The following is a 112,686-nucleotide window of genomic DNA, read 5'->3' as shown; positions in this document are numbered from 1 at the left end:
GCTACCTCGATGGAGGAAACGCCTTCAGCAACAGTGACGGAAACGCCCTGACGTACGTCTTCATTACCACCGAAAGATTCGCGAATGGTGCCAACCAGGCGTGCACCGCCACCGCCGAGAGCGGCAACGCCAGAGACTTCGCGTGCTGCAATACCAGCAATCTTGGATACGACAGCGTTGTCAATGGTGGTCGTGCCGTACTCGGTCTCCAGGTTTTCATTGACCTTGCGTGGAGTCTCTACCGCATCGGTGGTTGCGCCAGTGGTGGCTTCGGCAACAGTCTTTGGGGTAGGAGTTTCGTTGTTGTTCGCATTGTTGGTGTTATCGGCCATGATATTTCACTCGCTCTCAATGGATTGTTGTAGATACTGTGGAAATTTCTCGTCTAGCGCCTTTACACAAAGGCGAATGACCTAAAGCCTACGCAAATTCGCAGGGGCGGGAGGTTGAGTGGAAATATCTTTAGCGAAACTAGACAGAATCGTTACCGAAGCTTTTCCCGCAAACATATAAACGCGGTTGGTCGCATTGCTTATCGGTCCAGTTATATCTGCGCTGGATGTGGCTTATCGTGAATTGAATAACGTTTTAAAAAATGGTTTGGAAAACGGCCCTGAGCATGATTTAATACATAGGTTGCCTTAACACGTCGCAATGAGCACGGTTTCACCGTGTAAAGAACGGCGCTGGTGAGGTGAACATGACACCTTCGATGTCCGTACGAAAGTACAACGACGGGAAGGCTGGTTATATCGGGCGATGTCCGCGCTGAAGCAGAGACAACCCGAGACGCCAGACCGGAGAAGGAGCATGGCAAATGAACAGCGGCAGTATACGTAAGGGATTTTTGCGTGCCACGCATAATGCGTGATTACACCATCCCCTTCCGGATTTTGGCTCTTTATGAACCAGTACTGTGCCTGCGCTTTTGCCAGGTTGCAGTAGCTGTTATGTAAGTCAGAATCAAACTGGCGTTGGAACCAGGCTCTTTGCCCGGACAACGTTATAGAGAACATCGAGAAGCAATTTCCCACCGCTTCGCGCCCCGGATACGCCGGGAATGTGAATGTGGGGAAGCGAGGAAGAGGATAAGCGTGGCGGGACAAAAAATCCGCATTCGGCTGAAGGCCTACGATCACGAGGCAATCGACGCTTCTGCAAAGAAGATCGTTGAGACGGTAACCCGCACGGGTGCTCGTGTTGTCGGCCCGGTGCCACTACCGACCGAGAAGAACGTATACGCCGTTATTCGTTCTCCACACAAGTACAAGGACTCTCGCGAGCACTTCGAGATGCGCACCCACAAGCGCCTCATCGACATTCTCGACCCAACCCCGAAGACCGTTGACGCTTTGATGCGCATCGATCTTCCGGCAAGTGTCGACGTCAATATCCAGTGATCGACGAATAAAACTTTGGTGGAGAAATAATAATGACTAACGAGATCAAGGGCATTCTGGGCAAGAAGCTCGGCATGACTCAGGTCTTCGACGAGGAGAACCGCGTAGTACCGGTAACCGTCGTCGAGGCTGGGCCATGCGTTGTGACCCAGATTCGCACCGTAGAAAACGATGGCTACAACGCCATTCAGATCGCCTATGGCGAGATCGACCCACGCAAGGCAAACAAGCCAGCATCCGGCCACTTCAAGAAGGCTGGTGTAACCCCACGTCGCTACGTAGCAGAAATCCGCATGGATGATGTCTCTGCTTACGAAGTTGGCCAGGACGTCACCGTTGACATCTTCGAAGGCATCACCTTCGTTGACGTTACCGGCACCTCCAAGGGCCACGGCTACGCTGGTGCTATGAAGCGCCACGGCTTTGCTGGACAGGGCGCTGCTCACGGTAACCAGGCTGCTCACCGCCGCGTCGGTGGCATTGGCGGCGCTGCTACCCCAGGCCGCGTCTTCAAGGGCAAGCGCATGGCTGGCCGCATGGGTTCCGATCGCGTAACCACGCAGAACCTTAAGATTCAGAAGATCGATGCCGAGTCCAACCTGCTGCTCATCAAGGGTGCTGTCCCTGGTGTTCGCGGTGGCCTCGTCACCGTCAAGACCGCAGTGAAGGGCGGTGCACACGCATGAGCAACCTTAAGCTAGACGTTCTAACTGCTGAAGGTAAGACCAATGGCTCTGTCGAGTTGCCGGCCGAGATCTTTGACGCCGAGGTGTCCATCGCTTTGATGCACCAGGTTGTCAACGCTCAGCTTGCTGCTGCTCGTCAGGGCACCCACTCGACCAAGACCCGTGGTGAGGTTCGCGGCGGTGGCCGTAAGCCTTTCCGTCAGAAGGGTACTGGTCGCGCACGCCAGGGCTCCATCCGCGCACCGCACTACACCGGCGGCGGCGTTGTTCACGGCCCTAAGCCACGCGACTACTCACAGCGCACCCCTAAGAAGATGATCAAGGCTGCTCTCTTCGGTGCTCTGTCTGACCGTGCTCGTAACGAGCGCATTCACGTAATCGAAGAATTGGTAGCTGGCCAGACCCCATCTACCAAGTCTGCAAAGGCATTCATCGAGCGTCTGACCGACCGCAAGTCTGTCTTGCTGGTTGTCGGCCGTGAAGACCTGAATGCTCGTCGCAGCGCCAACAACCTGCCTAACGTTCACATCCTGGACGCTGGTCAGCTGAACACCTACGACGTTCTCAATGCTGATGACGTTGTGTTCTCTGTTGAGGCTCTGCACTCCTTCATCAACCGCGCAGGCGGCAAGGATGAGGCTAAGGAGGCCAACAATGTCTAAGATTGTTAACCCACGCGACATCATCCTCGCACCAGTAGTGTCTGAAAAGTCCTACGGTCTGATGGAGCAGAACGTTTACACGTTCTACGTTGCAACGGATTCCAACAAGTCCCAGATTAAAGATGCCGTCGAGAAGATCTTCGGCGTGAAGGTCGACTCCGTGAACACCGCTAACCGCGAGGGCAAGCGCAAGCGCACCCGTACCGGCTTCGGTGTCCGTAAGTCCACCAAGCGCGCCTACGTGACTCTCCGTGAGGGCAGCGACTCCATCGACATCTTCGGCGCAAGCGCCTAAGAGGAAAGTCGAGAGGTAAGGAATAACTATGGCTATTCGTAAGTACAAGCCGACAACTCCGGGTCGCCGCCAGAGCTCCGTTTCCATGTTCGAAGAGATCACTCGTTCGACTCCGGAAAAGTCTCTGCTGCGCCCAATTTCTAAGACTGGTGGTCGTAACAACCACGGTCGCATCACCACCCGCCACATCGGCGGTGGTCACAAGCGTCGTTACCGCGTGATCGACTTCCGTCGTCACGACAAGGACGGCATTCCGGCAAAGGTCGCTCACATCGAGTACGACCCAAACCGCACCGCAAACATTGCTTTGCTGCACTACTTCGATGGCGAGAAGCGCTACATCATCGCTCCTAAGGGCCTGAAGCAGGGTGCTGTTGTTGAAGCCGGCGCAACCGCCGACATCAAGGTTGGCAACAACCTGCCATTGCGCAACATCCCAACCGGTACCATCATCCACTCCGTGGAGTTGAAGCCAGGCGCTGGTGCAAAGCTTGCACGTTCCGCTGGTTCTTCTATCCAGTTGCTGGGTAAGGAAGGCAAGTACGCAGTTCTGCGTATGCCATCTTCCGAAATCCGCCGCGTTGACATTCGTTGCCGCGCAACCGTGGGTGAGGTCGGCAATGCTGACCAGATGAACATCCGCTGGGGCAAGGCCGGTCGTATGCGTTGGAAGGGCGTTCGCCCAACCGTCCGTGGTGTTGTCATGAACCCAATCGACCACCCACACGGTGGTGGTGAAGGTAAGACTTCCGGTGGTCGCCACCCAGTGTCCCCATGGGGTCACAAGGAAGGCCGTACCCGTAACCCGAACCGTTACTCCAACAACATGATCGTACGACGTCGTCGTCCGAACAAGAAGCGCTAAGAGGAGGTAAACAATGCCACGCAGCCTTAAGAAAGGCCCATTCGTAGATGAGCACCTCCTCAACAAGGTGGATGCTCAGAACGAGGCAAACACCAAGCAGGTCATCAAGACCTGGTCTCGCCGCTCGACCATTCTTCCAGATTTCATTGGTCACACCTTCGCCGTCCACGACGGTCGTAAGCATGTCCCAGTGTTTATCGATGATTCCATGGTCGGTCACAAGCTCGGTGAGTTCGCACCAACCAAGACCTTCAAGGGTCACGTTAAAGAAGACAAGAAGGGACGTCGATAAGCGATGAGTGACACCATCACCTCCGCATCCGCAACGGCCCGCTTCGTTCGCGTAACCCCAATGAAGGCACGTCGCGTTATTGATTTGGTACGCGGCAAGTCCGTATCCGAAGCTCTCGCAATCTTGAAGTACGCACCTCAGGGTGCTGCTAAGCCAGTCGCAAAGGTTGTAGCTTCTGCTGCAGCTAACGCTGAGAACAACTTCGGCCTGGACCCACGCACCCTGGTTATCTCCGAGGCTTACGCCAACGAGGGACCAACCATGCGTCGTTTCCAGCCACGCGCCCAGGGCCGTGCATTCATGATCCGTAAGCGCACCAGCCACATCACCGTGGTGGTCGAGAGCCAGAAGGAAGGGGCCAAGTAATGGGCCAGAAAATCCATCCTCACGGCCTACGTTTGGGCATCACTTCCGACTGGAAGACCCACTGGTTTGCCGATAAGGACTACGCAAACTACGTAGCCGAAGACATCAAGATCCGCGAGTACCTCTCCAAGGGTCTCGAGCGTGCCGGCATCGCTGACGTTGTCATCGAGCGCACCCGCGACCGCGTCCGCGTCGACATTCACACCGCTCGTCCGGGCATCGTGATTGGCCGCCGTGGCGCTGAGGCTGACCGCATTCGCCGCGAGCTGGAAAAGCTCACCGGCAAGATGGTTGCCCTCAACATTCTTGAGGTCAAGCAGGTTGACGCAAACGCTACCTTGGTTGCACAGTCCATCGCTGAGCAGCTCGTTAACCGTGTGGCTTTCCGCCGTGCAATGCGCAAGGCAATCCAGGGCGCTATGCGTCAGCCACAGGTTAAGGGCATCAAGGTTCTGACCTCCGGTCGTTTGGGCGGCGCAGAAATGTCCCGTACCGAGCGTTACCACGAAGGTCGCGTTCCATTGCACACCCTTCGCGCAGAGATCGACTACGGTTTTGCAGAAGCTCACACCACTTTCGGCCGCATTGGCGTCAAGGTGTGGATCTACAAGGGCGACGTTGTCGGTGGCGTGCGCGAGTCCGAACTGAACGCTCCGTCCCAGGGCCGCAACCGCGGTGACCGTGGCGGCCGTCCACGCCGTGGTGGCCAGCGCCGCCAGCGTGCACAGAAGCAGGAGGGCTAATTCATGCTTATCCCTAAGCGCGTAAAGTACCGCCGCCAGCACCGCCCAAACCGTAGCGGTCTGTCCAAGGGTGGTAACCGCATCACTTTCGGTGACTACGCAATCCAGGCTCTGGAGCCTGCTTACGTCACCAACCGTCAGATTGAGGCAGCACGTATTGCCATCAACCGCCACGTCAAGCGTGGTGGCAAGGTATGGATCACCATCTACCCAGACCGTCCTTTGACCCAGAAGCCACTTGGTGTTCGTATGGGTTCCGGTAAGGGTCCAGTTGAGAAGTGGGTGGCTAACGTTAAGCCAGGCCGTATTCTCTTCGAGATGTCCTACCCTGATGAGGCAACCGCAGTAGAGGCATTGCGTCGTGCAGGCCAGAAGCTGCCTTGCAAGGTCCGTATCATCAAGAAGGAGGACCAGTTCTAATGGCACTAGGTACCCCTGCCCACGAGTTCCGCGAACTCGACAATGCTGAACTGGACAAGCGCCTTGCGGATGCGAAGGAAGAACTGTTCAACCTTCGCTTCCAAAAAGCAACCGGTCAGTTGACCAACAACCAGCGTGTTGGCGCGGTTAAGCGCGACATCGCTCGCATCTACACCGTTCTGCGTGAGCGTGAACTTGGTCTTTCCGTCGTTCCGGAAGCTGAGGCATAAACATGAGTGAGGCAATTGTGAACGATACCCAGAAGAACAAGGGCAATCGCAAAAACCGTACCGGCATCGTTGTTTCCGACAAGATGAACAAGACCATTGTTGTCGAGTTGGAAAACCGTAAGCAGCACGCACTGTACGGCAAGATCATGCGTAACAACCCACGCGTGAAGGTCCACGACGAAGACGAGACCGCCGGCATCGGCGACCGCGTTCTGATTCAGGAATGCCGTCCTTTGTCCAAGGACAAGCACCACCGCCTGGTTGAAATCGTAGAGAAGGCTAAGTAATACTTACACCCTCTCCACGGGTTCACCGCGGAATCTAAGGTGGGCTACATGAAAAATCATGTAGCCCACCTTTGGCGTTTTTCCAGCAACACGGATAGTCGGGGACCATGCTAAACGAGTGGGAAAGAAAGTCTTTTCGTTGGAGCCTCGGGGGTTCTTTAGTCGCGATATTAGCCTTTATCGGGGTTATGATATTTTCTGATAGCGCCCAGATGATGGCGTTTTCCGGGGTGCTCATAGTGCTGTTAGTTGCCGGGCTCGTCCGTGAATATTTGCGCATGAATAAACTCAAGAATGCGCGACGGGAACAGCTAGAGGCGCTGAGCTAACTCAGCGCCTCGTCAAGAAGTAAAATCTCTTCGTTAAACCGTTGCCGGGACAGCAGGATCCACGGTATACAGATCATCACCGAAGCCAACGGTAATTCCTGCTCCAGCTGCAGGCAGAACAGGTCCGAGCTTCTTGGAATTCGAGACCACTACTGGTGTTGTTACGGGGTAGCCGGCGGCTTTGATTGCAGCGATGTCGAACTCGGCTAAGAGGTCGCCTGCTTTGACCTGGTCTCCTTTTTGCACGTGGGAAACAAAGTGCTCGCCTTTAAGGTTTACCGTGTCGAATCCGATGTGCATGAGGATGTCGATGTTGTTACCGTCTGCGTCTTTTCCGCGGACTGCGTAGGCATGACCGGAAGGGAATGCGACGGTGACCTTCCCATCGATGGGGGAGAGTAGCTTGCCGGTTTCTGGTTCGATAGCAACGCCATCGCCGAGTTTCCCAGCGGCGAACATGGGGTCGCTTACTTGGCTTAGCTCCACTGCAGTGCCGTGTAGCGGGGACACAATCATGGTGGCGTCGTCAGCAGGGAGGGCAGATGGCTTCTGTGCGGCGGAAGCATCGGCTCCGGATGCGGCCGTTCGGGTAGTACCTGCGTCCTCGTCCGGGTCAATGGTTCCGTTTCGGCTAAGCAACACGCGGCCATAGATATATGCACCCGCGAAGGAGACAACCAGTGTGATGACACAGATAAGAAGATAAGCCGGTACCGATGAGCCTTGGATGGAGACAAATCCAATAAAGCCGGCGGCGCCGAGTGCGGTGGCGAGCACATTAAATAGTGCTACGAGTGCGCCGCCGATAGCGGATGCACAGATAGCGACGTAGAACGGCCAGCGCAGGCGAAGGTTCACACCGAACATGGCAGGCTCGGTGATTCCGAACAGTGCGGAAACACCCGAAGCACCAGAAAGACCCTTCAACTTCGCGGTTTTGGCTAGGAAGTAAACGGCCAACGTCGCACCACCTTGGGCGATGTTGGACATTGCCGCGATGGGGAAGATAAATGAGCCACCCTGGGTCCACAGCATGGTCTCTACTGGTGGGAAGGACTGGTGCAAACCAGTAATGACGATCGGCGCGTAGACTAAACCAAACAGCAGACCGCCGACAGGGCCCGCGAAATCGTAGACATTAGCCAGTCCGTAGGCTAGTTGGTCACCTACCCAACGAAGGGCAGGGCCAAGGGCCATAAACGTGATAAAGCCGGTAATCAGCAAAGTCAGGACTGGCGTAACAAGGAAATCCACGGTGCCTTTGAGCTTGGAATGGAAGAACTTCTCCAATGTCGCAAGTACCCAGGAAATGACAAGAATCGGCAGAACCGAACCTTGGTAGCCGGCCTGAGCAACATCGAAGCCGAAGATGTCCCAGTAGGTCATCGATCCGTCTTCCATCGCGGCGGCAACGGAGTAGCCGTTGACCAAGTCCGGCATGACCATCGCCATCGCGATCCCGGCGCCCAAGAATTCGTTGCCGCCGAAACGCTTGGTGGCGGTAAAGCCTACAAGCACAGGCAAGAACGCGAATGGCGCCGAGGCTAGGGTATTAATTAGCCCCGCGGTGCCCTCCCACGCGGGGTACATCTCAATAATGGACTGCTCCCCAAACAGACCTGGTTGCGTCAGCACGTTGTTGATGGCCATCAACAAACCACCACCAACCAGAATTGGAATCAGCGGCACGAAGATGTCTGCCAGGACTTTAATGCCTCGTGAGAACCAATTGCCTGAATTCGCGGCAATGTCTTTGAGCTTGTCGGTAGACACAGCAATATCTTTTGTTGCCTGCTGCGCCATCTCTCGGAAGACAACGTTGACATCGCCGGGGCCAACGATGACCTGGAACATTCCTCCGGCTTCGAAAGTGCCTTTCAAGTCCGGGTCGTTGTCAAGAGCTTGCTTGTCGATGCCCCCATTATCCTTCACCACCACCCGCAACCGGGTGGCGCAGTGGGCAACGCCGATGACATTGTCTTCGCCACCGAGCGCATTAAGCACTCTGGTGGCAACTTCCTTATGGTCCATGAGGTACGTCCTTGTGAGGTAAGCAGAACTGGATCTCTTCTTATTACACACATCACTCGGATATAAAGCAACAGATTCGGGATAAAAAGTTTCTGTTTGTGTGGTTTATTATGCCCACTTCTCCCACGGACCAAAGATTTGCGCACTCAGCGCAAGACCTTCGCTGAACACTTCAACCGTGCAGCCATCGGCGATCGCGGTGATATCACCTGCCGTGCTCACGACACTGCGCGTTTCATCCCCAGTGGCTAAATGGCGCCGAAGATGAAGCTTGCCATCTTCGTGCCATGCAGACAGTAGTGGGGTGGAGGAGGCATCGACTAGCGAAAGTGTTTCATCATGTTCGCAAGATGCGGTAGCTGTCGCGCCGAATCCTTGAGTTCTTGGGGTTTCGGGGACAGAAAATAGCGGAACCTGCTTAAGCACCCCACCGTGCAGTGTTGTCCGGCGTGGCAGGGTGAGCGCATGAACCCAGCCCTCAGCGGCAACAGTAGGGTTATCATCTTGTGCTGGCAGGCCCATCCAACCGATAGTGATGGCATCATCGCCATCGCTAAGCAACTGCGGGGCGTAGAATTCAAAACCGTAATCTAGCTCCGTGAACCCACGGGTGACATGAAACGTTGTTCCCTCAAGGCGGCCCACGATATAGCCACACTGATCGGAAGAAACATAATGCTCGCCCTGCTGCGAAAGGCCCTGTGGGCAGAAGACCAACACATCGTACATGCGCCCGTCACTGTGATCGAGCATCGATATCAAATTCGGGCATTCCCACATGTATCCGCCCGGCAGAATGTCTGGACTAAGGCCTGGCTGCGCGTGCGTGAGATCGAAGTCTAGCGAGCCAGTAAAGTCCCAGGCTTTCAGATCATCAGAATGATAAACAGCAATAGCTCCGGTTTCCGACCCCGCTTCCTTCTCTGTTTCAGGCGCGGTCTGCGCCCCTAGCACCATGCGCCAACGCTTGCCATCACGAACAATGTGAGGATCGCGAAAATGCCCAGTGAAACCTGCCGGTGCGTCCGGAATTAACGGATTCGCTTCGTCTTTGCGGTAGGTGCCGCCCAGCGGGTGATTGGGCGAACTGGCGTGGACGCGGTTTTGGCTGGGGATTCTTGTGTCATCGACTTTGAGGTTTCCGGTATAAAACAGCCAGATATCACCGCCATCTTTCACCGCACCGCCGGAGTAACAGCCATGGGCGTCGTAATCGGCGTCCGGATACAGGGCGTCTGGGTGGTGCAGGGGAAGCTGTGCTTCGTGGATGCTTACTGATGCATGTCCCCAACCCGTGCGCTTTAGTCCCTCGGGAAAGGCAGGGTCGTGCTGGTAGAAGACGTGGAGTCGGTCGCCTTCAATGAAAAGGCCATTGGGATCATTGAGCCGGCCAAATGGTGGGGTGATGTGAAAATTCGGGCGATACGCGTAAGTCATAGCAACTCAGTGTAAAGGAATTCCATATGACAGAAGCTTGTGCAGAAGACTATAGGCGACTGTAGGTATAACGAAACCCCCTTCTTGACTCCAGCTTCCAAGTGGAAGCTGTCCTGTTGGACAAGAAGGGGGATTCGGGTTTTACTGCAAATCCGCGTTCGCCGTTGAGGTGATTACCTCAACGCCAGGAGTGTCGAATTTAAGGACCTCGCCTAATTAAGCAGTGAGGAAACGACGAGCTGCGAATGCAGCAGCTCCCAAAACAGAGATTGCAGCTAGGGCAGCCAGTACGCGCGCTACGGTGTTGTCGCCGGTTTCAGCGTTGATACCGCGGTCACCCAAAGTGGTGGTCTCGCAGTTTTCGCTATCGCCTTCGCGCTCGCCGTTCTCGTTGTACTCGCACTCTTCGCGGTTGTTCTCGTTGCCTGGGGTGCGCTCACGCTCACGGTCACGCTCACGGTCGCGGTCACGATCGCGCTCGCGGTCTCCGTCGGAACCTTCGTAGTCACAGCTGTAGCCGAATTTCTTCGCTGCAGCCTGGTCAGACTTGAACTCATCCTGCTCGGACAGCTCGCCGCCACGGTTAGCGGAGTCGGTGACGTAGTGCTCACCATCTTCGTGCAGGAACCAAGTGATGCCATCGTATTCGAAGGACTCTGGACGCTCTTCATCCCACTTGATGTTTAGGGTCGAGTCTTCGCCATCGGCGCACTCAACGCGGGACTTGGATCCGCCGTCGTAAGGTGTTTCGCCTTCACGCTCACGCTCACGCTCGCGCTCGCGTTCACGTTCGCGCTCGTTTTCGCGATCGCCATCGTTGTTTTCCTCGTTGACGCCACGATCCCCCAGGGTGGTGGTTTCTTGCGGGACCGCGCCTTCAGATGCATTTGCTGGAATAGCAGCGAATGCGATTGCGCCAGTTAGCGCTGCTGCGGCTAGGGAAGTGCCAAGACGCTTCATACTGTTTCTCCTAATTACGTTGTGTGTAAATGCGCGGAACGAGATCCACAGAGGCCCCACACGCACTATCAGAGACAATATCAACATCATTCACATATGCCACACAGCGACACGCCAGAAACTATTACAACTTCTTTCACATCTTTAACATTGGTAACAGATTGTTTCTTGGTGTCGTGGTTAAATGGCATCCACAATACGGTCGTATTGCCAGCCCACAACCGCATTCTTCACTGCCGCCTGCAAAAGATTCGCGGGCTGGATGCAACTAATGGTTAGCAAACGCCCGGGTGTAGCTGAGGTACCCCAGATCTCTTCTGACTGTGATAATCCTGACTTTTCCGGCTCGTGTAAGTCGGTTGCTTCATAGACCAACCACAAATCGCCCGATTCTTCTGTGCGGATAAAAAGCTCATCGCCGATATGGACCTGGTGTTTGTCCGCACTGCCGTCGTATAGGTCGTTGAACACTGCTGGCACGCCCGCGCCGGTATGCCCAGCAATCACCACAATGTCAGAGGCATCAGTGCCTGGCAGGGAATAAGGCCTGTCATCTGCGGTATAGGTACACGCCTTCGACATGGATTCTGGGTCGATTGCGCCATCAGTAGTTGCACAGCTTTCCTGTTCAAATTCCGCACGTAAGTCCAAAGAAGGGATATACATTTCCACGGGCTTCGAGGGATTCACGGAAACATCGAGTGGGGCAGGAGACGTGGTGGTTGCAACTGGGGCAGCTGCGTCTTCTTCACTGTCGCCTGAAAAGACAGCGGTGAGCAGGCTGACGATGATAACTACCAATAGTGCAACCGCAATATAAAGGCGCATCCGTGGAGGAATGCGGAAGATGGCATCGACAAGCTTTTGGCGAAAAGTCTTGCGCGGGCCAAGCGTGCCGCGACCGCGTTGTTCACGAGACGGCGGACGCTGATATTGCGGCGAAGGGGTGCGCGAAGTAGTGCGCCGGGAATAGTTGCGCCCTGAAGTCATATTCTGTGCCCACCTTGTGTCACGATAGAAGTTATCCCCTTATATTAGGGCTATCATGTGAGCTTATGGACCAAGGCGCGTTATCACCACAGCCGCGAGGGCCCCTGCGTGATGAGCTCGGGGCAGCGAAATACCGACACGAGGCAATTGCTGCGATCATGCGGATAAATTTCGACAAGGGGCTGCAAGTTATGGCTCACCGGCGTGAGCGTGCACCATTTGCCGGCAAGTGGGCTTTGCCGTCGGGGCCCTTGGAAGTTGATGAAACCATCGAGCAGTCCATTCGACGCCATATCGGTGTGCCTGTGAACTTTATGGAGCAACTAAGTACCCACTCGGCGCTGGATCGCGACCCTTTCGACCGTACTATTGCGACAGCTCACGTCGGCCTGGTCGCCTGGGACGAGCTTAGCGATGCATCCTTCGTCGACTTGGAGCAAGACTGGGCTTTTGACCACGGCGAAATTGTCGCTGAAGCGGTAGCGCGACTGCGCGGCAAATTGTCTTATACCAATATTGCTTTTGCGCTTTGCCCGGAAGAATTTACTCTCGCGGAATTGGCGCGGGCCTACGAATCGGTCTTGGGATATCCGGTTGCGGTCAGTAACCTGCAGCGCGTGCTTAAACGTCGCGGGCAGTTGGAATTGACGGGAAACTTGTCGCGTCCTGGCCGTGCAGGCGGCCGTCCGGCCAAACAATTTCGTTTTGTGCGACGTGAACTAGTGGTCACGGATCCGTTCGCGGCATTTGCGCCAGCAGCCACAGAACTGGCGGAAAATTAAGCCACCGTAATGTAGTGCCTTTGGGGTGTATTGAGCCAGTCGTGATTGATTTCCTTTGGGGTGTATTGAGGCAGTCGTGATTTGTAGCCATTGGGGTGTATTGAGCCGATGGCGAAATACACCCCGGCGTTTTGACCTGCAGGTTAGGGGATTTGGAGTAGGGGGTGTGGGTGTGGTTTAATGCTTAGGTTGCATTGCGCGGTAAATGCGCGGTGTGGTGCGTTTCCGAACCACGCTGTATTTACTCGAATGGGCTTGTGCCTCATTCCCGCCGGTGCATTGAAAGCAAAAGACCGCGTGTGTCAAGGTCGGAAATTTTGACACACATTAATCCAGGTCAGGAGACCCATAGTGATTCAGAAAGAATCGCGTCTGCGAGTCGCTGATAACTCTGGTGCACGTGAAATTCTGTGCATCCGTGTTCTTGGCGGATCCGTACGACGTTTCGCTGGCATTGGCGACACCATCGTCGCAACTGTCAAGGAAGCAACCCCAGGCGGCAACGTAAAGCAGGGCGAAGTTGTTCGCGCTGTTATTGTCCGCACCAAGAAGGAAACCCGTCGTCCAGATGGTTCCTACATCAGCTTCGACGAGAACGCAGCTGTCATTTTGAAGAACGACAGCGAGCCACGCGGTACCCGCATCTTCGGCCCTGTTGCTCGTGAACTTCGTGACAAGAAGTTCATGAAGATCGTTTCACTTGCACCGGAGGTGATCTAATCTTATGAAGATTCATAAGGGAGATATGGTGATTGTCATTTCGGGCCCAGATAAGGGCGCGAAGGGCAAGGTCATCGAGGCATACCCAAAGCGTGAGCGCGTCCTGGTAGAGGGCGTTAACCGCATCAAGAAGCACGTTGCAAACTCTGCTCCAGAGCGTGGCGCAGAGTCCGGCGGCATTGTTACTCAGGAAGCTCCAATCCACGTTTCTAACGTTGCGATTGTTGACTCCGAGGGCAACCCAACCCGCGTCGGCTACCGTTTTGATGAAAACGGCAAGAAGGTCCGTATCGCGCGTAGCAACGGGAAGGACATCTAAAAATGAGCGAGAACTACACCCCTCGTCTAAAGACTCGCTACCGCGAGGAAATCAAGGATGCTCTTAACAAGGAGTTCTCCTACGACAACGTCATGCAGATCCCTGGCGTCGTCAAGGTTGTTGTCAACATGGGCGTCGGCGACGCTGCCCGTGATGCCAAGGTCATCAACGGTGCTTTGGAAGATCTGACCCTCATTACCGGTCAGAAGCCACAGCTGCGTCGCGCAAAGAAGTCCATTGCGAACTTCAAGCTGCGTGAAGGCATGCCAATTGGTGCTCGCGTTACCCTGCGCGGCGACCGCATGTGGGAATTCCTCGACCGTCTGCTGACCATCGCGCTGCCACGTATTCGTGACTTCCGCGGTCTGTCTGACCAGCAGTTCGACGGCAACGGTAACTACACCTTCGGTCTGTCTGAGCAGACCATGTTCTACGAAATCGACGTGGACAAGATTGACCGCCCACGTGGTATGGACATCACCGTTGTTACCACCGCTACCAACGATGAGGAAGGCCGCAAGCTGCTTCGCGAGCTTGGCTTCCCATTCAAGTAAATAGCGTTTAAGAAATCCGCCAGCCCTGTTAAGTGGCTGGCGGATTTTTTGATCGCGGAACACTGCCTGTGGATAACTCACACGGTTAGTTGATATGTCATGTGAGTAACTGGCCAAATTGTCGAGTGACGGTGGAATGTGTTTGCGCTATCAACTTAGGTTAAGGGCATGAACACATTTCAATCAGACGCAGTTCAAGACGACCTAGTACCCAACGACCCATACCAGGCATTCGTTTATCTTCAGACCCACGGGATGGAAATCCTCCGCGAAATTTTTGGATACTCAGCGCAGGAGCTGGCTGATGAAGGAATGACGCTAGACACAGCCCAGAGCTACACCGAGCTCGCAGATGTCTTCTTCGGTCCCACCAACTCACCGCGCTTGCAGCAACTAACTATCGAGACGGCACAGGCACGTGGATTGAGCCTGGACCAACTTCTCATGATCGACCGGCATGCTCAGAGTCTTCACAATCAAAATGCAGCGTGGATGCTGCGTGCGGAGTTGATAGCTTATGACGGTTGCTACGATGAAATGGATGCACACGCTTTCGAACGTGTGGAATCTCTCGGTGGGATCAAGGCGAAAAGGTGGATGCGAGCGACTATGGTTGCCGATACGCGACGGCGTATTGCCAAGTTGAAGAAGACCTTGGGGATCATTGGATCTGCGAGCCAAGCTGAAGTGGAACTAATTCGGTCGCTCCGTAAGTAAGCCACTAAAGTAGTACAAATCAAAAACATCCTCCGCGCGGCTAGAGAACATGTGGCTTTTAGTCATATGGCTCTCTAACCGTGGGACCTTTCTGCCGGGAAGTCACCTATTTTGAGTTTGAATGAATCAGTTGCAGCTGCTGTTGACAAGAAAGTTATCCTGTTTGACCAAGATCAGCCAAGATTTTTAACCCGCGGCGTACTCGCCGGTGCCTACCTGGCACTGGGCACAGCGTTTGCGGGCGTGGCAGGACAGGCGGTTGAGCAGCTAGCGCCTGGTTTAGGTGCGATGGTTTTCGCATCGCTATTCGGCTTGGGCCTTTTCGTAATTGTGGTTCTAGGAGCAGAGCTGGCCACGGGCTCGATGATGTTTTTCAGCTACGCAGCAGCGACCAAGCAAGTCAGCTGGGGCAAAGCCGTGTGGATTGTCTTTCTCACCACGGTCTACAACCTCATCGGGGTAGTACTGGTTGGCGCAGCCTTGGGGGTTTCAGCCAAGTTCGCTGATATGGATCCGTCTCACTTGTTGTCCACCATCTCCATTGGCAAGGTTGATAAATCCATCGAGGGCATGTTCGTCGAAGGCATGGTGGCCAACTTCGTCGTCAACATGGCAATTATCGGCGGCATTTTATCCAAAGAAGTGGTCTCTAAATTCTTCGCTATTGTGCCGATTATTGCGATCTTTGTCGGGCTTTCTACCGAGCACGTCGTCGCGAATTTCTGCGTCATGGTTATTACCTTGTTCTCCTCCGATCCGATCCCTGCCGCCATGACCGCAGGATCTATCGGGCTGAACTGGGTAGTGGTCTGGGCCGGCAACTTCCTCGGCGGCGGTATTTTGATGGGCGGAGTTTACGCGTGGCTTAATAAGGGGCCACAGGAGTATCGCGATTAGCTTTTAACCGGCCGGAGTAAAGGTTGAAACGGTCACCGCGTGCAAAACCCACTAGGTTCATCCCCAGATCGCGGGCGGTTTCAACCGCGAGTGAGGAGGCAGCGGATACGGCAATCAACGTGCCAAACCCTGCCATCGCAGCCTTTTGCACCAGCTCAAATGACGCGCGGGAGCTCATCACCAAAATCAGGTCGTTGGCTGGCAGCATGCCTTCCATAATCAAGTGTCCGATGACTTTATCGGCTGCGTTATGCCGTCCGATATCCTCGCGCACCACAATTGGATTGCCCTCATAATCAAAGGCGCCGGCGGCATGGATTCCGCCGGTCTTGCGAAATTGCTTCTGGAATTCGCGCAACTTCTCCGGCAGCGTAGCAGCCAGTTCCGGGTCTAGGCCCACCTCGGGGATGGGGTGATAAAGCTTATGCGTCAATTCTTCAATGGATGACGTGCCGCATACGCCGCAGGCGGAGTTTGTCATCGTCAAGCGAATTGCTTCAGGCGCCAAGACGACGTTATTAGCTAACTGCACGTCCAGAACGTTATATGTATTCTCACCCTGCGCATTGGTGCCCGCGCAATACCGCGCCACGGCGATATCTTCCACCGTGCGAATATGGCCTTCGGAATGCAAAAAGCCATGGGCAAGCTCAATATCATTGCCCGGCGTACGCATGGTGGTGGTAATCGTCTGATGCCCGACGCGAATCTCTAGCGGCTCTTCGGCGGTAACACTATCGGCACGGGTATCTTCTTCCCACCCAGCGCCATCATTGGTCCGCCGCATGCGCGTGACCGCGAAGTTTTGGTTCAATCGCCCTGCCATTAGCTCTCCTTAAATTTCCTGGTGGTCACTCTGCGACCCATTGATTAACGTGCTTAGCTTTTCGATGTTCTCCTCGACCTCCTGTGGAGTCTGCGAGGCTAAACCAACCAAGAAGGAGGTTAAAGGCGCAGCCGGACGGGAGCGATTGTGCGCGACATCGCGAGTTAGTGCTAGCAATGCGCGGATGTGTGGGGTGACATCATCAGGCGCAAGACCGAGTGCGGTGGATGCTTCCACGAGCCATTCATGCGCGGTCTGCACCGCTTGGTCATCAGAGGACTTACTCATACCCACACTGTAGTACTTCTAGAGAAAATCAAAACATGTGAAATTCACCGCAAGTGTTTTGGAAAACGCCAGCTAAAACGGTAACGTAGCACCTCGGACTAGCACCATGAAGGCGCTGACGCGGTTCACCTGCGAAAAGCGGCTTTGACAAGCTACTCCGAGCACGATTTTAATACATCTACTTTGTTGTAGGCCCCTCGCCAAATTAAGCGGCCCGTGTATGCATCAAAGGGTAGCGAGCGCCCACCGGTACTGACCGATGGGAGCGTAAGTCGCCCGAAATCACACGGAAAACGCAGGTGAGTTACGGGAACCGCGACAAGAAAGGCAAACGGTCACCTAACTATGACCATGACAGATCCAATCGCGGACATGCTGTCACGCGTGCGCAACGCAAACCATGCGCAGCACGACACCGTGTCCATGCCGACCTCCAAGATCAAGGCAAACATTGCTGAAATCTTGAAGCAGGAAGGCTACATCGCTGACTACTCCGTCGAAGGACACAACCTGTCCTTGGAGCTTAAGTACAACAACCGTGAGCGCGCCCTGTCGGGTCTTCGCCGCGTGTCTAAGCCAGGTCTGCGTGTGTACGCAAAGTCCACTAACTTGCCAAAGGTTCTAGGCGGCCTCGGCGTGGCTATCATCTCCACGTCCAACGGCTTGCTGACCGACCGTCAGGCTACCGAGAAGGGCGTAGGCGGAGAAGTTCTCGCCTACGTCTGGTAATAGGGAGGTATGCACAATGTCACGAATTGGTAAGGCACCCATCGCTTTGGCGAATGGCGTAGAAACCACCATCAATGGCCAGGCCATTGAGGTCAAGGGCCCTAAGGGAACCCTCAACGTTGAGATCCCTGCTCCAATCACCGCTGTCGTTGAGGACAACGAAATTCGCGTTGTCCGTCCAGATGACCACCGCGAGAACCGTGCACTGCACGGCCTGTCGCGTTCCCTCATCAACAACGCAGTCGTTGGTGTCACCGAGGGCTTCACCATCAAGATGGAAATCTTCGGTGTTGGTTACCGTGTAGCTCAAAAGGGTAAGGACCTGGAGTTCGCTCTGGGTTACTCCCACCCGATCCTCATTGAGGCTCCAGAGGGAATTACCTTCGCTACCGATGGCACCACCAAGTTGTCCATCTCCGGTATTGACAAGCAAATCGTCGGACAGATCGCTGCGAACATCCGTCGTCTGCGTAAGGATGATCCTTACAAGGGCAAGGGTATCCGTTACGCTGGCGAGCAGGTCCGTCGCAAGGTCGGAAAGACGGGTAAGTAAGCAATGGCAAACACTGAAACCGCAAAGCGCACCCCAGTCGGTAAGGACATCTCCACCCGACGTCGCGAAGCACGTGCTCGTCGCCACTTCCGCGTCCGCAAGACCCTGCGTGGTACCCCAGAGGCTCCACGCTTGGTTGTCCACCGCTCCTCCCGCCACATGCACGTCCAGGTCATCGACGACTTGGCTGGCCACACCTTGGCTGCAGCTTCCTCCATGGAAGCTGATGTGCGCGCACTGGAAGGCGACAAGAAGGCTAAGGCATCTAAGGTCGGCGCACTCGTTGCTGCTCGTGCCAAGGAAGCCGGCATCGAAGCCGTCGTCTTCGACCGCGCAGGCTACAAGTACCACGGTCGCGTCGCAGCTCTTGCAGACGCCGCTCGCGAAGGTGGTTTGAAGTTCTAATGGTCAACGGAAACATCAACGGAAGGAACGCCTAATGTCGGACCGTGAACAGCGTGACGGCGGACGCTCCGCCGAAAACAACAACAACCGTGGCGGCCGCGGCCGTCGCGACGATCGTCGTAACCAGCAGGACAACGAGCGCGATAAGTACATCGAGCGCGTTGTAACCATCAACCGCGTCTCCAAGACCGTGAAGGGTGGACGCAACATGTCGTTCACCGCACTGGTCATCGTTGGCGACGGCCAGGGCATGGTTGGCGTTGGCTACGGCAAGGCTAAGGAAGTACCTGCTGCAATCCAGAAGGGTGCAGAAGAGGCTCGCAAGAACTTCTTCCGCGTTCCAATGGTTGGCGGCACCATCACCCACCCAGTCCAGGGTCGCGACGCAGCCGGCATCGTTATGATGAAGCCTGCAGCTCCTGGTACCGGTGTTATCGCTGGTGGCGCTGCTCGTCCAGTACTTGAGTGTGCTGGTATCCAGGACATCCTGTCGAAGTCTCTCGGCTCCGATAATGCCCTCAACGTCGTCCGCGCAACCGTGGATGGCCTAAAGCAGCTGGTCCGCCCTGAAGAGGTTGCCGCACGTCGTGGCAAGTCCTTGGAAGAGGTCGCTCCAGCACGTATGCTGCGCCAGCGCGCAGGACAGGAGGCATAATCCAATGGCTCTGAAGATTACACAGGTAAAGGGCCTGGTAGGTACCAAGCCAAACCACCGCGCAAACATTGAGGCTTTGGGTCTTAAGCGCATCGGCCATTCTGTTATTCAGAAGGACACCCCGATCATCCGTGGTATGGCCAACAAGGTACGTCACCTGGTCACCGTCGAAGAAGTGGCAGGGGAGTAGATAAACCATGGCTGATATCATCAAGCTGCATGATCTGCGCCCAACCAAGGGTGCAAACAAGCCAAAGACCCGCGTTGGCCGCGGTGAGGCTTCAAAGGGTAAGACCGCTGGTCGTGGTACCAAGGGTACTCACGCTCGTAAGCAAGTTTCGGCTGCTTTCGAAGGTGGTCAGATGCCAATTCACATGCGTCTGCCGAAGCTCAAGGGCTTCAAGAACCCAAACAAGATTACCTACCAGGTAGTCAACGTTGCGGATTTGGCAGAAGCATTCCCACAGGGTGGCGACGTCGCAGTAGCTGACATCGTTGCCGCTGGCCTGGTCCGAGCTAAGCAGCCGGTCAAGGTTCTGGGCGAAGGCGAAATCAGCGTCAAGCTGAACGTCACCGCAGACAAGTTCTCCAAGTCTGCAGTAGAAAAGATCGAGGCTGCTGGTGGCTCGACCACCGCAACCAAGTAGTAGGTCAATTTAAGACCCACTAGAGGGCCTTATGAGAGCGCAATGTTCTCATAGGGCCCTTTCGCTGTTTTCATCCCTCTCTAGTCACTGCGTCTTTGACAAAGGAATACGTCACATCGACGAGAACTTGTCACTGCAAGCAGGTAAAGTTGAGCGAGCATAAAACCGTACCTAAGTACCACCTAACTATTAAAGGCTGGTACTGTTTGACTGTTGTGTAAGTTGTGCTCACTATGAGTAACAATTGATAGCGAAACTTAACTTAGTGTGCTTTCCTCCTGCCAGACCTTGGCCCGGTAGGGAAGTCTCAGGAGGCATCTGTGTCCGCCATTATTCAGGCATTTAAGGACGCCGATCTCCGGAAGAAGATCATTTTCACCCTCATAATGATCATTGCTTACCGGATCGGTGCCCAAATCCCGACCCCGGGAGTGGATTACGCAAGTATTTCAGCGCAGCTTCGACAGCTCACCCAAGAATCGGGCGACCTTTACTCGGTCATTAACCTGTTCTCCGGTGGCGCACTGTTGCAGCTGTCTATCTTCGCCATCGGCATCATGCCGTACATTACGGCGTCGATCATCGTCCAGCTCCTCACGGTTGTTATTCCGCACTTCGAGCAATTGAAGAAGGAAGGTCAGTCCGGCCAGTCCAAGATGACGCAGTACACGCGTTATCTGACTCTGGCACTGGCACTTTTGCAGTCCGCAGGCATCGTGGCTTTGGCGGATCGTCAGCAGCTTCTCGGCCAAGGGGTAGAAGTGCTGGATCCAAATCGCAACCTGTTTACGCTCATTGTCATGGTCATCGTCATGACTTCTGGTGCTGTGCTGGTGATGTGGATGGGCGAGCTGATCACCGAAAAGGGTATCGGCAACGGTATGTCGCTTTTGATCTTCGCCGGTATTGCAACGCGCCTTCCAACCGATGGTGTGCAGATTCTGCAGAACAACGGTGGCCTCGTCTTTGCGATGGTCGTGGTGGGCATCATGGTGCTTGTTGTTGGTATTACCTTCATCGAGCAGGGCCAGCGCCGCATCCCAGTCCAATACGCCAAGCGCATGGTTGGACGTCGTCAGTATGGTGGTTCTTCGACCTACCTGCCACTGAAGGTCAACCAGGCTGGTGTTATTCCAGTCATCTTCGCATCGTCGCTGATTTACATGCCGGTTCTGATCACCCAGATCGTCAACTCTTCACAAGCAACTCCGCCGGATAACTGGTGGCAGCGCAACGTCATCGCGTGGCTGCAGGCACCATCATCCTGGCAGTACATTTTGATGTACTTCGTGCTGACGATCTTCTTCTCGTACTTCTACGTCTCCGTTCAGTACGATCCAGCTGAGCAGGCCGATAATATGAAGCGCTACGGCGGCTTTATCCCAGGCATCCGCCCGGGCCGTCCAACCGCTGAATACTTGGGCTTCGTCATGAACCGTCTGCTGTTCGTCGGTGCTATCTACTTGGCCCTGATTGCCGTGATGCCAAATGTCCTGCTTGACATGGGCGTTGGCGGACAAGGCTCGGGTGGCGGCATGTCTGCCTTCGGCGGTACCGCTATTCTGATTCTTGTGTCCGTAGCATTGACTACGGTCAAGCAAATTGAATCCCAACTACTCCAATCCAACTACGAAGGACTTCTAAAGTAATGCGACTCGTACTCCTCGGCCCTCCCGGCGCTGGCAAAGGCACCCAGGCAGCTATCCTGAGCGAAAAGCTCAACATCCCACACATCTCTACTGGCGAACTCTTCCGCGCGAACATTGGCGAAGGCACCCCACTAGGTGTTGAGGCTAAGAGCTACATGGATGCTGGCAAGCTCGTACCTACCGACGTCACTGCACGCATGGTTGAAGACCGCCTGTCGCAGGACGACGCCGCTAACGGCTTCTTGCTCGATGGATTCCCACGCACCGTTGAGCAGGCAGAGATTCTCAAGGAATTACTTGCTAAGAAGGATCAGGTCCTCGATGGTGTATTGAACTTCCAGGTTTCTGATGATGTTGTCGTTGAGCGCATGCTTGCTCGCGGCCGCGCAGATGACAATGAAGAGACCATCCGCACCCGCATGTCGGTCTACCGCGATGAGACCATGCCGTTGATTGATTACTACGGTGAGAAGATCATCGACATCACCGCTGAGGGCACCATCGAAGAAATTAACGACTCCGCGATGAAAGCTATCGGCAAGTAAATGGGACGACGCAGCCGCAAAAACCTCATCCCTGCGCGTACCGCAGGTGAGCTCGACGCCATGCAAGCCGCCGGTGAGATTGTTGGTAGGACTCTGCAGGCCGTTAAAGCGGCTGCCAAGCCCGGTGTTTCGACCATGGACCTAGACCTCCTGGCGGAACAAACCATTCGTGAAGCAGGCGCTATCCCCACATTTTTGGGATACGGGGGCTTTACCGGCAGCATTTGTACGTCAATCAATGACGTCATCGTGCACGGTATTCCGAATGAAGAACACATCTTGAAAGAGGGCGACTTAGTCTCTATCGACTGTGGCGCGACCCTTGATGGATGGGTGGGGGATTCCGCGTGGACTTTCGGTATCGGCGAGCTTGCGCCCAATGCGCAAAAGCTTAACGATGCCACCGCGTGGATTTTGGAGCAAGGCATCCAAGCTATGCAGCCGGGCAATCGCCTGACGGATGTTTCCCACGCTATTGAATTAGCGACTTATGCAGCTGAAGCAAAGTGGGACGTGGAGCTTTTCATTGTTGATGGCTTCGGGGGCCACGGCATTGGCCGCACCATGCATGAAGATCCTTTCTTGCCGAATGAAGGCAAAGCCAACCGCGGCCCTTTGATTCAAGAAGGTTCCGTTTTAGCGATTGAGCCGCTGATTACTCTTGGCACCGAAGATAACTTCGTTGATGCGGATGATGAGTGGACGGTCTACACAGAAGATGGTTCGTGGGCTGCCCACTGGGAACATACTGTTGCCGCGACGGCAAATGGTCCGCGTATTTTGACGCCGCGCTATTAAATAACTATGCGAAACTTGGCAGGAAGGTTTATACTTCTTGCCATGTTGAAAACCAGCTTTGCAGGTATCCGTCGCTCGGTCGTAGCGCTTGCTGCTTCGGCAGCCACCGCGGTCGCGCTTTTGGGAGCATCTCCGGCAGCGCAGGCCCAGCCTGCGCTTCCGCAGGTTCCCGATTTTGCTCAAAGTTCCACCGATATCACCTTCGATGAAGTACTCAAGCAGCCACGTGAAAATGCGTGGGCTTCACGTAATGCTTTCTTGAAGCAGGTAAGCGACTTTGACCCGAACGCAGCTCGCCAAATCAAGCCAGTCATTGATAACGCTCTGGACATCACTTTCCCTGGGCTGCGTGCTCAGAAAGAGCGTGAAGAAAAGCAGCGTTTGGCTACTATCCGTAAGGCACGTGCGGCAGAGGTAGCTGCTGAGAAGGCTCGCGCTGAACAGGCTGCGCGCAAGGCTGAGGCCGCACGTAAGGCCCGCTCCTTCAATGTCGGCCCTTGTCCAGCTGACGCGGATGTCTGTGTTGACATCGACGGCCGCCGTACCTGGCTGCAAAACAACGGCAAGGTTAGCTACGTTGCGCCTTCCATGGCTCCTGGCAAGCCTGGTCAAGATACCCCACGCGGTACCTTCTACGTCAACCGCAAGGTAAAAGACGAGATCTCTTACGAGTTCAACAACGCACCAATGCCATACGCAATCTACTTCACCAACAACGGACACGCCTTCCACATGGGTGACCCAGCGTATGACTCAGCTGGTTGTGTTCGTCTCCCACAGCAGGCCGCCCTGCGCTACTGGGACAACCTGCAAATCGGCGATAAGGTCTTCATCTACTAAAACCTGGACCTATCGTGTTACCTCAAAGCATATTTAAGGCCTGTTAGAAGCTCAGGGAGAGCTTCTAACAGGCCTTTTTTCTATTGCAATGTAGCGGTGCGTTAAATGCGGCGGGAGATATACGAGCCGACTACCTCGTTGAATTCATCAGCGCGCTCCACCTGGGACCAGTGTCCACATTGAGAGAAGATATGTGCATCCGCGTTAGGGATGGTGTTAAGAATGTCCCAAGTGCGAGAAACCGGAATGACATGGTCTTGCATTCCGTGAATAAGCAGCACAGGTATTTCGAGCTTGGCAAGACGTTCGAAGTCGAGCGGGACTTCATTACGGTCGCGGTCGCGAGCAGCGACGACTTCCTTGAGACGGTCGGATGCAGTGTCGTTTAGCGCTGACTGGTAACGAAGTTTCACCAACTCATCGGTGACAAGTTCTTTGTTAACAACAAATAACTCGAGGGTGTCGCGAATTCCTTCTTCCGACAAGTTTGGGTTGGAATGGCCCTTGAGCGCCTTGGTCAGCTTCGCACCACCGGTACCCATGGATACGATACCGAGCAGTCGTTCTGGGTAATCGAGCGCGAACTGGAACGCGAGCCAGCCGCCTAGGGAGTTGCCAACGATCCAAGTTTTTTCAATTCCTAAAGCGTCAAGGACACGTACTGCATGGCGGACCCATTCCTTGATTCCGTACTGAACATCATCGGCCGCGATACTTTGGCCATAGCCAATCGAGTCGATTGCGATGCAACGACCGTGCTCGCTGAGCTCAGGCAAGTTTAGCCACCAGTTCGCAGCAGCAGTGACGCCCGTGCCAGAGCCATGGAGAAATAGAATCGGGGTTCCTTCACCCAGTTCGTGGTAGTGAGTCAGTTCGCCCTCGGCGGTCTCAATCCACTTGTCCTCGAGTCCGAAGAATTCGTCAGTGGTGTAGTTAGGGATTTCAACAGTCATGTCAGGATTCCTTTCTAAGGGCTTAAACGCTTGCGTGCGTTTTCTTCAAATCGAGTGCGACCTCGATAATCATGTCTTCTTGACCGCCTACGTAGCCGCGGCGACCAACTTCTGCCAAGATTTCTGCGGTTGGTACTCCATACCGTGCAGAGGCGCGTTCGGCGTGGAGCAAGAAGGAGTTGTATACGCCCATTTGGCCTTGCACGATCGAGCCGCGGTCCATCGAAGGTAGACGGTCAACCATATTCTTGAGCACATCAGCTGCGTCGAGAATCTTCTCAGTATCCACGCCAGTTTCGATGCCCAACCGCTCAAAAGCCACAGCAGCGACTTCGGTGGGGGTATTGCCTGCTCCTGCACCAAGCCCAGCAAGGGAGCCATCGATCTGCGAAGCTCCGGCTTCTACAGCCAATACGGAATTGGCGACTCCGAAAGACATATTTTGGTGGCCATGGAAGCCAACCTGTGCGTCGTTGCCGATCGCATCGTAGAGTGCGGAAACTCGGTCTTTCGCTTCATTCATAATCAAAGCGCCGGCAGAGTCCACGACGAATACGCACTGGCAACCAGCATCGACCATGATTCGCGCCTGTTTTGCCAGGTCGGTCGGGCTGATGCGGTGCGAGAGCATCAAGAAGCCACCGGTTTCCATGCCGAGTTCGCGAGCTGCATGAAAGTGCTGCACAGAAACATCTGCCTCGGTGCAGTGCGTAGCGATACGCACCATGCCGGCGCCGCGGGCATGCGCTTCCTTCAAATCGTCGATGGTGCCAAGACCGGGCAGCAAGAGCGCTGCAATTTTGGCGTTCTTTGCCTCATCAACGGCAGCTTCAATCAGATCTAAGTCAGAAACTTTGGAAAAACCATAGTTGAAAGACGAACCGCCGAGCCCGTCACCGTGGGTGACCTCAATGAGCTGGATGTTGGCATCGTCCAGCGCGCGTACTACCTGGCGCACTTGCTGCTCGGTGTATTGGTGACGAACGGAGTGCGATCCATCGCGCAGCGTAGTGTCGTTTAAACGAATCTTAGTCATTGTCAGTCCTTTAAGCAGTAGTCGAGGCGGCAACCTGCTTCTTGAGCAGCAGGTCAGCGTAGCGGTCGCCGGTCGCTACCGCGGCCGAAGTGATGATGTCCAAGTTGCCGGCGTAATCAGGCAAAAAATCGCCTGCGCCAGTAACTTCAATGAGCACGGTAAGCCGGCCCCAGCCGTTCCATGCCTCGGTAGCTTCGTCGAACTGTGGCTCAGCAGTAAGGCGGTAGCCATCGACATAGCCCTGCACGGTCTCAACCATTTCCTGGATAGATGCGCGAATCTTATCCTGCAGCTCTCCTGGCACAGCAGCCTCAGACGGCAAGGAGCAGTAAACGGTATTGCGCATTTTCATTGGTGGTTCCACAGGGTTAAGGATGATGATTGCCTTACCCTTTTTGGCTCCCCCAACTTCCTCCAATGCTTTTGCTGTAGTTTCGGTGAACTCATCAACGTTTGCGCGGGTGCCTGGACCAGCAGAACGCGAACTGATGGATGCGACAATTTCGGCATACTCGACCGGCACGATACGGCTTACTGCGGAAACAATCGGCGTCGTAGCCTGGCCACCACAGGTAATGAGATTGACATTGTCTACAGCTTCGAGGTCGTCCAGATTCACCGAGGGGCAGCAGTAAGGACCCACGGCAGCCGGTGTCAGGTCGATGGCATGAATACCGGCCTCACGGTAACGCGGGGCATTGGCTGCGTGTGCACCTGCCGACGTTGCCTCGAAGACGATATCGGGAAGAACCTCTTGCGAAAGCAGCCAATCGACGCCATCTGCTGATGCGGTAACTCCGAGTTCCTCTGCCCGCTTGAGACCGGAGGACTTAGGGTCAACGCCCACCATGTAGATGGGTTCGATGTTTGTGGACTTACGGAGCAGCTTTTTGAGCAAGTCAGTACCGATGTTTCCCGGACCGACAATAGCTGCGGTCAATTTCTTAGTCATTATTGTCCTTAATAGGGATGAAGGGAGAGAAGGTCAGCTAAAAGTAAGGGATAGCGAGCCGTATTTTCCGTAGTCGACTTCTAGTTCGTCTCCGGGAGCAAACGAAATAGCTCCGCAGAAACTGCCAGTTAAGACGATGGAACCTGCTTTGATATCGCTGCCTTCGTGGCCCAAAGTGCGAGCCAGCCACTGTAACGGCAGCAGGGGATCTCCCATGACATCGGAGCCAGTTCCTGAACCTGCGGTTTCGCCATTGAGAAGCATTGTGGCTTCGATGGCATTAAGCTCAGTTAGTTCGACGTCGATGGCGCTTCCAAGCGCAACGGCACCACAAGAGGCGTTGTCAGCAACAGTGTCTACTAATTGGATATCCCAGTTAGCCACTCGCGAGTCAATGATTTCCACAGCAAGGTAGACTTCGTCGATCGCGCTGCGTACCTGCTCAAGGGTGGCATCGGCCGGCAAGTCGGTCTTTAGCCGGAATGCGAGTTCGGGCTCGACTTTAGGAGCGATAAAGCTAGATGTTGCAATGGGCTGGCTTGCGTCCAGCAACATATGATCGGTAAAGAATCCGAAGTCAGGGCTGTCTACACCGAGCTGCTTCTGCATCGCTAGGGATGTCAGCCCGATCTTGTGGCCAATGACCTTGTGGCCTTGTTCTTCGAATGCTTGTTGTTGCCATCGCTGAATGCGGTAGGCGCCAGAAAGATCAAGCTTGTCGATGTTCTCACGCGGTGGCGTTATGCAGTCCCGCGAAGAATATGCGGCAAATAGTTGTGATGCGACCTCATCGTGGAGGTCAACAGTAGATGACATGTTTTAGCTTTCGTCGATGGTATTTACTGAGCGGTCATGATGCCGAATCCGGCAATGAACTCAGGAATCGGACGGTAGTACTCAAGGTCAACCTGGTAGTTGGGGTTAACGGCATGCAGCGCGGAAAAAGCTGCGACCCAGGTACGCACTTCGTGGCTGGAGTGCCCAGCAACAGCTTCCATATCTTTGTAGTTGTAGGAATCAAAGCGGCTTGGGTCGCCTGATTTGCAGTCGGCCATAAACTGCTTGTCCCATTCGGGCGCAATATCCATGATGTCGGCTTCGCCGCGTGCGAATTTCTTGCCGGTCTCGATGACGCGGGATTCACGCAGTGCGCGGGATTCCGGAGTGCGGGAGTCGCGGTTCAACAGCATTGCGCGCTGCTCAGGGGTGGCGTCATCCCAGCGAGGAAGCGGTGGGTCGTGGGAGAGACCACCGGAGGCTACGAAAAGTACCTTCTTATCGGAATTCCGGAAGTAGCTGCCGACGGCGGCTCCCATTGCGCGTACACGAGAGACCGGGGTAAAGGGACGGGCGACTCCGTTTGTGTAGATAGGAATGAGCGGCTTGACGTTGGGGTTGCCGTCGTAGACGATTTCAAGCGGCTGCACGGCGCCGTGGTCGACTTCCATCTTGCGGGAGATAGCGATGTCGACGTCTTGTTCAAGAACATATTGCGCAAGAGCTTCTGCAGTTGCAGTATCTACGTTCAGGTCACTGTCGAAGCTGTCGTAGTCACCGGTACCAAAGGCCTCAAAACCAATACAAAATGGCGGCATTAGCTCATAGAAGAAGCCATTGAAGTGGTCTGGCCAAAAGACCACGATTTGGTCGGGGTCGTAGTCGTGGACAAATTTCTTAATCTCAGCGAATTTTTGGTCGAGCTCTGCTTGTACTTCTTCCGCAGGTGGGTTTCGGTGAAGTAAGGGGCTATGAGACATAGCAAGCAATGCAGCTGGCATGTTATTCCTTTCTCTTTTAAAGGCAGTCTAAGAGTCAAATCACACAGTGTCGCGTGTTGTTCCGTAGAGCAGAACACTAAGTTTTAGATAGAAATATCGGCCGTGGAGTATTGGAGACTGGTAGCTGTGACCAGTGAATTCCATGCTCTTTGGGCATCGCCGTTTAGACATACTGCGGCGGTGAAACGGTCAGGACGGACGAATACTGTGCCCACCGAATACTGGTCAAACCAGCTCTTCAAGCTGCCGTCAATGTCTGAGATGACTGCGGAAGCAACTGGACCTGAGCCTTCGTCGCAATGCTCACGAGCCCATGAAACTTGCGTGGGGGAGACTGCACATACCAGCTGGACTCCGAGCTCATCAAATTGGTGCAATTGATCAGCGGTAAAGAGGCGCGCCGGGTCAATTCCCCAAGAAAGTATCGAAAATCCGTTTCCGAGGACATCGTCAAGCTTGGTTTCGTTACCTTCGAAGCCAACTGTTGGCTGGATGAACTGCGAACCCACCGGAGAGTTCTTTTGCAGAGCATTTCGCGACGGAATCAGCTTCGGGATTCGACTGCGGCTGTTGCGGAGGTGCGAATGACCCGGTTCAAGAGTCTCTTGGTCTACGACAGCGCCCTGGCTGTAGCGAGGCATTGGCTTAAAACGCATGTCTTCGAAGTAGGAACGAACACTAGGGATGCAATTGGCTACCTTCGCAGCACGGTCTCGAATGAAGGTGATCCGGCGGTCAGTGGGTTTGATGATATTTCCCAGTGCCATAGATAGGTCGATCATTGCCTTGGCGTGCTCTCGTCGCTCTGTTGAATAGGTATCCAGCAGTGCGTCTGATGCGTGCCCATTGATCACAGCTTTGAGTTTCCAGGCTAGGTTGGTGGCGTCGCGATAACCGGAATTAAAACCTTGCCCCATCCACACAGGCATCAAGTGTGCAGCATCACCTGCGATAAGTACTCGTTTCTTACGGAAATCTTTGGCGATGCGGCCGTGGTGAGTAAAGACACGGCGGCGGATGATGTCGAGTTGTGTATTTGGCGGCAGGTGCTCGTGCAACAAATCTTCCACGAATGCATCATCTTCAACTCGCTCGCTTGGTTCGTCATCGAACAGCATGAACTCGAAGCGACGAACGCCGTGGGGCAGTCCGATGGACACATATGGCCGCGCCGGGTCTGCACCGAGGTAGACGTTGGGGAAACCTAGCGGGTCGTTGTCGCAGTCGATGACCACCCAGCGTGTCGATGGAGATTTGCCTTCAAACTCCACGCCCATCCATTTGCGGGTGAAGGAACGTCCACCTTCGCAGCCTACGAAATATTGGGCTCGAAGAGTGTCCGTTTCTCCGCTTGAGATCTCCCCTTCTTCTCCAGAGACCTTTTCGATTGTCGCGGTTACGCCATTATCATCTTGTTCGAGACCGACCAACTTCGTGCCGAAACGAACATCGACGTTAGGGAAACGCTCGAGTCCTTCAAATACGGCGCGGTCAACGAGTGGCTGGAGGAAGCCAAATTTACGTGGCCACCCGAAAGGCTCTCCCTTTGGGTTGTTGGTCATGATGACGTCGCCTTGGCCGTCGACAAGCCGCATGATGTGGTGCGGAATGGTAAACGGGACGACTTCATCAATGAGATCCATAGCCTGCACGGTGCGGAAAGATTCATCGTCGATTCCTACGCCGCGTGGATAGTCGATGAGATCAGAACGAGCCTCGAGCAAAATGACGTTAATCCCATTGATTCCGAGCAAATTTGCCAACACCAGGCCAGTAGGGCCAGCGCCCGCGATAATAACGTCGGTATCGAAGGAATTTAAGGAGTCGGAGGAAGTCATGGAGGGACCTTTCTAGTGGTTGATATTTAGCTGTTGGCAGATACGGGTGCAGGCTCGGTAGTGGTTTTGGTGAGCACAATATTGTTTTCTTTACGCTCTACGAACCAGACAGAAACAGCTGCGACGACTGCGAGGAAAACGAAGTAGATCGCGATGTTGGACGAGCCCCAGCCGTTGTTGAGCTCAACCAGTGCTGTTGAGATGAGCGGGGCAAGTCCAGCGCCAAGAACTGAGCCGAGTTGGTAAGAAACTGAAACCCCGGTGTAACGATCTTGTGGGGCGTATTTATCAGCCAAGAACGCTCCGACAGGGCCGTACATAGAAGCCTGAATGATTGGGTTACCGAGGATGAAGCCCAATGCGATGAGGAAAGTATTGCCAGAATTGAATGCTGCAAACATTGGGAAAATGAGTGCAATTGACAAGGCTGCAGAACACAGCATTGTGCGGCGGCGGCCGAACCTATCTGAGAGCCACGCGAAAAATGGAATTGCAAAGATGTGCACGAAAGCAGAGAAAGTGAGAAGCATCAGTGCCAGCTGTTGTTCCATGGCGCCAGTGCTAACAACGTACGGCACGATAAACACTGCCATTAGTGCTTGCATAAACAGTGGTGCAGTAATCGCCAAGGATGACAAGATGGTCTGCTTTGGATAGCGTGAGAAAATACGCTTTAGTGGAACACCGGTCTTGATATGTCCAGATTGACGAACAGCCTCGAACTCAGGTGATTCCGCCAGGGAGTAACGCATGTACAGGCCAATGACTACGAGGAGAGCAGAAAGTAGAAATGGGACACGCCAGCCCCATGACATGAACTGCTCCTGGGGAAGCCCAGAGAAAATCGCCAGGACGAGTGTGGAAAGTACTGCACCGGCTGGAGCGCCGGAGACAGCCACCGAGGCTGCGAATCCTCGTGATTGAGCCTTTGCATGTTCAGCTGCCATGAGTGTTGCGCCAGCCCACTCGCCACCCACGGCAATGCCCTGAATAACGCGAAGAATAACCAGAATAACCGGAGCTGCGACGCCAATCGTGGCATAAGTTGGCAATAAGCCAATTGCGACGGAGACGATGCCCATACCGATCAGGGTGATGAGCAAAACGTTCTTACGGCCATAGCGATCCCCGAAGTGTCCAAAAATAAGGCCGCCTACGGGACGTGCCAAGTAGCCTGCAAACAAGATGGTGTACGACAAAATCATCCCTACGAAGGGGCTCATTTGGTCGTCGAAAAACAGGTGCGGGAAAACCAAACCGGCAGCAGCGCCGTAGAGCAAGAAGTCGTAGTATTCCACCATCGAGCCCAGAAAACTCGAAATGAGCACTTTTCGGCGTTGCTTAGTAGACGATTCTTGGACAATTGGAGTATCAGTGGTGGTGGTTTGAGTAGAGGCGAACGACTCAGTTGGACCGCGACTACCACTTTTCATTTCTGTCATCTTAGGCTCCTTTGTTACTCAAAGTAATGACAATCACAATTGGTGATGTGCTCATTTCAATCCCTGAGACGATCAAAGGCAAAAGGTGTTCCGAAGGGTGGAACACCGGACTTAGGACATTTCTTGGGCCTGCTGATGTTCCCTGACTGCACGGCCAGCTGCCGCAGCGACGCGTTGGAGCGGCGGGATTAATTTGTCTGGAGCAAAGGTTTCTGATGGTGAGGAAATAGACAGTGCGGCAACTGCTCTGTTCTCAAGGCCGAAAACGGGAGCTGCGACGCAGGATAGGCCGAGGGAGATTTCCTGCCGGTCATAGGCGATGCCGTCACTGCGGATGTCGAGAAGTTCGGCTCGTAGCGCTACGGGATCGGTAATTGTATGGGGTGTCCAAGCTGTGAGTTCGCTTTTTAGAACTAGTTCAGCGCGCGCACTGTCATGGGCGAGGAGAACCTTGCCAACGCCGGTGCAAAAAGACGGCGCGCGACCGCCAATGCGGGAAGGGGAGTTGAGTCGCTTCGTTGAGAAAAGCTTATTGGCATAGGCAACATCTTTGCCCTCAAGGTATGCAAGGTGAACGGTATGCCGCGTCTGCTCAAATAGGGAAGCAAGGAACGGAGTGACTACTTCGCTAATGAGGTTAGCTCGAACCGAACTTCCTGTGGAAGAGACAATGTCGAAGATGACCGGGCCCAGACGAAAAATGTCGCCGCTGCGTTCCAATGCTCCTCTACTGGCGAGAGTGTTGAGTAGGCGATGCGAAGTGGTTTTGGGAAGATTGGTCAATCGTGCAACTTCGCTGACGCCAAGGCCCGAAGGGTGGTCTTGAAAAACAGCAAGAATGTCGATGGCTTTCTCCACTGATCCACGCTGTCTGGAGGTCGGTGCTTCTAATGAGGGTGATTCTGGGATGGTGGCCAAGGAAACTCCTGTCGTATTTGTTTTTCAATCTCTAATCATTCCAATGTAATCCTTTTGTCGGAGTGACAATCGCGGCTTGAGGATCTAATGCTGCAGGAAACCCGAGTCTCGGGCCGTGTATGTTGTGAGCTGGTGACCAGCGAGAAAGATAGATTTGCATATTTGGAAAACCGCTGCTTAACGCGTAAGCTATGACGATGGTGTATGCGCACGTGCAATCGCGTGTTGGCTGCATCAGGTAGTAGACATTTAAAAATGCAGGTAGCCGGCTTAAAACGGCTGCCAGAAAAGTAGAGGTTATGGCTAAGGAAGGCGCAATTGAGGTAGAGGGTCGCATTGTCGAGCCGCTGCCAAACGCAATGTTCCGTGTCGAGCTTGATAATGGGCACAAGGTTCTTGCTCACATTTCCGGCAAGATGCGTCAGCACTACATCCGTATTCTCCCAGAGGACCGCGTAGTGGTGGAGTTGTCTCCTTATGACCTGACCCGCGGACGCATCGTCTACCGCTACAAGTAAAAACCGAAAGCCTCCTTAATCAGGGGTGCCCGCAAGGTCGGGCGCCCTATTCATACCTCAGGCCACGGTGGCCAGAGCCTGCACCACAATGTCGCCCATAGACCCGGTCGGACCGGGCGAAGTGTGACATGGTGCGGGGCGGTTAAGGAGAAAACCACCGTAACAACCCGAAAGGACAAGCCACATGGCACGTCTAGCTGGTGTTGATCTTCCACGCAACAAGCGCATGGAGATCGCGCTCACTTACATTTACGGAATCGGCCCAAGCCGTTCCAAGGAGCTGCTGGAAAAGACCGGCATTTCTCCTGACCTGCGTACCGATAACCTGGATGATGACCAGTTGTCGGCACTGCGTGACGCAATTGAAGCTTCCTGGAAGGTAGAGGGTGACCTCCGCCGTCAGGTTCAGGCTGACATTCGTCGCAAGATTGAAATCGGTTGCTACCAGGGTCTGCGCCACCGTCGTGGCCTGCCAGTCCGTGGTCAGCGTACCAAGACCAATGCGCGTACGCGTAAGGGTCCTAAGAAGACGATCGCAGGAAAGAAGAAGTAATAAATGGCTCAGAAGACTCAGTCCACGTCGCGCCGTTCCGGCCGTCGTGTAGTCAAGAAGAACGTGGCCCAGGGCCACGCTTACATTAAGTCAAACTTCAACAACACCATCGTGTCCATCACGGACCCATCCGGTGCTGTTATCTCTTGGTCCTCTTCCGGACAGGTTGGTTTCAAGGGATCCCGTAAGTCCACCCCATTCGCAGCGCAGATGGCAGCAGAGTCTGCAGCACGCAAGGCGATGGAGCACGGCATGAAGAAGGTTGACGTATTCGTTAAAGGCCCAGGTTCGGGCCGCGAAACCGCAATCCGCTCACTACAGGCCGCCGGCTTGGAAGTTTCGTCCATCTCTGACGTAACTCCTCAGCCACACAATGGCTGCCGACCACCGAAGCGTCGCCACGTTTAAGGGAAGGAAGAGAAACTAAACTATGGCTCGTTATACCGGCCCCGCTACTCGTGTATCCCGCCGTCTTCGCGTCGACTTGGTCGGCGGCGACATGGCTTTCGAACGCCGCCCATACCCACCGGGACAGGCTGGCCGAAACCGCATCAAGGAATCTGAGTACCTGCTGCAGCTCCAGGAGAAGCAGAAGGCAAAGTACACCTACGGTGTGCTTGAGCGTCAGTTCCGTCGCTACTACGTAGAGGCAAACCGTCAGCCAGGTAAGACCGGCGACAACTTGGTTGTCCTGCTGGAAACCCGTCTTGACAACGTCGTCTACCGCGCAGGTCTGGCACGTACCCGTCGTCAGGCACGTCAGCTTGTCTCCCACGGTCACTTCACCGTGAACGGCAAGAAGACCAATGTTCCTTCTTACCGCGTATCGCAGTACGACATCATCGATATCCGCGAGCGTTCCCAGAAGATGGAATGGTTCGAAGAGGCTCAGGATCGTCTCGGCGAAGCTGTTGTACCAGCTTGGCTGCAGGTTGTTCCTGAATCCCTGCGCATCCTCGTGCACCAGCTGCCCGAGCGCGCTCAGATCGACGTGCCGCTGCAGGAGCAGCTCATCGTCGAGCTTTACTCGAAGTAAACTGTTTAACCGTACGGTGTCAATCTCGGCACAGTGCGGTTTGCACAGGAATCAATCGGATTCCTTCCATAATTTTCACCCTCTACCGGCGTCAAATAGCGGTCGTCGACAAGGAGAAGTTCCATGCTTATTTCACAGCGCCCACAGGTTACCGAGGAGTTCATCGATTCCTCCCGCTCTCGGTTCGTCTTCGAACCACTGGAGCCAGGCTTCGGCTACACCATCGGTAACTCCATGCGTCGGACCCTGCTGTCTTCCATCCCTGGTGCAGCAGTAACTTCCATCAAGATCGAAGGTGTTCTCCACGAGTTCACCACCGTCAATGGTGTGAAGGAAGACGTTTCCGAAATCATCTTGAATGTAAAGAGCCTGGTGCTTTCTTCTGACTCTGACGAGCCAGTAGTTATGTACCTGAGCAAGGAAGGCCCTGGCGCAGTCACGGCTGGCGACATTCAGCCGCCAGCTGGTGTGGAAATCCACAACCCAGACCTGCACATCGCAACTCTGAATGACACTGCGAAGCTGGACATGGAACTCGTCGTTGAGCGTGGCCGTGGCTACGTTCCTGCAGCACCAACTTCTGGTGACATCGGACGCATTCCGATCGACCAGATTTACTCTCCAGTGCTGAAGGTCTCTTACAAGGTCGAAGCTACTCGTGTTGAGCAGCGCACCGACTTTGACAAGCTGATCATCGACGTGGAAACCAAGAACTCAATTTCTGCTCGTGACGCTCTGGCTTCTGCCGGTGGCACCCTGGTCGAACTCTTCGGCCTGGCTCGCGAGCTGAACACTGCTGCTGAAGGCATCGAGATCGGACCATCCCCACAGGAGTCCGAGTACATCGCGGCTTACAGCATGCCAATTGAGGATCTGAACTTCTCCGTACGTTCGTACAACTGCCTAAAGCGTCAGGAAATCCACACCGTTGGTGAGCTCGCAGAGTGCACCGAATCGGACCTGCTGGATATCCGCAACTTTGGACAGAAGTCCATCAACGAAGTGAAGATTAAGCTGGCTAACCTGAATCTGGCTCTCAAGGACACCCCTGAGGACTTCGATCCAACCCAGCTGGAAGGCTACGACGCTGAAACCGGTGACTTCAAGGATCCGGCTGAATCCGAGTAAATAGCAATTGTGCTAGACCGAGAAAATACTCGGTCGCGCGCTCTACCTAATCCGCACACGAGGAGTACTTAAATGCCTACCCCTAAGAAGGGTGCCCGTCTCGGCGGCTCCGCTAAGCAGCAGGCTCACCTGCTGAGCAACTTGGCTGCTAGCTTGTTCGAGCACGGCGCAATCAAGACCACCGATGCGAAGGCGAAGATCCTTCGTCCATACGCTGAAAAGATCATCACCAAGGCTAAGGGTGGAACCCTGGCTGACCGTCGTGCAGTGCTGAAGCTCATTCCACACAAGGATGTAGTTGCACACCTCTTCGACGACTTGGCGCCACAGTTTGAAAACCGTGCAGGTGGCTACACCCGCACCGTTAAGCTGGACAACCGTTCCGGCGACAACGCTCCAATGTCCCAGATTTCCCTGGTTCTCGAGGAGACCGTTTCTGCAGAGGCATCCCGCGCAACCCGCGCAGCTGCTTCCAAGAAGGCTGAAGAAGAAGCTGTTGAAGAGACCGCTGTAGAGGAAGCTCCAGTAGAGGAGACCGCTGCAGAGGAAACTCCAGCAGAAGAGGCTAAGGAAGAAGAGAAGTAATTCTCTAGCTTTATAAAGCTTCAAAGGGCCGTGTACTAAAACCACTTAGGTTTAGTACACGGCCCTTTTTCATGCGCTTGGCCGCTTATGCAGCCAGCGCGGAAAGTTCAATTAAGGCAGGAACTTCTGGATCTGTGGCCAGAAGTTAGCAATGCCAGCGATGATAGTGGCGATGATGCCTACGCCCAGGATGGCCTGCTCGTTCTCGGAAGAACCCTTGTCCTTGTCACTTTCGGTCTTATCGGAGCTGGCGAGCTCGTTGTTGCCCTCTTCAGAGCTGGACTTCTTGTCATCCGTGGTGTTCTCGTCGCCGTTGGAGGAGCCAGAGAAGATGCTGTCGTCAGAGGAGAGACCCTCAATGCTTGCCTTGATGTCGGAGGAGGTGCCCTCTAGGTCCTCTGCAGCGCCAGCTACGGGAGCGGTCAAAGCGCCAGCGGTCATAATCGCAGCAGCGCCAGCAACAGCGGTGAACTTCTTGAACTTCTTCATTCGAGTATTTCCTTCCGGACTTTAAAGTCCTTGTGTGAGTAAAGTGGCACATCATAAACTAAGTGACTGTTGTGAGGCCAGAGGCAGGCCCGCAAGCCATATCGCAGCATGGTTACGCTCGCGTCTGCTGTTAAATTCGATGACAAATCACCAATATTTGAGGAGTTTGCTGACTCTTTAGGCATTGTCCACCGCAAACGTGGCGGCGACGGAGTTTTTCAATCGCCCTCATGCGGGGGTAGGATCGGGGGCTATGACTGACTCTAGCGACCTTGTCCGGCTGCGTTTCGATATCGCCTACGACGGCACCGATTTTCATGGGTGGGCAAGGCAAAAAGGAGACTTGCGCACGGTGCAAGGGGTCCTGGAGCGCAGCTTGTCGATGATTCTGCGTCACCCCATCGAACTGACCGTCGCAGGACGTACTGACGCCGGCGTGCATGCCGCGGCTCAGGTCGCGCACGCAGATGTCCCGCGTGAGTGCCTGAACCAACGCAGCATCGATGGCGATCCAGCGAAGTTGGTGCGTCGTCTAGCCAAGCTTGTCGATGCCGATATCCGCGTCCAGAATGTCAGCTTTGCGCCGGCAGGTTTTGATGCCAGGTTCTCGGCGCTGCGTCGGCATTACCTGTATCGCATCACCACAGACCCAGCGGGAGCTTTGCCAACGCGCGCTCGCGATACGGCTATGTGGACAAAGCCAGTTGACATTCACGCGATGCAGGATGCTGCTACGGCCCTGGTGGGCCTGCACGATTTCGCGGCCTTTTGCAAGGCCAAGCCCAATGCGACCACCATTCGTGACCTGCAGGAATTTTATTGGGTCGACGCTTCGACGCCGACCGAGCCGAACCTGTATGAGGCACATGTCTCCGCCGATGCTTTTTGCTGGTCGATGGTGCGCTCGCTTGTCGGCTGCTGCTTAGCAGTAGGCGAGGGGCGACGGGATATCGACTTTGTGGCGGCGATGTTGGAGGAGACCGCGCGGTCATCCTCTATTCCGGTTGCCGCAGCTAAGGGATTATCGCTCGTGGGTGTTGAGTACCCAGACGATGCTGATTTGGCTGCCCGGGCCGCTGTAACCCGCGATAAAAGAAGCGCTGCCAAAGATTTAACTTAAGGCTAAGCTAGCAGATACAGCACTGGCATTTCGGGGGAGAGTTTCGCTGTGTCTAAAATCTTGCCAACTACCAAAGCACAGGTATCAGGGCACAAATTTCTAGTGCGGCGAATGCAGCACGCACTAGTTCTGGGCGATATCAGCATGATTCACGACCCGCTGGCAAGCCGGCGGCGTGCGCTTATCTTCGGGGTAGTGGCGGTTGTGCTGATCGCATTAGGCTCAGGGCTTTTGGCGTGGCTGCGCCCTGACCCGGATCCTGGCCAAGCTGAACTCTTGAGCTCCGAACAAGGCCAGCTCTATGTCCGCGTGGATGATGTAGTGCATCCGGTCGCGAATCTTGCATCTGCCCGTTTGATTCTGGGGAAAGCTGCTGAGCCAGTCACGATCGGTGCTACGGCTCTGGATGATGTCTCCTTGGGTACGCCGTTGGGCATTGTCGATGCGCCCCTTGCGCTGTCCACCCCACCGCAGTTAGACCAGCTGGGGCCGTCACAACCGCATTTGTGGGCAGCGTGCCTTGCCCAACCACGGTTTGACGAACCACCGTTTATCACCAGTGCTACCCGTGATTTGCCACAACGCGGACACGAACTCATCGTGAGCGCCGGTCATGAATTGCAACCTTTAGCGCAACCGGCAGCAGCATATTTCAGCCACCAGGGCCGCGACTGGCTGGTTTCTACTCAAGGCAGAGCACTACTGCCAGATGCCGATAGCGCCGATGGTCGAACTATCCGTCGTATTTTAAAACTAGACAATCCCGTGGATGTTCCACCCGAGTTTCTCAATGCTTTCACGGAAGCACCGCCAATAGAGATTCCTGACTTCCAGCTCTTACGTGCGGGAGACGAGCTGTGGGCTGAAGTTGGCAGTGATATAGCCGCGGTAACCTCGACCCAAGCCGCCATTATGGCTGCAGCGGGAGCCACTACCCGTACGGTCACGCACGCTGAGCTGGCAGAATCTAAAACGGTCTCGCATCCAGCTATCGATGCACTGCCTGCCACCGTGCCGAGCATCGTGGATAGCGTTCAACCTGGCACTAGCAATGAGGACCAGGACTGGCTATGCGCTGACTCAGAAGGCTCTGCAGTGTCCCTGGCGCCGGTGAAAAATGCAGTGGAGCTTTCAGGCGATAGCCCGGCGCGCTATTTCACCGGACTGACTGGTGGAGCTGTGGCGGTCGATACCGGATCTGGGCTGCACATCATCGAAGAAACTGGCCGGCGCCACGAGTTGCCCGATGTCGAGCACGTCGATGCTTTGGGCGTTGCCGTTCACGAGGCTGCTTGGCCGATTGTGCGCTTACTTCCGGAAGCTTCGCCGCTAACACGTGAGAGCGCTGTCGCCGCGAGTTATTAATTACTCCGGTAATAAATAGCACAAGAAAGACCACCACACCGGTTGCTGCAATCAGCATTTTCAGACGCGCCGGAGCCGGCGATTCCTCAGCGGTTCCAGGGGATAAGGCTACGGTGCGTACCTCCTTGGGCATACTTTCGGGCAGATACTCTAGTGCTGCGAGGGGATTGTGAACATGATGGGCTGACTGTGCGGAGGCGTAGATAATCTCCCGAATCTCCGTCGGGGTTAAATGCGGATTGCGTTCTAGAAGTAGTGCGACGGTGCCACTGACAGTCGGCGTGGCATAACTTGTGCCATTAAATCCACCTTCGGTGCCATTTTTGATTGCTCCACGCATCCATCCTGTGCCGTTGGGATGCACAGCAATATTAACCGTGCCCGGTGCTGAAACCCATTGTCCTTGTGCAACAGGGAGGGAGTATTCGGCTAATTCATATGCGCTGGATAAAGCAGCAACCGTAATGACGGTATCTTCGACCGCAGGATAGACCACCATGCCAGGCTCACACTCGCCATCGATATTGCCCGCTGATGCTAGAACCACCACGTTTTCATCTTCGGCACGGCCCAGAGCCTCGGATAGCCCGTGCGAATCCAGTGTGGCGGCGCGTTCTTTGCTGATGCACGCCACGACAGACAAACTAATGACATCTGCTTCATTATCGATAGCAGAGTGCACCGCCTCAGCCATCGTTGCTAAAGAACCTGCGCTTTCCGAGTCCGGGGAATTGCGATAGTGCTGGGAGGATTGCCGGATAGATAATAGGGTCGCATCGGGAGCAATGCCCATATCGCGGGCGCCGATAACACTGGCAACCACGGTGCCGTGGATATCGCAGTCATTCAAAGGCTCAGCATTATCTGGTGTGACTAAGTCCTCCCCAGGCTCAAGCCGCGGAAATTGTTCATGCCCGAAAGCCCCCGTATCAATAATTGCGACTTTGACCCCGCGTCCTGTTGCCAAAGCATGCAGGCGCGAGCGATAATCCTGCTGTTGCGGGCTAAACCCCGGCCCCTCAGCAGAACCGATAGGCACAGCGCAGGGGACATCTTGTGCCTTCGCGACGGGGGCCATTGGATACAGCGGTTCCAATGGCCCGAAGGCATCGAATGACTCGAGAGGAGCGAATGGCACGACAGGGGTATGTGGTAGGGCCACTATGCCCACGATGGCTGCCAGTGCGATTTTTACCTTGCGCATTAGCCCAGCCCCCGGATGAAGTCGAATAATCCGGCCACGTGCGCGGCCATCGGCAGACACAGCACCAAAGCTGCTGCCTCAAGTCTCTCGCACCACTGGACCATAGTCGGTGAAGCTTGTGAAATCCGCGGCGCCCACCACGGCGATACAAGCGCTGCAACAAGGGGAAGGCACGCGGCAATCCACAGTAGGGGATGGACCTGCCCGTAATAATCTGCGACTGCAACAACCACGGGCGCAGACAAGGCAGAGCACGCAGCCAGCACCGTTAGCGACCACTGCACCATGAGGTGTCGATGCCTGCCAGCATGCAGGACAACTGCAGCGCACAGCGTCAAGCACAATAAAGTACTAATAATCGGGGTATTAGCGCTGGTGAGCGCAAGATATCCCACAGCGATAATGGTAGCGGCGGAGACGCCTAAACACATGCCTTCATAAATAAAATGAGCTTGAGCAGAACGTTTATCAACGTCATCGACAAGCTCATCTGAGACCGCTAAATCTTGCCCGGCCGTGGGCAACTGGGGGACCCGTAGCCCGGCAAACATCGTTGACAGTCCCGGCGCGCTGGCAAGGACAGCAATCGCCGCAGCAATAACTGCGCCGTCGCTGTGCGGGGCACTAAGCCCTGCAAGCAACAACAACACCGCGATGACTCCTGCCGCACTGGTGGTGCGCGCATGCGCAATGCCTATTACATGACACCCCAGAGCCACTATCGCGCACATCAGCGCGGCTGCGTAGAAGCCAAAGCTCAACTCGCGCGCAGACTGTATGGTCCAGCCTGCCGCAAAGTTACCTGTAATTGCTGCACCCGCAGCAATCGCGGCCGAAGAAATAATCAGCCATCCTAAAGGCAGCCGCCGCTTCCACACCGCTAACACCGCCGCGCCGATCGCAACTATGAGCGCGGCCATCGCCAATGCCAGCGCAAGCGATTGCCCGCTTAAAAATCCTCCGACTGCACCAGTTGCAATTAGCGCTACAACCGTCCACAACAGCACAATTCCGCGTGGTGCATCTGCTGTGGCTGAATCCACGAGCGCCTCCGCCGAGTCTCGAATCACGGGTGCCGGGGTGTCCTCGGCAGGAGACAGGAGCACCACGGAGCCATCGACAAGCTGGGTAGCAAACAGCGGTGCCGATTGATCCACAGGTCTTCCGCCTGCCGTTGTAGCCCGCCACGGCTTAGTCACCGATGGCGCCCCGATAAAGTCTGTGACCTCCGCGAGCAGTTCATTAAAAGACGATGACACCGGCAAAGCCAGATCGGCTTCTTTGCGGAATTCACCGACATGACAGCGCACAGTAACGCGCACACTTTGTGAAAAATTCACTATTTCCCCCGAAATGAATATGAAAGTTGCAGGCTCCCCACCTTGCCCAACCGCCTCTATTGTGGCTTACTAGTGGGGGCGTGTCCACACCGACTGGGTGGGCGCATGCTTCTTCGGGGGAAGAGGGGGAATTTAAATGGCGGTCATTGAACCGGTGTCATTTGCGTTGCGCGATCCTGCGCCGCCGTTGCCCACGGGCAGCTTAGATGCAGAAGCTGTCCCGCAAGCTACGCGCAGCCAACCGCTGCCTTTAGTGCGCATCCTTATGCCGCTGGTGATGGTCGTGGCGATGCTGGGCATGGTGGCGATGATGGTGCTTTCCTCACAAGGGCCACCCAACCCGCTGATGCTGATGTTTCCGGTGATGATGCTAGCCAGTATGGCGATGATGTTTAATCCCCAAAGTGGTAATGATCCGGATGAATCCCGGCGCACTTACCTGCGGCATTTAGCATCGTTGCGCACTGAGGCCCTAGACAATGCGCAGGCCCAACGGCGCCACGGACTGCATCGCCACCCCGCGCCGGGAGACCTGCAGGCGATGGTGAAGTCCACCAGGATGTGGGAGCGCGCAGGCGGCGATGAAGATGCATTTGAAGTACGAGTGGGCTTGGGGCCGGCGGCGCTGGCCACGCCGATTAACGTGGCAGAATCCGGTGCTGCCGAAGACCTTGACCCGGTGTGTGCGGTGAGTTTGCGGCATACTTTAGCAGCGGTGAGCACGGTGGCAGATATGCCGGTTGCGTTGCAGCTGCAGGCTTTTCGCTTTCTCGGCCTAGCCGGCGAGGGAGCGCGTGAGGTCGCACGCGCGATGGTGTTGCAATTAGCCACATTCCATGGCCCGGAAACGGTGGGCTTTCGCGTGATCGGGCAGGGGTGGGATTGGCTCAAGTGGCTACCGCACACGCGGCGCCCAGAAGCAGCGCAGTTTACATGCTTGCTTGTCGATGACACCCCGACCACCGGAATTGAGCCTTTCATCGACGATGCCAGCATAGATTGCATCATCGATATCGCTTCTCGGCGCACGACTGCTTTAGGGATTCGCGCCGAGCAGGAAGGGCTTTTCTTACTTGTCGATGAAGCCTTGCGCGTGGTTACCGCCACCGGCGATGAAGATCTCGGTATCCCGGACAAGGTGAACGCGAAAACCGCGCTGACCTGTGCCCGCGCAATGGCTGAGTGCACACGCCCTGAGACGACTGCCGCTGATACGCGCGTGGATTTCCTCAGCCTGCTGGGCTTTGCTGATGTCTCTGAGATGTCGGGTAATGCGCTGTGGCCAGGGCGAGCCGGCTCCGCCCGTCTCGCCGTGCCGATCGGCCTTTCGCCGGCACAAACTCCAGTGATGATTGATTTGAAGGAATCCGCGCAAGGTGGCATGGGCCCGCATGGGCTATGTATTGGAGCTACCGGCAGTGGTAAATCCGAAACCTTGCGCACCATTGTTTTGGCTCTTGCAGCAACGCATTCACCAGAGGAATTGAATTACGTACTCGTTGATTTCAAAGGCGGTGCCACCTTCCTCGGATGCGACCATCTTCCGCACACCGCAGCGGTGATTACCAACTTAGAAGATGAAGCCGCACTGGTAGAGCGCATGTATGACGCAATTTCGGGGGAGATGAATCGGCGGCAAGAAATCCTGCGTGAAGCTGGAAATTTTGCCAACGTTAGCGAATACACCGCCGCACGTGATCAAGGCCGTACGGATTTAGCGCCACTTCCTGCCCTTGTGATTGTGGTGGATGAGTTTTCGGAATTGCTGATGCAGCATCCTGACTTCGCCGAGCTCTTCGTCGCCGTCGGACGCTTAGGTCGCTCCTTACATGTTCACCTGTTGCTTGCTTCCCAACGTCTGGAAGAAGGCCGGTTGCGTGGGCTGGATTCTCACTTGTCATACCGGTTGGGTTTAAAGACTTTCTCCGCCGCCGAATCCCGCCAGGTCTTAGGAGTTCCTGATGCATATCATCTGCCGAGCGAACCCGGCGCGGGATACTTAAAAACCGATGCCGATGCGATCGCGCGATTCCAGGCCTTTTACGTGTCCGGCGGAATCACCCGGCGCAGTACGAGTACTTCCACGAACACTGACGCGCATCGCGGAATCGTGGAATTTACTGGCTGGGAAGAAGATATTTCCCCAGGCCACACTGAAGATACTTACGTGGATAATTCCACGACATTGCTAGCTGAAGTTGTGGATGCCACCCGTGCTGAAGCCATAGCGCGCGGGCAATCCGCGCATCAAATCTGGTTACCACCATTGCCACCAGCAATTGAACTCTCCGCCGTCGCGGCCGATTTCCACCCGAACCGCGATGCACTTAACAGCGCATCGCATAGTAGCGCGTCGCGTAGTCGCGACTCACGTATCCACGCACCCATTGGCATTATTGACCGGCCCTATCATCAACGCCAAGACTTGCTCATGGTGGATTTAACTTCCGGCCATTTGGCGTTATGCGGCGGCACCCAGGCAGGAAAATCTACTGCCATGCGCACCATCGTTGCATCGCTTGCAGCGGCCTATTCACCCGACTTCTTACGCTTTTATGTCATTGACTTAGGTGGCGGGGCATTAAGTGCTTTGCAGCGTTTACCGCACGTAGCCGGGGTTGCAGGACGCCATGATGCGGAGAAAGTCCGGCGCATCGTCGATGAAGTTACGGGCTTTATTAACGCCCCGGAATCGCGCCACACTTTTCTGGTGGTTGATGGCTGGCATGCCATTGGTACCGCGGGCGCGGATTTTGAAGATATAGCGGAAGCTATTACCAAGATTGCCGCCGATGGGCCATCTGCCCGGGTGCACGTGATTATCTCCACGCCACGCTGGACAACCATGCGCCCTGCCATCCGCGATCTCATCTCGGAGCGGTTAGAGCTTAAACTCGGCGAGCCGATGGACTCGCTGTTTGACCGCAAGAAGCAACAAGGCCTCCCCAGCGCGCCGGGACGTGGAATTACCCCTGCTGGTGAGTTCTTTTTATGTGCGCGCACGTCAAATCAAGATATCGCTCACATCGAATCTACATGGTCAGGTATCCACCCGGTGCCACGATTGAAGATGCTGCCCGAACAGCTTAGTGTCAGCGACCTTCTATCCCCAGAAGTTGATTCCAACACAAGTAGCGGGGATGGAATCCTGTGGGCTGTAGGAGGACGCGACTTGGATGTTCAAGCCTGGGATACCCGCCGCAACTTTGTAGTAATTGGCACCTCGGGGGTGGGCAAATCTTCAGTGATTGCAACATTATTGCAGGGCATTGCCGCCAAGCCACGGGAAGAAGCACGCATTGTGCTCATCGATGAACGCCGCAGCCACCTCGGCACCATTGACGAGGCGATGCTTGCCGCTTATTCAGCAACCTCAGCCGCAACGGAGAAAGCCTTGCGTGACTGCGCGACCACGCTAAAAGCCCGTTTGCCCGGCCCAGAGATTACTCCAGCGCAACTAGCGGCACGCAGCTGGTGGTCGGGACCAGATATCTACGTGGTGATCGATGATCTCGAGTTGATTAGCGATATGGCACTTGCACCACTCGTCGAGTTATTACCGCATGCTCGCGATATCGGTTTGCATGTAGTTGTGGCACGAAAAGCTGGAGGAATTGGCCGCGCGCTCTTTGGACAATTTCTCTCACAACTACGTGATACCCAACCGGAAGTCTTTGTCATGGACTCTACCCGTGATGAAGGCACGATGTTTGGCATCAAACCAGCGGCCCAGCCTCCTGGACGTGGGCAGCTAGGTATCGGCGGAGAACTCGTCGGCCTATGCCAGGCTGCGTTACCGCAACACGAGGTAACGCCAGAAGCTGTCAAAGTAGCTGAAGGATAAAAATGTCACTGTATGAATCACACACCATTGACCTGACCATCACAGTTTTAGATACCGCCACCATCTTTGAAGGCCCGGAATCTATCTATCGTTATGACCTCCCTGGCACCGCAGTCGTTGAAGGGTGGGCGCTATCTGGGGTGATGGAGCAAGCTCAAAAATTACTCCCCGCGCAATGGCCAGAGGTATCCATAGCAGTGGTCGCGGACTCTTCCGGCGGGCCGATGTCGCATGAAGCGGTTAAGATTATCCGCCGTCAACTGCAAGTGCACAATGTCACTCTTGTTGACCGCGAACCGGTCGCCGTAGGTGCAACCTATGACGAGCCGCCGCAAAGAGAGCAGAGGGAACTGCGGGACGAGACCGAAATTATTCGGCCCGCTCTCGAAGAAGAGACCTTATTATCGCGTCTTTTAGACAACAAGGGCCTCATGGCGATCATCGCTGGGGTAGTTGTGGTCGCAATCATGCTGGTCTGGCTGCTGCTACGAGGCGCTACTCAGCAACAACAAGAAGCAGTTGCAGGCACCGTTAGCATTGCCGCAACACCTGGGGTGACAACACCCGCGGTAACCACCGCCGCACAGACTCCCACGACGTCATCATCGGCGCCAGCACACCAATCGGTTGAAGCTGGTGGATTACGAGTGTTACTGCCCGAAGGCTTTAGCCACACCGAGGAAGATGGACTAGTTACTGCGACTGGACAAGATCCGAATCTGCGCATCTTGATGGTCATGGATCCGCTCTATGCAGTGCCTGCGAATGCTTTATTCGCCGAGGTCCGCGCGCAAATTGATAGCGATGAGACTCTTTCCGATCCCCATGAAGCCAATGGGCGGTTGAGTTATATCGAAAAGCCCGGCGATGACTCTGAAGTGAAGTGGACTACCTGGGTCGAAGATGACCAGCAAATATCTCTTGGCTGTCATACCCGCGAAGAGCCAAGTATGGCCCAGCGCGCGGCCTGTCGCATGGCGTCGGAATCGATAGAAACCGTTCCTGAACGATAAACCGTGTCTTAAAGAATGCCTTAAAGAAAAGGCACGGAACCTTCTGGAAGATGTGTCAGTCCAATGTAGTTAAGGAAGCACGGTAGCAACACAACTGCGGTTTCCGATGGACACTGTCACGCCGATGATAAACCCACAGAAGGGGAGAGCACCATGAGCCAAATGTTTAAAACCGAAGCAGAAGTAATGATTGCGACCGCAGGTCGCGTGGATACCACCAATGATGAAGTCGCCGCCGAACTCACCCACTTGCAGGGTGTAGTTGACCAAGTACGCGCAAGCTGGACGGGTTCGGCGCAGGTGTCTTTTGACAACCTGATGAACCGCTACGATGCCTCCGCGCAGCAACTGCAGGAAGCACTGACCTCTATCAGCGAAAATATTCGATCGAATGCTCGCAACTTCGACAGCGTCGAGGCTCAGAACCAAGATGCTTTCAACAACGTCGGCGGCGGGCTCGCGCTCTAAAAATCACACCGCACAATCAGCTGGATTTATACCTCTATATATAAGGACAAGAAGGAACTAGCCATCATGAGCGAAATCAAATACCAATTCGGCGCCATCTCCAATGCCGCAGCAGATATCAATTCCACTTCCTCCCGCATCAACGGCCTGCTCGATGATCTTAAAGGTGTCATCGCACCGATGGCCGCGACCTGGGAAGGCGAGAGTGCTGCCGCGTATAACGAAGCACAGGCCAAGTGGGACAAGGCAGCAGCGGAACTCAACACCGTGCTGGCTACCATCTCTAACACCGTCTCCCAGTCCAATGACCGCATGAGCGATGTCAACCGCCGTGCGGCAGCAAGCTGGGGATAACTGAATTCAATAATCATTCATTCAGTTATGAACTAATGTCCCAGGCGGGATAATGCACCAGGGGCGCTGTTTGAAGAAGTGGGCTTTTTGAAGGCTGGGGCTTGGCATCGAAAAGCAAGGCACTTTCAGCGTCTCTGGTGTGTTTTGGTTTTTGTGGGCGTGGACATTATGCTGTATACCCTGTGTGCTTTGTCGGCGGATGTCGGCGCACGGTCAGCAGGTCTCCACCGGCCGCTGCTTGACTGTGTATGAGCACGTAGCGCTGGCCGGCAGCCCCCAGAGACAACTCCAAGGAGTCATTTTGTCTACTTTCCACCCAAAGAGCGGTGACATTACCCGTAAGTGGTACGTCATCGACGCAACTGATGTGGTTCTGGGCAAGCTTGCTTCCACCGTGGCAGACATGCTGCGCGGCAAGCACAAGCCTCAGTACGCACCAAACGTTGACTGTGGTGACCACGTCATCATCATCAACGCTGAAAAGATCCACATTTCTTCCAACAAGCGCGACCGCGAAATGCGCTACCACCACTCCGGTTACCCGGGTGGTCTGCGCTCCATGACCCTGGGTCAGTCCCTGGACGCCAACCCAGCGCGCGTAATCGAAGAAGCTGTTACCGGCATGATGCCGCACAACAAGCTTTCCCGTTCCTCTGCAAAGAAGCTTCACGTCTTCAATGGTGCAGAGCACCCATACGCCGGCCAGAAGCCGGAGACCTTCGAGCTTAAGCAGGTGGCACAGTAATGGCTGATAACGAGAACTTCGAGAACAACGTAGCTGACGCTGCTGACATCGCTGCTGCAGCTGCTGCTACCGAAGAGTTCACCAACACCATTGGTGATTCTATCGCTCCAGAGGCAACCGCTGAGACCGAAGCTGAAGCTCCAGTCTTGCACGAGGGCCCAATCCAGACCGTTGGTCGTCGTAAGCGCGCAGTTGCTCGCGTACGCATGATCCCTGGTTCCGGTGAAATCGTCGTCAACGGCCGTAGCCTGGACGACTACTTCCCGAACAAGCTGCACCAGCAGGACATCTTGCTGCCACTGACCTTGCTGGACCGTGAAGGCCAGTTCGACATGAAGGTTTCCGTCAACGGCGGTGGCCCAACCGGTCAGTCTGGCGCATTGCGTCTGGCTATTGCCCGTGCACTGAACGTCTACAACCCAGCAGACCGCACTGCCTTGAAGAAGGCTGGCCTGCTGACCCGTGACGCACGTGCAGTTGAGCGTAAGAAGGCTGGTCTGCACAAGGCACGTCGTGCTCCGCAGTACTCCAAGCGTTAATCTTTCGCTTTTTATTCAACTCACCCGTTGTTGTTTCTTTTCCGGAAGCAGCAACGGGTTTGTTGTTTCTGTGCCTGCATGCGGGGGCACGTTAGGGCTTGTTGCTGCCCCAAATCAACAAATCAGACATACACCAGGCATAATCTATAATTATGACTCGACTTTTTGGTACTGATGGCGTTCGTGGCTTGGCTAATAAGAAACTCACTCCGATCCTGGCGTTGAAATTAGGACAAGCTGCAGCTGAGGTCTTGACTGCTGACCGGGAATCTTATGAACTGCGCCCAACCGCGGTAATTGGCCGTGACCCGCGCGTATCGGGAGAAATGCTCGACGCTGCCATTGCGGCTGGTCTAGCATCGCGCGGCGTGGACGTTGTCCGGGTCGGCGTGCTGCCAACCCCAGCGATTGCTTTCCTCACCGATGACTACGGCGCAGACCTAGGCGTGATGATTTCCGCCTCGCACAACCCTATGCCAGATAATGGCATCAAGTTCTTCGCCGCCGGTGGTCGCAAACTTCCCGATTCGGTCGAAGACCACATCCAGTCCACCATGGAGCAACTTAGCGATGATGGCCCAACCGGCACGAAGCTGGGCCGGATTATCTCTGAATCTCCTGATGCCCGTGACCGTTATCGCAAGCACCTGCGCGAAGCAGTACCGGTGGATTTGTCGGGTTTAAAAGTAGTCGTTGACGCGGCCAATGGCGCTGCTTCCCGCGTTGCTATTGAGGCCTACCGCGAAGCCGGTGCTGAGGTTGTGCCTATTCACAACAAGCCCAATGCTTTCAATATCAATGAGGATTGCGGTTCCACCCACATTGATAAAACACAAGAAGCAGTGCTCGAACACGGCGCACACTTGGGCCTAGCCCACGACGGTGATGCTGACCGCTGCTTGGCTGTCGATGCCGAAGGCAACGTGGTTGACGGGGATCAGATCATGGCAATTTTGGCTGTCGGCATGAAAGAAGAAAACAACCTGCGTTTCAACACGCTCGTTGCCACCGTCATGTCTAACTTAGGTCTTAAGCTCGCGATGAAAGAGCAAGGCATCGAGGTTCGCGAAACCAAGGTCGGTGACCGCTACGTGGTCGAAGAGCTCATTCGCGGCGATTACTCCTTGGGTGGTGAACAATCCGGCCACATCGTGCTGCCGGAGGATTGCCCAACGGGCGATGGCATCTTGTCTGGTCTTTCACTTATGGCACGCATGGCGAAGACCGGCAAGAGCCTGAAAGAGCTGGCGTCGGTGATGACAGTTTTGCCGCAGACACTTATCAACGTGCCAGTGTCCAATAAGTCTAAGATTTTGGATTCTCCAGAAGTACTGACCGCCATTGCGGAGGCAGAAGAAGAACTCGGTGAATCTGGCCGCGTTCTGCTGCGCCCATCGGGTACGGAGGAGCTTTTCCGCGTCATGGTCGAAGCCGCAGAGGCTGAGCAGGCCCGCAAGGTTGCAGGCCGCCTAGCTGCGATTGTTGCAGCTGCCTAGAGTTTAGTGATCTAACTCCGTTTTCTTGCCCTTCCCCGGAACCTTCTGGTTGCGGTGGCAGTCCAATATGGATAACGCACGAAATTTGTGTATTTGCCACTTAAAACCATAAAGGGGGAGGGCTTTCGCGTGTCTGACATAGACTTCGACCACTCAGAAGCCGTTGGGAAATTGCAGGGGCTTATCGATGCCACGGCTTCGCGCCAAACAGCGCTTAACCGGCAGGTGCCGCATTTCCCGCAGGCTGCTGCCGGGCGTGATTTCACCGGCTATGCCCAAAGCATCCAGTCGATGCTCGCGCGAATTCATCAACGGCGCAATAATCAGCTGCACAATATCACCCGCTCTGCTATCGCTGCGATTGGTGAATATGACGTGGTGAAAGCAACCGATGATGATTCAGCTGCAGTATTTAGTCGATTCAACATTGAGGGTGACCAATGAGTGCTGAGTCAGCTGTGTCATCTATGTCTTCCATGTCCTCAATGGCAGCGGGAAAGCTCGCCGATTACCATGCGGCGGTCGCGCAATTTCAGGCAGCTTCTTTAGGTGCTTACCTAGGACCATCGACGCCCTTTGATTTTCTCCAGCAAAAAATAGGCGCCGTTGATGGGCTCAACCCGCAGGAATTAATTGCTGGTACTAAAGCAGCTGTAGGGCCGGTGACCGCAGAAGCACGCGGTGGTAAAACCACGACGGGCGGGCGAGGTATCGGGGGATTTTTCCTAGAGATGGCCACGGGTGTGCTGGGTTCTTTTGGTGGCGGGGCACTGTTGGGTTTCTTCGACAAGCTTGCGACCGATGATGAGGAAGATGACCAGCAATGCCGGAACTTGGTGAAAGACTCTGAGCAGTGTGCGGAGACTATCGAAGATATTTGCACGACTTCAGATACCGCAATGTCGGAAATACTCGAGCCGGCTACGCATCTAATTTCTATTCTCACTCAGTTTATTCGGCGAACCCCCATGGGAGCTCTTGCTTCTGCGGCGGTATCGGTGGCGGGCAACCTGATTGAAGATACCAATGAACAGATCATTGGCACCTGCCAAGACCGCGATGACAGCGTGGAGAAATGCTACGAAGAATTCCTCCGTCGCTGTGATGGTATTAGTGAACGCCCATTACCGTGCGAGCCGCCTGAGACCCCAGAGTGTCCACTGCCAGCCCAACCAGCTGGGGAGCACACCTGCGAACCGCCACCCAAAGAAGTAGAGCCGTGTCCAGAAGAACCGGCTCCGAAAGACACGAATCCTGTAGGCACAAAGCCTGTAGACACTAAACCGGTGGAGACTACACCTGTGGAATCCAAGCCGGCACCGGAGGCACCCAAGCCGCAGCCAGAGACTCCGCCGAGTAAAACTCCAAACGCCCCGGAGAGCAAAGACTGCGATAAGCCGAAGCAAAAGCCCGAACCCAAGCCTGAACCTAAGCCCAATCCCAAGGCGTGCCCACCGCCGGAACCTGAGTGCGTTAAGGAACCAACTAAGCCGGCGCAGCCTTCCACACCGCCAGAGCCAACGGTGCCGGCAGAACCACCAGCACCCAAAGAACCCTGTGAACCTGAAGACTCGTGTGAGCCGTCAACGAGCTGCTGCGGAATCTTAGGCCTGCTCGGCGTTGGCGTCGCCATTGTCGGCCTAGGAGCATTGATGTGGGGGCTTGCTGAGTGCCTAGAAAACATTGGTGACACAACCGAGCCAGAACCCGAGCCAGAGCCGGAACCGGAACCAAAACCAGAACCAAAGCCTAAACCTCAGCCGGAAGATTTATCGAAGGTGCCCGAACCAACGCCTCCTCCGAAGAAGCTTTCTGCGGTTTCCGGGGCGGCGGATATTCACGTAGATAATGCGCCGAGTGCACAGGCGAATGCGCAACCTGCACCGCAGCCAGCACCTCAACAAACCCAAGAACCTCAAGCAAGCTCCGCAGGAAGCGCAGCTGCACAGTCAACCCCTAGTTCACCGGCACGGAAGGCAGGCGCGTGGTAATGGATTTCGAAGATTTTGCTCTACAGTTTCGCAAGCGTGCAGCAGCCCGCCTGACAGAGTTTGAAGCAACGCTAGAAAAAGCCCAAAAGGATTTAGAAAAGTCTGCTGAACGAGAAGCGGCACGCGCACGCGAGGCTGCGCAGAAGAAAGCAGCAGTGGCTGAAGCCGGTGGTAGTTCGCACATGCAGAATCGTCCGTTGGACTACCGGACGCCAGCAGTACCGCATGGTGCACCGCCGCAGAAACATCCATATAAGCCGGGGCATACAGCAGCAAATAGGGAAGCTATAGCTTCAGAAAAGCAGCAAGCCCCGGCGCCGCCGAAGGCGCCAGGGCAAGATAAACCAGGACGGGTTAAACCCGGGCAGGTGAAGTCAGTACTGCGAAGAGGCTAAAGAAGTAGGCTTCTAGTCCTTGTTGACCGGAGCTAGTGCGCCGGCAGATGGTTCGCCGGCGCGGTTGGCAAGGTCGTCACCAAAGAAGCTTTCGACGCCTTTGGCTGCGGCTTCCGGATCTGAGAAATCAGAATAAGTCTTGTCGCCTTCGAGCTGGTGCAGCAAGAAGCCGACCATAAGACCGCGAGCTACCTCAGCCTGTGATGCCTGGAATGCGCCAGAGCCCAGTGCGAGTTTGAAGAAGAAGTCTTCCGAAAATCCTTGCTGGGTGCCCTTTTCTACCTCGCGGTAGGCAACGTCGCCGCCCCAGTTATAAGCCAGCTTGGCTGGGTTACCGGCGTTGAAGATATCGGAACGGCCCGAACCGATGACCAATCCAGGGATTTTCAGGCTGCGCGCTGCGGCATCTGCGGAAGGCGCAGACTGCGCAGGATAAAATGCGCCGACGGCCTTAACCTTGTCATTATCAACTGCAGCGAGCACTGCAGCAGCGCCACCCATGCCGTGGCCAATAAGTCCCAGCTTGTGTGGGGAGACGGTGATATTGCCGTTGCCGAGCCTTACACCAGCGGCAACCTGCAAGCTGGATTCCAAGTCAGCAGCCAGGTTGCGGTGGTTAGGAATTAATCCGGTCTCAGTATCCGGGGCGACTACAACAATGCCCCAGCTTGCTAAATGCCGCAGGGTCGCGTGGTAATCCTTGACGTGTTTGCGCCAGTCATGGCCAAAAGCTACGGCCGCGAGGCCTTTGCCTTCCGCCGGGGTGTAGACCTTGCCAGGCAGGCCGGCGTAGTCAAGATCGCCGACGAGCACGCGGTGGCCTCCACGCTTGGACAACGTTGCCAGGTGTTTCTTCAAATTCGCAGACACACTACCCAGGATAGAACAAACTACTAACGCGTGATGCATAAACATCCCAGCCCCGGGTGAAATTTTGCCCACAGTGCGGATTCTTGCACGACGGTTTTTCCTGGTACTGCCAAATTTATAGAAACCGTGCCGATTTATGTGGTGAAAGGATGAGAAAACCTGTTGTAAAGTTTGTGGCTATGTGTGGAATCGTAGGATATGTCGGTCGCTTTTCCGAGAACCGAGAGTACTTTGCCGAGGACGTTGTCCTTGAAGGTCTTCGTCGGCTGGAATACCGCGGGTATGACTCAGCAGGACTTGCTGTGTACTTTGATGGTCAACTCCAGTGGCGAAAGAAAGCAGGCAAGGTAGCAGCGTTGGAGGCAGAAATCGCTGCGCGCCCGCTACCGAACTCGGTATTGGGCATTGGCCACACCCGCTGGGCTACCCACGGTGGCCCAAGCGATATCAACTCGCACCCGCACGTTGTTGCCGGCGGCAAACTAGCCGTCGTACACAACGGCATCATCGAAAACTTCGCTGAGCTGAAAACCAGCATGCAGGACAAGGGCTACCACTTTGTCTCCGATACGGACACTGAAGTTGCAGCCGCGGTTTTGGCGGACTTGTTTGAGCAAACCGGCGAGCTAACCCTTGCTATGCGTAAGGCTTGCCAGCTTTTCGATGGCGCCTTTACCCTTCTGGCTATTCACGCCGACCAGCCAGATCAGATTGTGGCTGCGCGCCGGGATTCGCCATTGGTTATTGGCTTGGGCGAGAGCGAGAACTTCCTGGGATCCGATGTCTCTGGCTTTATTGACTACACGAAAAAGGCCGTTGAGATGGACAACGATCACATCGTGACGGTCACCGCTGATGAAGTAGTCATCACCGATTACGACGGCAACCCACAAGAGGGCAAGCGCTTCGACATTGAGTGGGACGCTGCTGCTGCCGAAAAGGGCGGCTTTGCCTCCTTCATGGAAAAAGAAATCCACGACCAGCCTGCTGCCGTGCGCGATACCTTGATGGGGCGTGTGGATGAAAAGGGCAATTTGGCTATCGATGAATTGCGTATTGAAGAATCGCTGCTGAAATCCATCGATAAGATCATCGTCATTGCCTGCGGCACCGCGGCTTATGCTGGTCATGTGGCGCGCTATGCCATCGAGCACTGGTGCCGCATTCCGACCGAGGTGGAGCTCGCACACGAGTTCCGCTACCGCGATCCAATCGTCAACGAAAAGACCCTAGTGGTCGCGCTGTCGCAATCGGGTGAGACCATGGACACGCTCATGGCGGTGCGCCATGCCCGCCAGCAGGGTGCGAAGGTTATTGCGATTTGTAATACCCAAGGCGCATCCATCCCACGTGAGGCTGATGCAGCGCTTTATACCCACGCTGGTCCGGAAATCGCTGTGGCTTCCACCAAGGCTTTCTTGGCGCAGATTACCGCGACTTATGTCTTGGGTCTGTACTTGGCGCAGCTGCGCGGGAACATGTTTGCCGATGAAGTTGAATCCATCTTGGATGACTTGCGCGCGATGCCTGAGAAGGTCCAAACCGTCATCGACGGCAAAGAGACCGTCACGGATTTGGCTAAGAGCATGCAAGATGCCACGTCCGTGTTGTTCTTAGGCCGTCACGTCGGTTTCCCAGTGGCACTCGAAGGTGCGCTCAAACTCAAAGAAATTGCCTACCTGCACGCCGAAGGTTTCGCAGCGGGCGAGCTCAAGCATGGCCCTATCGCACTAGTCGAAGAAGGCCAGCCGGTCTTTGTCATCGTGCCTTCGCCTCGCGGGCGGGATTCCTTGCACGCCAAGGTTGTCTCCAACATCCAGGAAGTCCGCGCGCGTGGTGCTATCACCATCGTCATTGCCGAAGAAGGCGATGAAGCTGTGGAAGCCTATGCCAACCACATCATCCGCATCCCACAAGCACCAACGCTGATGCAGCCGCTGTTGGCTACGGTGCCTTTGCAAATCTTTGCCTGCAAGGTGGCAGAAGCCAAGGGCTATGACGTGGATCAGCCACGTAACCTGGCTAAATCGGTGACAGTGGAGTAGCCGACCTACAATAAACCCATGTCGCTACTTTCCACTCGAATCAATTTGGATGCCATTTCGCATAACGTGCGACGACTAAAAGAATTGGTCGGCCCGGATGTTCGCTTAATGTGCGTGGTCAAAGCAGATGCTTATGGCCACGGTGTCGAAAAAGTCGCTCCGGTTATGCTCAAAGCTGGCGCAGATGTTTTAGGCTGCGCCACCGTGGATGAAGCCGTAGCACTGCGCAAACTGGGCATCGACGCTGAGTTAGTGGCATGGATGTGGGAACCCGAACAGGACCTCTCGGATGCTTTAAGCTCCAATATCGTCATCGGCGTGCCATCGCTTGCGCATGCACAGGTCTTGGTCGATATTGAGGTACCGGTCAAGGTTGTTATCAAGGTCGAAACCGGGATGCACCGCAATGGCGTCGACCCAGCACAGTGGGATGAAGTTTTCACCGTGCTGCGCGATGCTGAGCACATTGAGGTCACCGGTTTAATGTCGCACTTAGCCTGCGCTGATGAACCGGATAATCCACACACGGATATTCAAGCAGCGGAGTTTCAGCAAGCTGTTGCCCGTGCTCGTGAGCTAGGCCTGGAATGCCCGATAAATCATCTGGCGAATTCACCAGCGACACTAACGCGCAAAGATTTGCACTTTGACCAGGTCCGCGTCGGGCTTGCCTGTTACGGGCTGGAACCGGTCGCAGGGCTAGAGCATGGCTTGGAACCAGCGATGACCTGGGCAGCCAACATCATTAACGTCAAGCCCATTAAAAAAGGCGAGTCATCCTGCTATGGCCTGACGTGGACAGCGCCTGCCGATGGCTACCTAGCTGTCGTTCCCGTGGGCTACGCCGATGGTCTGCCACGCTCTATCCAAGGTTCTTTGGAAGTGACTATCAGCGGCAAAAGCTATCCGCATGTCGGCCGAGTCTCCATGGATCAGATCGTGGTTGATTTAGGCGAGAATCCATTTGGGGTCAGCCCAGATGATGAAGTCATTATCTTTGGCGAAGGCGGACAAAGTGCTACGCAGCTTGCCGATGCCGCAGGCACTATCAACTATGAAATCGTCTGCCGTCCCACAGGGCGTACGAAGCGCACCTATGAGGGAGGCATTGACCTGTGAGCTTTGCAGAATCCGGAAGCATAGAATGCGCAACTGCAGAAGAAACCCAAGCCTGGGGTGAAAAACTCGGGCGCAGCCTCAAAGCCGGCGACGTGGTGATTATGGATGGGCCTTTAGGCGCCGGGAAGACCACCTTGACCCAAGGTATTGCCCGTGGCATGCAGGTCAAAGGACGCGTCACCTCGCCAACTTTTGTTATTGCCCGCGAGCATCGCTCCTTAGTCGGCGGTCCAGCGCTGGTGCATGTCGATGCCTACCGCATGCTGGGTGAAGATGGTGCGACAAGCGCGGATCCGCTCGGTGAATTAGATGCCTTGGATCTTGATACCGAACTCGATGAAGCAGTCGTAATTGCTGAATGGGGCGGGGGATTGGTTGAGCAAATTTCCGAGCGCTACTTGCTGATTACTTTGGACCGGGAATCCGCAGTAGTAGACGATCCCGAATCCCAGGCACGCATTATCCACTGGCGCTGGTTTTCAACCCCTTGACGAAGGCGCGTACTGTTAAGCAGTGAATATGCATACCCCATGCGCTAAACAAAACATGCGTTTATTAATTAAAGGAGTTCCATGATGACGGAAAAGACCAAAGCACTCATTGGCGTAATTGTGGCCGGCTGGTTAGTCGTGCTCATGGGCCTGGTTGCCTTCAACGCCACCCGTGCTGAGGCCGCTATCACGGGAGATCTCGAATCCAGCATCGAGAAAGTCGATGAAATCGGATTGCACGGTACTTCTTTGGCACCGCTTGATATCTGGGGCGAAAATATCAGCGCCGTTATGCCAATCTGCCCAGGCGTGACTGAAGAAAACATTGCACAGCTTGGTGTTGACCCAGCGATGTTTACCTTTGAAAATGGCCAGATCCCAGAGCACAGCAACTACATGCTGGTTCTGCCAACTGAAGGCGCACCGATTGCAGAGAAGTACTTCCGCCAAAACATTGACCTGTGCGGCCAGCTGCAGTCTGTACAGCCAATTAACCCAGCGGCCTTGGTGACTTTCATCAAGGATCCTAACGATACTTGGCTCATGGTCGGCTAATGCGCGTTCTTGCTTTAGATACGGCTACTCCGGACCTTGTCACCGGGGTAGTCGACTTAGAATCAGGACAGGTTACTGAACAAGTCATTGAAGATACTCGCCTGTTGAGTGAGCAGTTGATGCCGGCAGTCGAAGGAGTCATCGACAAGCTTGACCGCGGCTATGCGGATATCGATGCCTTCGCAGTGGGCGTAGGCCCTGGTCCATTTACCGGCCTGCGCGTCGGGATGGCCACGGCTTCTGCACTGGGGCAGGCGGTGGGCAAACCAGTCCACGGCGTGTGCACCCACGATGCGATTGCATTTGAACTCGCGAAAAACTTTTCAGGTCCTGCAACTGCGCTGGTAGCCACTGATGCACGCCGCAAAGAAATCTACTTCGCCTTTTACAGGTTAGACGGTGGCAATGCCACCCGCCTTTGCGAGCCTGATGTGGTGCGCCCTGAAAATCTTGTGATTCCCGAGGAACTTCTCGTGCAAGAAGTTGATCTCGTATCTATCCCACCGCACTTGCTGGAGCGTTTGCCAGAAGTTTTCCAGGCTGCTGAGGTTGTAAATCAGCGTCCCACCGCGGCAGGCTTGGTCGGAATGGCCCAAGCCTCCGTAGTTGACGCTGAGGGGCTGTTCGCAGACCCGAAGCCTCTGGTGCCGCTGTATCTGCGTCGTCCGGATGCGAAAGAACCAGCTGCGAAACCACGTTCCGCAGCGATTCCAGAAGTGGAGCTGTAGATGAAATTGCGCGAGCTGGTCCGCGATGACGCTGCGCGCTGCGCCGAGCTGGAGATGCAGCTATTTGCAGGCGAGACGCCGTGGTCGAAGGAAAATTTTGAACTGGAATTCCAGCAGCCGTATAACTTTTACCTCGGCGTGGAAGAGGCGGGCCAATTAATTGGATACGCCGGAATCGGGTTGCGTGGGCATGTCGAAGACCCAGAATTTGAAATCCTGACCATCGGCACGGATCCTGCGCACCAGCGCCGCGGGGTGGCGCGGGTGATGATGGACAATATTTGCCACATCGCGGATTTAAAGCGTGCGCCAATATTTTTGGAAGTCCGCGTGGGCAATGAGCCGGCGATTGAGATGTATGAGTCCTATGGCTTTGTGCACTTGGGCATTCGCCGTAACTATTACCAGCCTTCAGGCGCAGATGCGCACACCATGAAGCGTGATATTTCGACAGAAAACACATCGGAAAACACAACGGAGAAACCATGATTGTCTTAGGTATTGAATCCTCCTGCGATGAAACCGGCGTAGGCATCATCAACCTTGATGAGCACGGCAACATGGAAATTCTTGCGAACACTGTTGCCTCGTCGATGCAGCAGCATGCACGTTTCGGGGGTGTGGTTCCAGAGATTGCCTCGCGCGCGCACTTAGAAGCCATGCCGCAGGTGATGCAGGCGGCGTTGGAAGAAGCCGGAATTGAAAAGCCTGATGCCGTGGCTGCCACCGTCGGTCCGGGCCTGGCTGGTGCGTTGCTGGTGGGGGCATCGGCAGCCAAGGCTTATGCCTCCGCCTGGGGTGTGCCTTTTTACGGCGTTAACCACTTGGGCGGACACGTAGCAGTAGCCAATTTAGAAGGTGGGCAATTGCCGCATTCGGTAGCGCTGTTGGTCTCCGGTGGGCACACACAGTTGCTTGAGGTAGATGCCGTGGGCAAGCCGATGAAAGAGCTTGGCTCCACGCTTGACGATGCCGCCGGTGAAGCCTACGACAAAGTCTCTAGGTTGTTAGGCCTGGGATATCCGGGCGGGCCGGTCATCGATAAGCTAGCTGCGCGCGGGGCAGCCACGATTGATTTTCCCCGCGGACTCAACCGTGCGGAAGACCTGCGTGGACCACACCGCCATGATTTTTCTTTCTCGGGCTTAAAAACCGCTGTTGCTCGCTACGTGGAAAAAGCAGAGCGCGAAGAGCGCGTGATTTCTGTGGAAGATGTCTGCGCCTCGTTCCAGGAAGCCGTATGTGACGTGCTTACCGCCAAAGCGATCCGTGCGTGTGAAGATACTGGAGCTCGCGTGCTCTTGCTCGGCGGCGGGGTAGCAGCGAATTCCCGGCTGCGTGAACTGGCTGCCGCCCGGTGTGCTGAAGCTGGGGTGGAATTGCGCGTGCCGCGATTTGAACTGTGCACCGACAATGGCGTGATGATTGCGGCACTCGCTGGGCAAGTTATCCACGAAGGTGCAGCTCCTTCAGGCTTGGCAGTGGGGACTGACACTTCGCTAGACGTTGAAATTCCCGTTGTTTCTGCTGGTTAATAGCTTAACCAGCGCGAAATTGCAAAGCAGGCTAAGTTTATAACTGATTATTGCAATGATTTAGAAAAACCCTGTGTGTTTAAGGAGCGTGGGCTCGTCCATGATTACTGGATTCCTTGTCAACCCTGACCTGACCCGCCGCAAGATTGAATTTGAGCTAGAGCATGCCAATCAGTTTCTTGGCGGGGCGACCGAAGATCGCGTAGCCGTTGCATTCCAAGAAGATGGATCGCACTACGCCGCGCTTTTTAACGCCGAAGCTAAAGCCGAAGGCGCAGAGCCCAACCCGGTTGCTTCCTTGGCACGTAATACTGCAGATACCGGCAACCCTTCCTTCTTGCAGGACCCGCTGCGCGCGATTTCTGGTGCGGTTATCTTCGTGGAATCTGAAGGTGGCGACGTCACCGATGAGATAATTGAGGGCGTAGAAAACTCCGTGCGGGCCGTTGAAAACTACCGCGAAGATTTTGAGGAAGAATACCGCCTGTGGCGTGCTGCGGTTATTAATTCAGGTCGTGCTGAGGCAGCTGCAAAGCGCCAAGCGCAAATTGATACGCAGTAGTTGCAGGAGTTAATGCCTGCTTTAAGCAGAAGATGATTCCGGGGAGTTCGCGGCCAGCGTACTATTTGTTCCCAAGCTTTTGTTGAGAGCTGGCACTTGCGCGGGTAGAGTGCTAATCAAGGTTGTTTGACCCACAGTTGTTCACCCGCGACGACGGCTGTGCTGGACTATTGATGCAACCGGCACAAACGCAACTTCAAGATTTCACATGGAGGAATCATAACCATGGCAAACATCAAGCCACTTGAGGACAAGGTACTCGTCCAGATCGTAGAAGCTGAGACCACCACCGCATCCGGTCTGGTTATTCCAGATTCTGCTAAGGAAAAGCCACAAGAAGCTACCGTCATTGCCGTTGGCCCTGGCCGCGCGAATGACAAGGGCGAGCTGACCCCAGTGGGTGTTAACGAAGGCGACACCGTTATTTTCTCCAAGTACGGCGGCACCGAACTGAAGTACAACGGCGAAGAATACTTGCTGCTGTCTGCACGTGACCTGCTCGCTGTTATCGAGAAGTAAGTAAGGCGGTTTAGCCAAACATGGCAAAGCTGATTGCATTTGATCAAGAAGCCCGTGAGGGCATCCAGCGCGGCGTAGATACTCTCGCCGACGCTGTGAAGGTCACCCTTGGCCCACGCGGCCGCAACGTCGTGCTGTCGAAGTCTTTCGGTGGCCCAACTGTTACCAATGACGGTGTCACCATCGCGCGTGATATCGACCTTGAGGATCCTTTTGAAAACCTCGGCGCACAGCTGGTCAAGTCCGTTGCGACCAAGACCAACGACAACGCTGGTGACGGCACCACGACTGCTACGCTTTTGGCACAGGCCTTGATTTTTGAAGGTCTGCGTAACGTTGCTGCGGGTACCAACCCAATTGAGCTCAACCGCGGTATCGCGGCTGCTGCAGAAAAGGCAGTGGAAGAGCTCAAGGCACGTGCGACCCCGGTTAACTCTGCAACTGAGATTGCGCAGATTGCTACCGTGTCTTCCCGTGACCCAGAGGTCGGCGAAATGGTCGCTGGCGCTATGGACAAGGTGGGCAAGGACGGCGTTGTGACCGTTGAAGAGTCCCAGTCGATTGAGTCCAGCGTGGATATCACCGAAGGTATCTCCTTTGACAAGGGCTACCTGTCGCCATACTTCGCTACCGAGGAAGAAACCTCCCAGGCGATTTTGGATGACGCGCAGATCCTATTGGTCCGCAACAAGATTTCTTCTCTTCCAGATTTCTTGCCACTGCTGGAAAAGATTGCGGAATCCAACAAGCCAACCCTGATTATCGCTGAAGATATTGAAGGCGAAGCTCTGCAGGCGTTGGTTGTCAACGCTATCCGCAAGACCCTGAAGGTTGCTGCGGTGAAGGCACCTTACTTCGGTGAGCGTCGCTCGGCGTTTATGGATGACCTTGCTGTAGTTACCAACGCGACTGTCATTGACCCAGAGGTCGGCGTCAACCTGAATGAGTCTGGTCTAGAAGTTCTCGGCCGTGCACGTCGCGTGACCGTGACCAAGGATGACACAGTGCTTGTCGATGGCGCCGGTACCGCCGAAGCCGTCGAAGAGCGTCGCGCATTTATTCGCCGCGAAATTGAGCGCACCGATTCCACTTGGGATAAGGAAAAGCTAGAAGAGCGTCTGGCCAAGCTCTCTGGTGGCGTCGCGGTTATCCGCGTAGGCGCTGCTACCGAAACCGAAGTCAATGAGCGCAAGCTGCGCGTCGAAGACGCAATCAACGCAGCTCGTGCAGCCGTCGAAGAAGGCGTTATCGCCGGCGGCGGCTCCGCTTTGGTACAGATTGCTAAGGGCTTGGAAGAGTACGCCAACGAGTTCGACAATGAAGCCAAGATTGGTGTCTTGTCGGTTGCTCGCGCGCTGACTCGTCCGGCTTACTGGATTGCATCCAACGCAGGCCTTGACGGCGCTGTTGTTGTCTCCCGCATTTCAGAGCTGCCTAACGGTGAAGGCTTCAACGCTGCCACCTTGGATTACGGCAACCTGATTGCTAGCGGCATCATTGATCCAGTCAAGGTCACCCACTCCGCTGTGGTGAATGCTTCTTCGGTTGCACGCATGGTGCTGACCACTGAAGCATCGGTTGTGGAAAAGCCAGCTGAAGCAGCGCCTGCTGCAGCGGCCGGCCACCACCACCACTAAAAGTGCCATAATCTCGGAAGCGTCCTGTTGACTTTGAAAAGTCGCAGGGCGCTTTTGCGTTCCTAGAGATCGGTTATATCTTGACCTCGCAAATGTATGTGAAGCAGGGAACATGAATGTAAACTTGCGCAAGTGATTGGTCAAGAATATATCCGTGTTGTCGGCGCAAATGACAACAATTTGAAAAATGTGAGCATCGATATCCCCAAGCGTAAGCTCACTGTCTTTACTGGTGTGTCTGGTTCCGGCAAGTCCTCGCTGGTCTTTGACACCGTCGCTGCCGAATCCCAGCGGTTAATCAATGAAACCTACCCAGGCTTCGTGCAAGGTTTCATGCAATCTCTCGCACGCCCTGATGTCGAGCACCTCGAAGGCCTTACCGCGGCGATCATCGTCGGCCAGGAGCCGTTGGCTGCGAATACGCGCTCAACCTTCGGCACCGTCACCGATATCACCGGCATGCTGCGCGTGCTCTTCTCGCGTATCGCAGAACCGCACGTGGGTGGGCCAGGTGCGTATTCGTTTAATGTGCCATCGGTAAGCGCGCAAGGCGCGATAAGCGTCAATGACGGCAAGAAGACCATCACCAAGTTTGAACGCACCGGCGGCATGTGCCCGCATTGTGATGGCACCGGCCGTGTGTCTGACATTGACCTGACCGCCGTGGTGGATGAAAGCCTTTCGCTCAACGAGGGCGCGATTTTGGTGCCTGGACTCAAGGTAGATTCCTGGTCGTGGAAGACCTACGCCGATTCTGGTTTCTACTCAGCCGATAAACCGGTCAAGGATTTTACCGAAGCCGAAAAGCACAAGCTGTATTTTGCTGAGGATGAAAAGGTGAAATCCAGCGGCATCAACATGACCTATAACGGTCTGGTGCCACGGCTGAAGGGTTCTTTGTTGGCCAAGGACCCAGATTCTTTGCAGAAGAACTTGCGTGAGTATGTCGATCGCGCGGTAACTTTTGTCTCCTGCCCGGATTGTGGCGGCACGCGTTTGGCGGAGCATGCGCGCACCTCGAAGATTAACGGTAAATCCATCGCGGATATTAGCGATGTCGAGTTGGGTGAAGTTCTCCAGTGGCTACGTGGAGTCGATGACAAGCGCGTTGCCCCGCTTGTCGATGTCTTATCCTCATCCCTGGAAACCGCCATCGATTTGGGATTGGGATATCTTACTTTGTCGCGGCCTTCGGGCACGTTGTCTGGCGGTGAGGCACAGCGCTCACGCATGGTGCGCCACCTGGGTTCCGCGCTGACCGATGCCACCTACGTTTTCGACGAGCCCACCGCGGGCTTGCACCCGGCTGATATTGAACGCATGAACCGTACCCTGCTGCAGCTACGAGATAAAGGCAATACAGTGCTGGTAGTGGAGCACAAGCCAGAGACCATCGCGATTGCTGACCACGTTATTGACCTTGGTCCACGCGCTGGTACGCACGGCGGCGAAATTACTTTTGCCGGCAGTTTCGAGGAACTCAAAGCATCGGATACCGTCACGGGCAAGCATTTAGGCGACCGCGTTCCGGTTAAAGAAGAGGTGCGCAAAGCAACCGATGTAGTCGCGATTCGCGGGGCATCGCGCAACAACTTGGACAACGTCGATGTGGATATTCCGCTCGGTGTACTCAGCGCGATTACTGGTGTGGCCGGTTCAGGTAAGTCCTCACTGATGGCGTGTTTGCCGCAGGACTTGGTGGATTCCGGACGCATCCTCTTTGTCGATCAATCCGCGATTCGCGGTTCACGTCGTTCAAACCCCGCAACCTATACCGGCGCGCTGGATTCTATCCGTAAGGCTTTTGCCAAAGCTCATGGTGTGAAGCCAGGGCTGTTTTCGGCGAACTCCGATGGCGCCTGCCCGCATTGCAATGGCGCCGGTGTGGTCTGGGTTGATCTGGGCCTGATGAGCGGTGTTGATGTGCCGTGTGAGGTGTGCGAAGGCCGTCGCTTCAACGATGAGGTCTTGGGCTACGAGCTCGCAGGCAAAAACATCGCCGATGTACTGGAGCTGCCAGCAGAACAAGCCGCGGCCTATTTCAAGGATAAAGAATCGAAGGTCGCCGCAGCCGCCAAGATTTGTGACACCCTGGTCAGCGTGGGCTTGGGCTATATCACCTTGGGGCAGGCGTTGAATACGCTTTCAGGCGGTGAGCGTCAGCGTCTCAAGCTCGCAGTACACCTGGGCTCGAAGGGTGCTGCGGATATTTTGGTGCTCGATGAACCCACCACCGGTTTGCACTTGGCAGATGTGGACATGCTGCTGGGGCTTTTGGACACGCTGGTGGAGTCAGGAAACACAGTGGTCTGCGTGGAACACCACCTGGCGGTAGTAGCCCACGCAGACCACGTGATTGACCTTGGCCCGGGCGCGGGCTCGGAAGGCGGCACCATCGTCTTTGCCGGTGCGCCAAAGGACCTGATGAAGGTCGAAGAATCCCAGACCGGGCAGTATTTGGCTAGCTACGCTTAATACCAATCCAGCGGTCATCGGTGAATTCTTCAATCGCCCAGTCGCCATTAAATCGGCCCAGACCGGAGTTCTTAATTCCACCGAACATCACGTGCGGCTCATCGTTGACCGTCAGGTCATTGATATGCACCATGCCGGATTCAATCTGCAGCGCTACCTGCGAGGCGTGGTCAATATCGGTGGAGTAGATGGCCGCTGATAGTCCGAATTCTGGGTCATTGGCAAGCTCGATGGCATGCGCTTCGTCATCGGCTTTCATCACGCCGATGACAGGGCCAAAGATTTCATCGCGGGCAAGCTCCATCTCGCGGGTGACATCCGTAAAGACGTGCGGTGAAATCACACGACCCGTGATATCACCTTCCAGCGCTACAGTCGCGCCCTCGTCCTTGGCCCTCGTAATCTTGGACTTCACGCTCTCTAGCTGACTGTCGTTGATGATTGGGCCCACCACGACCTTGTCATCAGAAGGATCGCCTGCCGGAATATTCTTCGCAGCGGCGACGAATTTCTCAACGAATTCGTCGTAGACCGAAGCATCGACAATCACCCGGTTGACCGCCATACAAATCTGGCCCTGGTGCAAGAATGAACCGACGGCGGCATCGTGTGCGGCCTTGTCCATGTCGGCATCGGCAAGCACTACGAGCGGAGCATTACCACCCAGTTCGAGCGAAACGTTCTTCATCGGCCCGCCGTTGATAGCAAGCTCGCCGACGCGGCGTCCCACTGGGGTGGAGCCCGTAAAAGAAATCAACTTCGGCACGGCGTGCGTGACAAAATCATCGCCGATTTCAGAACCCGCGCCCGTGACATTACTAATGACACCGGCCGGAACCCCCGCTTCTTCAAAAATGCGCGCGGGGATAAGTCCACCTGTAATTGGAGTATCACTCGCAGCCTTAATCACCACCGCATTGCCCAGTGCCAACGCCGGTGCAACCGAGCGAATAGAAAGGTGCATCGGGAAATTCCACGGGCTAATGACACCAACAACGCCCTTGGCCACGCGGTAGACGCGATTTTCTTTGCCAGGAGTATTCGATGGTGAAATACGCCCGTGCATGCGCGCCGGGAAAGACGCAGCTTCGCGCGTGATACCGGCTGCGAGACTCACCTCGAGGTTTGCTTTGCCACGCGTTGAGCCAGACTCAGCAATGAGCAGCTCGACGATCTCTTCGCGCTTTTCCTCCAGCAGCTCCGCGGCTCGGTACATAATTGCTGCACGCTTAGCAGGTGCTAGCGCAGCCCACTTGGGCTGTGCCTGCTGCGCTGCGACATAAGCCTCATCAACATCGGCTGCAGAAGCCAACGGAATCTCCGCGATGACCGAGTCGTCATAAGGGTTGATATTAGACGCGCTGCGCTGCGAGCTGCCTGTGCGCCACGTGCCGGCGATTAATTGCTGATCAAGCTCAATCCCAGAAAAAGTAGACATGTGGGGTACTTCCTTAGCTTTTCGAGTACAAACGGTGAAAGCCGTTATAGCCCCCACCATACTGAATACTGGAAGTACTTAGAGCCCTATTTCTTCTGGGCTCTATTTCTAGACGGAGACCTTCCGCTTACGCTCACCGCGCAACGCAACTGAGCGCTCGGACTCGCTCATTCCGCCCCACACACCATAAGGTTCAGCTGATTTTAGAGCATGGTCGCGGCACAGCTGGAGTACTGGGCAGTCTGCACAAATTGCTTTCGCTCGGTTTTCCCGCTGGGAACGAGCCCGGCCGCGTTCGCCGTCAGGATGGTAAAACACATCCGAATTTTCTCCCCGGCAAGAACCATGTAGCTGCCATTCCCAAAAATCAGCGTTAGGTCCTGGAAGCAGATGTGGCTGTGACACGGTTTTAGACTCCTTATTGGAAATAAGAACGACAGAGGTTTAAAAATGCCAAGACAATGGCCAGGAGGTAGTGTGTCGCGAAGGGGTAAACAAAAAGTAGCCAAAGGGTTGCTTTTGTGTGCCCTTACCCAGGCAAAACAGGATTTCTCCCACTTGACCTGCATGATTGTCCAAGGTTAAAGGTAAATGAACTCTTTTAGTGCAGGTCGTGCGCGCTCGTTTTCTGACAAAATGCAGGTAACTTGTTAGGCTATTACGGTTTGTGTGAGGCACAAGGGGACTAAGATTTAGATTTACTGGTTACGCAGCGAAGGGCAAAAGGAAACGTGAACGATACCGAAAAGGAGCTAGCGGAGCTTGTCCCGCTGGCTGTGGACGGCAGTCGTCGTGCGATGCAGGACATACTGCGGATCATTTACCCGCAGGTCCTGCGCTATTGCCGCGCCCGTATCGGGGGAGGGCGCCAACCCACTGCAGAAGATGTCACCCAAGAAATTTGCTTGGCCGTAGCTAATTCAATTTCTACTTACGTAGATAAAGGCCGCCCGTTTATGGCGTATGTCTACGGAATCGCTTTTAATAAGGTCACCGACGCGCACCGGGCGATGGGCCGGGATCGCACTTTACCCACCGAAGAAGTGCCGGATGAAGTGGATCAAAGCGATAATCCAGAAGATTTCGCTTTGCTTAACGATGGTAGTAACAGAGTTCGTTCTTTACTCGATACATTAAGTGACAAGGCCCGCAACATTATCATCTTGAGAGTGTTTGTTGGGCTGTCTGCGGAAGAGACCGCGGAGGTTGTAAATTCCACCCCCGGCGCTGTACGCGTTGCCCAGCACAGGGCACTAGCGCAGCTACGGAAGGTAGTAGGCGCAACCAACGAAAACTGACGGAGACTTAAATCTTTATCCATTGTTCGTTATAAATCGATAGTGACATAAATAAAATGACTAATCGCCAGGGAAAGGGGGAGTAGACATGGTTAAGAAAAATAATGATGGGCCGGGTTCACCTGAGTCCATGGCTGAGCAGCTTCAGCCGCTGATCGACGATGATGCTTTCCTGACCGAGCTTTCCTTAGGTAATGATCCTTCAGATGGTGCGGATGAGCTTGCTGCACTGTTTTTGGAGCTGCGTGAAGACGTTGAACGTCAAATGCCTGCTGCGCCGAAGGTTGAGGGCGCGGATTTAGAACCTGAAGTTATCTCTTTGTCGAGCGCACGCAAGCGTCGCCGCAGAAACCGTCCGCTTATGAGCGGACTAATCGGTGCAGCTGCCGCAACCGTGTTGATTGCTGGCTCAGGTGCCGCAATCTACAACGCAGGTCCGGGATCGCCGCTATACGGCATGAACCAGAGCCTGTTTAGCTCTTCTGATGATGCCTTCGTGGAGCTTGCGAGCACCTTAGAAGAGATGGATGCGGCTGCTGCTTCTGGCGATTTAGCGGGTACCCGCGCGCTGTTGGAAGAAGCACGTAATCTTGCAGCCCGCGCACAAGGTGATCGTCGCGCTGCCGAAAGCGAAGCTAGCGAGGCCAGCCGGGCATCGCGTGCCAATAAGGCTAATACCACCACGGTGACTGAAACTGTGCGTGCTCCTGAATCTTCGCCGAAGTCGCAGACTCCAGAGCCAAGCGCAACGCCAGAAACCGAAACCACCACGACCACGGTGGTTGAGCGCTACACCGACACGGTTGTGGAGACCACCACGGTCTATGACAACACGGTGCCTAACCCGTTGCCTTCACCAACGGATACCCCAGAGCCGACTGAAGACCCAGACAACCCTGATGATGGGCTAGCGCCACCGCAGGTACAGCGTTAAGAACAAAGCCTCTGCTTCCTCCCAAACTACTGGGAAGGAGCAGAGGCTTTGAAGCTTTTAACGGAAGCGGTGCGAGTGCATGCCGTCGATAAAGCCCACCGCGTATTCCCACGGCACGTAGCGATTAGGGTCAGGCTCGGCGCCAGGCTCGTGGACGGCCGAGAGTTCATCGTTAAGCATGCTCTTCATATTTGAAGCCATGATGTCCCACTCATAAAAGTGGGGCTCTTCGCAGTCCTCACAAAACATGAAAATGCCATCAATTCCACGTGGGGACAGGTGCTTGGCAAACTCTTGCACAAGCTCTAAATCGCGGTTAAGCGCAAAGCGCTCTTCCGCGGTCAATGGCTCGACGTGCTCATCATCCTCAATGAAAGATGCCGGATCATTGGGATCATCAGCAAAGGGATCTTTGGGCATATTGGCGAAAAAGTTCACACTTCGAAGCCTAGGTAATACTTTCGGTTTAGGCAATTATTCAGGCACACCTTATTAACTGGATTACACGGATATGTATATCGCGCCGATAAGGATTAAGGTAGTGAAAAAGAAAAGCGTGTGCGAAGGAGAAGACCCGTAATGACCGAAAATCGTGTTTCTACCGGTGGAGATGACCCAAATAAGGTTGCACTGCATGGCTTGACGTTTGATGACGTGCTGCTGCTACCTGCTGAATCCAATGTTGTTCCGTCGGAAGTAGACACTTCGGCGCAGTTCACCCGAAATACTCGTTTAGGTATTCCTTTGGCGTCGGCTGCGATGGACACGGTCACTGAGGCGCGCATGGCCATTGCCATGGCACGTCAGGGTGGCATTGGTGTCTTGCACCGCAACTTGTCCTCAGAAGAGCAGGCGGAGCAGGTCGAAATCGTCAAGCGCTCTGAGTCCGGCATGGTCACCGACCCAGTGACCGCGAATCCGGATATGACCATCCAGGAAGTTGATGACCTGTGCGCACGCTTCCGTATCTCGGGTCTTCCTGTGGTCAACGAAGACGGCACCTTGTTGGGCATTTGCACCAACCGCGATATGCGCTTTGAGCGCGACTATTCCCGCAAGGTTTCTGACATCATGACCGCTATGCCGCTGGTTGTGGCAAAAGAAGGCGTCAGCAAGGAAGAAGCCCTGGATCTGCTGTCGACGAACAAGGTAGAAAAGCTGCCTATCGTTGATAAAAACAACAAGCTGGTCGGTCTGATTACCGTTAAGGATTTTGTAAAGACCGAACAGTTCCCGAATTCCTCCAAGGATGCTTCAGGCCGCTTGCTGGTCGCAGCAGGTATTGGTACCGGCGAGGAATCTTATGAGCGTGCAGGCTTGCTTGTCGATGCCGGCGTGGACGTTCTCATTGTCGACTCCGCACACGCGCACAATAACCGCGTGCTGGAAATGGTCTCACGCGTCAAGAATGACTTCGGCTCCAAGATTGATGTTGTCGGCGGCAACCTGGCAACACGCTCGGCAGCAAAGGCCATGATCGAAGCTGGCGCAGATGCCATCAAGGTGGGCATTGGTCCTGGTTCTATCTGCACCACCCGTGTGGTTGCTGGTGTTGGCGCACCACAGATTACCGCGATCATGGAAGCAGCTACCGTGGCTTCTGCTGCAGGTGTGCCTTTGATTGCAGACGGCGGCATGCAGTACTCCGGTGACGTTGCTAAGGCTTTGGCTGCTGGCGCGGACTCGGTCATGCTGGGCTCGATGTTCGCAGGCACCCTGGAGGCTCCTGGTGACATCGTGATTGTCGGCGGCAAGCAGTACAAGCGCTACCGCGGCATGGGTTCGATGGGCGCTATGCAAGGCCGTGGCCTCTCCGGCGAGAAGCGTTCTTACTCCAAGGACCGCTACTTCCAGGCGGATGTGTGCAGTGAAGATAAGCTGGTTCCAGAAGGCGTGGAAGGCAAGGTTCCTTACCGCGGCGAAATTGGTCAGATTACCCACCAGATTGTGGGCGGTCTGCGCGCGGCAATGGGCTACACTGGCTCCGCTACTATTGAAGAGCTGAAGACCAAGCAGTTCGTGCGAATTACCACTGCTGGCTTGGCTGAGTCGCACCCGCACCACCTGCAGCAAACTGTAGAAGCTCCGAACTACCGTTAAGGATTAAAAATAATTCATGCGTGACTACGTTGAAATTGGTATTGGCCGTGAGGCGCGCCGAACCTATGACTTAGCTGATATCTCTTTGGTGTCGAACCGCCGTACTCGTTCCTCCTCGGATGCGAGCACGCAGTGGCACATTGATGCCTACACCTTCGACATCCCCGTGGTTTCTCACGCAACGGATGCTTTGGCCTCCCCAGAGTTTGTCATTGAAATGGGCAAGCAGGGCGGATTAGGTGTCATCAATGCTGAAGGTTTGTGGGGACGCCACGAAAACCTCGACGACGCTATCGCGAAGGTCTGCCAAAACGCTGGTGACCTTTCGGTGCTGCAGGAACTTCACGCAGCTCCGCTAAACCCAGAGCTATTGTCTGAGCGTATCTCCCAGGTGCGTGATTCCGGCGTGACCGTGGCGGTACGTGTTTCTCCACAAAATGCCCGTGAGATTGCGCCTATTGCCATCGCTGCTGGTGCAGAGTTGCTGTTCATTCAGGGGACCTTGATTTCGGCAGAGCACGTTTCTACCGGTGGCGAGCCGTTGAACCTCAAGGAATTCATCGGCACGCTGGAAGTTCCAGTAATTGCCGGCGGCGTGGTGGATTACACCACCGCATTGCACTTGATGCGCACCGGTGCTGCAGGCGTTATTGTAGGCGGCGGCGTAAACACCAACGCTGAGACCGTCGGCATCGACGTCCCTTTGGCTACCGCTATCGCCGATGTTTCGGCCGCGCGCCGCGATTACCTGGATGAAACCGGTGGCCGCTACGTGCACATCCTGGCTGATGATGACCTGACCTCTTCGGCAGACATGGCTAAGGCGATTGCTTGTGGCGCGGACGCTGTTATTTTGGGTCCACTTCTGGCACAAGCTCAAGAAGCCGGCGCGAATGGTTTCTACTGGCCTGCTGCGGCGGGACACCCACGTTTCCCACGTGGAGTCGTGGAATATGTCGGCCCAGTGGATTTTGATGTCGATGGCATCGAAGAAAACAACCAGCCGAGCCTCGAAACCGTCTTGTACGGTCCTTCCAATGAGCCTTTCGGTCAACTCAACCTCGTCGGCGGATTGCGCCGCGCGATGGCTAAGTGTGGTTACACGGACTTGAAGTCTTTCCAAAAAGTTGGGCTTGCTGTTCGCTAAGTATCGCTAAAGAAGCGCAAGGGCCGTTCGGAGTTATTTTTCCGAACGGCCTTTTTCGATCCCTAAAGCGGTTTCTTAAAGCGCTAGCTGCGCACCTTACTGACGCGACGAAGACGTTTACGCAAGCTTCGTTTAGCAGCTGGCGGATACAGCGCTCCCTCGACATTCGCATCCGGTTCGGGGACTTTCTTCGACGGTTTCGCCAGCGTTTGGATGATGGAAGCCAGCACCACCAGCAAAATAGCGGAGATTTTCAATGCGCTGAGGTTCTGCGAGAGCAAAATCCATCCGAAAAGCCCCGCGAAGACGGGCTCCAGCGAGATGAGCACGGAAAATACATTCGGAGCCAAACGTCGCAGCGCGACAAGTTCCAGAGAGTAGGGGATAAGCGAGGCAAGTACTGCTGTACCCACCGCGATGAGAAGAAGGTTCCAGTCGGTAAAGATCACTAGAGCTTTGGTTCCAGACAGCGGTGAAATTAATGCTCCACCGATAATCAGCGCGCCGGCGAGCCCACCTTGACCCGGGACCAGGGTGCCAACATTTTTAGAAGCCAGAATGTAGCACACCCAAAATCCTCCGGCGATGAGCACGAAGGTAACGCCGAGCAGGCTTAAAGGCTCCCCAGTTAAAGAATCCACGCCGAGGAAGACCATGCCCAAAAGAGCTAGCGCGACGCAGGCGGCATCCCGGAAGCTTCGTGAGAGGAAGGCAGCTAGTGCCAAGGGCCCTAAGAACTCAATGGTCACCGCGGCACCGAGGGGGATGTACGCGATACCGTTGTAGAAAAACCCATTCATAAGTCCTAACGAGGCACCAAAAAGCGCGACGCCAACCCATTGTTTGCGCGTCCAGGTATGAAACTTCGGGCGCGTTATCACCATCAAGATCGCACCCGCCATGAGAAGGCGAATCGACGCTGTACCCCAGGCGCCGGCGTGCGGGAAGAGCTGGATGGCTAAAGCCGCGCCGACCTGCAAAGAAATACACGAGCCGATGATGCATAAAACTGCGTATGGATTGGTCATACATGTATTTTGTGATAAATCATTCTGTTAGTCTATCTACAATTATTGACGTTAATAGTTAAGTTTTTCTACCACATAATTCTATGAGATTCTTCGGAGCGAAACATGCTCGATTTACACCGTTTACGCATTTTGCGGGAGTTGCGCAGGCTCGGCACAGTAACGGCTGTGGCGGAGCTTTTAAGCTATACGCACTCGGCGATTTCCCAGCAGCTCGCGCAGTGCGAAAAGGACGTCGGGGTCAAACTCTTTGAGCGCTCGGGCCGTCGGATTGTGCTTACTGAGCAGGGCGAGCTCTTGGCCAATTATGCTGATGAGCTTTTAGCGCTTGCCGATGCCGCGCAGTCCGCCGTCATCGACTCCACCTCCCAGGTCCGCGGGCGGATTCGGGTGGCCAGTTTTCAGGCAGCGCTCGCATCTATCTTGCCCAATGCTCTGGATTCGCTAAAGCATAAGTATCCCGAGCTGCGGGTGGAGATTACCCAACTCGATATTGAAAGTGCGATGCCCGCTTTATCGAAGGGGACCGTGGATCTCATTCTGGGGGAGGATTACCCGGGCGTGATGCCTTTGACTGATAACACCGTGGAGCGAGAACATCTGATTGATGATGAATTAGTGCTCATCACTCCGCAGGATTCCACGTTGACATTTCAAGATGTCAAGGAATTAGCAGGGCATGAAGGCCAGCCGGAAGTGAGATTTGCGTTGGACTCGGTGGAATTTTCACTGCGGAGATTCTTCCAAGCCTATTGTCTGCAATATGGTTTTGAGCCCCGGGTGGATTTTGAAACCCCAGATCCGTTCCTCCAGACCTACTTGGTGCGCACGGGGCATGCGTATTCGGTGACCTCGGCACTATTTGGTCCGCTGCAGCCTGGTGTGCGCTTCGTGCATCTCCCAGGCCGCCCGCACCGCACGTTATACACAGCTGTACGTGCTGGACGTGGGCAGCATCCAGCACTTCGCGCCTTGCGGGAGGCATTGGCTGAGTCGGCCGCTCAAATCGCAGCGCAGTCCGTCGTCGAACCGGGAACGGAATCGGGAACAGAACATGGCAGTAGCTGAAATCATTGCGGCTTTAAGCACCGCAGTTAGCCCGCGCTATCTGTTTGTCGTGGTGTTTATCGCAGCCGGTATCGCCATGATCAACAAGGTCTCGCTACGGCTAGCCTTATACGTGCCCACAAGCCTCGTCCTGGCGCAGGCAGTGACCACCGTGTTGAAATACACCATCCAACGTCCACGCCCGCCGATAGAAGATCAGCTGGTCTATACCCACGATCCATCTTTTCCTTCAGGGCATTCTTCCGCGGCTTTCGCGGTTGCCACAGCACTAAGCGTTTTGTGGCTTAGCAAAACCTGGCGCGTGAAATACCCGTGGGTGTGGGTGGTCGTGGCGGTGGTGGGGGCATCGGCAAGCGCTGCATCCCGGCTGTACTTAAAGGTGCATTGGCTAAGCGATGTGACTGCCGGTGCCAGCATTGGGATAGCGGCCGCGATAATCGTGTGGATGGTTTACCGCCGCAGGCCGCGGGTGCGTTAAACTACCTGTGTGACTCAACCTGCAACAACTCCGCGCCCAGTCCTCGTGGTGGATTTCGGTGCCCAATACGCACAGCTGATTGCTCGTCGCGTACGTGAGGCATCGATTTACTCCGAGGTAGTCCCACATTCCGCCACCGTTGAAGAGATCAAGGCCAAGAACCCTGCTGCTTTGATTTTGTCCGGTGGCCCGTCCTCTGTTTATGCCGATGGCGCCCCGCAATTAAAGCCTGAACTATTAGAGCTTGGTGTGCCAGTCTTTGGCATCTGCTACGGCTTCCAGGCCATGAACCATGCTTTGGGCGGCAACGTTGCGCAAACCGGTGACCGTGAATATGGCCGCACCGAAATCACCCATACCGGTGGCGTGCTGCACGACGGCTTAGAAGAAAACCACAAGGTCTGGATGTCTCACGGTGACGCCGTGGATAAGGCACCTGAGGGCTTTACCGTGACCGCATCGTCGGCTGGTGCGCCGGTTGCGGCGATGGAATGCGTGGCCAAGCAAATGGCTGGTGTGCAGTACCACCCCGAGGTTATGCACTCCCCGCACGGCCAGGAAGTGCTCGTTCGCTTCCTCACCGAGGTAGCCGGGCTGGAGCAGACCTGGACCTCGGCAAATATTGCGCAGCAGCTTATCGATGATGTCCGCGCGCAAATCGGCCCTGAAGGCCGCGCTATTTGTGGCCTGTCGGGCGGCGTGGACTCTGCAGTTGCCGCAGCGCTCGTGCAGCGCGCCATTGGCGATCGTTTGACCTGTGTATTCGTGGACCACGGTCTGCTGCGCGCCGGTGAGCGTGAGCAGGTAGAAAAGGACTTCGTGGCTTCTACTGGTGCGAAGTTGATTACCGCGCACGAAGCTGATGCTTTCTTGTCCAAGCTTGCTGGCGTTACCGATCCTGAGGCTAAGCGCAAGGCTATCGGCGCGGAATTCATCCGTTCCTTTGAGCGTGCCGTGGCACAGGCTTTGGAAGAATCTCCTGAAGACTCCACCGTGGACTTCCTTGTCCAGGGCACCTTGTACCCGGATGTGGTTGAATCCGGCGGCGGTGACGGCACCGCAAACATTAAGTCCCACCACAATGTTGGCGGCCTGCCTGATGACGTGGAATTCGAACTTGTCGAGCCACTACGCCTGCTGTTTAAGGACGAAGTCCGCGCCGTCGGCCGCGAGCTCGGCCTGCCTGAGGAAATCGTTGCCCGCCAGCCATTCCCAGGCCCTGGCCTAGGCATCCGCATCATCGGTGAAGTCACCGAGGAGCGTCTGGAAATCCTGCGTCAAGCAGACCTGATTGCGCGCACCGAGCTGACCAACGCTGGCCTCGACGGTGATATCTGGCAGTGCCCAGTCGTACTGCTTGCCGATGTCCGCTCCGTCGGAGTCCAAGGCGACGGCCGCACCTACGGCCACCCAATCGTGCTGCGTCCAGTGTCCTCCGAGGATGCCATGACCGCCGACTGGACCCGCGTTCCTTACGACGTCCTAGAGAAAATCTCCACCCGCATTACCAACGAAGTCAACGACGTCAACCGCGTGGTCGTCGATATCACCTCCAAGCCACCAGGAACCATCGAGTGGGAGTAAAACTTCTAGGAAGTTTTACTTAGAAGAGTAGGACTCCTATCGATTTTTACTTGGAAGCGTACGACGAAGCCCCAGCCAGATATGTATCTGAGCTGGGGCTTCGCTTTTTGTTATCTCTAAGTTAGGGAAGCGTAGATGAGAAGCGCGCCGATGATAAACAGTGCGGCTGCAAGTAAGAGATTTACCCGCTCCATGGAAATCGTCCCCACGCTATGTGCTTGCTTCTTACTAGACAGAAGCAACAAGACGACTAACGATGATGAAATAGCTATCAGTGAATACAGCAACATTGAAACGAACAGCATGGCGCCATCGCCTTCCGCCAGCAAGGTGAGTACTGCACCGATAAAAGGCACAGAAGTCACCGACTGAACGACACCAAGCACAATGCCCAGGAAGATAGCTGCGCCGGGGGAGCTATAGCAACGCTTGGTTAGTTTGTTCGCAAGATCCCACAGAGACGTGCCCTTATTTCGCGTAAAGAATGCGAACACAGCAAGCAAGCACAACAAAATTCCAAGGAACGGATTTTCTCCAAGATGCGGCGGAGACCAACCCGAAAACCGAACGACAAGACTCACCCCGAGGGCCGAGACGCAGATGCCTAACCAATCACCCACGACGCTAAGCGTTAGTTCGCGGTTTCTCACGCCCTGAAACCTGCCGAGGAAAATAATGATCCACAGCAGGAGATTAAAGGAATCAGCCAATCCCAGGAGAGAAACACTGAAATCTATCATCTAGTCCCCTCCGAAAAGGCTTCATTCGCCATCACCGCATGCGCGGCGCAATCTTATCAGAGACATCACAGAATTCTTTTAAGGTGCCATCAAAGGCGATGAGTTCGGCGCGGAATTGCCAGGCGGTCCCGCGGGCGTCTAATTTTCTGGCGAGCTCGTCAATCATCAACAGGTGGTTGATGCTTAACTCGCGTTCTTCAGCGAGGGCTATGGATTCGCCTTGGAAGCGTGAGGAGCTGACCGTAAAGGGCCTCGGAAGGCCCCGAAATCACGAAATCGAGTTGCGTGTTGAGACGCAACTCGATTTATTAGGGGCTAACTAGTGACTTCCTGCGAGCGGTTACCTGCCGGTGGTGGCGAGAGCCTTGTCAGCCTCTTCTGCCATGTAGCCGTAATCGATGGTGGTGGTGCCGATACCGGCATCGATATCGATGGTGAGCTTCGCATCATCGTGGTGCAAGTCAACACAGTTGCTTTGACCAATTCCGGAATCACACGTGATATTAACCGGGGTATCTTCTGGCAGGTCCAGGTTGATTGCACCGATACCGCCATCGATGGTGATGGTGCGGTCTTGCGTCATGTCATCCAGACCTTCAGTTTGTGACAGGTCAAGGGAGAAAGTACCGATACCGACGTCGTAAACATCCGTGACGGCTTCTTCATTTGCGGGAGTATAAGAGCTCGTGCCCCAATCGGAGGAAGTCCAGCTTGGGCTATTAGCTGCAAAGCCGAAGGCGAGGAGGATGCCGCCGATAATCAGACTCCATACCGCGATAACCGCGGCGGTAATGCCGAGCACGCGACCCCAGCGGCGCTTCTTCTTCGGTTGTGGTTCCTGGACTGGTTCCGGGTCGGGCAGGTGCCAGGTATCAGGTGCGGCACCAAGCGGGTCCCAGGCCGGTGGGGTGGTGCGGCCGTCGGGGAAGGGGTAGCCATCGACAGGCTCGAACATCGACAAGTCAATATGCTCATCACGTGGTGGCTCAGTGTGCTGTTGCGGGGTAGCCAGCAAGCCGGCCGGCGCGTCCGGGCGACGCTTGTGCAGCAAGTACCAGCCACCGACACCGGCCGCGATAGGCAGCAGCATGGTCAAAGAACTCGAGGAGAAAATCAGCGGAAGGATAAAGCCTACAGCGAAGATAATCGCCAGGGTCATGCCCAAGGACTTCTCCGAAGTGGATTTACCATCAGAATTTTTTGGAAGGTCCTTCTTCTCTCCAAAGGCATCTTCAAAAGGCGAGGTGGTCTTGGAGTAGCGCGGCATGAACATCCACGCCAGCAAGTACAGCGCAATCGAACCGCCCCAGCAAAAGGCCGTGACGACGAATATAACGCGAACCAGGGTGGGGTCTATCTGATAGCGAACCGCGATGCCCTCGGCCACGCCGGCAATCTTGCCGCCGCCACCTTGATCGGATGGCAGGCGTACTGGGCGTGATGCCCACATTTCATTGAACTGCTTCTTTACGTCATCGAAGGTGGTCGTGGGGGCATCGCTAAGCGATGCGTTATCATCGCCCTGCTTATCTGACTTGGGGCTCTCGGAACGCATCTCAGTGAAAGCAGAAGAGATGCTTTCTTTGGCTTCAGTAAAAGCATTGGTGATTTCTTCCATGAAATCAGGCTGTGGCTTTTTACCGTTCGCGCTTGTTTGGGTGCTGTCCGCTTGCGCGTTGTCCGAAAGATTCGATGGTTTCTTGTACGGATTGGATTGGGATGATGCTCCGTGGGCATCTGGGCCGTATGGGGAAGGCTCGTAGGAAGTCATGAGTTAATTATCAAATCCACAGCAAAAAATTACTATCGGGGACTGCCCTGATCTTTTTGATTCAGGGTTCTCCCCGATACCCTCGGGGGCATCGGCCGTGCCACAATAAAGCCATGACCACTCCTGCGCCTTATGCAACTGCTGAGCGCCCTGAACCATATCCACGCTTAAAACGTGCCTCTGATGGCAGCGTGGTGGCGGGCGTCGCTTCTGGTGTGTCCGCACACCTGAACGTGGATGTACTTCTTGTCCGTGTCGTTTTCGCGGTTGCGGCTTTGGCTTCTGGCGTGGGCTTATTCGTCTACGCCGGGTTGTGGATGCTGGTGAAAGCCGGCGATGTTCACCCTGTTACTGGTGCCTTCAGCGAGCGTTTCGCGGGGAAGTTGCCGCGCGGTGTCAACGGTTTGATTATTGCCTTTGCCATTGTGGGGCCAATTCTCTTTGCCACCCTGGGCGCGGGATTATCCCTGGCTGCTCTACTGCCGCTGATTATCGTGGCCGTTGGTGCTTTCTTAGCCTGGCGCGCCTATGACCGTGGGCTCAGCGGTACCACTGGCATTATTAGCGTGGTCTCTGGCGCGGTGCTGGTCTTTTCCGGCGTACTATTTATGGTCTTAAGCTGGCAGGGAAATGACTCTTTCGGCTCTGCCGTGCTGGCTGTTGTGCTGACCTTGGGTGGTATCGGTGCGCTGGTGGTGCCACTGGGGATTCGCATGTGGAATCAGCTCAGTGAACAGCAAGCAGCAAAAGCTGCATCCGATGAGCGCGCGGAGATTGCCTCGCGTTTACATGACTCGGTGCTGCAGACCCTTGCCTTGATACAAAAGCGTGCCGATGACCCCCAGGAAGTCGCACGCCTCGCCCGCGGACAAGAGCGTGAGCTGCGCGGCTGGCTTTTCGATTCGGAAGAAAAGACCTCGCAATCTGTCTTTGCGGCATTAGATACTGCCTGCGGTGAGGTTGAGGACCTCTTTGGTATTGCAATTCGTCCGGTGACCGTCGGCGAAGACATCCCGCTGGCGGAAGACACCAAGCTTACGGTGATGGCCGCGCGCGAAGCCATGGTCAACGCTGGAAAGCATGCCGGTGTTGACTCGGTTGATGTCTACGCCGAGCACCTCGCCGGCGAGCTGTCTATTTTCGTTCGCGACCGCGGTGCAGGCTTTGATTCGGAGTCTGTCCCCGAAGACCGCCACGGTATCCGCGATTCCATCGTCGAACGCATGAACCGCATCGGCGGCACGGCGAAGATTAAGTCCACACCCGGTGAGGGCACCGAGGTTACGCTCACCATCGCGAGTTAAAGGTTTTTATTTTTATGCTTCGAGGGAGCGTCGTTTAGCTGCCGTGTAACCTTGTGAACATGGTGAATGTCTTTCTGGTTGATGACCATTCCGTATTCCGTGCTGGGGTGCGTGCTGAACTAGGAAATGCTGAGGGTATTTCCATCGTTGGAGATGCCGGGACGGTCGCTGAAGCAACCAGTGGAATTACAGAAACTAACCCAGATGTTGTGCTTTTGGACGTTCACATGCCAGATGGTGGGGGACTGGCGGTGCTGAGCAATATCACCAAAGCGCAGCCAGGCGAGGATGGTCCGAAGTTTCTTGCGCTATCAGTCTCTGATGCGGCAGAAGACGTGATTGCGTTGATCCGGGCTGGAGCGCGTGGATATGTCACCAAGAATATTGGTGGTGCAGAACTTGCTGAGGCCATTGAACGTGTCCATAGCGGCGATGCGTATTTCTCTCCACGGCTGGCAGGTTTTGTCCTCGATGCTTTTGCCTCCGGTGAGCCGGCACCCGACCCGGCGGGTGGCCCGGACTCTGAACCGGAGCCAATTTCCGACCCGGTCGTCGATGCGCTCACGCGCCGCGAGCTAGAAGTGCTGCGGCTTTTGGCGCGCGGCTATACCTACCGTGAAATTGGTCAAGAGCTGTTTATTTCCATTAAGACGGTGGAAACGCACGCCTCGAACATCTTGCGCAAAACACAACAGTCGAATCGCTATCAGCTCACGCGCTGGGCAGCGGATAGGGATTTGGATTAACCCTAAGCTTGAAGGGGGCTTTTTATCCATAAAAAGCCCCTTGATCTGCACTTATTGTGCAAAGCCCAGCTGGCTATAGGCTAGTTTTGTGTAGTTTTAGGCTACTTTTCGATGCCGCAAAAAGTGTTCGATAAAACTACCAGCGCTTTCGAACATATAGTTGCAATGTGTCCATTGCGGGTTGCATACTAATACCGTGAATCAAACAAGTGTTCGTCACGGTAGTGTTGAAGGATCTGCTGCCGTTGACCTGGAAGGCCTTAGTCGCAGTGAGCGTGTTGCTGCGCTGCGCTCGCGTATGGCAGCACTTGGATCTGAGCAGGCTCCGGAAGTTGAAGAAGTCGCAGATGAAGACGTTATTGGCGTGCCTTCGGAGCTTTCTTCCGTGCTGCCGGGAGGCGGCATTCCGCGGCGGCAAGTGATGTCTTTGTCTAATTCGCCGGCGTTGGCGGTCGAGATTATTTCGCATGTTACCGCCGCTGGTGGGCATGTTGCGGTGGTCGGGTGGCCGGAGTTATTGCTCGCACAGGTCGTCGAACAGGGGGATTTGTCACGGGTGGTAGCTATCCCGGACCCCGGCGCTGATCCGTGGAGCATTACCGGAGTCTTGGTCGAAGGCATGGACGTGGTCTTTCACCACGGCGCGCCGGTGGAACTAAGTCCTGCGCGGGCACGGCCAATTTTGGCCAGGGTGCGCGCCGGGCAAGCAGCTTTGGTCACTATCGACGCACGGTTGCCGGGCACCGCGTTGCACATGGACGCGAGTGTGGTGGGCTATCACGGGATTGGCCGCGGCACGGGCAGAATCCGGGGCGTCGATATTGCGGTGCGGACAGAAGCCAAAGGCATGCGCCCGAAGTCCACCACAATTTTCTGCGGACAGCGGGCAAATAAGCCCCAGCCACATGGGCCACGGCCGAAGCTGAGGGCAGTATGAGTGATGGACAGCCTCGTATTGCAGCATCACGGATAGCGGCGCTGTGGTTTCCAGACTGGCCCATTCAGGCAGCGCAGATTGAATATTCCTCGCTGACCGGTCCCATTATCGTGGTGCGGCATCACCACGTGGAGGTGTGCAACCGCGCGGCGCGGGCGGCCGGGGTCAAGCGCGGGATGCGGTTGCGGCAGGCGCAAGCCATTTGCAGTGAGGCCACGGTGGTGGAATCCAATGAGGATCGTGATGGCGCGCTCTTTGCGGTCATCGCGAGCTCTTTGGACGATGTGGCTTCGTCGGTGGAGGTGCTGCGCCCGGGGCTGGTTATCGTCGATGCCGGCGCGGCAGAGCGGTTCCACGGTGAAAAGGCCATGGAGATGCTCATTGACTCCGTCGCGCGCCAGGGCGTGGACACCACGGTGGGTGTCGCTGACGAGATTGCTACGGCGATCATTGCCGCGCGCGATCAGGAGACAGGACAGGTGGTAGCTCGTGGGGCGTCTAAAGATTACTTATCGATGCAACCCGTCTCCGTCCTCTCCGCCGAAACCGCCTTGGGGATTCCGCATGAGTTAGTACAGCAATTTCAGCAGCTGGGCCTGCGGCGATTAGGCGATGTGGCAAGCCTGCCTTTGCGTCAGATGGTCAACCGTTTCGGGCCACCGGGTGCGCGGGTGCATGACATTGTGACGGCGCGGGCGGATCGGAAAGTTGCGCCGGAAGAAGCGCGCAGTGACTTGTCGGTCGCGGTGATTCCTGCGGATCCGATTGCGCGCGTGGACTCGGCGGCCTTTGCAGCGCGCCAGTTGGCGGCGAAATTACATGAAAAGCTAGCTGCTGCAGGCGTGGTGTGCCTACGGCTGAAAATCCGTGCGGAGTTTAATCGTGGGCAGGCGCTCGAGCGTATTTGGCGCACGCGCGAAGCATTAAGCGAGGACGCCACGGCAGACCGCGTGCGCTGGCAGCTCGACGGTTGGCTCACCGCCACGCGAGCGGCAGACGGACATCCCGCAGACGATGCCGAGTCAGAGGGCGCGGGCATTATCGAGCTGTCGCTGGAACCGCTGGAAACCAGCGCGCCGGATTTCATCGGCCAGCTGTGGGGCAGCGGTAGCTCCGATGAGCATGTTAAAAGGGCTATCTCTCGCGTGCAGTCGACGCTGGGCACGGATAAAGTCTTGCAGCCCTGGGCAGCCGGTGGCCGGGGAGTGGCAGAGCGGGTGGATTTTGTGCCCTATGGCGATGAAACCCCACAGAAGAGCGACAAACTGTGGCCCGGGCAGATTCCGGGGCCCTTGCCCGCGCGTCGTGGCGGAGGGCCCCAGCACCCTGCGTCACGCATTCGGCTTATCGATGCCACCGCGAAAGACGTCGTCGTCACCGCCGAAGCGGTGCTGTCCTCGGTGCCTTATGCCATCGGCTGGGGCAAGCATCGCTACAAGGTGGTGGGCTGGGCAGGTCCGTGGCCTGTCGATACCTTCTGGTGGCAGCCGCAAAACGCAGAGGATCCAGAAAACCCACGGCGGGTGGCGCGGTTGCAACTGGTGGGCAAGGCCGAAAATGAGCCCTATGAAAGGGCGTGGTTATTGCAGTGGGTCGCGGGGCAGTGGCGAGTGGAAGCTACCTACAGCTAAACCTATAGCTAACGCAGGATATCGATGACGATGCGCTTGGGGTCTTCTAAAACCTGTACTGAATAGGGGCGGGCTTCATCCAGGCAGATGAAAAACTGCGAGCGCCCCTCATAGGTGCCGGTGCTGATGACCTGGGAGATGAAACCGCCCTGGCTAGAAACGGTATGAAGCTCAGGGTCTTCCATGTTGAGTTCATGCGGGTAGACGGTGCCATCGATATTGACGTTAAGCGTGATACGCCCATCGTGTTGCACGAGTGCGCCAGAGCCTTGCTGCATGGGCTTATCCGTGTAATCAATAAACCAGCCCGGATCGCCATTGCCGTCTAGGTCCAAGACCACGCGCTCAAAGCTGTCGTGAATTCCAAGGCGGACATCAGTAACTAGCAGCTGGGCAGGTTTATTGGGACGCGAGGTTTTCATCGCGACATTAGTATCGCCCAGCGGAGAGATTCCCGATTTGGTAGACGCCGCCATGGTGACTTGGTCTTTGCCCTCCACGCTGCATGCACAAAGCGTCAGTGATGTTGTAAGCAGCAACGCTGGCACCGCGCGGAGGGATTTATTCATGTGAAATACAATAATCGGAAATGCAAAGGATTGCGAACTTTCTAGTACCAAATTTTCTTAATGCTTTTGACCACCTAGGTAGAGTGAAAATATGACTGTCTGTTCTGATGTTCAAGGCGAGCCGCTTGCAGGAAGCGCGAAGCAAGGCCGCGCCTATGTGCTATTTGAGTGGCCTGGTGGGTGGTCCCGTGACGTGCTAGACGGCAAGACCTTTTCTAAAGAGCTCACATCGCAGCTGAAAAGAAAGCTTAAGGAAGCCGGAAAGGGTGCTGGCCTGCAGCTTATTCGCCGTCCTGGCCGCGCCGGTCGCGATGTCGGCCAGCTGCACCGCTGCTATTTAGTTTGGGCTGAGCAAGAAATCATGGAATTAGTACTGCTGGAAGGCCCAGAAGAAATCCTTACTCTGGATTTGTCGGGGCCGGGTAAAAATGGCGCCGAGGTCATCGATAAGCCTGTGCTTTTAGTCTGTACCCACGGCAAGCGCGATGTCTGCTGTGCGGTCAAAGGTCGCCCGCTGGCCGCCGAGCTCAGTGAGCATTTTGGTGAAGACCTCGTGTGGGAAGCTTCGCACATGAAAGGCCATCGCTTTGCGGCCGTAAGTTTGCTGATGCCCTGGGCCTATTCTTTCGGCCGCTTGAACGCCGAGGCCGGCAAGCAGCTAGTGAATGCTGCGCTCAACAAAGAGTATTTCTTCCCCGGCAACCGCGGCAATGGCTTGTTGTCTGGCAGGGGACAGGTCGCAGAGCTAGCGGTGGCGCAGCAGCTTATCGATGCCTCCGAGCCCCTCCACTACGGCGACCTCAGCGTGATCGACGAGGACCCGAAAGGCAAATACCACCAGCCCGTGGAAGTAACCCACGTAGATGGTCGCAGCTGGCGCGTGGAGCTAAAGAAAAAGGAAGTCTCCGGTGTTATCTCCTCCTGTGGAGACAAACCAAAGACTTCCTCAGCCTGGGTAGCTGCGCTTTTAAAAGCCGCGCAGCCACGTTAAAGCGGCTCAGCTACGTTAAGCCGCGCAGCCACGTTAAAGCGTTTCTCGTCTTTTCCGTCGTTAAACGCGTTAGCGTTTTAACGACGCATGATCTTGGCGGACAGCCAGTTGCCGAAGAACTGCGCTGCCTGAACCAGGACGATGATGATAAGGGTTGCCACCAGGGTGACTTCCCACTCGAAGGCACGGTAGCCGTAGACAATTGCGAAGTCACCCAGGCCGCCGCCGCCGACGTAGCCGGCCATCGCGGACATATCGACCACACCGATGAACAGGAAGGTGTAGCCCAAAACCAGTGGGCCAAGTGCTTCGGGGATGATGACGGTGGTGATGATGCGCCACGGACCTGCGCCCATGGCGCGGGCAGCTTCAATCACGCCAGGGTCGATGGCAACTAGGTTTTGCTCGACGATACGAGCAACCGCAAAGGTCGCGGCGATAGCCATGACGAATGTTGCGGGGTTACGGCCAATCGACGTGCCCATCACAGCCAAGGTGACGGGCTGGACAAAGGCCAGCAAGATAATGAACGGAATCGGGCGAACAAAGTTCACCAGTACGTTCAACACGGTGTAAACCACGCGGTTTTTCAAGATGCCCGATGGGCGCGTGGTGTAGAGCAAGATACCAATGAACAACCCCAAAATGCCCGCCACCAGCATGGTGACAATGACCATGATAAGGGTGTCTTGGATAGCGGTGGTTAGCGTGCTGCCCAGGCGATCCCAGTCGGCTTCTGCCAGATAGTTGATGTTCATCGGGTGATCTCCTGAATATCGGTCGTGGCGTTCAAGGTGTTGTAGAAGTTCTGGATTGCAGCCTGTGGACCGTTAAGACGAACGGTCATCTTGCCAAAGGAATGCTTTTGCAGCGTGGTCACACCACCGTGGACGATGGAGATATTAACGCCGGCGTTGCGGGCATCGGCAGCCGCGCCAAAGAAGCCGGAGTCCTCAGCCAGCTCGATGGTGAACAGGCGGCCATCATAAGCCAGCAAGTCATCGGCTTCGACCTGGTCAGGAGTGTTACGCAGCGAGGTAGCCACGAAGCTTTGCGCCACGGAAGTCTGCGGGTTGGAGAAGACCTCGTAGATAGAGCCCTGTTCCACGACGACACCGTTTTCCATCACCGCAACCTTGTCAGCGATAGAACGAACAACTTCCATCTCGTGAGTAATCACTACGATGGTGATGCCGAATTCCTTATTGACCTCACGCAGAAGCTCGAGCACTTCCTTGGTGGTGGAGGGGTCAAGGGCGGAGGTGGCTTCATCGGCAAGCAATAGCGTCGGGTTGGTAGCCAACGCACGCGCGATACCCACGCGCTGCTTCTGACCACCTGAAAGCTGCTCCGGGTAGTTGCCGCCCCGGTCAGCCAAACCAACGAAGTCCAAGAGTTCAGCCACGCGCTTTTTACGCTCAGCTTTCCCCATGCCCTGCAGCTTGAGCGGATACTCAATATTGCCCGCTGCGGTGCGTGAGGTAAACAGGTTGAACTGTTGGAAAATCATGCCGATATTCTTACGAATTCCGCGTAATTTAGACTCCGGCATCTTCGCGATGTCGGTGCCGTCCAGTAACACGCTGCCCGAAGACGGCTGATCCAGTCCATTAATCATGCGCACCAGCGTGGACTTACCGGCACCGGAATAGCCGATAATGCCCATGATTTCGCCTGCTTCCACAGTCAGCGAAACATTGTCTAGTGCTTTAATCTCAGCTTTTTTCTGTTTGAAAACCTTGGTGAGATTGCGGAATTCTACCCGCGTTCCAACAGTGCTCATGGCTTTACTCATTTCAGTTGGAAACCCCGCCAAGCGCGATTCGCCGACGGGGTATTCGATGTGTACTTAAGAAATCTTAGCTGTTGCGCTCTGCTTCTTCGAGGCGGTCCAAGATTTCCTGCAGCTCTTCCTGAGTGCGCTCTACCTGAACGGAAGTGCCCTTGGCATCTTCATCGACAGCAGCCTGGACTTCTGGGGAGTGCCAGAGTTCAGCCAACTTCTTGATGGTCTCGTTGTCTGCGTCTTCTGCGCGGACTACGAAAGCGTTGATGTAAGGCTCAGCCTCAGGAGAGGAAGGGTCATCCTGGAAGACAGCCAAGTTAGGGTCAATGCCTGCGCGGTCCAGGAAGGAGTTGTTGATGATTGCTGGGGTGCCCTCGCCGTAAGCAGAAGGGGTCTGTGCAGCGTCAACTGGGGTGATCTGAACCTTGGAAGCCTCGGTGTCGATGTCAGCTGGGGTTGGGGTAACCAGACCCTCTTCCTTCAAGGTGATCAGGTCAGCCTGAACCAGAACGTTGATGGCGCGACCCTGGTTGGATGGGTCATTCGGGATAGCGATGGATTCGCCCTCAATGCCGTCGAGGGAGTCGTGGTCCTTCCAAAACAGTGCCAAAGGAATGATTTCGGTGGCCACGATTGGGGTCAGATCCGAGTCGTTGCCGACGTTGTACTCTGCCAGGAACTTCAGGTGCTGGAAGTTGTTGGTGTCCAGCTGGCCCTGCTCCAAAGCCTGGTTAGGGGTGGAGTAGTCAGCGAAGTTCTCGATTTCGATATCGATGCCTTCAGCCTCAGCTGCCTCTTCCAGCGCAGCCCATGCCTTCTTGGCGGCATCGGTGGTGCCGACGCGGATTGGGCCGTCTTGCTCTGCGGACTCGGAATCGCCGGAAGCGGAGTCGGAGGAATCAGAGGAGCAGGCAACCAGGCCAGTTGCAGCGATAACTGCTGCCGAGGTAGCGGCTAGTACGCGACGAATCTGCATGTCTATTACGTCTTTCTTTTCAAAACGGAGGTTGTGGAAACAGGGATTAGTGGTTTATTGCTGGATTGAAATTAACAACTAGCGAACCGCTTTGTCTATTCGACGTTTTATTCACGATGGTTGCAATAGGTGTTTTCGCTGCCTGTAACCAGCTTGTATAGCAATTTTCACGCCGCTGAATATTAATAGACCGCACTGTTTCTCGCAGCTTTTTGCTAGGGCGCCTGCTGGCTGTCGCGGGCGAGATGCCCGTTCCTTGGGGATTAGAACAGGAGTTCGCATTGGGTGTAGTGTTTTCGCTATGAGGTTCAACGGCGGAAGTCAGCTGTCTTGGTCGCGCATTGAAAGGATTTTATCCGGCCGGCCAGGGCCTACTCCCGTGCGGGTTTATGACGATTCGCCACAGCTTATCGATGCCACCCCGCGCCGTCCTAAGGCCCAATCTCAAGTACCTTTTGCGGAACTACATGCCATCTCATGCTACTCCTTTTTAGCTGGAGCTTCCGAACCAGAAGAGATGGTGGATAGAGCAGTTGAGCTGGGGTTAGAAGCTTTAGCGATTGTGGATCGTGATGGCTTTTATGGCTTGATGAAATTTGCCGAAGCAGCTGCTTTGCGTGAACTGCCGACGGTCTATGGCGTGGAGCTGTCCATCGGCAAAGGCCTGCTTGCGATCGCGCGTGGGCCAGAAGGGTATCGGCGTCTATCGCGACTGGTGGCGCAGGCGCGGATGGCGACGGGCGAAAAAGACGAAGTGCGTTATCCTTCACCTGCGGAAGTTGCCGAACACCTGGGCGAGGAGTGCGTTATTATCGTCGGTTACGAGTGGGCAGATGAGCTTGACGAGCTGGTGGCGGCTTTTGGCGCCGAGAATGTGGTGCTGGAATATGCCGCAACACTTAAGCCAGAAGATACTGACCACCACGACATAGTAGATGCCATGTGCGCGCGGCATCAGTTGCGCGCGATTGCTACCGCGCTGCCGGCTGCCGCGACGCGCACGCATACGCGCTTGGCCGCGGCGAAGCACGCATTGTTTCGGCGGGAATCTTTGGAACAGGCAGAACCGGCCCAACATCCCATGGGTGCGCAGTGGCTGCGCTCGGGCGAGCAGATGCGCATGCTTGTGCCCAACCGCGCTGAGGAAATCGCCTTTACCGTTGAGCTTGCTCGAGCGTGCGCATTTACCTGGGACGCGCTCGCCCCGAACCTGCCGCACTGCGAGGTACCCGAAGGTTTTGATGAAATGAGCTGGCTGCGCGAGCTTGTCGCCCAGCGTGCCCCGCAGCGCTACCGTGCGCACCCAAAGTCGTGGGACAAAGCGAAAAAGCAGATTGAGCATGAGCTGGGGGTCATCGAAAAGCTAGGCTTTCCCGGCTACTTTCTGATTGTCACCGATATCGTCGATTTCTGTTCCCGCAACAGTATCTTGTGTCAGGGCCGTGGTTCGGCGGCGAACTCCGTGGTGTGTTTTGTCCTCGGCATTACTAATGCGGAGCCGATTTCGGCGCAGTTGTTGTTTGAGCGCTTTTTATCCCCGGACCGCGATGGCCCGCCCGATATCGATGTTGATATTGAATCTGGCCGTAGGGAAGAAGTCATTCAGTACGTCTATGATTTCTACGGCCGTGACCGCGCCGCGCAGGTAGCGAATGTAATTACCTACCGCCGCAAGGGCGCGCTTCGCGATGCCGCGCGTGCCTTGGGCTACCCGCAAGGCGCCGGCGATGCGTGGTCGAAAGGTATTGCGGATCCTCCCGCAGACGTCTCTAACCTTGCCGAGCAATTTCGCGGCCAACCCCGGCATTTAGGCATCCACTCAGGCGGTATGGTCTTATGCGACCGCCCGATTGCCGATGTCGTGCCCATGGAGTGGGCGCGCATGGATAATCGTTCGGTGCTGCAGTGGGATAAAGACGACTGTGCCGCAGCCGGGCTGGTGAAATTCGACCTGCTGGGCTTAGGCATGCTCGAAGCTATTCACCACATGGTGGATTTGGTGAAAGAAACCCGCGGCAAGACCATCAATCTCTGGGAGCTGGACCTTGCGGACCCGGAGGTTTACGCGATGTTGTCGCGTGCCGATGCCGTGGGGGTATTCCAAGTCGAATCCCGCGCGCAGCTAGCAACCCTGCCGCGTCTTAAACCCCGCCGCTTTTTTGACCTAGTGGTGGAAGTTGCCCTGATTCGTCCCGGCCCCATCCAAGGTGGTTCGGTGCACCCGTATCTGCGCCGGCGCAATGGGGAAGAAGAAGTCACCTATGATCATCCGGTGCTGGAGAAATCCCTGGGCAAGACCTTAGGTATTCCGCTGTTTCAGGAACAACTGATGCAGATTGCTGTCGATGCAGCCGGCTTTACCGGCGCCGAAGCCGACGAGCTGCGCCGTGCGATGGGCTCGAAACGCTCCCCAGAGCGTATGGAGGCACTGCGCCAGCGTTTCTTTACTGGCCTGTGGGAAACCAACCAGATTGAGGGCGAGGTCGCCTTGACCTTGTGGAATAAGATCGTGGCGTTTGCAGCCTATGGCTTCCCCGAATCGCACGCACAGTCTTTTGCCTCCCTGGTGTATTTCTCGGCGTGGTTTAAGCACTATTACCCGGCGGAGTTCTGCGTCGGTTTGCTGCGCGCGCAGCCCATGGGGTTTTACTCGCCGCAGTCGCTTATCCAGGATGCCCGCCGGCATGGGGTGCGCATTTTGCCCGTCGATGTCAACGCCTCTGGCACCGAGGCCCGCCTCGAAGCGCACTCAGATGGTGCTTTTGCCATTCGCGTGGGACTCAACCTCGTGCAGGGACTAAGCAAAGTCACCGATCGCATTGAGGAGAATGCGCCGTACAAGGACATGGCGGATTTAGCGCGCCGGGCTGATTTGAACACGGCGAATTTGGAGGCACTGGCAAAAGCAGGTGCGTTGGATTGCTTTGGGCTAAGTCGCCGGCAAGCGTTATGGAATGCGCGTGTGGCGGCAACGGAGCGCGAGGGCATGCTGCCGGGGCTAACGATTACCGAAGCTCCCGCGCTGCCCGGGATGAGCCTGATGGAATTGGTAGCGACCGATATTTCCTCGACGGGTGTTACGCATAATCTGCAGCCAATGCAGCTAATTCGCCCACCAGGCGTGTTAACCGCGGCGGAGTTAAAGACTGCCGAAGACGGTTCGCGGATTCGCGTGGCGGGTATTGTCACCCACCGCCAGCGCCCGCAGACCGCGAGCGGCGTGACCTTTTTCGGCCTCGAAGATGAAACCGGGCTGATTAATGTGATGGTGACCCCGGGGCTGTGGAAGCGCAACAAGGTCGTTGCGCGCACCGCGAAGGCTTTGGTGATTCGCGGAATTGTCTCTAACGCTAATGGAGCAGCAACAGTTACTGCCGACAAATTGGAAGCACTCGATGTGGGAAGTTTCTTCTCACGCGGCAGCCGAGATTTCCACTAGACGTGCGAAGAATTCGCACTTTCGGGAAAAGGATCGCCAAATTGGCTAACCAGCCTGTTTGGCTAGTTAGTTTTTGCTAGCGGTGGGGAGCGCCTTGGTTTTAGATGAGGTTCATCGCCCCCATGCTGCTCAGGTCATGCGTATTGCCCACTAGTTTGCCGCCTGGGGTGTGCAGTCGGACTTTGCCGCGGTGGCGTCGCATTCTGCCACGGCTCGGTCGTTTTCTTTTCTGTGCCCCGGGATTACTCGGGTCATCGTCGTCGTTGACGCCGTTGTGATATTTGCACAGCATCGTTAGATTCGAGGGTTTGGTGTGTCCGCCGTGTTTGTGGGCGTCGATGTGGTGGACTTGGCACCTATCGGCCGGAACATTGCAGTCTGGCCAGGGGCATACCAGGTTCTCTGCCATGGCTAGGGCGCGTAGTTTCTCGGATGCGAACCGCGCTTCGTAGAGGTTGACGGGTCCGGCGGTGGGGTGGAAGAGCCCGACGAAGAGCTTGTCGCCGAGGGCTCCTTCCATCGCGGCGTTGATAAATTCTGCGCCGGTCATGGTGGTGCCATCAGATAGTCCAATGATGACCTCGTCGCCTTTGCCGCAGGAGACTTTGGCGAAATCATCGAGACCGATAGCGATGACGGTGCGGTATTCAGGTTTGATGAGGCCAGTACCATTGCCTTCGACTAAATCCCAGAAAGGCTCCAGAAGGGCTTCGGAGCGTGGTTGGTCCTCATCGTGCTTGATGCCAGCATCAAGCGTCTTTTCTAAATCGGTAATGCGGCGTTGGGTATCAGTGATAGAGATGGTGCGGAGACCGTCGATAGCTCGACCTACGCGCACACCGGGTTTCTTTTTGGTGTCGCCGCCTTCTTCGGTAACGCGCTTTTTCGCGTGGGCTTCGACTTCTTCGAAGGTGCCTTCATAAGCGATAAGTTCTGCACGCAGTTTCCACGCGGCGCCGCGGGCGTTGAGTTTCTTGGCGTGTTTATTGACCATGTCTAAGTATTCGAGGCTTAATTGCCTTGCTTCGGCAAGCGCTACTGAATCGCGCTGCGCCTTGGGCGAGTCAGCGGGCCCGAAGAGGACATCGGCAAGCCTGGTGTATTTGCGTGCGGTGTTCAGTGGCATCAGGTCACCGGCGAGGTCGTGTGGGGAGCACTGATAAACGTCGCGGAGGATGGGTATTCCGCTGGTGTAGAAGAGTTTTATTATTTGTTGTCCGTTCATAACTTTGACACTAAAACGCCTTTGCAAGTGTGCGCTAGTGCAAGCTTGAAAATCTGTGGATAACTACGTTGACACGTCACGCAACTGGCAAGGTTATCCACAGGAAGCCCATTTGTGCAGGAATTGAGAGTAGTTTGGAGCCTTCTGGGGCTGCCACGCACGACCACAAGGAGACACTTTTCTATCGCGGGGCAGTAGGGAATTCCACTAGGGTGGGGCTTTATGAACTCACGCGACGTCGTACCCGATGGCATGAATCCGGTATCCAGGCAACTGATCAAAGCACGTTATATTGTCAATCTTTCTTGGATGGCGTTTTTTACAATTGCAGCGGGCGTCGCGGGCTATTTTTTGCACTGGTCCTTTTATATCGTCGCCGGCGTCTTCGTCGCGTTGATCCTATGGCTGTTGTGGCTCATTCCTTCCCAAGTCAAACTCATGGGCTGGCAAGAGACCGATGATGAGCTGCTAATTACTAAGGGCCGTTTATGGCACAGGTTTACCGTCGTGCCCTATGGCCGTATTCAATTCGTGGATGTTTCCTCCGGCCCGATTGCGCGCATGTACGGGTTGAAAAGCGTCAAGCTGCACACCGCATCAGCTGGCACCGATGCGACCGTCAAAGGACTCGAGGCAGATACCGCCGATGCTCTGCGTGAGCGCTTGGCCGATAAGGCGCGAGAGAGGATGAGCGGTCTATGAGCCACGACTTTGAAGAAGAACGTAGTGAGGCTCCCGAAGACGTTGCGGCGATTGATGCAGATGCCGCAACTCCCGATGCAGGCTACCGGCGCGTACACCGCCTAACCCCTCTGCTGCGCTTTTGGTCGGTAATTCTGGCCATGATCACCGTCTTTGTTTTGCAGGTAAATCTGGAAGTGCTGGGTGATATCTACGCTTTCTTCAACGATGGTCACTTAGGCGAAGCAATGCGGGGAACTGCCATTGCGGTGGGCGGTTTTATTCTGCTGTGCCTGATTTTGTGGTTTGTTTCTGGCATCTGGTGGCGGCGCTTAGGCTTCAAGCTCGGAGAAGAAGAAATTTCTTTGCGTCGGGGAGTGCTATCGAAGTCACTGCGCTCTGCCCGTTATGACCGCACGCAGGCTGTCGACGTGGTAGAAAATCTCATCGCGCGCATCTTTGGCCTGGCGGCGGTGCGCGTGGAAACTGCCGGCGGTACCTCGTCAGTGATTGAAATTGCTTACCTGAAGAAAGCCGAAGCAGAGGATTTACGCTTGGAAGTCCTCGCCCACGTGCACGGGGTCGTCGATGCAGCGCTTGACGATGAACCAGAGCAAACTAACGAGGATCAAACCAACCCAGATATTGTCCCGGAGATCCCGATTCGCCGTTCAATAGTGGCCGCCACTTTGCGCGCCACCACGATTTTTACCGTGGCTTTTGTCGTCGTCATTATTGTCACCCCGGTCCCTTTGAGCACTGTTGTTCCGATTCTGGTCGGTATCGTCCCCTCCGTGTGGGGCTTGTTGGATTCTTCTTGGCGTTTTAATGCACAGGTCAACGAGGAAGAAAATACGCTCAATATTGCCTACGGTTTAGCCGACCGTCGCCGGCAATCCATCCGCATTGAACGTATTCACGGGGTGCGCATTACCCAGCCGCTGTTGTGGCGTTTCTTCGGTTGGTACGAAGTCAATGTCTCCGTAGCAGGATATGGGCAAGCCAGTGGTGGCAAACAATCTGGCTCGACGCGCATTCTTCCCGTCGGCAGTAGGGAACTCGCGCTGACATTATTTGAACGCGTCAGTGACTTGACCGCAGAACAAATCGCGACGTACGCACAGCCCGAAGGGCATACACAGGCCGATTTCACTTCCCCGAAGCGTGCGGTCTGGTCGTCGCCGCTGGACCATACCAAGCAGGCGGTTACGCTGCTTGACGATGACACCATCGCCATCGCGCACGCCGGCCGGATTAATCGTCGGGTAACTGCGGTGACTACCTCGCACATCCAGGAGCTGACGTTTAAGGCAGGTCCGATTCGTCAGATGCTGCGCTTAGGCACCGTGAGGTTTGAGATGGTCGCAGGTCCTGCCACCTTAGCAGGGGAAGACTTAGAATTTACTGCCTGCGTGGAAATAATGGATAGGCTGCGTGCCCGCAAGCTTCCCGCCATGACATCCGCCAGCCAACCCACCATCGCCGAGGTCGAACGAAAAGACTAGACGCCACCGGGGAAGCCGAGCTGGCGCCAGGCTTCGTAGACCGCAGTAGAAGCGGCATTGGAGAGATTCATCGAGCGGCGTGCTGGAACCATCGGGATGCGTACCTCTTCAGTGATCCGCGGATGGGCGAGATGCTCGGCCGGCAGGCCGCTTGGTTCGGTGCCGAAAAGTAGTATGTCCCCGTCGGTGTATTCGACATCACTGAACCACTTGGTGGCAGAGGTTGTAAACGCGAATACCCGCGCGCCGGGCAACGCTTCCATGCACGCGTCAAAGTCGGCGTGGATTTTCAGATCTGCCAGGTCATGGTAGTCAAGGCCTGCGCGTTTGAGGTGCTTATCGTCAAAGTTAAAGCCCAGTGGTTCCACCAAGTGCAGCTTGGCGCCAGTCACCGCGGCGGTGCGGATGGCGTTGCCAGTATTGGTGGGAATGACAGGATTATCGAACACGATGTGTAACGGCATAACCATAAGTTTAAGATGGGTGCATGACTGCAACCACTTTGGATGGAAAACTGTACCGCGCCGAGCTATTTGAAGACCTCAAAAAGCGAGTTGCCGCACTGGATAAGCAGCCAGGGCTGGCTACCGTTTTGGTAGGAGACGATCCAGGTTCACACTCTTATGTGAAGATGAAGCACCGCGATTGCGAAGAGCTTGGGATCGCCTCGATTCGTAAAGATCTGCCAGAAGACACCACCCAGGAAGAACTTGAAGCAGTCATTGCAGAGCTCAACGCCGATGACAATGTCACCGGCTACATCGTTCAGCTGCCGCTGCCGAAGCATCTCAATGAAAACCGCATCCTGGAATTGATTGACCCGGAAAAAGATGCTGACGGTCTGCACCCTGTCAACCTCGGCAAGCTGGTGCTTAATGAAGAAGCACCACTGCCATGTACTCCAAATGGCTGCATTTCTTTGCTGCGCCGCTACAACGTTGAAATTGACGGCGCCAAGGTGGTTGTCATCGGCCGTGGCGTGACCGTGGGCCGCCCAATTGGTTTGATGCTGACACGCCGTAGCGAAAATGCCACGGTGACCTTGTGCCACACCGGTACTAAGGATCTGAAGAAAGAAACCTTGGAAGCTGACATCATCATCGCTGCAGCAGGCAAGCCACACATGCTCACCGCCGATATGGTCAAAGAAGGCGCAGCTATCTTGGACGTGGGAGTCTCGCGTGTCGATGGCAAACTCGCCGGCGACGTACACCCTGACGTGTGGGAAAAGGCCGGATTTATCTCCCCGAACCCAGGTGGGGTAGGCCCACTGACCCGTACCTTCTTGGTCTCTAACATCGTCGAGCGCGCAGAGCAGCTCGCAGCAAAGTAACCGAAGTAGATAACGTTAAAAGATATGCTGTCAGTGTCGAACCCGCACGATATCCACTTGAAGCCTTCGCCATTACCAGGCTGGCTGCAGTGGGTATTTATCGCGCTGTTTGGCCTCGGTGTTGTGGCTTCCGGCGTGATGAGCCTGATGGAGCATTGGCGCCGCGCTACTTTCCTGTTAGGCGCCGCCATGATTTGGCTCGCGGTCGTGCGCAGAACCTGTGATTCTGACCGGGTAGGCGTATTCGCCGTGCGCTCGCGCCGATTCGACATGGCATTTTCTACTGCCCTCGGCGCAGCGCTTGTGTGGCTCTCTGCATCGGTGGATGCCCTCGGAAGCTAATGCTCACGGGATGCGCGCTCCCCGAAGCACGCATCCTGCTAGATGATGTATTCGTCGCCTAGCCGGTATTCCACACCATCGACACTTTCTGTCGCATTAGGCAAGGACTGCTGGATAAAGTTGCGCAGAATCCGGTCCATCTGGCGGCCTTCGACCAAGAAGGCATCGTGACCGACGGGCGAGGACAGCTTGGCCATCGCCAACAGGTTGCCTAGGTTGCGGGAGATGTGTTCTTGCTGGTGATACGGGTATAAGATATCTGTATCCACGCCCACTACCATGGTCGGAACCTCCGAAGAGGCCAAGGCCTTGTTAAGCCCGCCTCGCCCGCGGCCAATGTCGTGCCGGTTGAGGGATTCGGTCAAGGTGACATACGAGCCTGCATCGAAACGCTGCGTTAGCTTCGCTCCCTGATAATCCAGGTAGGAATTGACGGCAAAGCGCTGATCCAGTTTGCGGTAAGGGCCGAGCGGATTTTCCCCCGCCTGCGCCGAGGTACCGAAGCGCTCATCGATTTCCATTTCCCCGCGGTAGGTCAAGTGCGCAATCCGGCGTGCCGCAGCCAAACCTTCAGCAGGGTATTCGCCGTCGTAGTAGTCACCACCTTGCCACAGCGGGTCGCGCTCAATCGCAGAGATCTGCGCCGACTGAATGCCAATCTGCCAGGCCGAAGCCCGCGCCGACACGGCAATAACGCACGCTGCCTGGAGCATCTCCGGGTACAGCAACGTCCACTCTAGCGTCCGCGCCCCACCCATGGAGCCGCCGATAACGGCGTGAACCTCAGTGATGCCCAGAACATCCAGGAATCGCTTTTCCGCCTCCACCTGGTCGCGAATGGACACCGCCGGAAAGCGCGAACCATAGGGCTTGCCGTCTAAATCCGAGCTCGGACCGGTTGAGCCATTGCAGCCGCCTAAGACATTGGTGGCGATAACGCACCAAGAATCCGTGTCCAGCGCTTTGCCTGGCCCCACCAGGTCACACCACCACGTGGCAGCATCAGAGTCGCCCGTGAGCGCATGCTCAATGAGCAGCACATTGGAGCCGCGGAATTTCCCCCAGCGCTGATATGCGATATCAACGCTGGCGATGTCAGCCCCGGCTTCAGTGGTAAAAGATCCGATTGGGACCGTGGTCAAAACGCCTTCATCGGCAAGTGATACGTGCGGTGAAACCATTAGATCGCGGAGAATCCCAACTCAAGGTCAGCGATGATGTCGTCGATGTTTTCGATACCGACCGACAAACGGATGGTGGATTGGGTGATACCTGCAACGCGCAGGCCTTCCTCATCGGACTGCGAGTGCGTGGTGGTTGCAGGGTGCACAACCAGCGAGCGGGTATCGCCAATATTCGCCAGGTTAGAGTGCAGCTTCAAAGCATCGATAAATGCCCATGCCTCATCTTTGCCGCCTTCGATTTCAAAGGACAGGACCGAACCGGTGGAGGTGTAGCCCAGGCGTTCTTTGACTTCCTTGTACGGGCTCGAATCCAGGCCGGCATAGTTGACCTTGGTGACCTTGTCGTGTGCTTCGAGGTACTCGGCTACCTTTTGCGCGTTTTCGCCATGCTTATCGATGCGCAGTTGCAGCGTTTCCAGACCCGTCAGCGTGACCCAGGCGTTAAATGGCGACATTGCGGCGCCGGTATCGCGCAAGATGCCCGCGCGTGCCTTCAACGCGAATGCTGGTGCGCCGAGGTCTGCGTACTTCAGTCCGTGGTAGGCAGCGTCTGGGGTGACAAAATATGGGAAGACTGGCTTGCCGTCGCGCTCAACGGTCCAGTCGAACTTGCCTCCGTCCACGAGGATGCCGCCGATGGAGGAGCCGTTGCCGGAGTAGAACTTGGTGGTCGATGCGACGACGATGTCAGCGCCGAGCTCCAGTGGGCGTGCGACTGCAGCGGTCGCGATGGTGTTGTCCACGATCAGTGGTACCTGGTTATTGTGTGCAACCTCAGCTACCGCTGGGATGTCCAAGACGTCTGCGACTGGGTTGCCGAAGGTCTCTGCATAAAATGCGCGGGTATTAGGCTTTACTGCATCTGCCCAAGACTGTGGGTCGTCTGGGTTTTCAACGAGGCTAACTTCAATGCCTAAGCGCGCCAGGGTGATGGTGAACAGGGTGTTGGTACCGCCGTACAGGCGTGGGGAAGAAACGATGTGGTCACCAGCAGAAGCCAGGTTAATGATGGCTGCGGTCTGCGCTGCCTGACCGGATGCGAAAGCTACCGCGTCAACGCCGCCTTCCAAGCTTGCGATGCGTGCTTCTAAAGCACCCGTGGTGGGGTTGGTCAGGCGGGTATAAATTGGGCCGGCATCAGAAAGGTTAAAGCGGTTTGCTGCGTGCTCGGCGGAGTCAAAGACATAAGAAGTGGTCTGGTAGATAGGGACGTTGCGGGCGTTGGTGGATCCGTCCAAATCTTGACCCACGTGCAAAGCGCGGGTTTCAATCGACCAGTTTTCAAAGTTGCTGTTATCGTATTTCGTCATACCTGGCACCGTACTCGCGGAAGCGGGAGGCTTTCACTTTTCAAAATAAAGACGCTGGCAGAAAGCGAATATAAATAGACAAAGCGGTATTGTTTCTGGAAATGAGCGGTCTAGGAAAACTTCATTCCGTGCGCATTCAGGGCCTTGATGTACGGTGCGCCGAGCGCGGTGGCGGGAGTGAGAATGCCGCCTGAAACCTCGGGTAGTCCGGCGGGTTCGGTGGCTAAGACCACGGCTGCTTCACCCAACATCATCGAGGTAACGCGATATCCCGGGTCGCCCTGCGCCGTCACCGTGGCAGTATGCAATGCGCCGGTGGTGCTTAGACCATAGTGGGTAATGCGGAATCCGCCGTCGTCTAATTTCTTTGGGCCATCGCCGGGCTTGGGTAAAAAACGCGCGAGGTGTTTATTCATGACCATCGCAAAGCCTAGCGCCGTGACTGCCAACAATGCTTGGGCTTTGATGCGGCCCTTTATCCCGTATCCTGTGGTCATCGCTTCGCGGTAGCGCAACTTGTCGCCATAGGCGTAGCTGGACAGGGTATTGGAACGGCGCACGACGCGGGTGTTAAACATCGCCATGAAAAACGGTCCGGTCCACTGGCCCGTCAAGGGATCAAAGGTGACCTCGAGGTCTTTTTGCTCGCCCAGGTCTGGCTCAAGCTTGTGGTCTGGGGAAAGCGTATACGGGCTGTGCAAGATAGCGCCGCCTTTTTCCATCTTCTTGGCATCCGCACTAACTGCGCGCATGGAATCGATGGTGCCGCCCGATAACCCACCGGAAAGATACTCCACGGCCATGGTGACTGTGCTAAATGAAGCTTGAGAAACCTGATGCAGATGAAACATGCCCATGTCGGAAGGGACAGAATCGAAGCCACAAGAATGCACAATCTTCGCGCCGGTTTCTTCAGCTTTGGCGTGCCACTTATCGATGCCCCGTCGAATAAACAGCGCCTCCCCACACAGATCGACGTAGTGGGTGCCGTTGTTGACGCATGCCTCGACGACTTTGTCGCCAAAGTAGGTATACGGCCCGACAGTGGAGATGAGAACCTTAGTGCGCGCGGTTAATTCACGTAGTTCATCGATACGCGATGCATCCGCAACAAGTATGGGCAACTCAATACTTGATGTGTGAGCTAATTCTTGCAGCTTTGACTCATTGCGTCCGGCAACCGCAATGGCAAGCTCTGGGTAGTTGTCTACCAGATATTGCGCGGTGAGCTTTCCAGCAAAGCTGGTGGCACCGAACACGATGATGTCGAATTCGCGCGCGTTGGTGGGAGGTGTCATTCATCCAATTCTAGGGGCTGTGAAAGATCCAAGGGGGTGCCTTCTTCAAGCCGTGCGTAGCCGGGGACCTTCATCTTGACCATGACGTTGTCGTACAGCGTGCGCCCGAACTTGCTCAGTACGCCATCGTGAATGGGGATGGTGCGAGTGGCGGAAACGGTGCGAGCGTAGGCGGCGGCCTCGGAGTTCTTTACCCATGGCGCGGAAATCGGCAGCAGCAGTACGTCGACGTTGTGCAGACCCTTAATGTACTGGTCGCCGGGGTGGAGGACACCGTTGAAGTAGTATCCCAAGTTCACTGGGCGCGGCAGGCGTGGATGAATCTCGTGGTGTAATCCGCCGACAGCGTGGATGGTGGTGCCTAAAAGCTCAAAAGATTCGCCAGGGCGCAGCACGGTGCCTTCGCCGATGAGGCCGACGGCATCAGCAGGACCCCATACCGGCAGACCGGATGCTTTGACGGTATCTGCATCAACATGGTCTGGATGCGAGTGGGTAAGAAGTACCGCATCGGCAGACGCCAAGATGGCCAGATTGGACGCTGGGCCCGGGTCAATAACGAAGACGCCTTCATCGGTGGCAACAGAAACGCAGGAATGTCCATGGAGAGTAAGTTTCATAGCTCCAGCCTAGATAATATTGCGGATCTTGTGGTGCCGGGCACCCTGGTAGCCTGAGGCTAACCTAAGGCCTGACCTGCGGTGATGGGTGTAAAACTTCATGCAAGAAAACTAAATTCGGGCTATAATGGAGTCATGACTCAGTACACTGTTCCTGGTTTGTCCGATGTTGATTCCAAGAAGCTCTCTGAAGAGCTGCAGGCTCGTCTGAATGATTACAATGACCTGCATTTGATTTTGAAGCATGCCCACTGGAACGTTGTGGGACCAAACTTCATTGCTGTTCATGAGATGCTTGACCCACAAATTGAACTGGTTCGCGGCTACGCAGACGAAGTCGCTGAACGCGTCTCCACCCTGGGCTTCGAGCCACTGGGTACGCCAAAGGCGCAGGCTGAAGATCGCACTCCGTTGAAGTATGACCTCAACCGCGCTAACACCCAAGATCACCTCGCGGCTATCGATGAGGTTTACACTACCGTCATCGAAAACGTCCGTGAATCCTTGAAGGTCGCCGGCGATATCGACCCAATCACCGAAGATATCTTCATCGCACAATCTGCTGAACTGGAGAAGTTCCAGTGGTTCGTGCGGGCACACCTCGACAACGCTTAAGCTTCGCGGTTTGAGCATCTGGCACTGAGGCTCTAATAAAGGAGTAGAGCAGAAGCGGAGGCCATCCACTCTAGGATGGCCTCCGCTTCTGTTGTGTATTGGCCTGTCGAGTATTAGACGATTGGGGTGTTTAGTCCGCGGCGGACCAATAGTGGTGTGAGGTCCTTGTCGCGGCCGCGGAACTCGGCGTAGACCTCGGAGAAATCCCGCGAGGCGCCGGTGGACAAGATCAGGTCGCGGAAGCGCTGACCTGCTTTTTTCGCTGCTTCATCAGAAACTTCGGCCGACGCAGAGTCGTCGGCTGGGGTGGCGGCGTGCTCTTCGCGGAACCACTCGAAGCCGTCGGCGTCGAGGGCCTCTGCCCACAGGTATGAGTAGTAGCCGGCGGAGTAGCCGCCGGCGAAGATGTGCTGGAAATAGGTGGAACGGTAACGCGGCGCGATGGCGTCGATATCCATGCCGGCAGCGTCCAAAGTAGATTGTTCAAACTCGGCGATAGCTTCTGGGGTGGACTCGAGCTTCACTGCCTCCTCAGGAGACAGCGAGTGCCATGCGAGGTCGATAATGGATGCTGCGACGTATTCGGCGGTGGCGAAGCCTTGGCCGAACTGGGAGGCCTTGGAGACGGCATCGAGAAGCTCGTCGGGGATGACCTCACCGGTGTCGACGTGGCGCGCGTAGTTTTTCACCAGCGCCGGATCGAGTGCCCAGTTTTCGTTGATTTGCGAAGGGAATTCCACCCAGTCGCGCGGAACGTTGGTGCCGGAGAAGGTAGGGTAGCGGACATCGGAAAGCAGACCATGCAGCGCGTGGCCAAATTCGTGGAAGACGGTGTGTAGTTCATCGAGGCTTAGCAACGGCGTCGAGCCATCAGCCGGGCGCGAGATACCCATGACGTTGATGACCACCGGGCGAGTCTGAAGAAGATGCGACTGCTCCATAAAGGTTGACATCCATGCGCCACCGCGCTTGGTGGGACGGCCGAAGTAGTCGGTGAGGAAAAGACCGATACCGGTGTTGGGTTCTTGCTCTTGGCCATCATCGAAGACTTCCCACACGCGCACGCCCTCGGCGTAACCTTGTAAATCATCGCGCGGAATCACCGTGATGCCGTAGAGGCGATGGGCGGCGGCGAAGACGCCATCGACAAGCACTGCGTCCAACGGGAAGTACTTGCGCAGCTCATTTTCATCCAAAGCGAAATCACGCTGGCGCACCTTGGCTTCCCAGTAAGGCCAGTCAGCGGGGCCGAAGCTTTCGCCATTAAGCTCTGCCTCTTCGGCCAAAATCTTGTGCTCGCCGGCCGCATTGGTATTAATGGCAGGCACCAAACCGCGCAGCATGTCACTTACCGCCGATGCTTCCTTGGCGGTTTCTTCAGCAATGACGTAATCCGCGTGGGTGTCATAACCCAGCAACTGGGCGCGCTGTGCGCGTAGCTGCGCCATCTCCACCAACACTGCGGAGTTGGTTTCCGTGCCGCGCAGACGGGCGGCATCGTAAAGCGCTGCGCGGGCGTCCGGCGTTGCTAGGCGCTGCTGCTCGGACTGCACCGACGGCAACTCCAGCGGGAAGACGTAGCCTTCCTTGCCGAGTTCTTTGGCGTACGCCGCTGCCGCATCGATGCGGTCTTGCGGCAGGCCAGCAAGCTCCTCGGCGTTGTTAAACTGCACCGCGCGGGCCCGGGTATCTGCCATCAAATTCCGGCCGAATTCTTCTGACAAAGTGGATAGGCGCTGGTTGATTTCGGACAGGGTGTGTTTGTCGGCATCGGAAAGCTCGGCGCCCTTGCGCGTGAAAGTACGCAGCAGGTGCTCATGTAAGCGCTGCGATTCTGTATCTTCTGGTGCCGTGACGGACTTGAAGCGCTCGTACAGTGCTGCGTTCTGATAAATCGCATCCAAGTGCGCTGAAAGCTGCGGGTAAATATCCGCGGCAATCTCTTCCATTTCCTCGGTGATATCCGTGCCCGAGAGGTTGCCGAAGACCGACATGACCCGTTCGAGGTCGCGGCCGGAACGCTCCCAAGCCTCCACAGTATTAGCCCATGAAGGTGCTTCAGGATTATCCACAATGGCAGCGATTTCTGCCGCGTGACGTGAGAGTGCTTCAGCGAAAGCCGGACGGTAATGCTCAACGCGAATTTCAGCAAAAGGTGGTAGCTGATACGGAAGTTGAGAAGGAATAAGTAGTGGGTTAGCCATAGTAGACCAATCTACCCGTGCCTACCCGTGAAATGACGACGTCCTCTTGACCCAGTGCCGGATCAAGAGGACGTCGTCGGATTTAAGACGCGATGTGGTCTAGATGTCGCGACTTAGGAAGAACTACTTCTTCAGAGATTCCAGGATCTCGTTGTAAACGGAGGAAGGACGCATGACTTCTTCAGCCTTGCTCTCGTCGAACCAGTAGTAGCCGCCCAAGTCTGCAGGCTGGCCCTGGATGTCGATGAGCTCCTGCGCGATTGCGTCGAGGTTCTCGTTGAGCTTGGCGGAGAAAGCCTTGAAGCCTTCTGCCAACTCAGCATCATCGGTCTGCTTAGCCAGTTCTTCTGCCCAGAATGCTGCGAGGTACAGGTGGGAACCGCGGTTGTCGATTTCCTTGACCTTGCGGGAAGGGGAGTAGCCTTCGGTCAGCAGACGCTCGGTTGCGTTGTCGAGTGCAGCAGCTAAAACGCCAGCGCGCTCGTTGCCGTGGTTCTGCTGCTCGTGGCGGAAGGACTCAGCCAGCGCCAAGAACTCACCGAGGGAGTCCCAACGCAGGTGGTTTTCTTCCTGGACCTGCTCAACGTGCTTAGGAGCAGAGCCACCAGCACCGGTCTCAAACAGACCGCCGCCAGCCATCAAAGGAACAACCGAGAGCATCTTTGCAGAGGTACCGAGCTCCAGAATTGGGAACAAGTCGGTGTTGTAGTCACGCAGAACGTTACCGGTAACAGAGATGGTGTCCTCGCCGCGACGGATGCGCTCAACGGTGACCTTGGTTGCCTCGATTGGGGAGAGGATCTCAATGTCCAAGCCCTCGGTATCGTGGTCGGCCAAGTACTTGTTAGCCAAGTCGATCAGGTTGCGGTCGTGTGCGCGCTCGGTGTCGAGCCAGAAGATGGTCTTCATGCCGGACAGACGTGCACGGTTAACAGCGAGCTTGACCCAGTCCTGGATTGGGGCATCCTTGGTCTGGCATGCGCGCCAGATGTCATTTGCCTCAACGTTGTGAGAAATCAGAACATCACCAGCGGAGTTCACAACCTGAACTTCGCCGTCAGCTGGGATCTTGAAGGTCTTGTTGTGGGAGCCGTACTCCTCAGCCTTCTGAGCCATCAGACCAACGTTAGGGGAGGTACCCATGGTGGTTGGGTCGTAAGCGCCGTTTTCGCGGCAGTCTTCGATAACTGCCTGGTAAACACCAGCGTAAGAGGAGTCAGGGATGACAGCGAGGGTGTCCTGCTCTTCATCGTTCTTGTTCCACATGTGGCCGGAGGTACGGATCATCGCTGGCATGGAAGCGTCGATGATGACATCGGACGGAACGTGCAGGTTGGTAATACCCTTGTTGGAGTTGACCATTGCCAGGTCTGGGCCGTTTTCCAAAGCAGCATCGAAAGCAGCCTTGATTTCAGCACCGTTGTCGAGCTTCTCCAGACCGGAGTAGATAGCGCCCAGGCCGTTTTCGCCGTTCAGGCCAGCCTCGAGCAGCTGCTCACCGTACTTGTCGTAAACATCAGCGAAGAATGCGCGCACAACGTGACCGAAGATGATTGGGTCGGAGACCTTCATCATGGTGGCCTTCAGGTGTGCGGAGAAGAGAACGCCCTCTTCCTTCGCGCGGGCAACCTGTGCCTTCAAGAACTCATCGAGAGCCTTTGCGGACATGAAGGTGCCGTCGATAACTTCCTTGTCGAGAACCTTCAGGCCGTCGAGCAGAACGGTCTCAGCGCCGTCGGTGCCAACTAGCTTGATGGTCAAGGTGTCATCACCATCGATGATGACGGACTGTTCGTTGTGGCGGAAGTCGTTTGCGTCCATGGTTGCAACGTTGGTCTTGGAGTCCTTCGACCATGCGCCCATGCGGTGTGGGTTTGCCTTAGCAAAGTTCTTGACAGCCTGTGGTGCACGACGGTCAGAGTTGCCCTCACGCAGGACAGGGTTTACAGCGGAACCCTTAGCTACGTCGTACTTATCCTTGGCGTCGTCATACTCTGGAAGGTCGAAGCCAACAGCCTGCAGCTCGGCAATAGCCTTGCGCAGCTGAACCTCAGAAGCTGAAATATTTGGAAGCTTTACGATGTTCGCTTCCGGGGTCTTAGCTAGCTCACCGAGCTCGGACAGTGCGTCTGGAACCTCGGTCTCAGGGAACTGAGCCAGGATACGAGCAGCCAGTGAGATATCTGCAGTCTCTACTTCGATGCCAGCAACGGAAGCGAATGCTTCAACGATTGGCTTGAAAGAGTAGGACGCAAGCAATGGTGCTTCGTCAGTACGGGTCCAGATAATCTTTGCCATGCTTCTCCTAAAAATTAATGTTTTGGAAAATGTTCAACATCTAAGAATACCGGTTTACCGTATCTTTTGGGAGCAGCAGCCCCCTTTTGAGATAAGGCCGGACTAAGTGGTGCGCACAATCAGCTCTTAACCGAGCGCTTTGACACCGGTTTTCCAGTACCCCATGAAGGAAACGCGGTGGCGGGAAATGCCCGCGCCTTTAACCAACATGCGACGAATAGTGGTGACCATGCCGGCTTCACCAGCGATCCAGAAATAAGTATCAGCAAAGCGTTCAGCAACAGTTGAAGCTGGTTCGGCGGCATCAGTATCGTCGTCGAAAGAGCTATAGGCTGGGGTTTCCCAGACCAGCGGGGCAGGCTCGGCGTCATCGCTAGTCGATGCCTTCGGCGACGATGGCTCCGGCGGGGTGCATTCACCGCGTGGGTTCTCAACTTCAAAAAGCTGCGCTGCAGATTCAACCAATAGGTCACCGTACGCATGCTCTGGGCTACGCGGGACCCAGTTCACCGTGAGATTTGCAGGGAAATCAATCTGCGGGATATCGGCGCTATCGACCAATTCGCAGTACATGGTGCCGGTGAGTTCCGCAGGCCACTCGTCTGCGATGCGCAGCATAGCTGGCAGGGCAGTTTCATCACCTAAAATGACAACATTTGTAGCCTCTCCAGGCTGAAATTCAATGCCCGGGCCGGATTCGTCGTCTTTCTGCGGCGCAACCACATAGAGTTGATCGCCGGGCTGTGCTTCGACTGCCCAGGTGGCGGCGGGACCGCTATCGGGAGTGCCTACGCCGTGCAGAGCGAAGTCAATATCGAGCTCAGCTTCACGGTTTGCACCTTCGTCGTGCTCACCTGCTCGACGAAACTCGCGGATGGAGTAGGTGCGCATGCTACCGCGCGTGTCCGGGTCAATGGCTTTCCATTCGTCGTACCAGTTTTCTTCGCCGGTCATCTTTGGCAGGCCGTGGTCACCCGGGATGACTAGTTTGATGCGCAAGTCCATGATGTGACCTGCGGGGCCCATGTCATCTAAGCCAGTAAAAGTTACCCGCTGGAAGTTAGGAGAGATGCGTTCGGAGTTTTTGACGGTTGCGAGAAATGGGAAAAATGCCATTGAGAATCTACTTATTCCTTAGGTGGTGGCGGCCAATAGGCATGACCGCTGGTTGATCGGAAACCGGGTCAGTGATGATGACCGAGTCGATTCCGAATACGGACTTCACATTTTCTTTGGTGATGACTTCGCGTGGATGCCCATGCGCGAAGACCTTCCCGCCAGAAACTGCAACGAGCTCATCGGAATAGCGTGCGGCCAGATTGAGGTCGTGCAGCACCATGACGATGGTGGTGCCACGATCGCGGTTGAGCTCAGTGAGCAAGTCCAAGACATCTAACTGGTGCTTGACGTCTAAGTACGTGGTGGGCTCATCGAGAAGCAATGTATCTGTGCGTTGTGCCAACGCCATGGCAATCCACACGCGTTGGCGTTGACCACCGGACAGCTCATCGATGGAGCGTTCAGCGAGATCGGAGATACCGGTGGTTTCCAAGGCTTCTGCAACGATGTCGTAGTCTTGCTGGCTCCAGCGCCCCAGGATGCCTTGGTGCGGGGTGCGGCCGCGGCCAACTAGGTCTGCGACCACGATGCCATCGGGGGCAATCGGGGTCTGCGGCAAAAGGCCGAGCTGGGTTGCGAGCTTACGGGTTGGGATGTCATGGATGGACTTGCCATCGAGGACAATTTCGCCATTGGTCGGGTTTAGCAAACGCGACATGGTGCGTAGCAACGTAGATTTGCCGCAGCCATTTGGCCCGACAATGGAAGTTACGGCACCTCGCTTGATGTCGACGTTGAGCGTGTCTAAAACCGTGCGCTCACCGTAGCCGACCGATACATCTTTAACGTGTAGAGCGGTGGAATCCAGCTGCTGCGCCGTCGAGGCATGTTCATTGATATTCATTGCAGTCATGAATGTCCTATCGCGAGGATCGAGTAAGTAGATAGATTAAAAAAGGCGCACCAATCGCACCGGTGATAACGCCAGCAGGGTAGCGGGTGCCAAAGAGGTATTGGCCAGCCAGATCTGCGACTAGCACGAGCAATGCGCCGATGAGCCCCGCGGGGAGAACGAGGGAGGCACCGGGTTTGAAAATCCGTGAAGCGATGGGGCCTGCCATAAAGGCGACAAACGCGATGGGGCCAGTAGCGGCAGTAGCTAGGGCGATGAGTACGACGGCACCGACGAATAACACCACCCGGGTCAGCGTTAAGTGAGTGCCGAGACCGCGTGCTAAATCATCACCCAGTCCCAGGATCGACAGCAGGTGCGAGCAGGCAATCATCAGCGGTGCCAGCACAATGACAGTCAAGATAACTGGTAGGCCGCGTTCCCAAGTCATGGTGTTGAGCGAACCGGTAATCCAGCGGGTTGCGGTAGCCAAATCCCAGGCAGCAGCATGCGAGAGCACATAAGAAGTCCACGCCTGCATAATCGCTGCGCAGCCGATACCGATCAGAATCATGCGGGTACCCGTAAAGCCGGACTTCATGGACAACAGATAGATAGTCAGCGCGATTACCAGCGAGGCGATGGTCGACATGATCGACACTGCGGTCTGACCGAGGCCGAACATGATGATGCCGGTTGCGCCAGCAGCCGATGCACTGGCGGAAATACCAATGATGTCTGGTGAGGCCAGTTGGTTGCGCAGCATGGTTTGGAAAATCGTGCCGGCAATACCGAAGGCTAGGCCAACGAAAATCGCTACCGTTGCGCGCGGAAGTCGCAGCGCGCCGACGGTAAAGCTGGCGCCAGGAACGGTTTCACCCATGACAACGGCTAGGACGTCTTGCAAGCTATAGAAGGTCTCGCCAATCATGAGCGAGGCCAACCAGACGCCGATGACCGCGATGACAAGCAACGTAACTAAAGCCCAGTATTGGCGTGCGCGCTTTTTGCGACCAGTGGCGAGAGAAGCTGCGAGGTCTTTAGCAACCGATGAGGAGCTGGTCTCGCCTGAAGAAGTGGTTTGAGTGGAAGTAGTCATTAGGCAAGCTCCCGAACCTTGGTGTTGCGAACAATCCAAATAAACAGCGGTGCGCCGATAAGCGGAACCAAAATGCCCACTGCCAATTCGGAAGGACGGGTAACCACACGGCCGATGGTGTCAGCGACGGTCAGCAATAGCGCTCCGGCAAGACCGGTCAGTGGCAGCAGCCAGCGGTGGTCAGTGCCGCAGACAAGACGGATCAGGTGCGGAACAATCAAACCGACAAAAGCAATCGGGCCTGCGAGCGCGGTTGCAGTACCGCACAAGATGACCGCTCCAAAGGTTGCGACCAAACGGGTGGTCATGACTTTGATGCCCAGGCCGGTGGCGACGTCATCGCCAAGCGCTAATGCGTTAAGCCCTGGTGCACAGCCTAAAACGACGAGCAAACCAACGGCTAGGAAAGGCAGCGACAAACCCAGATTGGGCCACTCGGCACCGCCGACGGAACCAATTTGCCAAAAGCGGAATTGGTCCATGACATCGGCGCGCGGCAGCAAAATCGCAGAGACCAAGCTTGACGATGCCGCAGCGGTGGCAGCACCAGAAAGCGCGAGTTTCAGCGGGGTGGCACCACCGCGGCCCAAAGAGCCCACGAAGTAGACAAAGACCGCGGCCGCCAAAGAGCCGAACATGGCGGCAATCATGGTGGGCACTGGGCGTGAGAGCCCAAAGAAAGCAATGCCCGTGACAACTGCGAGTGAGGCGCCAGAGAGTACGCCGAAAATACCCGGATCGGCCAACGGGTTGCGGGTGATTCCCTGCAAGGTAGTACCTGACATCGCCAGTGCTGCGCCGACGAGCAATGCCATCACAGTTCGTGGCATGCGCGCAGCGGCGGCGGCTTGTTCCGCAGTTTCAGTTGCACCGCCGATAGCAGCGAGGGCGTCTTCCACCGAGATGGAACGAACACCGAACATAACGGAGGCAACACACGCGATTGCCAAAGCGATAAGCAATCCGATGAGGACTGCGATGCGCATGCCGAGGGGGTGCTTTTTTCCAGCGACTCCTGTTTGGGAAGCACGGGCTGCTTCAGCCAGCCCAGATGCGGTTGAAGAATGGTGCGCCTGGGCCTTTTCCTGCGCTTCCACCGATTTTACTGACGCTGCGAGGTCTACCACTTGAAAATCTTTCTTAGCTTCGGCGAGTTAGTTACTCAGCTTCGAAAGCAGTATTTAGAGCTGCGAAGTAATCATCGATACCCCATGGAATAGACAGTGGGGATGGGTTAGCGGATGCACCGAGTGGGCCATTTTCCAAGAAGACAACGCGGCCTTCAGCAATCGCTGGGATCTTGGAGGTCAGCGGATCTGCCTGCATCTTCTCGAGTGCTTCCTTATCTGCTGCTTCATCACCTGAAGAGTAGGAGATGAAGAAGTCGACGTCGTCGAACTGCTCTGGGTTCTCAGTCGAGACTTCTTCCCAGAAGGAATCGGAGTTTCCGGTGTATTCCTTCACGATTTCTGGGGTTTCAAAACCAGCTTCCTCCAAGAAGCCCGCGCGTGGATCGTCCAGGGTGTAGAAACCAATCATGGATTCGCTCGAGGCGCCGCCGAAGGAGGTAAACAGTGGCTTCTTGCCCTTGAGTTCTGGGTAGTTCGCCATTGCTTCATCGACCTGCTTCTTCAGGTCTTCATTGAGCTTTTCGCCTTCATCAGCCAGGCCCAGGCCTGCTGCGTCCAAAGAAACCATGTCAAAAGCAGAAGTGGTCCATGGCTTATCTGGGTACGCCACGACAGGTGCGATTTGAGACAAGGTGTCGTAATCTTCCTGGGTCAGGCCAGAGTATGCAGCCAAGATGACATCAGGCTGGGTGTCGGCGACCTGCTCGAAGGGGATGCCGTCGGTTTCATCGAAAAGCACTGGCTCTTCGCCGCCGAGTTCTGCAATCTTGTCTTCGGTCCATGGCATGATGCCGTTTTCATCATCATCGCCCCAGGTGGACTTGGACATGCCTACTGGAACAATACCGAAGGAGAGAGGGACCTCGTGGTTTGCCCATCCAACGGTGGCAACGCGCTCTGGCTTGGACTCAATGACGGTTTCTCCAAGTGCGTGCTCCATGGTGATGGGGAACTGGGACTCATCCGCCGGGTTGTTGGAATCTGCGTCAGACCCGTTTCCGTCTGCGGACTCGGATGCTGCAGAAGAGTCAGTATTTGCAGAATCGGAGCTTCCGCTGTCGGAGCAGGCAGTTAGTGCAAGTGCTGCGATGGCAGATACAGCAGTGAGACGAACAAGTTTGGATGTTTGCACGGTGTGTGGTCCTCCACGTAAATAGGCAGGCTAGACTGCCTTAATTTGTCTAAGGCTAACCTATGTTAATCGGCAGGTTACCGCTTTTGTCAATATGATTACGCTGTGAATCTCAATAGCTCAAACCTATCGCTGGCATTTAGCGTGTGGGTGGCGGGTTGCACACCGGCAAGTAGTTTTATCCGTGTATCACTTGACGTGCGGATATAAGGAGTGCTTCGGTAAGGTTGCCCGCGTGAGTGACAAGCGGATTGATGATGAAAATGCGAAGCAGTTTAACCAAAGTGATAATGCGCACACATCCCAGTCTTTCGATGGATATGGAGATCCGACTTACGGTGAGGTAGGGGCTGAGGAAACTGCCGCCGAGGTTGCGGCTCGGCGTGCGCGGATTCGACGCCGTCCACGTCCTCTGCAGACCTCTATTTCTAATACCCGTCGCATCATCGTGGTGATCGTTTTGGCGATGGGTGGGTTCGCCATCGGCACCACGGAGTTCGTGTCGATGGGCCTTTTGCCCATGATTGCTAGCGACCTGGGAATTTCCGAAGGTCAAGCAAGTCATATTATTTCCGCTTATGCCTTAGGCGTAGTTGTGGGCGCTCCATTGATTACTGCATTGACCGGCAAGATTCCGCGCCGACGCCTGCTGCTGTTTTTAATGCTGGCATTTATTATCGGCAATGGTTTAGGCATCTTTGCGGAAAATTATTCGCTGCTGATGGTGGCGCGTTTTATCGCAGGACTGCCACACGGCGCGTATTTCTCGGTCGCTGGTCTATCAGCTGCGTCGATGGCTCCGGCTGGTGCGCGCGGTAGAGCAGTCGCGATGGTGGGCATGGGTCTATCTGTGGCTACCGTGCTTGGTGTGCCGGCCGCGCAGGCGCTGGGCTCGGCCTTGGGCTGGCAGGCTGCCTACGTGCTCGTGGTCCTGGTGGGGCTTGTGACTCTGGCTGGACTGTGGGTTTTGATGCCGCATATGGTGAGGATGCCCGCGACCTCCGTGAAGACAGAGCTTGGTGCATTTAGTCGCCCACAGGTATGGCTTTCTTTGGCGATGGGTGCGATTGGATTCGGCGGCATGTTCGCCGTGTATACCTACATCACCTGGACGATGACGGAACGTGCCGGAATGGCCGAAAGCCTCATGTGGCTGGTGCTGATGGTCTACGGTATCGGCAATGTTGCCGGTAACTACTTCGGTGGCTGGCTGGCCGACCGCAGCTTGGAAAAGGGCATTT

At 55.5% G+C, this 112,686-nt stretch carries 118 protein-coding genes and 1 pseudogene (2 of these 119 cut by a window edge); 76 read left to right on the top strand and 43 right to left on the bottom strand.

Annotation, left to right across the window (positions count from 1 at the left end):
* On the bottom strand, positions 1–332 hold the 5' portion of the coding sequence (locus tag C5Y44_RS02070; RefSeq protein WP_105323431.1) for an Asp23/Gls24 family envelope stress response protein. 226 nt of this gene lie to the left of the window's left edge; the window shows 332 of its 558 coding nt (coding positions 1–332); its start codon is at positions 330–332; its stop codon lies off the left edge, out of view.
* Between the two features lie 762 nt (positions 333–1,094).
* On the opposite strand from C5Y44_RS02070, the gene rpsJ reads away from it, so the two are divergent.
* The 12 genes from rpsJ (at position 1,095) to C5Y44_RS13290 (ending at position 6,575) form a co-directional block, all read left to right on the top strand.
* Positions 1,095–1,400, top strand: coding sequence for a 30S ribosomal protein S10 (rpsJ, locus tag C5Y44_RS02065; RefSeq protein ID WP_003848085.1), 306 nt, complete (start codon positions 1,095–1,097; stop codon positions 1,398–1,400).
* Positions 1,401–1,429: 29 nt separating this feature from the next.
* Positions 1,430–2,086: a 50S ribosomal protein L3 gene (gene rplC / locus C5Y44_RS02060; protein WP_088859182.1), complete on the top strand. Its 657-nt coding sequence runs from the start codon at positions 1,430–1,432 to the stop codon at positions 2,084–2,086.
* The gene (gene rplD / locus C5Y44_RS02055; protein WP_105323430.1) at positions 2,083–2,748 is read left to right on the top strand and encodes a 50S ribosomal protein L4; all 666 of its coding nucleotides are present in this window, start codon (positions 2,083–2,085) and stop codon (positions 2,746–2,748) included. Before rplC ends, rplD begins: the two co-directional genes overlap by 4 nt.
* On the top strand, positions 2,741–3,043 hold the full coding sequence (gene rplW, locus C5Y44_RS02050; protein WP_066792431.1) for a 50S ribosomal protein L23: 303 nt from the start codon (positions 2,741–2,743) through the stop codon (positions 3,041–3,043). The genes rplD and rplW overlap by 8 nt, the downstream gene beginning before the upstream one ends.
* Before the next feature lie 28 nt (positions 3,044–3,071).
* On the top strand, positions 3,072–3,908 hold the full coding sequence (rplB, locus tag C5Y44_RS02045) for a 50S ribosomal protein L2 (RefSeq protein WP_066792432.1): 837 nt from the start codon (positions 3,072–3,074) through the stop codon (positions 3,906–3,908).
* A 13-nt stretch (positions 3,909–3,921) separates the two neighbouring features.
* Entirely contained in the window at positions 3,922–4,200 is a 279-nt protein-coding gene (rpsS, locus tag C5Y44_RS02040) for a 30S ribosomal protein S19 (protein WP_003848093.1), read from the top strand.
* Between the two features lie 3 nt (positions 4,201–4,203).
* Positions 4,204–4,566 carry a 50S ribosomal protein L22 gene (gene rplV, locus C5Y44_RS02035; RefSeq protein ID WP_003848094.1) on the top strand — a complete coding sequence of 121 codons (363 nt, stop codon included), beginning with the start codon at positions 4,204–4,206 and terminating at the stop codon, positions 4,564–4,566.
* Positions 4,566–5,309, top strand: coding sequence for a 30S ribosomal protein S3 (gene rpsC / locus C5Y44_RS02030; RefSeq protein WP_003848095.1), 744 nt, complete (start codon positions 4,566–4,568; stop codon positions 5,307–5,309). Before rplV ends, rpsC begins: the two co-directional genes overlap by 1 nt.
* Before the next feature lie 3 nt (positions 5,310–5,312).
* Positions 5,313–5,729 (top strand): 50S ribosomal protein L16, encoded by a 417-nt coding sequence (rplP, locus tag C5Y44_RS02025; RefSeq protein ID WP_066792433.1) that lies wholly within the window; start codon positions 5,313–5,315, stop codon positions 5,727–5,729.
* Positions 5,729–5,959 (top strand): 50S ribosomal protein L29, encoded by a 231-nt coding sequence (gene rpmC / locus C5Y44_RS02020; RefSeq protein WP_066792434.1) that lies wholly within the window; start codon positions 5,729–5,731, stop codon positions 5,957–5,959. Before rplP ends, rpmC begins: the two co-directional genes overlap by 1 nt.
* A gap of 2 nt (positions 5,960–5,961) precedes the next feature.
* Positions 5,962–6,246, top strand: coding sequence for a 30S ribosomal protein S17 (gene rpsQ, locus C5Y44_RS02015; protein WP_075722354.1), 285 nt, complete (start codon positions 5,962–5,964; stop codon positions 6,244–6,246).
* A gap of 188 nt (positions 6,247–6,434) precedes the next feature.
* Entirely contained in the window at positions 6,435–6,575 is a 141-nt protein-coding gene (locus C5Y44_RS13290) for a hypothetical protein (RefSeq protein ID WP_158255467.1), read from the top strand.
* 33 nt (positions 6,576–6,608) lie between these two features.
* Here C5Y44_RS13290 and C5Y44_RS02005 read toward each other — a convergent pair whose 3' ends face one another.
* The 4 genes from C5Y44_RS02005 to C5Y44_RS01990 all read right to left on the bottom strand — a co-directional run bounded on the left by C5Y44_RS02005 (position 6,609) and on the right by C5Y44_RS01990 (position 11,993).
* Positions 6,609–8,606, bottom strand: a complete 1,998-nt coding sequence (locus tag C5Y44_RS02005) for a sucrose-specific PTS transporter subunit IIBC (protein WP_105323428.1) — start codon at positions 8,604–8,606, stop codon at positions 6,609–6,611.
* A 108-nt stretch (positions 8,607–8,714) separates the two neighbouring features.
* Positions 8,715–10,043, bottom strand: coding sequence for a glycoside hydrolase family 32 protein (locus tag C5Y44_RS02000; protein ID WP_105323427.1), 1,329 nt, complete (start codon positions 10,041–10,043; stop codon positions 8,715–8,717).
* Between the two features lie 216 nt (positions 10,044–10,259).
* Positions 10,260–11,003, bottom strand: a complete 744-nt coding sequence (locus C5Y44_RS01995; RefSeq protein WP_105323426.1) for a hypothetical protein — start codon at positions 11,001–11,003, stop codon at positions 10,260–10,262.
* 180 nt (positions 11,004–11,183) lie between these two features.
* On the bottom strand, positions 11,184–11,993 hold the full coding sequence (locus C5Y44_RS01990) for a hypothetical protein (RefSeq protein ID WP_105323425.1): 810 nt from the start codon (positions 11,991–11,993) through the stop codon (positions 11,184–11,186).
* Positions 11,994–12,058: 65 nt separating this feature from the next.
* On the opposite strand from C5Y44_RS01990, the gene C5Y44_RS01985 reads away from it, so the two are divergent.
* The 6 genes from C5Y44_RS01985 to C5Y44_RS01960 all read left to right on the top strand — a co-directional run bounded on the left by C5Y44_RS01985 (position 12,059) and on the right by C5Y44_RS01960 (position 15,982).
* Positions 12,059–12,775, top strand: coding sequence for an NUDIX domain-containing protein (locus C5Y44_RS01985; protein WP_105323424.1), 717 nt, complete (start codon positions 12,059–12,061; stop codon positions 12,773–12,775).
* Between the two features lie 351 nt (positions 12,776–13,126).
* The gene (gene rplN, locus C5Y44_RS01980) at positions 13,127–13,495 is read left to right on the top strand and encodes a 50S ribosomal protein L14 (protein WP_105323423.1); all 369 of its coding nucleotides are present in this window, start codon (positions 13,127–13,129) and stop codon (positions 13,493–13,495) included.
* 4 nt (positions 13,496–13,499) lie between these two features.
* Positions 13,500–13,814 (top strand): 50S ribosomal protein L24, encoded by a 315-nt coding sequence (rplX, locus tag C5Y44_RS01975; RefSeq protein ID WP_003848104.1) that lies wholly within the window; start codon positions 13,500–13,502, stop codon positions 13,812–13,814.
* A gap of 2 nt (positions 13,815–13,816) precedes the next feature.
* The gene (rplE, locus tag C5Y44_RS01970) at positions 13,817–14,368 is read left to right on the top strand and encodes a 50S ribosomal protein L5 (RefSeq protein ID WP_066792440.1); all 552 of its coding nucleotides are present in this window, start codon (positions 13,817–13,819) and stop codon (positions 14,366–14,368) included.
* 168 nt (positions 14,369–14,536) lie between these two features.
* The gene (locus tag C5Y44_RS01965) at positions 14,537–15,085 is read left to right on the top strand and encodes a hypothetical protein (RefSeq protein WP_105323422.1); all 549 of its coding nucleotides are present in this window, start codon (positions 14,537–14,539) and stop codon (positions 15,083–15,085) included.
* Positions 15,086–15,196: 111 nt separating this feature from the next.
* Positions 15,197–15,982, top strand: a complete 786-nt coding sequence (locus tag C5Y44_RS01960; protein WP_105323421.1) for a formate/nitrite transporter family protein — start codon at positions 15,197–15,199, stop codon at positions 15,980–15,982.
* Here C5Y44_RS01960 and fdhD read toward each other — a convergent pair.
* Both fdhD and C5Y44_RS01950 read right to left on the bottom strand, forming a co-directional pair.
* Positions 15,951–16,808, bottom strand: coding sequence for a formate dehydrogenase accessory sulfurtransferase FdhD (gene fdhD / locus C5Y44_RS01955; RefSeq protein ID WP_105323420.1), 858 nt, complete (start codon positions 16,806–16,808; stop codon positions 15,951–15,953). The two genes, C5Y44_RS01960 and fdhD, sit on opposite strands and share 32 nt — an antisense overlap.
* 9 nt (positions 16,809–16,817) lie before the next feature.
* Positions 16,818–17,096, bottom strand: a complete 279-nt coding sequence (locus C5Y44_RS01950; protein ID WP_105323419.1) for a DUF6457 domain-containing protein — start codon at positions 17,094–17,096, stop codon at positions 16,818–16,820.
* A 345-nt stretch (positions 17,097–17,441) separates the two neighbouring features.
* On the opposite strand from C5Y44_RS01950, the gene rpsH reads away from it, so the two are divergent.
* The 10 genes from rpsH (at position 17,442) to C5Y44_RS01900 (ending at position 23,917) form a co-directional block, all read left to right on the top strand.
* Positions 17,442–17,825, top strand: a complete 384-nt coding sequence (gene rpsH / locus C5Y44_RS01945; protein ID WP_066792445.1) for a 30S ribosomal protein S8 — start codon at positions 17,442–17,444, stop codon at positions 17,823–17,825.
* Positions 17,826–17,841: 16 nt separating this feature from the next.
* Positions 17,842–18,378 carry a 50S ribosomal protein L6 gene (rplF, locus tag C5Y44_RS01940; protein WP_066792446.1) on the top strand — a complete coding sequence of 179 codons (537 nt, stop codon included), beginning with the start codon at positions 17,842–17,844 and terminating at the stop codon, positions 18,376–18,378.
* Between the two features lie 3 nt (positions 18,379–18,381).
* Entirely contained in the window at positions 18,382–18,783 is a 402-nt protein-coding gene (gene rplR, locus C5Y44_RS01935) for a 50S ribosomal protein L18 (protein ID WP_066792447.1), read from the top strand.
* Between the two features lie 34 nt (positions 18,784–18,817).
* Positions 18,818–19,438, top strand: a complete 621-nt coding sequence (rpsE, locus tag C5Y44_RS01930; protein WP_066792448.1) for a 30S ribosomal protein S5 — start codon at positions 18,818–18,820, stop codon at positions 19,436–19,438.
* 4 nt (positions 19,439–19,442) lie between these two features.
* Positions 19,443–19,628, top strand: a complete 186-nt coding sequence (gene rpmD / locus C5Y44_RS01925; protein WP_066792449.1) for a 50S ribosomal protein L30 — start codon at positions 19,443–19,445, stop codon at positions 19,626–19,628.
* Positions 19,629–19,635: 7 nt separating this feature from the next.
* Positions 19,636–20,085, top strand: coding sequence for a 50S ribosomal protein L15 (gene rplO / locus C5Y44_RS01920; RefSeq protein ID WP_105323418.1), 450 nt, complete (start codon positions 19,636–19,638; stop codon positions 20,083–20,085).
* A 320-nt stretch (positions 20,086–20,405) separates the two neighbouring features.
* Positions 20,406–21,734: a preprotein translocase subunit SecY gene (gene secY / locus C5Y44_RS01915; RefSeq protein ID WP_105323417.1), complete on the top strand. Its 1,329-nt coding sequence runs from the start codon at positions 20,406–20,408 to the stop codon at positions 21,732–21,734.
* Complete coding sequence (locus tag C5Y44_RS01910) at positions 21,734–22,279, top strand: adenylate kinase (protein WP_105323416.1); 546 nt, start codon at positions 21,734–21,736, stop codon at positions 22,277–22,279. The genes secY and C5Y44_RS01910 overlap by 1 nt, the downstream gene beginning before the upstream one ends.
* On the top strand, positions 22,280–23,077 hold the full coding sequence (gene map, locus C5Y44_RS01905) for a type I methionyl aminopeptidase (RefSeq protein WP_105323415.1): 798 nt from the start codon (positions 22,280–22,282) through the stop codon (positions 23,075–23,077).
* A gap of 42 nt (positions 23,078–23,119) precedes the next feature.
* Positions 23,120–23,917 (top strand): L,D-transpeptidase, encoded by a 798-nt coding sequence (locus tag C5Y44_RS01900; RefSeq protein ID WP_105323414.1) that lies wholly within the window; start codon positions 23,120–23,122, stop codon positions 23,915–23,917.
* Between the two features lie 101 nt (positions 23,918–24,018).
* Here C5Y44_RS01900 and C5Y44_RS01895 read toward each other — a convergent pair whose 3' ends face one another.
* From C5Y44_RS01895 to C5Y44_RS01860, 8 genes are all read right to left on the bottom strand, one after another.
* Positions 24,019–24,870, bottom strand: coding sequence for an alpha/beta fold hydrolase (locus tag C5Y44_RS01895; RefSeq protein WP_105323413.1), 852 nt, complete (start codon positions 24,868–24,870; stop codon positions 24,019–24,021).
* 22 nt (positions 24,871–24,892) lie between these two features.
* On the bottom strand, positions 24,893–25,906 hold the full coding sequence (gene dmpG / locus C5Y44_RS01890; protein WP_199185957.1) for a 4-hydroxy-2-oxovalerate aldolase: 1,014 nt from the start codon (positions 25,904–25,906) through the stop codon (positions 24,893–24,895).
* Between the two features lie 10 nt (positions 25,907–25,916).
* On the bottom strand, positions 25,917–26,858 hold the full coding sequence (locus C5Y44_RS01885) for an acetaldehyde dehydrogenase (acetylating) (RefSeq protein WP_105323412.1): 942 nt from the start codon (positions 26,856–26,858) through the stop codon (positions 25,917–25,919).
* Positions 26,859–26,891: 33 nt separating this feature from the next.
* A complete protein-coding gene (locus C5Y44_RS01880; protein WP_105323411.1) occupies positions 26,892–27,674 on the bottom strand; it encodes a 2-keto-4-pentenoate hydratase in 783 nt (260 codons plus the stop codon).
* A 23-nt stretch (positions 27,675–27,697) separates the two neighbouring features.
* Positions 27,698–28,636 (bottom strand): 3-carboxyethylcatechol 2,3-dioxygenase, encoded by a 939-nt coding sequence (locus C5Y44_RS01875; RefSeq protein WP_066840259.1) that lies wholly within the window; start codon positions 28,634–28,636, stop codon positions 27,698–27,700.
* 83 nt (positions 28,637–28,719) lie between these two features.
* On the bottom strand, positions 28,720–30,474 hold the full coding sequence (locus C5Y44_RS01870; protein WP_105323410.1) for a bifunctional 3-(3-hydroxy-phenyl)propionate/3-hydroxycinnamic acid hydroxylase: 1,755 nt from the start codon (positions 30,472–30,474) through the stop codon (positions 28,720–28,722).
* 26 nt (positions 30,475–30,500) lie between these two features.
* Positions 30,501–31,916, bottom strand: coding sequence for an MFS transporter (locus C5Y44_RS01865; RefSeq protein WP_233189785.1), 1,416 nt, complete (start codon positions 31,914–31,916; stop codon positions 30,501–30,503).
* Positions 31,917–32,027: 111 nt separating this feature from the next.
* Entirely contained in the window at positions 32,028–32,774 is a 747-nt protein-coding gene (locus tag C5Y44_RS01860) for an IclR family transcriptional regulator (protein WP_233189784.1), read from the bottom strand.
* A gap of 359 nt (positions 32,775–33,133) precedes the next feature.
* On the opposite strand from C5Y44_RS01860, the gene infA reads away from it, so the two are divergent.
* The 6 genes from infA (at position 33,134) to rplQ (ending at position 36,654) form a co-directional block, all read left to right on the top strand.
* Complete coding sequence (gene infA / locus C5Y44_RS01855) at positions 33,134–33,352, top strand: translation initiation factor IF-1 (protein ID WP_003854422.1); 219 nt, start codon at positions 33,134–33,136, stop codon at positions 33,350–33,352.
* Between the two features lie 184 nt (positions 33,353–33,536).
* Positions 33,537–33,905 (top strand): 30S ribosomal protein S13, encoded by a 369-nt coding sequence (gene rpsM, locus C5Y44_RS01850; protein WP_066792455.1) that lies wholly within the window; start codon positions 33,537–33,539, stop codon positions 33,903–33,905.
* Between the two features lie 3 nt (positions 33,906–33,908).
* Positions 33,909–34,313, top strand: a complete 405-nt coding sequence (rpsK, locus tag C5Y44_RS01845; protein ID WP_066792456.1) for a 30S ribosomal protein S11 — start codon at positions 33,909–33,911, stop codon at positions 34,311–34,313.
* 22 nt (positions 34,314–34,335) lie between these two features.
* The gene (rpsD, locus tag C5Y44_RS01840) at positions 34,336–34,941 is read left to right on the top strand and encodes a 30S ribosomal protein S4 (RefSeq protein WP_075722366.1); all 606 of its coding nucleotides are present in this window, start codon (positions 34,336–34,338) and stop codon (positions 34,939–34,941) included.
* A gap of 123 nt (positions 34,942–35,064) precedes the next feature.
* Entirely contained in the window at positions 35,065–36,069 is a 1,005-nt protein-coding gene (locus C5Y44_RS01835; protein WP_075722367.1) for a DNA-directed RNA polymerase subunit alpha, read from the top strand.
* 72 nt (positions 36,070–36,141) lie between these two features.
* The gene (rplQ, locus tag C5Y44_RS01830; RefSeq protein ID WP_105323408.1) at positions 36,142–36,654 is read left to right on the top strand and encodes a 50S ribosomal protein L17; all 513 of its coding nucleotides are present in this window, start codon (positions 36,142–36,144) and stop codon (positions 36,652–36,654) included.
* 111 nt (positions 36,655–36,765) lie between these two features.
* On the opposite strand, the gene C5Y44_RS01825 is transcribed toward rplQ, so the two are convergent.
* On the bottom strand, positions 36,766–37,143 hold the full coding sequence (locus tag C5Y44_RS01825) for a hypothetical protein (protein ID WP_105323407.1): 378 nt from the start codon (positions 37,141–37,143) through the stop codon (positions 36,766–36,768).
* Between the two features lie 253 nt (positions 37,144–37,396).
* On the opposite strand from C5Y44_RS01825, the gene truA reads away from it, so the two are divergent.
* A complete protein-coding gene (gene truA / locus C5Y44_RS01820; RefSeq protein WP_105323406.1) occupies positions 37,397–38,263 on the top strand; it encodes a tRNA pseudouridine(38-40) synthase TruA in 867 nt (288 codons plus the stop codon).
* A gap of 48 nt (positions 38,264–38,311) precedes the next feature.
* Positions 38,312–39,535, top strand: a pseudogene (gene eccB, locus C5Y44_RS01815) (type VII secretion protein EccB); the annotation flags it as partial.
* Here eccB and C5Y44_RS01810 read toward each other — a convergent pair.
* On the bottom strand, positions 39,474–40,832 hold the full coding sequence (locus C5Y44_RS01810) for a S8 family serine peptidase (protein ID WP_369831057.1): 1,359 nt from the start codon (positions 40,830–40,832) through the stop codon (positions 39,474–39,476). The pseudogene eccB and the gene C5Y44_RS01810 overlap by 62 nt on opposite strands.
* The gene (eccD, locus tag C5Y44_RS01805; RefSeq protein WP_233189782.1) at positions 40,832–42,172 is read right to left on the bottom strand and encodes a type VII secretion integral membrane protein EccD; all 1,341 of its coding nucleotides are present in this window, start codon (positions 42,170–42,172) and stop codon (positions 40,832–40,834) included. The genes C5Y44_RS01810 and eccD overlap by 1 nt, the downstream gene beginning before the upstream one ends.
* Before the next feature lie 136 nt (positions 42,173–42,308).
* On the opposite strand from eccD, the gene eccCa reads away from it, so the two are divergent.
* The 10 genes from eccCa to C5Y44_RS01755 all read left to right on the top strand — a co-directional run bounded on the left by eccCa (position 42,309) and on the right by C5Y44_RS01755 (position 53,017).
* Positions 42,309–46,016, top strand: a complete 3,708-nt coding sequence (eccCa, locus tag C5Y44_RS01800) for a type VII secretion protein EccCa (RefSeq protein ID WP_105323403.1) — start codon at positions 42,309–42,311, stop codon at positions 46,014–46,016.
* A gap of 2 nt (positions 46,017–46,018) precedes the next feature.
* A complete protein-coding gene (locus tag C5Y44_RS01795) occupies positions 46,019–47,029 on the top strand; it encodes a type VII secretion-associated protein (RefSeq protein ID WP_105323402.1) in 1,011 nt (336 codons plus the stop codon).
* A gap of 153 nt (positions 47,030–47,182) precedes the next feature.
* Complete coding sequence (locus C5Y44_RS01790) at positions 47,183–47,497, top strand: WXG100 family type VII secretion target (protein WP_105323401.1); 315 nt, start codon at positions 47,183–47,185, stop codon at positions 47,495–47,497.
* Positions 47,498–47,563: 66 nt separating this feature from the next.
* Entirely contained in the window at positions 47,564–47,851 is a 288-nt protein-coding gene (locus C5Y44_RS01785; protein WP_006823267.1) for a WXG100 family type VII secretion target, read from the top strand.
* Between the two features lie 301 nt (positions 47,852–48,152).
* Complete coding sequence (gene rplM / locus C5Y44_RS01780) at positions 48,153–48,596, top strand: 50S ribosomal protein L13 (protein WP_066792468.1); 444 nt, start codon at positions 48,153–48,155, stop codon at positions 48,594–48,596.
* Positions 48,596–49,135 (top strand): 30S ribosomal protein S9, encoded by a 540-nt coding sequence (rpsI, locus tag C5Y44_RS01775; protein WP_066792469.1) that lies wholly within the window; start codon positions 48,596–48,598, stop codon positions 49,133–49,135. The genes rplM and rpsI overlap by 1 nt, the downstream gene beginning before the upstream one ends.
* 152 nt (positions 49,136–49,287) lie before the next feature.
* Positions 49,288–50,631, top strand: a complete 1,344-nt coding sequence (gene glmM, locus C5Y44_RS01770) for a phosphoglucosamine mutase (protein ID WP_105323400.1) — start codon at positions 49,288–49,290, stop codon at positions 50,629–50,631.
* A gap of 129 nt (positions 50,632–50,760) precedes the next feature.
* The gene (locus tag C5Y44_RS01765; protein ID WP_066840272.1) at positions 50,761–51,075 is read left to right on the top strand and encodes a hypothetical protein; all 315 of its coding nucleotides are present in this window, start codon (positions 50,761–50,763) and stop codon (positions 51,073–51,075) included.
* Complete coding sequence (locus C5Y44_RS01760; protein WP_105323399.1) at positions 51,072–52,622, top strand: hypothetical protein; 1,551 nt, start codon at positions 51,072–51,074, stop codon at positions 52,620–52,622. Before C5Y44_RS01765 ends, C5Y44_RS01760 begins: the two co-directional genes overlap by 4 nt.
* A complete protein-coding gene (locus C5Y44_RS01755; protein ID WP_105323398.1) occupies positions 52,622–53,017 on the top strand; it encodes a translation initiation factor IF-2 in 396 nt (131 codons plus the stop codon). The genes C5Y44_RS01760 and C5Y44_RS01755 overlap by 1 nt, the downstream gene beginning before the upstream one ends.
* Positions 53,018–53,029: 12 nt before the next feature.
* On the opposite strand, the gene C5Y44_RS01750 is transcribed toward C5Y44_RS01755, so the two are convergent.
* On the bottom strand, positions 53,030–53,887 hold the full coding sequence (locus C5Y44_RS01750; RefSeq protein ID WP_105323397.1) for a dienelactone hydrolase family protein: 858 nt from the start codon (positions 53,885–53,887) through the stop codon (positions 53,030–53,032).
* A 179-nt stretch (positions 53,888–54,066) separates the two neighbouring features.
* On the opposite strand from C5Y44_RS01750, the gene glmS reads away from it, so the two are divergent.
* The 11 genes from glmS to C5Y44_RS01695 all read left to right on the top strand — a co-directional run bounded on the left by glmS (position 54,067) and on the right by C5Y44_RS01695 (position 65,553).
* A complete protein-coding gene (gene glmS, locus C5Y44_RS01745; RefSeq protein ID WP_105323396.1) occupies positions 54,067–55,932 on the top strand; it encodes a glutamine--fructose-6-phosphate transaminase (isomerizing) in 1,866 nt (621 codons plus the stop codon).
* Positions 55,933–55,950: 18 nt separating this feature from the next.
* Positions 55,951–57,051, top strand: coding sequence for an alanine racemase (alr, locus tag C5Y44_RS01740; protein ID WP_105323395.1), 1,101 nt, complete (start codon positions 55,951–55,953; stop codon positions 57,049–57,051).
* Positions 57,048–57,542 (top strand): tRNA (adenosine(37)-N6)-threonylcarbamoyltransferase complex ATPase subunit type 1 TsaE, encoded by a 495-nt coding sequence (tsaE, locus tag C5Y44_RS01735; RefSeq protein ID WP_105323394.1) that lies wholly within the window; start codon positions 57,048–57,050, stop codon positions 57,540–57,542. Before alr ends, tsaE begins: the two co-directional genes overlap by 4 nt.
* 81 nt (positions 57,543–57,623) lie before the next feature.
* On the top strand, positions 57,624–58,097 hold the full coding sequence (locus C5Y44_RS01730) for a hypothetical protein (protein ID WP_105323393.1): 474 nt from the start codon (positions 57,624–57,626) through the stop codon (positions 58,095–58,097).
* The gene (gene tsaB, locus C5Y44_RS01725) at positions 58,097–58,825 is read left to right on the top strand and encodes a tRNA (adenosine(37)-N6)-threonylcarbamoyltransferase complex dimerization subunit type 1 TsaB (protein WP_105323392.1); all 729 of its coding nucleotides are present in this window, start codon (positions 58,097–58,099) and stop codon (positions 58,823–58,825) included. The genes C5Y44_RS01730 and tsaB overlap by 1 nt, the downstream gene beginning before the upstream one ends.
* Positions 58,826–59,314, top strand: a complete 489-nt coding sequence (gene rimI / locus C5Y44_RS01720) for a ribosomal protein S18-alanine N-acetyltransferase (protein ID WP_105323391.1) — start codon at positions 58,826–58,828, stop codon at positions 59,312–59,314.
* Positions 59,311–60,360: a tRNA (adenosine(37)-N6)-threonylcarbamoyltransferase complex transferase subunit TsaD gene (tsaD, locus tag C5Y44_RS01715; protein ID WP_105323390.1), complete on the top strand. Its 1,050-nt coding sequence runs from the start codon at positions 59,311–59,313 to the stop codon at positions 60,358–60,360. Before rimI ends, tsaD begins: the two co-directional genes overlap by 4 nt.
* 100 nt (positions 60,361–60,460) lie before the next feature.
* The gene (locus C5Y44_RS01710) at positions 60,461–60,922 is read left to right on the top strand and encodes a hypothetical protein (protein ID WP_105323389.1); all 462 of its coding nucleotides are present in this window, start codon (positions 60,461–60,463) and stop codon (positions 60,920–60,922) included.
* Between the two features lie 225 nt (positions 60,923–61,147).
* Complete coding sequence (gene groES / locus C5Y44_RS01705) at positions 61,148–61,441, top strand: co-chaperone GroES (RefSeq protein ID WP_066792483.1); 294 nt, start codon at positions 61,148–61,150, stop codon at positions 61,439–61,441.
* Between the two features lie 20 nt (positions 61,442–61,461).
* Entirely contained in the window at positions 61,462–63,078 is a 1,617-nt protein-coding gene (groL, locus tag C5Y44_RS01700; RefSeq protein WP_105323388.1) for a chaperonin GroEL, read from the top strand.
* 135 nt (positions 63,079–63,213) lie between these two features.
* Positions 63,214–65,553, top strand: coding sequence for an excinuclease ABC subunit UvrA (locus C5Y44_RS01695; RefSeq protein ID WP_199185969.1), 2,340 nt, complete (start codon positions 63,214–63,216; stop codon positions 65,551–65,553).
* On the opposite strand, the gene C5Y44_RS01690 is transcribed toward C5Y44_RS01695, so the two are convergent.
* Together C5Y44_RS01690 and C5Y44_RS01685 are read right to left on the bottom strand one after the other, a co-directional pair.
* Positions 65,540–66,991 carry an aldehyde dehydrogenase family protein gene (locus tag C5Y44_RS01690; protein WP_105323386.1) on the bottom strand — a complete coding sequence of 484 codons (1,452 nt, stop codon included), beginning with the start codon at positions 66,989–66,991 and terminating at the stop codon, positions 65,540–65,542. The two genes, C5Y44_RS01695 and C5Y44_RS01690, sit on opposite strands and share 14 nt — an antisense overlap.
* 108 nt (positions 66,992–67,099) lie before the next feature.
* Positions 67,100–67,396, bottom strand: coding sequence for a WhiB family transcriptional regulator (locus C5Y44_RS01685; protein ID WP_105323385.1), 297 nt, complete (start codon positions 67,394–67,396; stop codon positions 67,100–67,102).
* Between the two features lie 326 nt (positions 67,397–67,722).
* Between C5Y44_RS01685 and C5Y44_RS01680 the strand changes: the two genes are divergently transcribed.
* Positions 67,723–68,289, top strand: coding sequence for a sigma-70 family RNA polymerase sigma factor (locus tag C5Y44_RS01680; RefSeq protein ID WP_066840284.1), 567 nt, complete (start codon positions 67,723–67,725; stop codon positions 68,287–68,289).
* 88 nt (positions 68,290–68,377) lie between these two features.
* Complete coding sequence (locus tag C5Y44_RS01675; protein WP_105323384.1) at positions 68,378–69,223, top strand: hypothetical protein; 846 nt, start codon at positions 68,378–68,380, stop codon at positions 69,221–69,223.
* Positions 69,224–69,280: 57 nt separating this feature from the next.
* On the opposite strand, the gene C5Y44_RS01670 is transcribed toward C5Y44_RS01675, so the two are convergent.
* Positions 69,281–69,661 carry a DUF5319 domain-containing protein gene (locus C5Y44_RS01670; protein WP_066792488.1) on the bottom strand — a complete coding sequence of 127 codons (381 nt, stop codon included), beginning with the start codon at positions 69,659–69,661 and terminating at the stop codon, positions 69,281–69,283.
* Positions 69,662–69,802: 141 nt separating this feature from the next.
* Here C5Y44_RS01670 and guaB point away from each other — a divergent pair, with 141 nt between their 5' ends.
* Together guaB and C5Y44_RS01660 are read left to right on the top strand one after the other, a co-directional pair.
* Complete coding sequence (gene guaB / locus C5Y44_RS01665; protein WP_105323383.1) at positions 69,803–71,323, top strand: IMP dehydrogenase; 1,521 nt, start codon at positions 69,803–69,805, stop codon at positions 71,321–71,323.
* A 16-nt stretch (positions 71,324–71,339) separates the two neighbouring features.
* On the top strand, positions 71,340–72,470 hold the full coding sequence (locus tag C5Y44_RS01660) for a GuaB3 family IMP dehydrogenase-related protein (RefSeq protein WP_105323382.1): 1,131 nt from the start codon (positions 71,340–71,342) through the stop codon (positions 72,468–72,470).
* Between the two features lie 83 nt (positions 72,471–72,553).
* Here C5Y44_RS01660 and C5Y44_RS01655 read toward each other — a convergent pair whose 3' ends face one another.
* Positions 72,554–73,498 carry a DMT family transporter gene (locus C5Y44_RS01655; protein WP_105323381.1) on the bottom strand — a complete coding sequence of 315 codons (945 nt, stop codon included), beginning with the start codon at positions 73,496–73,498 and terminating at the stop codon, positions 72,554–72,556.
* Positions 73,499–73,603: 105 nt separating this feature from the next.
* Here C5Y44_RS01655 and C5Y44_RS01650 point away from each other — a divergent pair, with 105 nt between their 5' ends.
* From C5Y44_RS01650 to guaA, 3 genes are read left to right on the top strand one after another with little or no spacing between them, the layout of a single operon-like run.
* Entirely contained in the window at positions 73,604–74,566 is a 963-nt protein-coding gene (locus C5Y44_RS01650; RefSeq protein ID WP_105323380.1) for a LysR family transcriptional regulator, read from the top strand.
* A complete protein-coding gene (locus C5Y44_RS01645) occupies positions 74,553–75,044 on the top strand; it encodes a phosphatase PAP2 family protein (RefSeq protein WP_105323379.1) in 492 nt (163 codons plus the stop codon). The genes C5Y44_RS01650 and C5Y44_RS01645 overlap by 14 nt, the downstream gene beginning before the upstream one ends.
* Before the next feature lie 9 nt (positions 75,045–75,053).
* Positions 75,054–76,628, top strand: coding sequence for a glutamine-hydrolyzing GMP synthase (guaA, locus tag C5Y44_RS01640; RefSeq protein WP_191374215.1), 1,575 nt, complete (start codon positions 75,054–75,056; stop codon positions 76,626–76,628).
* A gap of 116 nt (positions 76,629–76,744) precedes the next feature.
* On the opposite strand, the gene C5Y44_RS01635 is transcribed toward guaA, so the two are convergent.
* From C5Y44_RS01635 to C5Y44_RS01630, 3 genes are all read right to left on the bottom strand, one after another.
* Positions 76,745–77,368, bottom strand: a complete 624-nt coding sequence (locus C5Y44_RS01635; RefSeq protein WP_105323378.1) for a hypothetical protein — start codon at positions 77,366–77,368, stop codon at positions 76,745–76,747.
* Between the two features lie 31 nt (positions 77,369–77,399).
* Positions 77,400–77,534 carry a hypothetical protein gene (locus C5Y44_RS13550; RefSeq protein WP_255411973.1) on the bottom strand — a complete coding sequence of 45 codons (135 nt, stop codon included), beginning with the start codon at positions 77,532–77,534 and terminating at the stop codon, positions 77,400–77,402.
* A gap of 174 nt (positions 77,535–77,708) precedes the next feature.
* On the bottom strand, positions 77,709–79,139 hold the full coding sequence (locus C5Y44_RS01630) for a PspC domain-containing protein (RefSeq protein WP_105323377.1): 1,431 nt from the start codon (positions 79,137–79,139) through the stop codon (positions 77,709–77,711).
* 113 nt (positions 79,140–79,252) lie between these two features.
* Between C5Y44_RS01630 and C5Y44_RS01625 the strand changes: the two genes are divergently transcribed.
* From C5Y44_RS01625 to C5Y44_RS01610, 4 genes are all read left to right on the top strand, one after another.
* Entirely contained in the window at positions 79,253–80,443 is a 1,191-nt protein-coding gene (locus C5Y44_RS01625) for an ATP-binding protein (RefSeq protein ID WP_105323376.1), read from the top strand.
* Between the two features lie 59 nt (positions 80,444–80,502).
* A complete protein-coding gene (locus tag C5Y44_RS01620; protein WP_105323375.1) occupies positions 80,503–81,189 on the top strand; it encodes a response regulator transcription factor in 687 nt (228 codons plus the stop codon).
* Between the two features lie 196 nt (positions 81,190–81,385).
* Positions 81,386–82,126 (top strand): hypothetical protein, encoded by a 741-nt coding sequence (locus C5Y44_RS01615; RefSeq protein ID WP_105323374.1) that lies wholly within the window; start codon positions 81,386–81,388, stop codon positions 82,124–82,126.
* Positions 82,123–83,757: a DNA polymerase Y family protein gene (locus C5Y44_RS01610; RefSeq protein ID WP_105323373.1), complete on the top strand. Its 1,635-nt coding sequence runs from the start codon at positions 82,123–82,125 to the stop codon at positions 83,755–83,757. The genes C5Y44_RS01615 and C5Y44_RS01610 overlap by 4 nt, the downstream gene beginning before the upstream one ends.
* An 8-nt stretch (positions 83,758–83,765) precedes the next feature.
* Here C5Y44_RS01610 and C5Y44_RS01605 read toward each other — a convergent pair whose 3' ends face one another.
* Positions 83,766–84,326, bottom strand: a complete 561-nt coding sequence (locus tag C5Y44_RS01605; RefSeq protein WP_105323660.1) for a hypothetical protein — start codon at positions 84,324–84,326, stop codon at positions 83,766–83,768.
* Positions 84,327–84,417: 91 nt separating this feature from the next.
* On the opposite strand from C5Y44_RS01605, the gene C5Y44_RS01600 reads away from it, so the two are divergent.
* On the top strand, positions 84,418–85,317 hold the full coding sequence (locus C5Y44_RS01600) for a sucrase ferredoxin (RefSeq protein ID WP_105323372.1): 900 nt from the start codon (positions 84,418–84,420) through the stop codon (positions 85,315–85,317).
* Positions 85,318–85,394: 77 nt separating this feature from the next.
* Here C5Y44_RS01600 and C5Y44_RS01595 read toward each other — a convergent pair whose 3' ends face one another.
* The 3 genes from C5Y44_RS01595 to C5Y44_RS01585 all read right to left on the bottom strand — a co-directional run bounded on the left by C5Y44_RS01595 (position 85,395) and on the right by C5Y44_RS01585 (position 88,079).
* The gene (locus tag C5Y44_RS01595) at positions 85,395–86,075 is read right to left on the bottom strand and encodes a methionine ABC transporter permease (protein ID WP_066792498.1); all 681 of its coding nucleotides are present in this window, start codon (positions 86,073–86,075) and stop codon (positions 85,395–85,397) included.
* Positions 86,072–87,100 carry a methionine ABC transporter ATP-binding protein gene (locus C5Y44_RS01590; RefSeq protein ID WP_105323371.1) on the bottom strand — a complete coding sequence of 343 codons (1,029 nt, stop codon included), beginning with the start codon at positions 87,098–87,100 and terminating at the stop codon, positions 86,072–86,074. Before C5Y44_RS01590 ends, C5Y44_RS01595 begins: the two co-directional genes overlap by 4 nt.
* Before the next feature lie 76 nt (positions 87,101–87,176).
* The gene (locus tag C5Y44_RS01585) at positions 87,177–88,079 is read right to left on the bottom strand and encodes a MetQ/NlpA family ABC transporter substrate-binding protein (protein WP_105323370.1); all 903 of its coding nucleotides are present in this window, start codon (positions 88,077–88,079) and stop codon (positions 87,177–87,179) included.
* A 301-nt stretch (positions 88,080–88,380) separates the two neighbouring features.
* Here C5Y44_RS01585 and C5Y44_RS01580 point away from each other — a divergent pair, with 301 nt between their 5' ends.
* Positions 88,381–91,518: an error-prone DNA polymerase gene (locus C5Y44_RS01580; protein ID WP_105323369.1), complete on the top strand. Its 3,138-nt coding sequence runs from the start codon at positions 88,381–88,383 to the stop codon at positions 91,516–91,518.
* A gap of 100 nt (positions 91,519–91,618) precedes the next feature.
* Here the strand turns inward: C5Y44_RS01580 and C5Y44_RS01575 are convergent, their stop codons facing one another.
* Positions 91,619–92,743 (bottom strand): HNH endonuclease signature motif containing protein, encoded by a 1,125-nt coding sequence (locus C5Y44_RS01575; protein ID WP_105323368.1) that lies wholly within the window; start codon positions 92,741–92,743, stop codon positions 91,619–91,621.
* A 222-nt stretch (positions 92,744–92,965) separates the two neighbouring features.
* On the opposite strand from C5Y44_RS01575, the gene C5Y44_RS01570 reads away from it, so the two are divergent.
* Together C5Y44_RS01570 and C5Y44_RS01565 are read left to right on the top strand one after the other, a co-directional pair.
* On the top strand, positions 92,966–93,445 hold the full coding sequence (locus C5Y44_RS01570; RefSeq protein WP_233189781.1) for a PH domain-containing protein: 480 nt from the start codon (positions 92,966–92,968) through the stop codon (positions 93,443–93,445).
* Positions 93,442–94,929 carry a PH domain-containing protein gene (locus tag C5Y44_RS01565; RefSeq protein WP_105323367.1) on the top strand — a complete coding sequence of 496 codons (1,488 nt, stop codon included), beginning with the start codon at positions 93,442–93,444 and terminating at the stop codon, positions 94,927–94,929. Before C5Y44_RS01570 ends, C5Y44_RS01565 begins: the two co-directional genes overlap by 4 nt.
* On the opposite strand, the gene C5Y44_RS01560 is transcribed toward C5Y44_RS01565, so the two are convergent.
* On the bottom strand, positions 94,926–95,393 hold the full coding sequence (locus C5Y44_RS01560; RefSeq protein WP_025387122.1) for a tRNA (cytidine(34)-2'-O)-methyltransferase: 468 nt from the start codon (positions 95,391–95,393) through the stop codon (positions 94,926–94,928). The two genes, C5Y44_RS01565 and C5Y44_RS01560, sit on opposite strands and share 4 nt — an antisense overlap.
* A 23-nt stretch (positions 95,394–95,416) precedes the next feature.
* On the opposite strand from C5Y44_RS01560, the gene C5Y44_RS01555 reads away from it, so the two are divergent.
* Together C5Y44_RS01555 and C5Y44_RS01550 are read left to right on the top strand one after the other, a co-directional pair.
* The gene (locus C5Y44_RS01555; RefSeq protein WP_105323366.1) at positions 95,417–96,262 is read left to right on the top strand and encodes a bifunctional methylenetetrahydrofolate dehydrogenase/methenyltetrahydrofolate cyclohydrolase; all 846 of its coding nucleotides are present in this window, start codon (positions 95,417–95,419) and stop codon (positions 96,260–96,262) included.
* Positions 96,263–96,286: 24 nt separating this feature from the next.
* Positions 96,287–96,604, top strand: coding sequence for a DUF3017 domain-containing protein (locus tag C5Y44_RS01550; protein ID WP_066840301.1), 318 nt, complete (start codon positions 96,287–96,289; stop codon positions 96,602–96,604).
* A gap of 38 nt (positions 96,605–96,642) precedes the next feature.
* Here the strand turns inward: C5Y44_RS01550 and C5Y44_RS01545 are convergent, their stop codons facing one another.
* The 4 genes from C5Y44_RS01545 to C5Y44_RS01530 form a co-directional block, all read right to left on the bottom strand.
* Positions 96,643–97,785: a homoserine O-acetyltransferase gene (locus C5Y44_RS01545; protein WP_105323365.1), complete on the bottom strand. Its 1,143-nt coding sequence runs from the start codon at positions 97,783–97,785 to the stop codon at positions 96,643–96,645.
* Entirely contained in the window at positions 97,785–99,098 is a 1,314-nt protein-coding gene (locus tag C5Y44_RS01540) for an O-acetylhomoserine/O-acetylserine sulfhydrylase (protein WP_105323364.1), read from the bottom strand. The genes C5Y44_RS01545 and C5Y44_RS01540 overlap by 1 nt, the downstream gene beginning before the upstream one ends.
* A gap of 110 nt (positions 99,099–99,208) precedes the next feature.
* A complete protein-coding gene (locus C5Y44_RS01535; RefSeq protein ID WP_105323363.1) occupies positions 99,209–100,396 on the bottom strand; it encodes a trans-acting enoyl reductase family protein in 1,188 nt (395 codons plus the stop codon).
* Positions 100,393–101,016 carry an MBL fold metallo-hydrolase gene (locus tag C5Y44_RS01530; RefSeq protein WP_105323362.1) on the bottom strand — a complete coding sequence of 208 codons (624 nt, stop codon included), beginning with the start codon at positions 101,014–101,016 and terminating at the stop codon, positions 100,393–100,395. The genes C5Y44_RS01535 and C5Y44_RS01530 overlap by 4 nt, the downstream gene beginning before the upstream one ends.
* A 135-nt stretch (positions 101,017–101,151) precedes the next feature.
* Here C5Y44_RS01530 and dps point away from each other — a divergent pair, with 135 nt between their 5' ends.
* Positions 101,152–101,631 (top strand): DNA starvation/stationary phase protection protein Dps, encoded by a 480-nt coding sequence (gene dps, locus C5Y44_RS01525; protein WP_105323361.1) that lies wholly within the window; start codon positions 101,152–101,154, stop codon positions 101,629–101,631.
* 113 nt (positions 101,632–101,744) lie between these two features.
* Here the strand turns inward: dps and C5Y44_RS01520 are convergent, their stop codons facing one another.
* The 7 genes from C5Y44_RS01520 to C5Y44_RS01490 all read right to left on the bottom strand — a co-directional run bounded on the left by C5Y44_RS01520 (position 101,745) and on the right by C5Y44_RS01490 (position 111,445).
* A complete protein-coding gene (locus C5Y44_RS01520) occupies positions 101,745–103,835 on the bottom strand; it encodes a M3 family metallopeptidase (RefSeq protein ID WP_105323360.1) in 2,091 nt (696 codons plus the stop codon).
* Between the two features lie 123 nt (positions 103,836–103,958).
* Positions 103,959–106,133: an NADP-dependent isocitrate dehydrogenase gene (locus tag C5Y44_RS01515; protein WP_105323359.1), complete on the bottom strand. Its 2,175-nt coding sequence runs from the start codon at positions 106,131–106,133 to the stop codon at positions 103,959–103,961.
* A gap of 126 nt (positions 106,134–106,259) precedes the next feature.
* On the bottom strand, positions 106,260–107,249 hold the full coding sequence (locus tag C5Y44_RS01510; protein ID WP_105323358.1) for a siderophore-interacting protein: 990 nt from the start codon (positions 107,247–107,249) through the stop codon (positions 106,260–106,262).
* A gap of 7 nt (positions 107,250–107,256) precedes the next feature.
* Entirely contained in the window at positions 107,257–108,105 is an 849-nt protein-coding gene (locus C5Y44_RS01505; protein WP_105323357.1) for an ABC transporter ATP-binding protein, read from the bottom strand.
* A gap of 7 nt (positions 108,106–108,112) precedes the next feature.
* Complete coding sequence (locus tag C5Y44_RS01500) at positions 108,113–109,183, bottom strand: iron chelate uptake ABC transporter family permease subunit (protein ID WP_105323356.1); 1,071 nt, start codon at positions 109,181–109,183, stop codon at positions 108,113–108,115.
* Positions 109,183–110,169 (bottom strand): iron ABC transporter permease, encoded by a 987-nt coding sequence (locus C5Y44_RS01495; RefSeq protein ID WP_105323658.1) that lies wholly within the window; start codon positions 110,167–110,169, stop codon positions 109,183–109,185. Before C5Y44_RS01495 ends, C5Y44_RS01500 begins: the two co-directional genes overlap by 1 nt.
* Positions 110,170–110,341: 172 nt before the next feature.
* Positions 110,342–111,445: an iron-siderophore ABC transporter substrate-binding protein gene (locus tag C5Y44_RS01490; RefSeq protein WP_105323355.1), complete on the bottom strand. Its 1,104-nt coding sequence runs from the start codon at positions 111,443–111,445 to the stop codon at positions 110,342–110,344.
* A gap of 235 nt (positions 111,446–111,680) precedes the next feature.
* On the opposite strand from C5Y44_RS01490, the gene C5Y44_RS01485 reads away from it, so the two are divergent.
* Positions 111,681–112,686, top strand: the 5' portion of a protein-coding gene (locus C5Y44_RS01485; protein ID WP_105323354.1) for an MFS transporter. The gene runs 338 nt beyond the window's last position; the window shows 1,006 of its 1,344 coding nt (coding positions 1–1,006); its start codon is at positions 111,681–111,683; its stop codon lies beyond the right edge, outside the window.

The sequence above is a fragment of the Corynebacterium sp. J010B-136 genome, assembly GCF_002967075.1.
GTDB lineage: Bacteria > Actinomycetota > Actinomycetes > Mycobacteriales > Mycobacteriaceae > Corynebacterium.
The sequence above is the reverse complement of the archived record's forward strand: the minus strand, read 5'-3'. Positions and strand labels throughout refer to the sequence as shown.

Coding starts and splice junctions, on each gene's coding strand:
- rplV (WP_003848094.1), top strand. CDS start 4,204: ATGAGTGACACCATCACCTCCGCATCCGCAACGGCCCGCTTCGTTCGC.
- C5Y44_RS02005 (WP_105323428.1), bottom strand. CDS start 8,606: ATGGACCATAAGGAAGTTGCCACCAGAGTGCTTAATGCGCTCGGTGGC.
- C5Y44_RS01510 (WP_105323358.1), bottom strand. CDS start 107,249: ATGGCATTTTTCCCATTTCTCGCAACCGTCAAAAACTCCGAACGCATC.
- C5Y44_RS13290 (WP_158255467.1), top strand. CDS start 6,435: ATGATATTTTCTGATAGCGCCCAGATGATGGCGTTTTCCGGGGTGCTC.
- C5Y44_RS01545 (WP_105323365.1), bottom strand. CDS start 97,785: ATGGTTTCACCGCACGTATCACTTGCCGATGAAGGCGTTTTGACCACG.
- rpsH (WP_066792445.1), top strand. CDS start 17,442: ATGACCATGACAGATCCAATCGCGGACATGCTGTCACGCGTGCGCAAC.
- C5Y44_RS01730 (WP_105323393.1), top strand. CDS start 57,624: ATGATGACGGAAAAGACCAAAGCACTCATTGGCGTAATTGTGGCCGGC.
- rplB (WP_066792432.1), top strand. CDS start 3,072: ATGGCTATTCGTAAGTACAAGCCGACAACTCCGGGTCGCCGCCAGAGC.
- C5Y44_RS01605 (WP_105323660.1), bottom strand. CDS start 84,326: ATGAATAAATCCCTCCGCGCGGTGCCAGCGTTGCTGCTTACAACATCA.
- C5Y44_RS01790 (WP_105323401.1), top strand. CDS start 47,183: ATGAGCCAAATGTTTAAAACCGAAGCAGAAGTAATGATTGCGACCGCA.
- C5Y44_RS01835 (WP_075722367.1), top strand. CDS start 35,065: ATGCTTATTTCACAGCGCCCACAGGTTACCGAGGAGTTCATCGATTCC.
- C5Y44_RS01825 (WP_105323407.1), bottom strand. CDS start 37,143: ATGAAGAAGTTCAAGAAGTTCACCGCTGTTGCTGGCGCTGCTGCGATT.
- C5Y44_RS01760 (WP_105323399.1), top strand. CDS start 51,072: ATGAGTGCTGAGTCAGCTGTGTCATCTATGTCTTCCATGTCCTCAATG.
- rplW (WP_066792431.1), top strand. CDS start 2,741: ATGTCTAAGATTGTTAACCCACGCGACATCATCCTCGCACCAGTAGTG.
- C5Y44_RS01515 (WP_105323359.1), bottom strand. CDS start 106,133: ATGGCAAAGATTATCTGGACCCGTACTGACGAAGCACCATTGCTTGCG.
- truA (WP_105323406.1), top strand. CDS start 37,397: ATGACTGACTCTAGCGACCTTGTCCGGCTGCGTTTCGATATCGCCTAC.
- rpsQ (WP_075722354.1), top strand. CDS start 5,962: ATGAGTGAGGCAATTGTGAACGATACCCAGAAGAACAAGGGCAATCGC.
- C5Y44_RS01950 (WP_105323419.1), bottom strand. CDS start 17,096: ATGAGTAAGTCCTCTGATGACCAAGCGGTGCAGACCGCGCATGAATGG.
- map (WP_105323415.1), top strand. CDS start 22,280: ATGGGACGACGCAGCCGCAAAAACCTCATCCCTGCGCGTACCGCAGGT.
- groL (WP_105323388.1), top strand. CDS start 61,462: ATGGCAAAGCTGATTGCATTTGATCAAGAAGCCCGTGAGGGCATCCAG.
- rpsI (WP_066792469.1), top strand. CDS start 48,596: ATGGCTGATAACGAGAACTTCGAGAACAACGTAGCTGACGCTGCTGAC.
- C5Y44_RS01900 (WP_105323414.1), top strand. CDS start 23,120: ATGTTGAAAACCAGCTTTGCAGGTATCCGTCGCTCGGTCGTAGCGCTT.
- C5Y44_RS01535 (WP_105323363.1), bottom strand. CDS start 100,396: ATGACACCTCCCACCAACGCGCGCGAATTCGACATCATCGTGTTCGGT.
- C5Y44_RS01575 (WP_105323368.1), bottom strand. CDS start 92,743: ATGAACGGACAACAAATAATAAAACTCTTCTACACCAGCGGAATACCC.
- C5Y44_RS01645 (WP_105323379.1), top strand. CDS start 74,553: ATGGCAGTAGCTGAAATCATTGCGGCTTTAAGCACCGCAGTTAGCCCG.
- C5Y44_RS01885 (WP_105323412.1), bottom strand. CDS start 26,858: ATGACTAAGAAATTGACCGCAGCTATTGTCGGTCCGGGAAACATCGGT.
- rpsE (WP_066792448.1), top strand. CDS start 18,818: ATGTCGGACCGTGAACAGCGTGACGGCGGACGCTCCGCCGAAAACAAC.
- rpsC (WP_003848095.1), top strand. CDS start 4,566: ATGGGCCAGAAAATCCATCCTCACGGCCTACGTTTGGGCATCACTTCC.
- fdhD (WP_105323420.1), bottom strand. CDS start 16,808: ATGGCAGGGCGATTGAACCAAAACTTCGCGGTCACGCGCATGCGGCGG.
- C5Y44_RS01675 (WP_105323384.1), top strand. CDS start 68,378: ATGGTTAAGAAAAATAATGATGGGCCGGGTTCACCTGAGTCCATGGCT.
- glmS (WP_105323396.1), top strand. CDS start 54,067: ATGTGTGGAATCGTAGGATATGTCGGTCGCTTTTCCGAGAACCGAGAG.
- C5Y44_RS01655 (WP_105323381.1), bottom strand. CDS start 73,498: ATGACCAATCCATACGCAGTTTTATGCATCATCGGCTCGTGTATTTCT.
- C5Y44_RS01995 (WP_105323426.1), bottom strand. CDS start 11,003: ATGAAGCGTCTTGGCACTTCCCTAGCCGCAGCAGCGCTAACTGGCGCA.
- rplE (WP_066792440.1), top strand. CDS start 13,817: ATGAGCGAGAACTACACCCCTCGTCTAAAGACTCGCTACCGCGAGGAA.
- C5Y44_RS01600 (WP_105323372.1), top strand. CDS start 84,418: ATGACTGTCTGTTCTGATGTTCAAGGCGAGCCGCTTGCAGGAAGCGCG.
- rplR (WP_066792447.1), top strand. CDS start 18,382: ATGGCAAACACTGAAACCGCAAAGCGCACCCCAGTCGGTAAGGACATC.
- rimI (WP_105323391.1), top strand. CDS start 58,826: ATGAAATTGCGCGAGCTGGTCCGCGATGACGCTGCGCGCTGCGCCGAG.
- C5Y44_RS01560 (WP_025387122.1), bottom strand. CDS start 95,393: ATGCCGTTACACATCGTGTTCGATAATCCTGTCATTCCCACCAATACT.
- rpsS (WP_003848093.1), top strand. CDS start 3,922: ATGCCACGCAGCCTTAAGAAAGGCCCATTCGTAGATGAGCACCTCCTC.
- C5Y44_RS01495 (WP_105323658.1), bottom strand. CDS start 110,169: ATGCGCATCGCAGTCCTCATCGGATTGCTTATCGCTTTGGCAATCGCG.
- C5Y44_RS01690 (WP_105323386.1), bottom strand. CDS start 66,991: ATGTCTACTTTTTCTGGGATTGAGCTTGATCAGCAATTAATCGCCGGC.
- C5Y44_RS01610 (WP_105323373.1), top strand. CDS start 82,123: ATGAGTGATGGACAGCCTCGTATTGCAGCATCACGGATAGCGGCGCTG.
- rplO (WP_105323418.1), top strand. CDS start 19,636: ATGGCTGATATCATCAAGCTGCATGATCTGCGCCCAACCAAGGGTGCA.
- C5Y44_RS01865 (WP_233189785.1), bottom strand. CDS start 31,916: ATGACAGAAATGAAAAGTGGTAGTCGCGGTCCAACTGAGTCGTTCGCC.
- C5Y44_RS01595 (WP_066792498.1), bottom strand. CDS start 86,075: ATGAACATCAACTATCTGGCAGAAGCCGACTGGGATCGCCTGGGCAGC.
- C5Y44_RS01550 (WP_066840301.1), top strand. CDS start 96,287: ATGCTGTCAGTGTCGAACCCGCACGATATCCACTTGAAGCCTTCGCCA.
- guaB (WP_105323383.1), top strand. CDS start 69,803: ATGACCGAAAATCGTGTTTCTACCGGTGGAGATGACCCAAATAAGGTT.
- C5Y44_RS01910 (WP_105323416.1), top strand. CDS start 21,734: ATGCGACTCGTACTCCTCGGCCCTCCCGGCGCTGGCAAAGGCACCCAG.
- C5Y44_RS01785 (WP_006823267.1), top strand. CDS start 47,564: ATGAGCGAAATCAAATACCAATTCGGCGCCATCTCCAATGCCGCAGCA.
- C5Y44_RS01585 (WP_105323370.1), bottom strand. CDS start 88,079: ATGCAGATTCGTCGCGTACTAGCCGCTACCTCGGCAGCAGTTATCGCT.
- C5Y44_RS01880 (WP_105323411.1), bottom strand. CDS start 27,674: ATGTCATCTACTGTTGACCTCCACGATGAGGTCGCATCACAACTATTT.
- groES (WP_066792483.1), top strand. CDS start 61,148: ATGGCAAACATCAAGCCACTTGAGGACAAGGTACTCGTCCAGATCGTA.
- dmpG (WP_199185957.1), bottom strand. CDS start 25,906: ATGACTAAGATTCGTTTAAACGACACTACGCTGCGCGATGGATCGCAC.
- C5Y44_RS01555 (WP_105323366.1), top strand. CDS start 95,417: ATGACTGCAACCACTTTGGATGGAAAACTGTACCGCGCCGAGCTATTT.
- C5Y44_RS01810 (WP_369831057.1), bottom strand. CDS start 40,832: ATGCGCAAGGTAAAAATCGCACTGGCAGCCATCGTGGGCATAGTGGCC.
- C5Y44_RS01635 (WP_105323378.1), bottom strand. CDS start 77,368: ATGATAGATTTCAGTGTTTCTCTCCTGGGATTGGCTGATTCCTTTAAT.
- C5Y44_RS01895 (WP_105323413.1), bottom strand. CDS start 24,870: ATGACTGTTGAAATCCCTAACTACACCACTGACGAATTCTTCGGACTC.
- C5Y44_RS01965 (WP_105323422.1), top strand. CDS start 14,537: ATGAACACATTTCAATCAGACGCAGTTCAAGACGACCTAGTACCCAAC.
- rplQ (WP_105323408.1), top strand. CDS start 36,142: ATGCCTACCCCTAAGAAGGGTGCCCGTCTCGGCGGCTCCGCTAAGCAG.
- tsaB (WP_105323392.1), top strand. CDS start 58,097: ATGCGCGTTCTTGCTTTAGATACGGCTACTCCGGACCTTGTCACCGGG.
- C5Y44_RS01630 (WP_105323377.1), bottom strand. CDS start 79,139: ATGACTTCCTACGAGCCTTCCCCATACGGCCCAGATGCCCACGGAGCA.
- C5Y44_RS01520 (WP_105323360.1), bottom strand. CDS start 103,835: ATGGCTAACCCACTACTTATTCCTTCTCAACTTCCGTATCAGCTACCA.
- tsaD (WP_105323390.1), top strand. CDS start 59,311: ATGATTGTCTTAGGTATTGAATCCTCCTGCGATGAAACCGGCGTAGGC.
- glmM (WP_105323400.1), top strand. CDS start 49,288: ATGACTCGACTTTTTGGTACTGATGGCGTTCGTGGCTTGGCTAATAAG.
- C5Y44_RS01875 (WP_066840259.1), bottom strand. CDS start 28,636: ATGCCAGCTGCATTGCTTGCTATGTCTCATAGCCCCTTACTTCACCGA.
- C5Y44_RS01755 (WP_105323398.1), top strand. CDS start 52,622: ATGGATTTCGAAGATTTTGCTCTACAGTTTCGCAAGCGTGCAGCAGCC.
- rplP (WP_066792433.1), top strand. CDS start 5,313: ATGCTTATCCCTAAGCGCGTAAAGTACCGCCGCCAGCACCGCCCAAAC.
- C5Y44_RS01580 (WP_105323369.1), top strand. CDS start 88,381: ATGAGGTTCAACGGCGGAAGTCAGCTGTCTTGGTCGCGCATTGAAAGG.
- rplD (WP_105323430.1), top strand. CDS start 2,083: ATGAGCAACCTTAAGCTAGACGTTCTAACTGCTGAAGGTAAGACCAAT.
- C5Y44_RS01505 (WP_105323357.1), bottom strand. CDS start 108,105: ATGACTGCAATGAATATCAATGAACATGCCTCGACGGCGCAGCAGCTG.
- rpsD (WP_075722366.1), top strand. CDS start 34,336: ATGGCTCGTTATACCGGCCCCGCTACTCGTGTATCCCGCCGTCTTCGC.
- dps (WP_105323361.1), top strand. CDS start 101,152: ATGACTCAGTACACTGTTCCTGGTTTGTCCGATGTTGATTCCAAGAAG.
- C5Y44_RS01660 (WP_105323382.1), top strand. CDS start 71,340: ATGCGTGACTACGTTGAAATTGGTATTGGCCGTGAGGCGCGCCGAACC.
- C5Y44_RS01565 (WP_105323367.1), top strand. CDS start 93,442: ATGAGCCACGACTTTGAAGAAGAACGTAGTGAGGCTCCCGAAGACGTT.
- C5Y44_RS01620 (WP_105323375.1), top strand. CDS start 80,503: ATGGTGAATGTCTTTCTGGTTGATGACCATTCCGTATTCCGTGCTGGG.
- rpmD (WP_066792449.1), top strand. CDS start 19,443: ATGGCTCTGAAGATTACACAGGTAAAGGGCCTGGTAGGTACCAAGCCA.
- C5Y44_RS01710 (WP_105323389.1), top strand. CDS start 60,461: ATGATTACTGGATTCCTTGTCAACCCTGACCTGACCCGCCGCAAGATT.
- eccCa (WP_105323403.1), top strand. CDS start 42,309: ATGGCGGTCATTGAACCGGTGTCATTTGCGTTGCGCGATCCTGCGCCG.
- C5Y44_RS01650 (WP_105323380.1), top strand. CDS start 73,604: ATGCTCGATTTACACCGTTTACGCATTTTGCGGGAGTTGCGCAGGCTC.
- rplX (WP_003848104.1), top strand. CDS start 13,500: ATGAAGATTCATAAGGGAGATATGGTGATTGTCATTTCGGGCCCAGAT.
- C5Y44_RS01540 (WP_105323364.1), bottom strand. CDS start 99,098: ATGACGAAATACGATAACAGCAACTTTGAAAACTGGTCGATTGAAACC.
- C5Y44_RS01985 (WP_105323424.1), top strand. CDS start 12,059: ATGGACCAAGGCGCGTTATCACCACAGCCGCGAGGGCCCCTGCGTGAT.
- C5Y44_RS01990 (WP_105323425.1), bottom strand. CDS start 11,993: ATGACTTCAGGGCGCAACTATTCCCGGCGCACTACTTCGCGCACCCCT.
- C5Y44_RS01625 (WP_105323376.1), top strand. CDS start 79,253: ATGACCACTCCTGCGCCTTATGCAACTGCTGAGCGCCCTGAACCATAT.
- alr (WP_105323395.1), top strand. CDS start 55,951: ATGTCGCTACTTTCCACTCGAATCAATTTGGATGCCATTTCGCATAAC.
- rpsM (WP_066792455.1), top strand. CDS start 33,537: ATGGCACGTCTAGCTGGTGTTGATCTTCCACGCAACAAGCGCATGGAG.
- C5Y44_RS01795 (WP_105323402.1), top strand. CDS start 46,019: ATGTCACTGTATGAATCACACACCATTGACCTGACCATCACAGTTTTA.
- C5Y44_RS01530 (WP_105323362.1), bottom strand. CDS start 101,016: ATGAAACTTACTCTCCATGGACATTCCTGCGTTTCTGTTGCCACCGAT.
- rplF (WP_066792446.1), top strand. CDS start 17,842: ATGTCACGAATTGGTAAGGCACCCATCGCTTTGGCGAATGGCGTAGAA.
- C5Y44_RS01500 (WP_105323356.1), bottom strand. CDS start 109,183: ATGACTACTTCCACTCAAACCACTTCTTCAGGCGAGACCAGCTCCTCA.
- infA (WP_003854422.1), top strand. CDS start 33,134: ATGGCTAAGGAAGGCGCAATTGAGGTAGAGGGTCGCATTGTCGAGCCG.
- C5Y44_RS01870 (WP_105323410.1), bottom strand. CDS start 30,474: ATGACTTCCTCCGACTCCTTAAATTCCTTCGATACCGACGTTATTATC.
- C5Y44_RS13550 (WP_255411973.1), bottom strand. CDS start 77,534: ATGATTGACGAGCTCGCCAGAAAATTAGACGCCCGCGGGACCGCCTGG.
- C5Y44_RS01590 (WP_105323371.1), bottom strand. CDS start 87,100: ATGAGCACTGTTGGAACGCGGGTAGAATTCCGCAATCTCACCAAGGTT.
- rpmC (WP_066792434.1), top strand. CDS start 5,729: ATGGCACTAGGTACCCCTGCCCACGAGTTCCGCGAACTCGACAATGCT.
- C5Y44_RS02000 (WP_105323427.1), bottom strand. CDS start 10,043: ATGACTTACGCGTATCGCCCGAATTTTCACATCACCCCACCATTTGGC.
- rpsK (WP_066792456.1), top strand. CDS start 33,909: ATGGCTCAGAAGACTCAGTCCACGTCGCGCCGTTCCGGCCGTCGTGTA.
- C5Y44_RS01570 (WP_233189781.1), top strand. CDS start 92,966: ATGAACTCACGCGACGTCGTACCCGATGGCATGAATCCGGTATCCAGG.